Origin of the sequence: Variovorax sp. CAN15 (genome assembly GCF_030462475.1) — a bacterium.
Taxonomy (GTDB): domain Bacteria; phylum Pseudomonadota; class Gammaproteobacteria; order Burkholderiales; family Burkholderiaceae_C; genus Variovorax.
In genome coordinates, this window is record NZ_JASMRZ010000013.1 from 1 (window position 1) to 113442 (window position 113442).

The window sequence follows — 113442 nt, forward strand, 5'->3', positions numbered from 1 at the left end:
GACGACTGGCCCGCGCCTCTGCGGCGCGCCTGGGCCGCGATGGGCGAAGTGCCCGTCGCGCAGGCCATGCCGCTGCTGCAGCAGCATCTGGCCGACCCGGCGCCATGGAACGGATTGAAGTACGCCGTCTGGGTCGAGCAGCTCTTCGACCTGTCTCTGCTCGAAGGCCGCTGCGCCGACGGGCTGGCGCATGCCGCGCTGCTCCAGATCGCGCCGACGCTGCAGCTCGCGGCCGGCAGCTTCCGCGCTTGGCGGCGCCTGTACAAGGGCGCGGAGTTCGCGGGTGACTACGCCCTGCTCGGCGTGCTGCACCAACGCCTGGAGACGCAGCGCGCAGCCTTCCGCACCGGCGGGCGCTGGGCGCAGGTCAACGGCCGCTACGTCGAAATCGCCAAGGAAATCGTGCGGCCCGACAGCCGCCTCGCCTACAGTCAGCGCACACGCGACTACCTGCGCCGCCGCACCTGGCGCAACCTGCGCAGGCTCGCCCTTGCAGGCGCGGCCGATGAGGCCGACTGGCTGCGGCTCGCCATGGGCGTGCTGCTCGCGGCCGACGACGCCGAAGCCGGCACCGCAGGCCAGCAGCGCGAATCGCGCTGGACGCCCGAGCCCCGCAGCTGGCACACCGGCCCCTACAGCCGCTGGCTGGTGCTGATGCAGCTGCTGCACCGCCACGACCCCGAATGGGAAGCGCAGCGCGGCGGCCTGCAGTGGCGCCGCGGCACGCCGCTGCCCACGCGGCGCCTGAACCGAACCGAAGCCTGGCCCGAGCGCTGGGACCGCCATCCGCAGGCGCTGCTGCAGCTGATGCAGCAGGGCCGATGCGCGGCGGTGCACGCCTTCGCCGCCCGCGCGCTGCAGGACAACAAGCCCTTCTGCGAAGCGCTCGAAGCGCCGACGGTCTGGCGACTGCTGGCCTGCACCTGGGACGACACGGCGCGCTTCGCGCTCGGTATCGCGCGCCAGCGCATCGCCGCGGGCGAAGCCGCCCTGCCCTGGCTGCCCGCGCTGCTGGACTCGCCGCTGGCCGAGGCGCGCACGCTCGCGCTCGAATACATCGGGCAGGACCCGGGCCTCTACAGCCAGCAGGTCGACCTGCTGCTGATGCTGCTGACCTCAACGCATGCCGAAGTGCGCCGCGCCTCGCGCCTGCTGCTGCAGGCCGCCGCGCCGAATCCTTCGACGCTCGATGCGCTGGCCTTGGAACTGCTCTCGTGGCTGTCGGCCTGCGATGCCGCGCAGCCGCAACTCGACGCCATCTGCGAGAACCTGCAGTGGGCGCTGCAGGGCCTGCTGCGCACGGCTGCGGCCAAGGCGCCGCTCGACAGGCTGCTGGCGCTTTTCGATCATGCGAGCCCCGACGTCGTGCGCACCGCCGCCGAATGGCTGCTGCTGCATCCGGCCTCGGTGCAGGGCCTGCCGGTGAGCGTGCTCACGCGGCTGTTGCAGTCCGACGACGAGCGGCTGCGCGGCGCCGGCGTGAGGCTCTTCACTTCGCTGCCCGACGAGTCGCTGGTCACCCAGCCCGAACTCTTCGCCGCCTTCTGCAGCAGCCCGATGCCGGTCGTGCGCGCCGCGGTCGCGCCGCGCCTGGCGCAACTGCTGCCCGCGCACCCGGCCTTCGCCGCCGCGCTGATGCCGCTGCTGCGCGACGAACTGTTCCGCGCCGAAACCGCCGAGGGCGTGTTCGATTCGCTGCTGCAGTGGCTGTGCGGTCCGCTGGCCGAGCACACGCGCCGTGGCGAGCCCGCCGTGACGCTGCGCCTGCTCGAAGCGCGCAGCAAGGGCGCACAGCGCCTCGGCGCATGGCTGCTGCCGCAACAGGATGCGCTCGGCTTCAGCGTGCTGCAGACCGCGAGCCTCGGCTTGGTCGACACCGCCGCCGCGCGCCAGTGGGCCACCGGGCAGCTGGCCACCAGGCCGGAACGCACGCTCGCCGAGCTCGGCGACGCGCTGCGCATCTTCGACAGCCGCTGGGACGACGCGCGTGACTGGGCGCGCCAGTGGTTCGGCGCCCAGGGCGAATCCAGCCTGTGGACGCCCGCGCTGCTCGTGCGCCTGTGCGACCACAAGGACGCGGGCGCCCAGCGCCTGGGCCGCGAACTGCTCACCACGCATTTCGACGTGACCGACGTCACCACCTACATGCTGCAGCTCAGCCAGCATCCCTCGCCGGGCATGCAGCTCTTCGTGACCAACTGGCTGGCCTCGGCCGCGAGCCGCAATGCCGAGGTGCTCGCGCGGCTGGAGCCCTATTTCCTCAGCGTGCTCTCGCAGGCCAATCGGGGCCGGCTGGCCAAGGCACGCGTCATGGAGTTCCTGGCCGCGCAGGCGATGCACTCGGAGGACATCGCGCGCATCGTCGCGCGCGTGTTCGCGCGACAGGCCGTGACCGGCGCGATCACCGAGCGCGCGCAGTACGTGGCGGGGCTGCGCAGCATCCAGGCCGCCTTCCCCGGGCTGGACAACCCCTTGCAGACCGCGCCGGTGCGTGCCGTTGCGCCGCGCCGCGCGCCGCCGCCCTCTTCCTCCGCCCTGACCGGAGGGCCCGCCGCATGAGATTCCAGTACCGCTACTTCGGCCATTCGGGCGCACAGCACACGGCCAACAGCACCGCGCTGCAGTTCGCGCCCGACACGCTGCGCGCGCCGGTGCACTTCGTCGCCGACATCAACCGCCACCTGCCGTTCCGCGAAGGCATGTCGGCGCTGCACGACGTGGTGGTGGGCGACCTGCGCTTCAAGCCGCGCGACAAGAGCGCGTACCTCGAATGGCTGGCCGGGCAGGAAGGCGAGCTGCTCGCGCAGTTCATGGCGCGCAGCGACGCGCTGAAGGCGCAGATGGAGCCCATCAGCAAGGAGCTGGCCGAGCTGCGCAAGCGCAAACAGACGCTGCTGCAGCCCTTCATGAGCGCGCAGAAGCGCTACTTCGACCACCTCTACAAGGTCAACCGCGAGGCGTGGTTTGTGCTCGACCCGGTCATCACGGTGCACCCCGACCGCGTGTTCTTCGAGTGCTTCAGCCAGGACGAGTCGAGCTACGGCATGTTCTCGTGCAGCCACGACATCTTCGACCGGGTGAGCGACCATGCCTATGGCACCACCAACGTCGACTATTCGGAGTCGCTGTACGACGAGTTCCAGAAGATCCGCGACTACAAGACGACCCGGCTGGCCATCGACCCCGGCGGCTTCCAGGTTCAGAGCGACAACGACCCGGCCTTCCACGAGCCGAAGATCGACGTGCCCGACAGCTGGGTGCGCGGCTTCCTGCAGGTGAGCAGCGCGATGCTGCTGCCCGCTCAGCGGCTGCAGCTTCACCCGATGGACATCCACAACATCTGCCTGGTGCTGCGCCGGCGCAAGGAACGCGTGGGGCCGCGCTCGCTGCGCTTCGTGCTGCGGCCGGGGCAGCCGGTGCGCATCGTGTTCGAGCCCTGGGGCCACGAGCTGGTGTGTCCGCGCTCCACGCACAGCGCCACCTCCGACATCGACATCCGCGTGTGGGGCCGGCGCCGCCTGCTGCAGCTCGAGCGGCTGGTGCCGGTGGCGCAGGGCTTCACCGTGCACCTGCTGGGCACGGGCATGCCCAGCTTCTGGGTCGCGCAGATGCCCGACATGGAATTCACGCTCGGCCTCTCGGGCTGGACCGCCAACGACTGGTCGCGCAACGGCCACTTCGAGCTGCTGCAGCCGCGCCACACCGTCGACCAGGACAGCCTGCTGCGCGTGTTCGTGGCACTGGGCGAGCGCTGGCGCGCCACCACGGCAGAGCTGGCTGCCGCCACCGGGCTTTCGACGCTCACGGTCGATGCCGCGCTCGGCGGCTACGTGCAGGCGGGCCGCGTGGTGTACGACATCGCGCACGGCGTGTGGCGGCTGCGCGAGCTCAGCCGCGAGCCGCTGCCCATGGACAAGCTGCGCTACGCCAGCCCAGAGGAGGAAGCCGCGACCGAGCTGGTGCGCGCGCGCCGCATCGCAAGCGTGAAGACGCAGGCACGCTCCGATGGCGGCATCTCGCTCAGCGGCAAGTGCAAAGGCGCCGCCGGGCAGCGCGAGTACTTCATGAGCCTGCAGCTCGACGCCGACCAGCGCGTGGCCTCGGGCGAATGCCAGTGCAGCCATTTCATTCGCCACCGCATGACCAGGGGACCGTGCGAGCACATGCTCGCGCTGCGCCTGTCGGCCAACCCGGCAGCGACATCGACCGATCAGGAAAGGACCACCGCCCACATCGGCTGATACACTGCTTTTTGCGAACGGAGCGGGAAGGCTCTTGCAATCCGGTCGGCGTATCGCCGCCCTCGCATACAGCACTTCCCAAGCGTCACTGGACGTCTCTTCACTGTGCCGGATGGCCATGGTGACGCGACAACAGTGCGGCTTCCTCGAAGCTCATCGGCGTCACCATGGCCATCCGGCGTCGAGTGGAGCCCTCCAGTCCCGAGGCTCTTCGACGAGATTCCCGCTTCGTTCGCATCTTTCTCCCGCAGCAGTGCATCGGCCGGTGGCGCAGCGCCATGACCATGCAGTCTCCCGCCTCTTCTTCATCCTCCATTCCCGACTCGGCGCTCACCCGCGAGGAGCTGTACGAGCGCATCCGCAAGAGTTCCAAGCAGGAAGTCGTCCTCGAGGAAATGCAGCGCCTGGGCTTCTGGCCGCACGAGACGGCGCAGCCCACGGTCGAGGAACAGCTGATCCGCCGCGAAGGCGAGCTGCAGACGGCGCTGTCAAAGCTCGGCGATGAGCTGCGCGGCATCGAGGACCGCGACCGGGCCCTGAAGACCATGCGCAAGGAGCGCATGGCCCGTGCCCGCGAACGCCGCGAGGAAACCCGCCAGCGCGCCGCACAGGGCCGCMACGCGCGCGCCCTGACATGGCACGAGCGGCGCCAGCGCGAGCTGCTGTACGTGGGCGACGGCGTCTCGGGCGGCCTCAACGACGCGCACAGCGACAGCCAGGCGCTGGCACGCAACGCCCTGCCCGCGCTGGACCACGCCAGCGATCTCGCGCAGGCCATGGGCATCGGACTGGGCGAGCTGCGCTTCCTGGCGTGGCACCGCGAGGTGTCGAGCGTGAGCCACTACCAGCGCTTCACCATGCCCAAGAAGAGCGGCGGCGAGCGCCACATCTCCGCACCCATGCCGCGGCTGAAGCGCGCGCAGTACTGGGTGCTCGACAACATCCTCGCGAAGATGCCGGTGCACGAGGCCGCGCACGGCTTCATGCCGGGCCGCTCGATCCTCACCAACGCCGCGCCGCACGTGGGCCGCGACGTGGTCATCAACCTCGACCTGAAGGACTTCTTCCCCTCCATCGGCATGCGCCGCGTGCGCGGCGTGTTCCGCCAGCTCGGCTACTCGTCGCAGGTGGCGAGCCTGCTGGCGCTGGTGTGCACCGAGGCGCCGACCGACGAGGTGCAGCTCGACGGCAGCCGCTACTTCGTCGCGCGCGGTGAGCGCGTGCTGCCGCAGGGCGCGCCCACCAGCCCGATGATCACCAACCTGCTGTGCCGCCGGCTCGACGCACGGCTGGCCGCGAGCGCGGCGAAGCTGGGTTTCCACTACACGCGCTATGCGGACGACCTGACCTTTTCCGTCGGCCCCGAGCACAGCCGCGATACCGCCAAGCTGCTGTGGCGCGTGAAGCAGATCGTGGCCAGCGAGGGCCTCACGCTGCACCCCGACAAGCAGCAGGTGATGCGCAGGCACCGCCAGCAGCACGTGACGGGCATCGTCGTCAACGACAAGCTCTCGGTCGACCGCGACACCCTGCGGCGCTTCCGCGCGGTGCTGCACCAGGCCGAGCGCCACGGGCCGCAGGGCCTGCAATGGAACGGCAACAGCGACGTGATCGGCGCGCTGCGCGGCTATGCCAACTTCATCGCGATGACCGACGCGGCGCGTGGCGAGCCCTACCTGCAGCGCGTGCGCGCGCTGGCCGCGAAGCATGAAGGCAGCGCCGCGCCGAAGACGCATGCATCGCAGCGCAGGCTCGGTGCGGGCGAATTCCGCAAGCAGTCCGCCGCAGGCAAGGCGCCCTGGCCGGCGTGGTGGCAGCCGGCGGAAGCGGCTGCGCCGGTGCTGGAGAAAACCGCCGAGCAGATCGCGGAAGAAAAGAAGGCGCAACGCGAAGCGGCACGCCCGCAACCGGTCGCGGCCAGCCCGGCGCCGGCGCGCGCGCCCGCCGCGGCGCAACCCGCTGCCGCGCCGGCTGCAAAGCAAGCACCGGGCGCCCTCTCTCGGATCGGCTGGGTCGCCAGCATGATGCTGCAGGCCCTCTACGTCGTCAGCGTCTTCCTCTCGGGAACCAGCCCGCTGATCTGGCTGATGACGGGCGCCGTCACCATCAGCAACATCGTGCAGCGCAAGTCGGGCTGGCTGCGCTTCATCGTGGCGGTCTTCATCTCGTCGGCGCTGGCCTCCCTGGTCCACAGTATGAAGAACTGAAGGCATGTCCAGGGCCGACGCACCGATCACGCTGCGCCGGCTCCTGCATGCCGACTTCGCGATGCTGTCGCGCTGGCTCAGTGAGCCGCACGTGGCACGCTGGTGGAACCACGAGACATCGCAGGAAGCCATCGAGCGCGACTTCGGCCCGTCGGTGGACGGGACCGATCCGGCCGAGATCTACATCGCCTCCGCCGAAGGCCGCGACTTCGGCCTCGTGCAGCGCTACACCTTCGAGGACAACCCCGGCTACATCGACGAGCTCTCGCCGCTCGTGGATGTGCCGGGCCCGGCGCTGAGCATCGACTACTTCATCGGCGAGCCCGATGCGCTGCGGCGTGGCCTGGGCGCGGCGATGATCCGCACGCTGGTCGATGCCACATGGCGCGACTACCCTGCCGCACCCTGCATCGTGGTGCCTGTGTCGGCCGCCAATGCAGCCTCTTCTCGCGTGCTGGAGCGCGCCGGTTTCCATCGCGTGGCCGAAGGTCCGCTCACGCCCGACAACCCGATCGACGGCACCGCGCATTTCGTCTATCGCATCGATCGCCCTCAAACTCCTCGCGCCGAGCGATGAGGCGGCCGCGCGCGCGGGCAATGCGGCACTTCGCGGCGTGCTGCGCGAGGTGCAGGACGCCAGCGCCGGAGAAGAAGCGGCGCGGCGCTTTCACCCGCGCCCACCGCGACGACAATAGCCGGCGCGCCGACGATGCCCGCTCCGTTCCGATGAACCCCTCCAGCCTGCAGCCCTTCCCGTTCTCCCCTTTCATGGCCGCCCGCCAGGTCGCGAAGGCCGCCGCCTTCGTGGCCCTGGGCCTCGGCGCCGCGGCATCCCACGGCGCCGGCATCCGGCTGGAGGACGACCGCGGCACCACGGTCGAGCTGCAGGCGCCGGCAAAGCGCATCGTGTCGCTGATGCCCTCGCTGACCGAGACCGTCTGCGCCCTCGACGCCTGCGACCGGCTGGTGGGCATCGACCGCCATGCCAACTGGCCGGCCTCGGTGAAGGGGCTGCCGCAGGTGGGAGGCATCGACGACGCGAACGTCGAACGCATCCTCGCGCTCAAGCCCGACCTGGTGCTGCTGCGCCCTCGCAGCCGCGCCGCAGAGCCGCTGGAGCGCCTGGGCCTGAAGGTGCTGGCGCTCGACGCCAAGACCCACGCCGACATGCGCCGCGTGATGGAAACTGTGGCCCGCGCCACCGGCCGCCCCGGCGCGGGCGAAGCCTACTGGCGCAAGCTCGACGCCGGGCTGGATGCAGCCAGGGCCCGCGTGCCGGCCGCCTGGCAGGGCCGGCGCGTGTACTTCGAAGTGCACGGCGGCATGGCCGCGGCCAGCGAAAGCTCCTTCATCGGCGAGACACTGGCCCGCCTGGGGCTGGGCAATGCCGTGCCGGGCACGCTGGGCCCCTTCCCGAAGATGAGCCCCGAGTTCGTGGTGCGTGCCAACCCCGACGTGCTGATGGTCTCGGCCCTCGGCGAGATCTCGGCCATGGCCTCGCGGCCCGGCTGGTCGGCCATGTCCGCCATCCAGCGTGGCCGGGTGTGCAGCTTCGCCTCGGCGCGCTTCGACCTGATGATGCGTCCCGGCCCCCGGCTGGACGAGGCAGCCGATGCGATCGTGAGCTGCCTGGCGTCCCTTGGCGAGCCCAAGCCCTGAGCGGATACCTGTCATCCACCGAATTGAAACAGCGTTGACACTCCAGCGGCAAGACAACGCCAACAACAACGCGCCAGACGGCCCCTCCTCTCCTCCATGAAGCACCACAAGCGAACCTCGTCCACTCCCTTCGTCCGTGTCGGCCCCAGCGGCGTGCACGGCCTCGGCGCCTTCGCCACGCGCGACCTGCCGCCCGAAGCCTTCCTCGGCCTCTACGAAGGCCGCCGCTACACCAAGGCCGAGATCGCCACCAAGGTCTGGGACGACCAGCTCACCTACCTGTTCACGCTGTCGAATCACGAAACCATCGACGGCGCCAAGGGCGGCAACGCCACCCGCCACCTGAATCACTCGTGCGAGCCGAACTGCGAGGCGGTGGAGGAATACGACGAGGGCGGCGAACTGGTGCTCAAGTTCCAGACGCTGGTGGCGGTGGACGCGGGCGACGAGCTGTTCATCGACTATTCGCTCACCGCGGACGATGGCTCGCCGCCGTCGAAGTACCCCTGCCATTGCGGCTCGCCGAACTGCAGGGGGACGATGCTGGCGCCGCCTGAGGAAGCACCGGCCGAAGCAGCAGCGGCTGACGTGCAGCCCGCCTGGACGCCATCCGCCGCGAGATAGCGCGCATCCCAGCTTTCGGCTAGCCGCCTCGCGCGGTGCAACGGCAGGCGCGCCGCCTCGAAATCGACCACGCACACCACATCGGCCGACTCGGGCCGCCCGGGGTTTTCGCTGCTGCGGCCATCGGTCAGCAGCCACAGCCAGTTCTGCCGGGTACCGCTCTTCGCAAGCAGTTGGTCGGCGCGCCGCACGCCCAGCGCCAACGGCGTGCCTCCGCCGGCCGCGATCGGCGCGATCCAGTCGTCGTTCCAGGCGCTGGCGCGGCGTGGCGGCAGGCGCATTTCGACGACTTCACCGGCGAAGCACAGCAGCGCGACATGGTCGCGGCGCTGATAGGCCTCCTGCATCAGCGCCAGCAGCAGGCCCTTGGCGCGGGCGAGATTGCCGTCGTTGCGCATCGAGGCCGAGCAGTCGAGCAGGAAGCAATGGAGCACGCCGCTGCGCGCTTCTTGTGGACGATGGCGCAGATGCTCGGCGCGCAGCCGGTCAGCGCCGCGTGCCGCGAAAGTGCGCGGCCAGTCGAAGGCCGAGCCCTGCGTCGCGGTCCCATGCCATGCGTCCCTTTGCGGGCCCTGCCTCCGGTCGCCCTGGCGTGCGCCAGCGGGCGGTGCAGCGTGCCGGAGGCTCAGGCTTTTTTTGGGGCGGCCTGTTGCTGCTGGCGCGAGTCGATCAGCGGACGCAGCGGCTTCACACGCTCGATGCCGACGGGCTCGGGGGGCATGGCGCCCCAGTCGCCGTCGTCCGCGCTGCCTGTGCTGCTTTTTCCGTCCGCATCGCTGCCGGTCTTGCTACCCGCGTCGGGCGGCGCAGTCCGAGGAGCGGGAGCTTCGGCCTCAGGCTTGCGCCGGTGCAACAGCACGGCCTCCGCCACCCGCTGTACGTGGTCCGGCGTCATGGCCGCAACACCTTCCCAGGCCGCGAGGGCGCGGGCCGAGCGCAGCATCACGAGGTCGGCACGCAGCCCGTCGACGGCTGCGGCGATGCACATTTCGCTCACCGCTTCATGCACCGCATCGGTATACGGCAGTGCCGACGCATCGGCCACGAGCGCGCGTGCGCTGACCAGCGCCGACGAAAGCTCCCCCTGCGCCCGCGCATGCCTGTCGCGAAAACCCTGCGGATCGGCATCGAAAGCCAGCCGCGCGCGGACGATGGCCTGCCGCTCGGCCGGGTCGTCGATGTTGCGCAGCTGCACGCACAGGCCGAAGCGGTCGAGCAGCTGCGGGCGCAGCGTGCCCTCTTCCGGATTCATGGTGCCCACGAGCACGAAGCGCGCGGCATGGCGGTGCGAGATGCCGTCGCGCTCCACCACGTTGACGCCGCTGGCAGCGGCGTCGAGCAGCGAATCGATCAGCGCGTCGGGCAGCAGATTGATCTCGTCCACGTAGAGCACGCCGCCGTGCGCGCGCGCCAGCAGGCCGGGTGCGAACTGGAGTTCGTGACCCGCCATCGCGCGGCCGAGGTCCAGCGTGCCGACCAGGCTTTCGAGGCTCGCGCCCAGCGGCAGCGTGACGAAGGGCGCGTCGGGCAGCAGCTCGGCGAGCGCGCGCGCCGCGGTGGTCTTGGCTGTGCCGCGCGGTCCTTCGATCAGCACGCCGCCCAGGCCGGGATCGACGGCGGCCAGCAGCAGCGCCTGCCGCAGATGCGGCTGCCCCGCTATCGCGGAAAAAGGAAAAGGCGCCGGCATGGCGGCGGCGGTGGTCGTCATCGGAGGCTTCCTTCCATCCGCTGCTCGTGGTCGAGCAGCAGGTTTTCGAGCCGGGCGCGGTAGTCGCCGGGCGATTGCCAGAGGCCGCGCTGCATGGCTTCGAGCAGGCGGCTGAGCATGTCGTGCAGCGCGCGCGGGTTGTGTTCATTCACGAAGTCGCGGGTGGCGTCGTCGAGCACGTAGGCATCGGCCACCATCGCGTACTGGTGGTCGCCGACCACGCGCGCGGTGGCGTCGAAGCCGAACAGGTAGTCCACCGTCGCGGCCATCTCGAAGGCGCCCTTGTAGCCGTGGCGCTTCACGCCGTCGATCCACTTGGGGTTGACCACGCGCGAGCGCACCACGCGGCCGATTTCTTCCTTCAGCGTGCGCACGCGCGGCGCCTGCGGGTTGCCATGGTCGCCGTGGTACATGGCGGGCTGGCGGCCGCTCAGGTGGCGCACGGCGGCGGCCATGCCTCCCTGGAACTGGTAGTAGTCGTTGGAGTCGAGCAGGTCGTGCTCGCGGCTGTCCTGGTTCTGCATCACGACGGTCATCGCGCGCAGCCGGCGCTTCAGCGCGTCGGCCGCCGGCACGCCGTCGCTGCCCTGCCCGTAGGCATGGGCGCTGCCGCCGACGTAGGCCTTCGACAGGTCGTCGTCGGTCTGCCAGCTGCCATGGTCGAAGAGCGGCTGCAGCCCGCTGCCGTAGCTGCCGGGCGCCGAGCCGAACACGCGCCAGCCGGCCTGCGTGCGGGCAAGCTCGGGCGCCATGCCCTGCGCCTGCAGCGCTGCGGCCTCGCGCAGGATGCGCGCGCGGATCGGGTTGCGCTCGGCGTCTTCGTCTTCCTGCGCGGCCACGGCCTGCACGGCAGCATCGAACATCTGCACGGCGTTCGGAAAGGCATCGCGGAAGAAGCCCGAGATGCGCAGCGTGACGTCGATGCGCGGACGCCCGAGCCCGACCGTGGGCAGCACCTCGAAATCGACCACGCGCTGGCTGCCCGGCGCCCATTTCGGCCGCACGCCGATCAGCGCGAAAGCCTGTGCCAGGTCGTCGCCGCCGGTGCGCATGGTGGCGGTGCCCCAGACCGACAGGCCCATCGCCGCCGGATAGTCGCCGTGCTCCTGCAGATGCCGCTCGACCAGTTGCGCGGCCGACTTCAGGCCCAGCATCCAGGCCGTGGGCGTTGGAATGGCGCGGGTGTCGACGGCGTAGAAGTTGCGGCCGGTGGGCAGCACGTCGGGCCGGCCGCGCGAGGGAGAACCGCTCGGCCGGCGGCACGAAGCGGCCCTGCAGGGCGCGGGAGAGCGGGCGCAGCTCCTGCGCGCCGCAGGCGTCGAGCGCGGGGGCCAGGCTTCGCGCGATGCGGCTCATCACGGCTGCTGTCTTCGGCAGCCCGGGCGGGCACTCGCCCGCGTCGAGCATGCGCTGCGCGAGCAGCTCCAGCCGCTCGCGTGTGTCGCCATGGTGCCGCCATGCCTCGGTGCTCACCGACTGCAGCAATGCGGGGCGCGCGCCCTGCCAAGGGCGGGCCGCGTCGATGTCGAGCGGATCGAAGGCGTCGTCGGGCAGCAGGTCTTGCGAAAGCGCCCCGGGCAGCCCGGCATTCGCGCCCCCGCCGTCGGCGGCCGGATAGCGCGCCAGCGCCAGCAGCGTGTCGCGGCGCAACCGCCCGTCCGGCGAAGCGCCGAACACGTGCAGCCCGTCGCGGATCTGCGTTTCCTTCAGCTCGCAGAGGTAGGCGTCCACGCGCGCGAGCACGGCGTCGTCCTCCTCCGGGCCGGGCATGCCCAGCTCCTCGACCAGATGCTGGGCGCGAACGGCAGCAAGGATCTGCGCGCGCAGCACCTTCGCGCGGCGCGCGTCGACCAGCAGCGCGTCGTAGTACTCGTCGACCTGCCGCTCCAGGTCCTGCATCGGGCCGTGGTTCTCTGCGCGCGTGAGCGGCGGCATCAGGTGGTCGACGATGACCGCCTGCGTGCGCCGCTTGGCCTGCGCGCCCTCGCCCGGGTCGTTGACGATGAACGGGTACACGTTCGGCAGCGGCCCGAGGATCGCGTCGGGCCAGCAGGCCTGCGAAAGCGCGATGCTCTTTCCCGGCAGCCATTCGAGGTTGCCGTGCTTGCCCACGTGCACCACCGCATCGATCGCGAAAGCCTCGCGCAGCCAGAAATAGAAGGCCAGGTAGCTGTGCGGCGGCACCAGCTCGGCGTCGTGATAGCTCGCGTAGTCGGCGACGCCCGGGCTGCCGAGCGCACGCGCGGGCTGGATGCCGACGAACACGCGGCCCAGGCGCAGGCCGGCGATCATGAAGCGGCCGTTGCGCAGCATCGGGTCCTGCTCGGGCGTGCCCCAGCGGGCATCGATGGCGGCTGCCATGCCCTCGGGCAGGCGCGCCAGACACGCCCGGTAGTCGGCCAGCGCGAAGCTCTGCCACGCAGGACGCGCGGCCCACTGCGACGGGTCGTTGGCGATGCCTTCCTGCAGCCTGCGCATCAGCGCATCGCCATCGGTGGGCATCGCGCCGGGATCGCCGAGCGCGTAGCCCTCGGCCGCCATCGCCTGCAGGATCGCCATCACCGAGGCCGGCGTGTCCAGCCCCACGCCGCTGCCGATGCGGCCTTCACTGCCGGGGTAGTTGGCGAGGATCAGCGCGATGCGTTTCTCGTCCGCGCGCAGGCTGCGCAGCCTGCACCAGCGCCGCGCCAGCTCGGCCACGAAGGCGATACGGTCGGGCTCGGGCTGGTAGTTGACGACCTCGGTCTGCGTGAGCTCGCAGCGATGCGACAGGCCCTTGAAGCTCACGGCCCGCGTGACGATGCGGCCGTCCATCTCGGGCAGCGCGATCTGCATCGCGATGTCGCGCGGGCGCAGGCCCTGGCTGTCGGCCAGCCAGTCCTCGCGATTGCCACCGCTCACGATCACCTGGAGCACGGGGGCGTCGCCGGCCAACTCCACATCCTCGCCCTGGCCGCCCTGCCCCAGCGCCGCGAAGGCCGTGGTGTTGAGCACGAGCTGCACGTCGTGCTCCGCGCACAGTTCGCGCAGCGTGGACAGGCACAGCGGGTCCTTGAGCGAATCGAGCGCGACGGGCAGCGGGTTCAGACCGTGCGCGGTCAGCGCCGCCGCCAGCGCATCGAAGGCCGCCGTATTGCCCGACAGCAGGTGCGACCGGTAGAACACCAGCGCCAACACCGGCGCCCCCGCATGCCACCCGGCGCGCAGATCGTCGATGCCGGCCACGGTATGCGATGCGCCCGCGCCGCCCGGCACATGCAGCGCCACCTGCGGCAGGCTGCGCGGCGGCAGCGGGGCCTCGCCGTGGCCCAGTCCGTGGAAGGCGACCGCGCGCAGGAACTGCATCGCGTTGCCCGCCCCGCCGCCTCGCATGTACTGCCAGAGCTGGCGGCTCACGGCGCGCGGCACGGTGCCGCGCGCGAGCAGGTCTTCGTCTTCCTGCAGGTCGCCGGAGAACATCGCGAGCTGCTGGCCCTTTCTCCTGGCCAGTTTTTCGAGCTGCTGCAGCCCGTAGGCCCAGGCCGATTCGGCGCCCAGGTGGTCGACCACCACCACGCGCGCATGCTGCAGCACTTCGTCGACGTAGAGGTCGAGCGATGCCGGCTGGCGCAGGTACATGAGGTTGGCCAGCCGCAGCGACGGATAGCCGGGGTCGGTGGCCGCCAGTGCGGTGCGCGCGGCGGCGAGCAGCGCGAGCGTGGTGTCGGCCGAACTGAGCACCACGATGTCGCCCGGCGTCTGGTCGAGACGGGTGACGACGCTGTCGTCCTCGACGAAGCGTCCGGGCTGGGTGCTCAGCAGGTGCATGCGCTCAGGGCGTCAGGCCGTGGCGACGGCGCCCGCCTCTTCGAGCGCCTTGCGCAGCGCGCTTTCGTCCAGGTCTTCGCCGATGAACACCAGCCGTGTGCGCTGCGCCTCGCCATCGCGCCAGCGGCGGTCGAAGTGGTGGTCGAAGCGGCGGCCCACGCCCTGCACCAGCAGGCGCATCGGCTTGCCGGGCACGGCGACGAAGCCCTTCACGCGGTAGATGGTGTGCTGCTCGACCAGCTTGCCGAGCACGGCCAGGAGGCTGTCGCGGTCCACGGGCGGCAGCTCGATCACGAGCGAGTCGAACTCGTCGTGGTCGTGGTCTTCCTCGTGGTCGTGATGGCTCTCGCGCAGGTGGATGGTGGCCTCGGCCGCGCGGCCCTGGCCCAGCAGCAGCGCGAGCGGCAGCCTGCCTTCGCTGGCGGCGACGATCTTCACCTCTGGCGGAAGCTCCTCGCGCACCAGTGCCTCGACCTTGGCGCGCGCCGCGTCGTCCATCAGGTCGGTCTTGTTGAGCACCACGAGGTCGGCGGCCGAGAGCTGGTCTTCGAAGAGCTCGTGCAGCGGCGACTCGTGGTCGAGGTTGGGGTCGGCACGGCGGGCTTCGTCGACGGCCTGCGGGTTCTCGGCGAACTGGCCCGAGGCGGCGGCGGGGCCGTCGACCACGGTGACGACCGAATCGACGGTGAAGATGTTGGCGATGTCCGGCCACTGGAAGGCCTGCACCAGCGGCTTGGGCAGCGCGAGGCCGGAGGTTTCGATGAGCACCGCATCGAGCTCGCCGCGCCGTTCGGCCAGCTGCAGCATCACCGGCAGGAACTCTTCCTGCACGGTGCAGCAGACGCAGCCGTTGGCCAGCTCGTACAACGCGCCCTCGCGCTCGTTGCCCTCGTCGTCGCAGCCGATGCCGCAGCCGCGCAGGATCTCCCCGTCGATGCCGAGCTCGCCGAACTCGTTGACGATCACCGCGATGCGGCGGCCCTCGGCATGGCCGAGGATGTGGCGCAGCAGCGTGGTCTTGCCGCTGCCGAGGAAGCCCGTGACGATGGTGACGGGGATCTTGGCGTTGCTTGGGGTCATGGGGTGGATTCTTTCAGGCGCCCGCGGCTGGCGCGCAGCCGGCAAGGCGGAAACGATGCCGAACGACTCCGGCACCGTGGATGGAAATGCACGCCCTCCCCGAGCTGATGCCCGGGAAGGTACGAGAGGAAGCGGTCAGATGCCGCCGTACAGGCGACGCTCGACGAAGGCGGTGCCCTGCAGACGGCGCCATGCCTTCGCGGCAGCCAGCACGCCGAGGTCGACCAGTGGCTCGACCAGCACGACCGTCATGTAGGCGGCGCCGAAGCTGGCGATCTGGCTCAGGTTCTCGACGCCGGCGCCGCGGCCGTACAGCGCCCAGAAGCCCACCCACACCACGATGCCGCCCTGGTAGGCCAGCGAGAGCTTGAAGGCCTGCTGGTAGTCGATGTCCACATAGGCCAGCTTCTCGGGAATGATGCGGCGCGCCAGCGCGGAAGTGGCGAACAGCGGCACCAGCAGCGTGGTGACGTTCATGCCGTACTGCGGAATGTCCTGCGGCTCGAAGAACAGGCCCTGTACGAGCAGCCCGCCCGCCAGCCCGATGGCCGCCGGCGCGAGCCCGAACACCAGCAGCAGCGTGGTGCCCAGGATCAGGTGCACCTCTGACACGCCCACCGGATGGTGCGGGAACACTTCGAAGAAGCAGAACACCAGCGCCACGGCGATGACGGAGCGCAGCACCAGCGCGGCGGGCCCGTCCTTCATGAGCATCTGGAACGCGACCTTGCCGGTGTAGGCAAGCGCGGCTGCCGCCGTCGCGTAGCTGAGGAATATCTTGGATCCGTCGACCAGACCTGGTTCGATGTGCATCGAGCACCTCCTGAAATGCACCGCGGTGCGAAAGTTGATTGTTGGTGGATGGGCAGGCTCACGCAAGCCCCGTTCATGAACGCCGCAGCGCATGCCGCGCGCCCGGCAAGGCCGCCGGCTTCGGCTTTCGCCGCAGCCGGCGCCAGCCGATCACGACGCCGCTGGCCGAGGCCACGGCGCCGACGATGGAAAGCAGCCACACCACGAGATCCCAGGCCGGCCGGTACTGGATGAGCCAGGGAAAGTCGAGGCTGTGCGCCGCGTTGAAGAGCCAGCGGCGCAGGCGCGAATTGCCGTCGTTGCCGCCGGCCACCTGGCCGCTGGCCGGGTCGATGTAGATCCAGCTGCGCGCCGGGTCGTCGAACTGCAGGCGCCAGACGGGCACGATGCGCTCGCGGTGGTGGCCGTACCAGTGGAAGTCTTCACGGGTCTGGAGCATGGCTTCGATGATGTTCGAGCCGGGCCGCAGGCGGGCGGCGGCGCGCAGGATGTCGTCCTTTGCGATGGCGGCTGGCGCGCCGGTGGCGGCATCGACCACCCGCACGCGCGCCCTCGCATCGCGCAGCTGCAACAGCGGCTTGCCGTCGAACCACAGCAGCACGGCCTCGCGCGGGGCCGCATCACCCTCGCCCCCCGGCAGTGTTGCAGGCGGCCACGGGAACGGCGAAGTACCGGCGCCCGTGTAGCTCGCCATCGCAGCCGCATCGCCCGCGCCGCGCTGGAACCAGCCATTGGGGTTCATCGACAGCCAGCCGCTGACGATCCAGGTCAGCACGAAGAAGCCGCCGATCAGCCCCGCGATGTGGTGCCATGCCATCCAGCCGCTGTAGGGCGTGACCGCGCCGTTGCGGAAGCGCCGCCTCAGGCGCACCCGCAGGATGCCGATGACGATGCCCGTCACCGCCGAGACGATGCAGGCGGCCGACAGCCACACCACCACGTCGTGCCACAGCGGCGGGTCGGCGCGCAGCGGCGTGAAGTAGATCCAGTGCGGCACCGAGCCGAGCCAGTTCCAGAAGCGCTCGGAGCGCGTGGTGTCGCGCACCACCTCGCCGTTGCGCTGCGACACGTAGAGCTCGGTGCCCGCCGCGTCGCCGACTTCGATGCGGTGCAGTGGACGCAGCGGGTTCAGGCCCTGCGGCACGGTCCACTGGTCGCGCTCCAGCGTCTCGGCCCAGCGGGCGCCGGCATGGCCGGAGAAGTCGCGCGCGATGGCCTCGGCCTGCGCGGCATCGACCGGGCCGGGTACACGGCCGTCGCGCGCCGAAACCGTGTGCCGACCGCCGCGCGCATCGACGATGCGCCAGACAGGGCCGGCGTCGTTTCCGCCCTGCAACTCCAGCACCATGCGCCGCGGAGGCTGGGCGCGCGCCTCCTTCGGCAGCGCTTCGAGCGCGGCCGACGGCGACACCACCGCCTGCCCGAAGCGCAGCGGCGAGAGGCCCGCGAGGCGCTCCTCGTCCGTGAGGTTCGGATACCCCACGTACATCATCACCACGCCCGAGACGAACCACATGACGAACAGCAGGCAGCCGCCGATGCCCAGCCACCGGTGCGTCCAGTAGAGCCAGTGGCGGATGCGCGGCCAGGCGCGGCGCCATGCGGAGGTCATGCGTTCGTCCTGCCCGCACTCATCAGAAGTTGACCAGCGCCGACAGCTCGAAGGAGCGCGGACGCCCCAGCAGCCACTGGTTGCCGCCGCTCGAGAACGACACCGGGTAGCGCCGGTCGGCCAGGTTGTAGGCGCGCAGCGCGAGCTTGAGCGACGGGTTCGCCTGCCAGCTCACGCCCGCATCGGCCACGGTGTAGGAGCCGATCTTGCGCGAGTTGGCCGAGTCGGCCTGGCGCGGGCCCACGTAGCGCAGGCCGACATCGGCCTCCCACTGCGGCAGGAAGCGCCAGGTGAGCCAGAGGTTGGCGGCCTCCTCGGGCACGCCGGTGGGCGTGTTGCCCGCGCGCGAGACCAGTTTGCCGCTGACCACTTCGTTGAAGTCGTCATAGCGCGCGCGCAGCTTGGCGGCATTCGCTTCCAGCCGCAACGTGGAGGTCAGCGCCAGGTCGAGCGTGGCCTCGATGCCTTCGGAAGACTGCTTGCCGACCTGCTGCGTGACGGTGGGATCGATGGCGTCGCGCGAGAGCAGCTTGTTCTTCTCGATGCGGTAGGCCGCCACCGTCCATGCGCCGCGGCTGTCCGCGAGCTGGCGCTTGTAGCCGACCTCGACCTGCCTGCCGGTGCTCAGGTCGAAGGCTGCCTGCGAGGCCGAGGTGGTCACCAGCGAGCCCAGCGGATCGGCCGCGCGCGCCACCTGCGCATAGAACGACTGCGAGGCATCGGGCGCGTAGACCACGCCGAGGCGGCCGGTGGCGTATTCGAAGGTCTTGCCGAAGCTGCTGGCAGCGTTCTGAAGATCGGTGCGCGCGATCTTCGCGTGGTCCCAGCGCAGGCTGCCCACCAGCGACCACTGCTGGTTGAAGGCCAGCTTGTCCTCGGCGAAGAAGGCGTAGGTGCTGGTCTTGGTCTTGTAGCGCGGCGTATAGGCCACCGGAGAGGCGTAGTAGCCGGGGCTGAAGACGAAGGGATCGACCACCGAACGGCCGCCGTAGGGCGAGTCGTTGGTGTGCGTGAAGTCGATGCGATTCACGTCGAAGCCCACCAGCACCTGGTTGGCGAGGCCGAACATTCCGTGCCTGAAGGTGGCGTCGGTGCGGTTGCCGATCTGCTCCTGGTCGTGGCCGATCTCCAGGTAGTCGCCGCGCGTCACGCGCCGGGTGGTGGCGCTGTAGCTGTAGGTTTCGCTGTTGCGCCAGTGGCGCTTGCTCTCCAGCCGGTAGAGCTGGCTGCGCACCGTCACCGCGTCGCTGGGCGTCCACTGGGCGTCGAGGCGGGTCCACTTGTCGCGGTACTTGATCTCGGCGTCGTCCACGTTGTAGTTCTGGCGCAGGGTCTGGCTGCCGAGGCGGCCGTCGATCAGCGGCACGCCGTAGTAGCGCTGTGGCGACTGGCGGCCCTCGTCGTGCGAGAGCGTGAACTGCAGCTGCGGCGACACGTCCAGGCGCACTGCAGCGCTCACGGCCAGGCTCTCGGCCTCGCCGCGCTGCATGAAGCCGTCGGTGTTGCGCTGGCTGATGTCGAAGCGGTAGGAGAGCCTGTCGTTGATCGCCCCGCCGCTGCCGAAGGCGACTTGCCGGGTGGCGTCGGAGCCGACGGAAACCAGCGCCTCGTTGCGGATCGGGCCGCGCGTGGGCTTCTTGGGCACCACGTTGATCGCGCCGCCGATGGCGCCCTCGCCGTACATCACCGAGGCCGCGCCGCGCAGCACCTCGATGCGGTCGGCCGACCAGGTGTCGAAGGGAAAGGTGACGGTGCCAGCGCCGGCATACAGGCGCGTGCCGTCGAAGAGCTGCATCACCGAGCCGTGGCCCAGGAAGCCCCGCGCCGCCAGCGCGGTGCCGCCGTTGCCCGGGCCGGGCGAGCCGGTGATGCCGGTGGCGCGGGTGACGGCGTCGATCACCGAGACATCGCCGCGCGCGCGGATAGTGTCGCCCGTCAGCACCTCGACGCTGGCCGGCGTCTCAAGCGGCGTGAGGTCGAGGCGGCTGCCGGTCTGCGTGGGCTCGTCGATGGCCAGCGGCGCGTGCCGTTCGGCATCGACCTGGATCGGCTTGAGCGTCTGGCCGTCGGGCGTCTGCGCGAGGACCGTCGCACAGGGGCCAAGGGCGAGCCCCAACCCAGTGAAAGACTCGAAAGCTCCGAAAACCGCGCCCAGCGCCTCAGCCGCCGCGGCGACGCTCCCCTGCGATCGCTCCCTCGCGATGCATGCCCCATGAAACTTCTCCTCCGGCCTGCGTCCCCGCAGGCTCCTGCTCGATGAAGGACGCGGCGGGAGGGGGCGAAAGGGCTGCGGCGACCCGCGGCGGGCGCGGTAGGCGGCTGGCCCGGACACGCACTCCCGCAGCGTCCGAAGGCGGTTGCGAAGGCCGGTATCCGGGCTTGCGGAGTGCCGCGGCGTGTTCTGTCTTGAATCACGCCGTGGCGGAAGCCCTCGCCTTCCCACGCCGAAGCGCAGTGGCTGCCCGTGCCAAGCTAGGAGGCACGAGCCCGAGGGTTTCCATATCCGCTGACCGTTGCGGGGGCAGCGCAGGAATCGACGCGTAGATCGATCTCCAGAGAGGAGAACGACGGCGCGGCTCACCTGCTTCCCGTTTAACCCCGTCGCCATCGATGAGATGGCGTGCGAGGCACCTTCGAACCGTGTTGTCCGGCGCAGCGGTCAATGAAAACTGCCGCACCGGAACGGCGGGATTATAGGTAGCGCCCCTCGAGAGCCCTGCCCGGCAGGCCTTGCCCCGGGCTTCAGGAGGCCGGCTTGCCGTCGGGCCCGAACAGCCGCCGCATCATCGCCACGCCCGCCACCAGCGCGTTCGAGTAGGTGGCATAGGGCTCGTGGGCCGCCTCCAGCGGCACGTAGACATGGGTGGTGTCGCCGGGGGCGCCGTCCACGGCCTCCATCAGTACCCAGTAGAACTCGCCCGCCTCCAGCTCGTGGACGGTGAGTGCGATGTTCCTGGGAGAAGGCATGAGGCGAGGATGACGGTGCTTGCTGACTGCTGAATGAATTGAACAGGCGACGGAGGCGAGCGGTTGACAGGGCTTTAGGGGTTCTCCTACAGAGCAGTCCCCGGACGCGACCTAATGTTGTGTTCAGGAATTCCCACAAGAACAGGAGGCAGCATGAAGCACTTCACTCTTGAACCCCGCATGCGCTCGAGCATCGGCGGCGCCTTCTACCCGACCGGCTACTCGCTGGTGATGTTCCCGAGCGCGGAGGACGCGGACCGCATCGGCCACCGGCTGATCGAAAAGGGCGTGAGCGGCGACGAGGTCTACCTGCTCCCCGCCGAAACCGTGCTCAGCGAGATCGTGCCCACGGTGAAGATCGCCGACGATCCGCTGCCGTCCGCCGGCACCGACGCGGCCACCGTGCGCGCCTACGCCAAGCTGGCGCGCGAGGGCCACACCGGCCTGCTGGTAAGGACCAGGGACGGCGCGGCGGCCGAGCAGATGATGGAACTGGTGCGTACCGTGCCCTACTCCATTGCGCAGCGCTACCGCACGCTGGTGATCGAAGACCTCTGAGCGGAGCCTGGACATCGATCAGGCCGGCACGGCCATGGACACCGTGCGCTGAACCACGTCACGTGCCATGGCCTGGGCCAGTTCGTGCTCGCCGAGAAAAACGGTGGCGGAAGTTTCCTGCGTGAGAAGGCGGGCTTCCTGCTCGTTGTGGCTGCGGATCACCGTCTGGATGCCCGGGTTGAGCGTGCGCGCGGTTTCCATCATCTGGCGCACGTTCATGGCGTCGGGCGTGGCGACCACCAGCACGCGGGCGCGCGCGATGTGTGCCTGGATCAGCACCGCCGGATCGGCCGCGTCGCCCCAGACGGCGGGCGTTCCGGCTTCGCGCAGCTTCTCGACCAGCTCGCGATTCTGCTCGGCCACCACATAGGGAATGTCGTTGGCGTCGAGCTCGGCCGCGATGCGGCGGCCGACCCGGCCGTAGCCGACCAGCACCACCTGCCGCGAGAGGTATTTCGCCTCGGTGGTCATCGGCAGTTCGGCCAGCGGGTCTTCGCGCATCTCCAGCCCGCGCGCGAAGGAGGAATGCGCATGAAGCCACTTCTGCATTGGCGCGATCAGGCTGAACCACAGTGGATTGGTCGCGATGGAAATCAGCGCTCCGGCCAGCACCAGGCTCTGACCTTCCGTCGGCAGAAGGCCCAGCGACACCCCCAGCCCGGCCAGGATGAACGAGAACTCGCCGATCTGCGCCAGGCTCGCGCTCACTGTGAGCGCAGTGCCCAGCGGGTAGCGGAGCACCAGCACCAGAGTGCAGGCCGCCAGCGACTTGCCCAGCACGATCACGAGCACCACGGCGAGCACTTGCAGCGGCCGGTCGAGCAGCACCGAGGGATCGAACAGCATGCCGACCGACACGAAGAACAGCACGGCGAAGGCGTCGCGCAGCGGCAGCGATTCCTGCGCCGCCCGATGGGCGAACTGCGACTCGCGCATCACCATGCCGGCGAAGAATGCACCCAGCGCGAAAGACACACCGAACAGCGCCGCCGACGCATAGGCGATGCTCACGGCCGCCGCGACCACGCACAGCGTGAACAGCTCGCGCGAACCGGTGCGCGTGACCTGCCAGAGGATCCAAGGGAACACCCGCCGCCCCACCACCAGCATCAGCGCGACGAAGCCGCCGACCTGCAGCAGCGTGAGGCCCAGCGTCTGCCAAAGCGGATCGGCATTGCCGCCCGCCTGCGGGCCCTGCCCGCCGAGCGTGCCCGCCAGCGGCGGCATGAGCACCAGCACCAGCACCATTGCCAGGTCTTCGACCACGAGCCAGCCGACCGCGATGCGGCCCGTGAAGGAGTCGAGGATGCCCAGGCTCTCGAGCGCGCGCAGCAGCACCACCGTGCTCGCCACCGACAGCGCCAGCCCGAACACCAGCGCGGCACCAGGGCTCCAGCCCCACCACATCGCCAGCCCGCCGCCCAGCAGCGTGGCCACGGCGATCTGCGCGAGCGCGCCGGGCAGCGCGATCTTGCGCACCGCCAGCAGGTCGTCGAGGGAGAAATGAAGGCCCACGCCGAACATCAGCAGCATCACGCCGATCTCGGCGAGCTGGGCCGCGATGCCCGCGTCGGCCACGAAGCCAGGGGTGAAGGGGCCGATGATCACGCCCGCCAGCAGGTACCCCACCAGCGCCGGCAATCGCAGCCTGGMCGCCAGGAAGCCGAGGATGAGCGCCAGCCCCAGTCCGGCGGCGACCGTGTTGATGAGGGAGACGCTGTGGGGCATCGTTGCATTTTGCAGGAACGATGTTCAACCTTTAAGGCTGGCAGGATTCTTCAAGGAACACTGCGGAACCGGCTTTGCCGGGCCGCCGGTGTTGCCCCTGCAAGGGGGCAGGCGAAGCCTGGGGGGCGTTTCCCGGCTATCCGGCCATCTTGCTGCTGCGAGCAGCATCCAGCGCCTCGGGCTCCTGGGCCTCCACCCACGTCTCGTTGTCGAGGCCGGCCTGCAGCCGGTTCTCGTCGAGTTCGTTGGTCCACTTGGCGACCACGATGGTGGCGACACCGTTGCCGATCAGGTTGGTGAGCGCGCGGGCTTCCGACATGAAGCGGTCGATGCCGAGAATGAGCGCCAGCCCCGCCACCGGCACATGCCCCACCGCCGACAGCGTCGCCGCCAGCACGATGAAGCCGCTGCCCGTGACGCCGGCCGCGCCCTTCGAGGTGAGCAACAGCACCGCCAGCAGCGTGATCTCCTGCGTGAGCGTCATCGGCGTGTTGGTGGCCTGCGCGATGAACACCGCCGCCATCGTGAGATAGATGGAAGTGCCGTCGAGGTTGAACGAATAGCCGGTCGGGATGACGAGGCCCACGCAGGTCTTGTTGGCACCCAGGTTCTCCATCTTCTCCATCATGCGCGGCAGCACCGATTCGCTAGACGACGTGCCCAGCACGATCAGCAGCTCTTCCTTGATGTACTTGATGAACTTCCAGATGCTGAAGCCGTGGAATCGCGCAATGAGCCCCAGCACCACGAAGATGAAGAGCAGGCAGGTCAGGTAGAAGGTGCCCATCAGCTTGCCCAGCGAGAACAGGCTGCCCAGCCCGTACTTGCCGATGGTGAAGGCCATGGCGCCGAAGGCACCGATGGGCGCCAGCTTCATGATGTAGTTGACGATGCCGAAGAGCACATGCGAGCCCTTCTCGATCACGTCGAACACCAGCGTGCCGCGGCCGCCGAAGCGGTGCAGCGCGAAGCCGAACAGCACCGCGATCAGCAACACCTGCAGGATCTCGCCCTTGGCGAAGGCATCCACGACGGTGCTCGGGATGATGTTGAGCAGGAAGTCGACCGTCCCGGTCATCTTGCCGGGACCGGTGTAGGCCGCGATGCTCTTGGTGTCGAGCGTTGCCGGGTCGATGTTCATGCCGCCGCCAGGCCTGAGCACGTTGACCAGCACAAGGCCGACGAGCAGCGCGATGGTGCTGACGACCTCGAAGTACAGCAGGGCCAGCCCGCCGGTCTTGCCGACCTTCTTCATGTCCTCCATGCCGGCGATGCCCACCACCACCGTGCAGAAGATGATCGGCGCGATGATCATCTTGATCAGCTTGATGAAGCCGTCGCCCAGCGGCTTCATCGCCTCGCCCGCAGCCGGATAGAAGTGGCCCAGCAGCACGCCGATGACCACGGCCGTGATCACCTGCAGGTAGAGGGAACGGTACAGCGGGAGCTTTCTGGCGGATGTGCTTGTTGTGCTTTCCATGTTTGCCTCCGGAGGGTTGGGAACTGTAGGACGCGTGTTCGCGGTTTTCTATCCGTGGAACGCGTATCGATGAAATGAAAAAACCCGCCGAAGCGGGTCTTCCGGATCAGCCTTCAGTCAGCATCCACATGCTGCATCGGCCATCGAGGCTCATTCCATGAATACCGCGGAACCGGCTTTGCCGAGCCGCTGGTATTGCCCCCGGCGAGGGGGTGGGCGTGGCGACACGAAGTGCGCAAAGCCTGGGGGAGAGCCTCATTTCAATGCATGTGCAGGCCACCGTTGACGGAGAAGTCGGCACCGGTGCTGTAGCCGCCTTCATCGGTGGCGAGCCACGCGATGATCGATGCGATTTCGCTCGGCTCGCCCAGGCGCTTGACCGGGATGGTGGCCACGATCTTGTCGAGCACTTCCTGGCGGATGGCCTTGACCATGTCGGTGCCGATGTAGCCCGGGCTCACGGTGTTGACCGTGACACCCTTGCTGGCCAGCTCCTGCGCCAGCGCCATGGTGAAGCCGTGCATGCCGGCCTTGGCCGCCGAGTAGTTGGTCTGGCCCGCCTGGCCCTTGGCGCCGTTGACCGAGCTGATGTTGATGATGCGGCCCCAGCCCTTTTCCACCATGTCGCCCACCACCTGCTTGGTGACGTTGAACATGCTGTTGAGGTTGGTCTCGATCACCGCGCTCCAGTCCTCGGGCGTCATCTTGAGGAACATGCGGTCCCGCGTGATGCCGGCGTTGTTGACCAGCACGTCGATGGGGCCGTGCGCGGCCTTGGCGGCGGAGAAGGCTTCGACGGTGGATTGCCAGTCGCCGACATTGCCGACCGACGCATGGAACTCGAAGCCTTCGGCTTTCTGTTCGGCCAGCCACTTGGCGTAGTCGCGCGTGGGGCCGCAACCTGCGACCACGGTGAACCCGTCCTTGTAGAGACGCTGGCAGATGGCTGTTCCGATGCCACCCATGCCCCCGGTGACATATGCAACTTTCTTGCTCATGAGATTTCCTTTGTGTAATGGCAAAAGCCTGAACGGCCGCCTTCACTCTAGCGAGTTTCAAGCCATGGACCCTCTCAGGAAAACACTGAGCCAGGCTTGCAACCAGCTGTCACGAAGATTGTCTTGAGGCGGCCTTCGTGCTCACCCTCTATCCTCGCATCCGTGCGCGTCCGCACAGGCAAAAAACCCAAGGAGTTCCAAAGTATGAATTTCGGGATCATCGTCTTCCCCGACGTCGAGGAACTCGACTTCGTCGGCCCCTGGGAAATGCTCACCATGTGGAGCAAGCTGGCCGGCGGTCCCGAGCACTGCCTGATCGTGGCCGAGAAGCGCGAGCCGGTGGCTTGCGCCAAGGGCCTCTCGATCAACCCCCACGTTTCCTTCGCCGACTGCCCCCAGCTCGACTGCCTGCTCGTTCCCGGCGGCATGGGCACGCGCCGCGAGGTCGACAACCCCGCCATGACCCGCTTCCTCGCCGACCAGGCGCCCGGATGCACCACGCTGATGTCGGTGTGCACCGGCGCCTTCGTGCTGCACGCGGCCGGGCTGCTCTCCGGCAAGACCGCCACCACCCACTGGGGATCGCTCGACCGCCTGCGCGCGCTGGGCGACGTGAAGGTGGTAGAGCAGCGCTTCGTGCAGGACGGCAACGTCTGGACCTCGGCCGGGGTATCGGCCGGTACCGACCTGATGCTGGCCTACATCGCCCACAGCGCGGGCGAGGAAGCCGCCGCCAAGGTGCAGCTGCAGGCCGAGTACTACCCGGCGGACACCATCTACGGAGACACCGCGAGCCACGAGCGCGCGCCGGCCTACGTGAAGCGGCCCGGTCCGCGCTTCCAGGTCCGATGACCGCGCCCTCCCTGCCCGAATCCTTGCCCGTGCTCGCGGCGCGCGTCGGCGAAGCGCTGCGCGCGCGGGGCCAGACGGTGGCGGTGGTCGAGTCCTCGGCCGGCGGGCTGGTGTCGGCAGCCCTGCTCGCCATCGCGGGTGCCTCGGCCTACTTCAAGGGCGGCGCGGTCGTCTATTCGAGGCGCGCCGGCCGCGCGCTGCTGAACCTGACCGCCGAGGACATGGCCGGCATGCGCGGCGAGACCGAGCCCTACGCCCGGCTCATCGCCGGTCGGGTGCGCGACACCCACCACTCGACCTGGGGCATCGCCGAAAGCGGAGCGGCCGGGCCGTCGCCCAGCCCCTACGGCGACGTGCCGGGGCGCGTGTGCCTGGCACTCGCCGGCCCGGTCAGCGTGAGCCGCACCATCGAGACCGGCAATGCCGACCGCCCGGCGAACATGGACCTGTTCGCGCGGCATTTGCTCGCGCTGTTCGACGAGGCGCTGCGCGCGCAGTCCATCGGCTGAAAAAGATCAGTCCGCCTGCACGCCGGCGGCGCGGATCACCTTGCCCCACTTGCCCACCTCCGCCGCCAGGTGCGTGCGCAGGCTCTCGGGCGTCTGCTTCTCCACCGGCACGATCTCGGAGCTGAGCTCGGCCAGGCGGTGCTTCACCATGTCGTCCTGCAGCGCCGCGCGCAGGGCGACGTTGAGCTTCTCGATCACCGGCTGCGGCGTGCCCTTGGGCGCATAGATGCCGTGCCACACCCGCACGTCGAAGCCCTTGAGCCCCTGCTCGTCCAGCGTCGGGATGTTCGGCATGCTCGACAGCCGCTGCGGCGTGGTCACGCCGAACACCTTCACGCGGTTGCCGTCCTTGATGACCGGCGCGGTCTGCGTGGTCTGGTCGCACAGCAGGTCGACCTGCCCGCCCATCAGGTCGTTGAGCGCCGGGCCCGCACCCTTGTAGGGCACGGTCGTGAGCTGCACGCCGATCTGGTTCATGAAAAGCAGGCCGCACAGCTGCGACACCGCGCCCACGCCCGCGTTGGCCAGCGTGACCTTGTCCTTGTTGGCCTTCACGTAGGCCAGCAATTCCTGGTAGTTGTTGGCCGGGAAATCCTTGCGCGAGAGCAGCGTCATCGGCACGTCCAGCACCTGGCCGACGTACTCGAAATCCTTCAGCGGGTCGTAGTTGAGCTTCTTGTAGAGCGCGGGCGCGGTGGCCATGCCCATGTGGTGGATCAGGATGGTGTAGCCGTTGGGCGCCGCCTTTGCCACACGCGTTGGCGCGATGGTGCCGCCCGCGCCGACGGTGTTCTCGACGATCACCGGCTGGCCCAGCGACTTGCCCATCGGGATGGCGAGCATGCGCGCTACCACGTCGGTCGGGCCGCCGGCCGAGTACGGCACGACCATCGTCACCGGCTTGTCGGGCCATGCGGCCTGCGCTGATGCCGGCACCTGGAAGGCCAGCAGGCATGCGCCCGCCGAGGCGGCGATCAGGGTCCTGAATTTCCAGCTTTTCTTGATTGCTCTCGTCACTTGCTCGTCTCCTTCATGGTTGTTTGCTCAGGGGTGTTCTTCGTCGAGCGCGAGCAGGCGTTCGGCCAGCCGCACGACAGGCGCATCGACCATGCGCCCGTCGAGGCTGACGACGCCGCCGCCGGCCGTGCGCATGGCCTCGACCACGCGGCGGGCCCACGCCAGCTCCTGCGCCGTGGGGCCGAGCGCGGCGTGCACCGGCGCGACCTGGTCGGGATGGATGCACAGCCTGGCGCCGAAGCCGCCGCGCCGCGCGCGCGCGGTGTCGGCCGCCAGCCGGTCCGCGTCGCGCCAGTCGGGCGTCACGCCGTCGATGGGTGCCGGCAATCCGGCGCGGCGCGAGGCCAGCAGCAGCGCGAGGCGCACCGGCACCAGCTCCGCCTCGTCGACGTCGCAGGCCAGGCCCAGGTCGGCCTGGAAATCCAGGTTGCCGAAGGCCAGGCGCAGCACCTGCGGGCCGGCGGCGAGTTCGTCGACCGCGGCGAGGCCGGCGGCCGACTCGATCAGCGGMACCAGCGCGGCCGACGGGCCTGCCGCCTCGGCCACCCGCGAGAGATCGGCCGCGCACTCCGCCTTGGGCAGCACGATGCCGGCGATCAGCCCCTGCGCGGCGAGCGCTCCGATCTGCGCGCGGTCGTCGTCATGCCAAGGCGTGCCGGCCGCATTGATGCGCACCAGCAGCCGTCGCCGGTCTCCGGCGGGCAGCGCGGCGAACGAGGCCGCGAGCTGATCGCGCGCCTGCACCTTGCGCTCGGGAGCCACTGCGTCTTCGAGGTCGACGATCACGCCGCCCGCCCCCGTCGCCAGCGCACGCACATGGCGCTCGGGCCGGTCGGCGGGCACGAAGAGAAAGGCGCGCGCCAGGGAAAGCGGCGACGCGCTCACACCGCCCTCGCCTCGCGCAGCGCCGCGATCTCCGCCTCGCTGCGCCCGAGGCTGCGCAGGATGGCGTCGGTGTGCTCGCCGACCGCCGGGATCGGGTCCATGCGGTAGTCGAAGGCGCTCTGGCGCCCGGCCGGCAGCAGGGCCGGGATGTCGCCGGCCGGCGAGCCCACCTGCCGCCAGCGCCCGCGCGCCTGCAGCTGCGGATGGGCCCAGAGCCCGGCCATGTCGTTCATGCGGGCGTTGGCGATCTGCGCGGTGTCCAGCCGCTCCAGCACCTGCGCCGTGCTCAGCGCGCCGAAGGTCTCCACGATGATCGCGCGCAGCGCCTCGCGGTTCTCGTTGCGGCGCGCGTTGCTGTCGAAGCGCGGGTCGGCGGCCAGCCCGGTCCGCAGCAGCACCTTCTCGCAGAAGGTGCGCCACTCGCGCTCGTTCTGCAGGCCCAGCATCACGGTGCCGCCGTCGCCCGCCGGGAAGGGGCCGTAGGGATAGATGGTCGCGTGCGAGGCGGCGCTGCGCGGCGGCGGCGGCGCGCCGTCGTAGGCGTAGTACATCGGGTAGCCCATCCACTCGGCCAGCGATTCGAGCATCGACACGTCGATGTGCGAGCCCTTGCCGGTCTTTCCACGCTGGAGCAGCGCCGCGAGGATGCCGGTGTAGGCATACATGCCGGCCGCGATGTCGGCGATGGAATTGCCCGACTTGCAGGGCTCGTCGGGCGTGCCCGTCACCGAGAGAAAACCGGCCTCGCTCTGGATCAGCAGGTCGTAGGCCTTCTTGTCGCGGTACGGGCCGTCCTCGCCATAGCCGGAGATGTCGCAGACGATGAGCTTCGGATGCCTTTCCTGCAGCGCCTGCGCGCCCAGCCCCATGCGCGCGGCGGCGCCGGGCGCGAGGTTCTGCACCAGCACGTCGGCGTCGGCCAGCAGTTCCTGCAGCACCGCGAGCGCGGCGGGCTGCTTGATGTCGAGCGTGAGGCTTTCCTTCGAGCGGTTCACCCACACGAAATGCGAGGCCTCGCCGCCCACGCGGGCGTCGTAGGCGCGCGCGAAGTCGCCCACCTCGGGACGCTCCACCTTGATGACGCGCGCGCCGAGGTCGGCGAGCTGGCGGGTGCAGAACGGCGCGGCGATGGCGTGCTCGAGCGAGATGACGGTGATGCCGTCCAGGGGTCTTGTCATGTGTTCCCTCCTCCCGCTCAGGCCAGCACGGCCTTGGCCTGCATCGTGAGCCAGCCGTCGGCGTCCTCGCCCCACAGGTTGAATGTCTTTGCGTCGCCGCCGGGCTTGCCGTGCACCCGGAGCGGCGCGATGTCGAAGGTCGGGCGCACCGCGCGGAACTCGAAGCGCGCAAGCTGCGCGCCCGGCACGTTGCGGCGCAGCAGGTCGACCAGCAGCGTCGCGATCAGCGGGCCGTGCACGATCAGGCCCGGGTAGCCCTCGACCTGGGTGACGTAGCGGCGGTCGTAGTGGATGCGGTGGCCGTTGAAGGTGAGCGCCGAGTAGCGGAAGAGCAGCACGTCGTCGGGCACGAGGTCGCGGCTGAAGGCGGCGTCCTTCGGTGCGGGCGTGGGCGACGGGCCGGCCTCGCCCCCCTCACCCGGTTTTGCCGCGGCGCGGTAGACGATGTCGTGCTCCTCGGTGAGCGCCAGGCCGCGTTCGTTGCGCACCTCGTGGCGCACCAGCACGAACACCAGTTCGCCGGTGCGGCCCGCCTTGTGCGCGACCGAGACGATGCGCGAGGTGCGCTCCACCTTGTCGCCGACCTGCAGCGGATTGCCCGGCTCCCACGCGAGCCGTCCGCCCGCCCACATGCGGCGCGGCAGCGGCACGGGCGGCAGGAAGCCGCCGCGCCTGGCGTGGCCGTCCTCGCCGATCTCGGACTGTCGGTGGTGCGGCAGGAAGTAGAGCCAGTGCCACAGCTCGGGCAGGCGCGTGCCGGCCCGCGGCAGCGGATCGTCGCGGTCGAGCGTGGCCGAAAGAGCGCGCACGGGCGCGGCGGTGATGTCGTCGGCCAGCGTTTCGCTGCGGCCCTGCCAGGCCTGCAGCTTCGCCAGCGCTTCGCTGTCGATCGCGGGAGATGAAGTCTGTGTGTCGTTGCTCATGGATTCCTTCGTCGATTCCTGCGTCATTCAGTCGACCGCGGCACCGGAGGCCTTGACGATCCGCGCCCACTTGGCGAGGTCGTCGTGCAGCAGCGCCGAGAACTGTTCGGGGGTGGTGGGCGCGGCGATCTCCACGCCCTGCTGGCCGAGCTTGTCGCGCAGGTCCTTCGAAGCCAGCGCCTTGCGCGTGGCGTCCTGCAGCGTGGCGAGCACGTCGGGCGGCACGCCCGCCGGGGCGAACAGCCCGATCCACAGCGTGCCGTTGTAGCCCGGCACGGCCTCGGCGATGGTGGGCACGTCGGGCAGCACCGGTGAGCGCTTCTCGCCGCTCACGGCCAGCGCGCGCAGCTTGCCGGCCTTGATGTGCGGCAGCGCCGAAGGCAGGCTCGCGAACACGATGGGCAGTTGCCCGCCCAGCACGTCGTTGAGCGCAGGGGCCACGCCCTTGTAGGGCACATGCTGCATCGAGATGCCGGCCATGCTGTTGAGCATTTCGCCCAGCAGGTGGTTGAGCGTGCCGTTGCCGGCCGAGGCGTACTGGTAGTTCGCGCCCTTCGCCCGCGCAAGCTTCAGGAACTCGGCAAGGTTCTTCGCCGGAAACGTCGGGTTGACCAGCAGCACGTTGGGCACCGCGCCAATGAGGCCCACGGGCTTGAAGTCGCGCTCGGGGTCGAAGCCCGGGTTCTTGTAGAGCGCGGGGTTGATGGCCTGGCTGCTGCTGATGGTCATGAGCAGCGTGTAGCCGTCCCTCGGCCCCTTGGCCACCAGCTGCGTGCCGATGTTGCCGCCCGCGCCGGGGCGGTTGTCGACCACCACGCCGGCGTTGTTCATCACCTCGCCGAGCTTCTGGCCCACGAGGCGGCCGACGATGTCGTTGGTGCCGCCGGCGGCCTGGGGCACGACGAGCGTGACGGGGCGCGAGGGATAGTTCTGGGCGAGCGCGGGGCCCGCCGGAAGCACGAGCGCGGCTGCCAGCGACAGCAGCGCCCATGCGCGGAATTTCGTGTGTCTTGTCGTCTCCATGGCCCGCATCGTCGGCCGCCCCACCCTCGCGCGCAATCTGCGATTTCGGAACCCAGCCTTCTGCATTCCCGAAGGCTGGTGTCATGGCGGCGCCTACCATCGCTGCATGCTTTTCGACCTCACCGACCTCCGGCTCTTCGTGGCCACGGCCGAGCTCGGCAACCTCACGCGGGCGGCCGAGCGCCAGCACCTGTCGCTGGCGGCGGCCAGCGCGCGCATCAAGGCGCTGGAAACGCAGGCCGGCCTGCAACTGCTGCAGCGCGAGGCCCGGGGCGTACGGCTGCTGCCGCCAGGGGAAGCTTTCCTGCACCACGCCCGCCTCGTGCTGCACCAGACGGAGCAGCTGCGCGCCGACCTGCTCGAATACGGCGGCGGCCTGCGCGGCCACCTGCGCGTGTTCGCCAACACCACGGCGGTGACCGACTTCCTGCCCGAGATCCTGCCGGGCTTTCTGGCGCACAACCCGCGCATCAACGTCGACCTTCAGGAAAAACCGAATGCTCAGATCCCGCGCGGCGTGCTCGACGGCCGCGCCGACATCGGCATCGTCGCCGGCCGCGTCGACACGCTGGGGCTGGAAGCCATCCACTTCAGCACCGACCGGCTGGTGCTCGCCACCTCGCGCAAGCACCGCTTCGCCAAGCGCAGGAAGATCTCCTTCGCCGAGACGCTGGACGAAGACGCCATCGGCATGCAGCAAGGCAGCACGCTGCAGACCTTTCTCTCGCAGATCACCGACAACCTGGGCAAGCGGCAGAAGCTGCGCATCCAGCTCGGCAGCTTCGACGCCATGTGCCGGATGATCGGCAACGGCGTGGGCATCGGCGTGGTGCCGGAGTCGGCGGCGCGGCGCAACCAGGAAAGCATGCAGCTCGCGCTGATCGACCTCGCCGACGCGTGGTGCGTGCGGGAGCGCTACCTGCTCGTGCGCAACCGCGCGGCGCTGCCGATCTACGCGCAGGCGCTGGTCGACACGCTATGCCGGCACTACGCCGGGCAGCAGGCCCCGCCGGAGAGTTGACCGCCCCGGCGCCGTAAAAACAGCAACTTGCGCGCGATTGCTGAACAACTCGCTCCCGTCCCCATTTTCTGTGGGCAACTTTGGGGGTAACTCATGAGGAGCCTTGTAAAACGAATGCAAGTCGTTGTTTTACAAGGGTATTCCTTAGTTTGCTCAAATTTTGGGCGGTGTACAACTCTGACCGCCAAAACCGCCTCGTCCAGCCCCGAAACAGCCTTTCGACTCCATTTTTCACGGTTTCCGGTGAGCGAAAAACGCTATCGGATCAGCCACTTGCAGCCGGAATGTGGGAAAGCCGGCTTCTTCCCCATTTTCAGTGCACAACTTTGGGGATAACTGATGAGGAGCGTTGTAAAAGCAACGTAAGCTGTTGTTTTACAAAGGGATTAGTTAATCTGCCCAAAATTTGGGCGGTGAACAAGATGCCTTCGGGGCCAGCCGCGAGCCCCCGGCCGGCGGCCGGCTATCAGCTATCAGTAAGGCGGCGCCTTGCGCGCCCTCTGCGCGCGTGCCGCGTCGGTCCACCAGGCCAGGTCGTCGGCGAAGCGGCCGAACGAGCGCTGCAGCGACTCGCCCGCGGGCCCCGTCGGCTTGCCAGCGGCATCCAGCGTCTGCGAGATCGGCCCGACGGCCAACGTGCTCGACACCACGACCATGCCCATCTCCGACAGGATCGAATGCCACACCGTGCCCGAGCGCACGCCGGAGAAGCGCCCGGCCGAATAGCTCGCAATGGCCGCGGGGCGCCAGAACCACTCTTCCAGGAAATGGTCGGTGAGATTCTTCAGGCCCGGCTGCGGGCCCCAGTTGTATTCGCCGGTGACGAAGATGAAGGCGTCGGCCGTTCGGATCTTCCCGGCCAGCGCTTCCATCGCGGCTGGAGCGCTGCCCTTCGGGTATTCCTTGTACATGCGGTCGAGCATGGGCAGGTCGACCTGCTTCGCATCCACCAGCTCCGCGTCGTCGCCGCGTTCGCGCAGGCCGGCGACGATGTAGTCCGCCAGGCGCACGCCCATGCGGTCGGAGCGGTAGGAGCCGTAGAACACCAGGATCTTGTCGCTCATCGTCGTTGCTCCTGTCGGGTCGGGGGTGGCGCGCTTGTCGCTCAGGTCGGCGCCTGCAGCTTGTCCTGCGTGCGGGTGTCGAAGTCGGCGGCGTCGTGGCGCTCGTGGAGCTGGCTGGCGGGCTGGCCCCAGGTACGGTTGACCATGCGGCCGCGCTGCACCGCCGGGCGTTGGGCAATCTCGTCGGTCCAGCGCAGCACGTTCCTGTATTCGCTCACCTGCAGGAACTCGCCCGACTCGTAGAGCTGTCCCTTGGCCAGCGTGCCGTACCAGGGCCAGACCGCCATGTCGGCGATGGTGTATTCGTCGCCCGCGAGGTACCGGCTCTCGGCCAGGCGGCGGTCGAGCACGTCGAGCTGGCGCTTGGTTTCCATCGCGAAGCGGTCGATGGCGTATTCGATCTTCGTGGGCGCATAGGCATAGAAATGCCCGAAGCCGCCGCCCAGGTAGGGCGCGCTGCCCATCTGCCAGAAGAGCCACGACAGGCATTCGGCGCGCGCCGCCGGCTCGGTCGGCAAAAAGGCGCTGCCGAACTTCTCGGCCAGGTACTGCAGGATCGCGCCCGACTCGAACACGCGGATGGGCTTGGTGCCGCTGCGGTCCATCAGCGCGGGAATCTTCGAATTCGGGTTCACCGCCACGAAGCCGCTGCCGAACTGGTCGCCGTCGTTGATGCGGATCAGCCAGGCGTCGTATTCGGCACCCGCATGGCCCAGGGCCAGCAGTTCCTCGAGCATTACCGTCACTTTCACGCCGTTGGGCGTGGCGAGCGAATACAGTTGCAGCGGATGCTTGCCTACGGGCAGGTCTTTCTCGTGCGTCGCGCCCGCAATGGGGCGATTGATGTTCGCGAAGCGGCCGCCGCTTTCCTTGTTCCATGACCAGACGGTGGGCGGCGTGTAGGCTGTCGTGCCATTCATGCGATGAGTTCCTGGAGTTGAACCGACGATGATCATTCTCTACGACTGCGCCACCGCCCCCAGCCCGCGACGCGCGCGCATCCTGCTTGCCGAGAAGGGCATTGCGCACGAGACCGTGCAGGTCGATCTTGTCCGTGGTGAGCAGATGGGCGAGGCCTACCGCGCGATCAATCCGCAGTGCACCGTGCCGGCGCTGCGCACCGATGACGAAGACGGCCTCCTGCTGACCGACAACGCGGCCATCGCCGCATGGCTGGAGGCGCGCTATCCGCAGCCCGCGCTGATGGGCACCACGCCCCGCGAAAAAGCCGAGATCGCGAGCTGGAACTGGCGCATCGAGTTCGAAGGCCTGCTCGCCATCGCCGAGACGCTGCGCAACAGCTCACCCGCCATGGCCGACCGCGCGCTGCCCGGCCCGGTGAACTACGCGCAGATTCCCGAACTGGCCCAGCGCGGGCTGGCACGTATCCAGAATTTCTTCGACACGCTGAACGCACGGCTCGCCGGCCGCGATTTCATCGCCACCGACCGCTTCAGCATTGCCGACATCACCGCCGTGGTGGCGGTGGATTTCGCCCGCGTAGTACGGGTCAAGCCGGGGGAGCAGCACCCCGAGTTGCTGCGCTGGCGCGCGGCCATGGCGCAGCGGCCGTCGATGGCGATGGCGCGCTGAGCAACGGGCCTTGAGGCTCGCTGGCCGAGAAGGTGTGAAGACACCGTTGCGAGCGCCCCGAGGTCGCACCGAGGACCGGAGCCGTACCCAGGTACGGTGAGAACCGCAGGTGCGAGACCGGGGTGCGCGGCAGGTTTATTCGCGCCTTCTCAGCGTTCGATGGTCAGCGCCACGCCCATACCCCCGCCGATGCACAGCGAGGCGATGCCCTTCTTGGCGTTGCGGCGCTGCATTTCGTGCAGCAGCGTCACCAGGATGCGGCAGCCCGAGGCTCCGATGGGGTGGCCAATGGCGATGGCGCCGCCGTTGACGTTCACCTTGTTGATGTCCCAGCCCATTTCCTTGTTCACGGCGCAGGCCTGCGCGGCGAAGGCTTCGTTGATCTCGAGCAGGTCGAGATCGGCCGCCTTCCAGCCGGCGCGCTGCAGCGCCTTGGTCGAGGCGGGCACGGGGCCCATGCCCATGATGGCGGGGTCGAGGCCGGCGGTGGCGTAGCTGGCGATGCGGCCCAGCGGCTTCAGGCCGAGGGCCGCGGCCTTCTTGGCCGTCATCACCATCACGGCGGCGGCGCCGTCGTTCAGGCCCGAGGCGTTGCCCGCGGTCACGCCGCCGGCCTTGTCGAAGGCGGGGCGCAGGCCGGCCAGGCCTTCGGCGCTGGTCTTGCGGTTGATGAACTCGTCGGTGTCGAAGACAACGGGGTCGCCCTTCTTCTGCGGAATGCTCACGCCGACGATCTCGTCCTTGAACTTGCCGGCGTCCTGCGCGGCGGCGGCCTTGGTCTGGCTGCCCAGCGCGAGCTCATCCTGCGCGGAGCGGTCGATGCCGTACTTCTTGGCCACGTTCTCGGCGGTAATGCCCATGTGGTACTGGTTGTAGACGTCCCACAGGCCGTCGACGATCATGGTGTCGACCAGCTTCCAGTCGCCCATGCGCTGACCGTTGCGCGAGTTGGGCAGCACGTGCGGCGCGGCGCTCATGTTTTCCTGGCCGCCGGCGATGACGATCTCGCTGTCGCCCGTGGCAACTGCCTGCGCCGCCAGCATCACTGCCTTCAGGCCCGAGCCGCACACGGCGTTGATGGTGAGCGCCGGCGTTTCCTTGGCGCCGCCGCTCTTCAGCCACGCCTGGCGCGCGGGATTCTGGCCCGCGCCTGCCGCCAGCACCTGGCCCATGATGGCCTCGCCGACCTGCTCCGCCGTGAGGTTGGCCCGCGCAATCACTTCCTTGATCACGATCGCACCCAGCTCCGTGGCCGGGATACCGGCGAGCGAGCCGCCGAACTTGCCGACCGCCGTGCGTGCTGCCGAAACGATGACGATGTCTTCCATGAGGTTCTCCGTTGAAGTGATTAAAGAATCTGCGTAACAAAACTGCAGGCGCAACTTGCACCAAACCACGGCTTCACGCCAGGAACACCGCGGAACCGGCTTTGCCGGGCCGCTGGTGTTGCCCCCTGCAGGGGGTTGGCGGCCACACGCAGCGGGCAAGCCTGGGGGTGTGCCATGTTTTTCAGGCTTTGGCCTTGACGTAGCGTCCGGGCGCCGGCTCGATGGCCTTGTAGGCCTTGCCGTTGCCGTACGCCTTGGGAGCGGGGACCTGTTTGCCCGCGTGCCCCTTGAGCCATTGTGCCCAGTCGGTCCACCAGCTGCCCGGGTGCTCCTGCGCGCCGGCCAGCCATTCGGCCTGGGTCTTCGGGAACTTGCCGTCCTCGCGGATCCAGTGGCTGCGCTTTTTCTTGGCGGGCGGGTTGATCACGCCGGCGATGTGGCCCGAGGCGCCCATCACGAAGCGCTTCTTGCCGGGCAGCAGCTGCGTGGAGGCATAAGCGCCGCCGATGGGCACGATGTGGTCCTCGCGCGAGCCGTAGATGTAGGCCGGGATGTCGATGCTGCCCAGGTCGATCTTCTCGCCGCACACGGTGAGCGCGTTGGGCTTGGCCAGCTTGTTCTCGTGGTACGTGTTGCGCAGGTACCAGGCGTAGAACGGCCCCGGCAGGTTGGTGGCGTCGCTGTTCCAGTACAGCAGGTCGAAGGGCGGCGGGGTTTCGCCCTTGAGGTAGTTGCCGACGACGTAGTTCCACACCAGGTCGTTGGGCCGCAGGAAGCTGAAGGTCGAGGCCAGGTCGCCGCCGGGCAGCAGGCCGCCGTTGCCCAGCTGCATCTCGCGGTACTGCACCATCTGCTCGTCCACGAAGATGTCGAGGATGCCGGTGTCGCTGAAGTCGAGGAAGGTGGTGAGCAGCGTGACCGAGGCGGCCGGCTTCTCGCCGCGCGCCGCGAGCACGGCCAGCGCGGTGCTCAGGATGGTGCCGCCCACGCAGAAGCCCAGCGCGTTGATCTGCTTGCTCCCGCTGATCTCCTGCACCGCGTGGATCGCCTTGATGGCGGCGTTCTCGATGTAGTCGTCCCAGGTGGCCTTGTCCATCGACTCGTCGGGGTTGCGCCAGCTCACCACGAACACGCGGTGGCCCTGCTCGTTCGCGTAGCGAATGAGCGAGTTCTCGGGCTGCAGGTCGAGGATGTAGAACTTGTTGATGCAAGGCGGCACCAGCAGGAAGGGACGCTCGTACACCTTGGGCGTGAGGGGCTTGTATTCGAGCAGCTGGAAGAACTCGTTCTCGAACACCACGGCGCCCTCGGTGGTGGCCACGTTGCGCCCCACTTCGAAGGCGCTCTCGTCGGTCATGCTGAGGTGGCCCTGCTTGACGTCGTTCAGCAGGTTGCGGATGCCCTTGGCGATGCTCTCGCCCTGGGTGTCGATGGCCTTCTTCTGCGCCTCGGCATTGAAGGCCAGCGAGTTGCTGGGCGCCGAGGCGGCCATCCACTGCTCGACCGCGAAGCGCAGGCGCGCCTTGGTCTTTTCGTCGGCTTCGATGGCCTCGGCCATGCTCAGCATGGTGCGGCCGTTGAGCAGGTAGACAGCCGCCGAGAAGGCCGACAGCGGGCTGTGGGTCCAGGCTTCGCCCGCGAATCGCTTGTCGCCCTCGGGCTTGGCACCGAAGCCCTGGCGCCAGAGCTCGGTGGCCTCGGCAAGGTACTGCTGCTGGATGGACTGGAGCTTCTCGGGGTCGATGGAAAACCGGGGCAGTTCGGGCATCTGGGGCATTTGCGGCATCTTCGGCAACTGCCACAGCGGCGTGCCGCCGATGTCGAAGGCGGAGCCGGCCTGCGCGGTGGACTGCCGGAAAGATTCCAGCGCCTGGGTCCATCCTTGTGAAAGAGCCTGCTGGAAAGGCGCGAACGCATCGGCCCCCGTGGCTTGTTGCTTCATCATGTCTCCTGGTCCTCGCCTGAAACGGTACGGATGGCTTGCGTGATTTGAGTATGCTGCATTCAAAGGGCCCTCACAACGCCGCCCCCTTCACTTACCAACTGAAACCTCTCGTGTTTGTCCATCTGATCGTCATCGGTTGGTTGTATGTCGCCTTGATGATGGCCGTGGCCGAAGCCACCAACACCACCGGCACCGTGCTGGGCGCCATCTTCACATTTCTTTTGTACGGTTTGGCGCCGGTCGCACTGGTGGTTTACCTGATGGGCACTCCCGCGCGGCGACGTGCCATCAGGCAGCGCGAACTCGAGGCGCAGGAAGCGGCGCGGCGTGCGGCAGCCGAACAAGCAAGGCAGCCGGCCGCGACGACAAGCTCAGGCCTTCCAGACCAGGGCGGCGAAGCGGCCGCTGATGCCGTCGCGCCGGTGCGAAAAGAACCGTGACGGGTTGCCGACGGTGCACCAGGGGTCGCTGCCGTCGTTGCCGTGGATCGATTCCACGCCCGCCGCGCGCAGCCGCTGGCGCGCCAGTCCGGGCAGGTCCGCCAGCCATTTGCCGGGCGCGGGCGCAGGCCGGAAGCAGGACGCCGCCTCGGGCGCGTGCGCCTCGAAGGCGGCCTTGACCTCCGGCCCCACTTCGAAGGCTTTGGGACCGATACAAGGGCCCAGCCAGGCGATGACTCCCGAAGCGCCATCGAATGCCCTCGCAGTCTGCTCAAGCACTCCGCCTGCAAGCCCCCGCCAGCCAGCATGTGCGGCGGCCACGCGATGGCCAACCTCGTCGGTGAAGAGTACCGGCAGGCAATCGGCCACCATGATCGTGCAGGCCAACCCGGTCACGGTGGCGGTACAGGCGTCGGCGGCAGTACCGTCGCGCACGATGCTCTGCGCGGCATCGAGTTCGACCACGCCTGTGCCATGCACCTGCTGGAGAAAGACCGGGCGCGCTCCGATCGAAGCGCGCAAACGGTTGCGGTTGTCCGCCACATGCGCGGGCTCGTCGCCCACGTGGTCGCCGAGGTTCAGGCTCTCGTAGCGCCCCAGCGAGACGCCGCCCTCGCGCGTGGTGCACACGGCCCGCACGCTGGGCGGCGCGGGCCACTCGGGCACGAGCCAGCGAGCATCCATCGGCTTCAGGCTTCCGCGTCGGGTGCCTGCGAGGGCTCCGCGCGCTGGAAGGCGTCGAGCTCCATGCAGGCCTCGAAGGCGGCCATGGTGCGCGGCAGGCCGCTGAAGTCGCAGTCGAAGCGGCGGCCGTTGAAGATCTGCGGCACCAGGCAGCAGTCGGCCATGGTGGGCGTGTTGCCCCAGCAGTAGATGCCGGCGGGGTACTGCGCGAGTTGGCGCTCGAAGGCCTGCAGGCCGTCGCGCACCCAGTGGCGGTACCAGGCGTTCTTGGCATCCTCGTCGAGCTTCAGGTCCTTCACCAGGTACTTGAGCACGCGCAGGTTGTTGAGCGGGTGGATCTCGCAGGCGATCGACTGCGCCAGTGCGCGCACATGGGCACGGCCCACGGGGTCGCGCGGCAGCAGCGCGGGCTCGGGATGCACTTCGTCGAGGTACTCGATGATGGCCATCGATTGCGAGAAGCGCTCGCCGCCGTCTTCGAGCAGCGGCACCAGCCGGTCGGCGGAGATGGCGGCGAAGGGGCCGGTGCGGTGGTCGCCGCGTGCGATGTGCACTGGAACGTAGTCGAAGTCGAGGCCCTTGAGGTTGAGGGCGATGCGGACGCGGAACGAGGCGGAGGAGCGGAAATAGTTGTGCAGCTTCATGGTGTCGCAAGGATAGCGCTCCCTCTGGAGCGGAGTGTCGGGGCGGGTATCAGGAGCGGGGCATGCCGGCCAGCACGCAGCGGAAGTCCTGCAACGCCGCCTTCGGCGAGCTGGCGGCGACGGCGTCGCGCCACTCGCCGAGGATGCGGCGCGCACCCTCTTCTTCCCGGGCCGCGATGCCGATGCGCCACGGCCCCAGCGTGCCGGGCGGCTCGCCGTCGCCATGGTTGTGCTGGCCCTCGCCATAGGGCCGGCCCTCGGAGCAGGCGCGGCAGAGCATCTGCATGCTGGTGGTCCAGTTCTCGGCGCTGGCGTCGGCGGCCTCGAAGCGCTTGACCAGCGCGTCGATGTCCTCCTTCGTCGCGTCCTCGACGGTGACTTCGTAGGTCGAATACTCCGAAGGCGCGATCAACTCGAGGGCGTCGAACACCGGCACTTCGCGCTCGCCCCGCAGGCGGTAGCCGTTGGCCGCGCCGTCGTGCAGCACGAGGTCGCCATAGCGGTGGCCACAGTCCGGCGTGGGCACGTTGCGCAGGATGGCGCGCGCCGGGTCGATGCGGTCGGCCCACACCACCTCGGTGCCCTCGTTCCCATGCACGCGGATGGGCGTGAGCCCGATGAAGAAGTCGACCGGCCCGTCGCCGTCCGGCACCTCGATGCCGTACCGCCGCCAGGCGCTGCGTGCCGCGGCCCAGTCGCCCATCGCGGTGGCGGCGATACCGAGGTTCCATATCGCGCCCTCGTTGCGCGGGTCGCACTGCACGGCGCGGGCGTTGGCCTGCAGCGAGGCGGCCCAGTCGCCGCGGTACTTGTGGATGAGGCCGATGTTGTACCAGGGGGCCGACCAGTTCGGCAGGATGGCGCCGGCTTGCGCGTAGGCTTCGAGCGCGCCGTCCTGGTCGCCCTCATCGTCGCGCTGGCGGCCGAGTTCGTTGAGAGCATTGGCCTTGCCGGCCTTGCCGATTCGGATGGGCATGGTGGAAAACGAGGGAAATGGGAAGGGAATACGCCGCGCGGGCCGTCTATTGTGAGCCTCCCGCCTCTGGCACACTGCCGGTTTCCCGCTTGGCTTCCCTGAAAAAAGGACACGTCGCAATGGCTTCCGAGTTCGTCTTCGCCCCGCCCGCCGCCGTTTCGGTGCCGGTGGCCGGTCAGTCAGCCCGCTTTCCGGTGCACCGCATCTACTGCGTGGGCCGCAACTACGAAGATCACGCCAAGGAAATGGGCTTCACCGGCCGCGAGCCGCCCTTCTTCTTCATGAAGCCCGCCGATGCGCTGGTGGTGGTCGACGCAGGCGAGACCGGCACCATGGCCTACCCCTCGCTCACCAGGAACCTGCACCACGAGATCGAACTCGTGGTCGCCATCGGCACCGGCGGCAAGAACATTGCGGCAGCCGACGCGCACAAGCACATCTACGGCTACGCGGTCGGCCTCGACATGACCCGCCGCGACCTGCAGAACGACATGAAGAAGCAGGGCCGTCCCTGGGACATCGGCAAGGGCTTCGAGCAGAGCGCGCCCATCGGCCCGATCGTTCCCGTGGCGCAGGCCGGCGACGCCGAGAAGGCCGAGATCTCGCTGCAGGTGAACGGCGCCGACCGCCAGCGCAGCAACGTGAGCAAGCTGATCTGGAACGTGGCCGAGACCATCGAGCACCTGTCGGCGGCCTGGGAGCTGCAGCCCGGCGACCTGATCTACACCGGCACGCCCGAGGGCGTGGCGGCCGTGGTGGCCGGCGACACGCTGGTGGGCGAAGTCGCGGGCCTGCCGGCGCTGACCGTCAGGATCGTCTGAAGACGGCGGCCGGATTCATTCATGCTTCTGCGCGTACCCATCAAGCATTGCAAGAACTGTGGCACCGCGGTGGTCTACCGCGTGCCGGACGACGGCGACACCAAGCAGCGCGCCGTCTGCCCGGCCTGCCACACCATCCACTACGAGAACCCGCTGAACGTGGTCGGCACCATCCCGGTCCTGGGCGACAAGGTGCTGCTGTGCAAGCGCAACATCGAGCCGCGCTGGGGCAAGTGGACGCTGCCGGCCGGCTTCATGGAACTCGAGGAAACCACGGCCCAGGGCGCGGCCCGCGAAACCGACGAGGAGGCCGGTGCGAACTTCGAGCTCGAAGGCCTGTTCTCGGTGATCAGCGTGGTGCGCGTGGGCCAGGTGCACCTGTTCTACCGCGCACGGCTGCTCGACGACAAGTTCGACCCGGGCCACGAGACCATCGAGGCGCGGCTCTTCACCGAGGCAGAGATTCCCTGGGACGAGATCGCCTTCCGCACGGTGCGCGAGACGCTCGAGCACTACTTCGCGGACCGCAGGCGCGGCAGCTTCGACCGCGTGCACGAACTCAGCATCGTTTGACGAAATCCATGAACAAGACCCTGCGCGCCACACTCCTGTGCAGTGCCGGCCTCGGCTTCGTACTGACGGCAACAGCCGCCAGGGCGGAAGCCGTGGGCGACGTCGACACCGCCTTCAAGCTCATCGGCCCCGACCACAAGATCGTGATCGAGGCCTACGACGATCCCAAGGTCAACGGCGTGACCTGCTATGTCTCGCGCGCCAAGACCGGCGGCTTGGCGGGCGCCTTCGGCGTGGCCGAGGACAAGGCCGAGGCCTCCATCGCCTGCCGCCAGGTCGGCCCCGTGAGCATCACGCAGCCGCTGCCCAGGCGCGAGGAGGTCTACAGCGAGCGGCTGTCGGTGCTGTTCAAGCGGCTGCGCGTGGTGCGCATGGTCGACCCCAAGCGCAACACGCTGGTCTACCTCACCTACTCCGACCTGCTGATCGACGGCTCGCCCAAGAACAGCGTGACGGCGGTGCCCGTCGATCGCGGCACGCCGATCCCGCTCAAGTAGCCCGCGGCCCCGCAATTCCCTCCTCACAGCCGGTTGCTCTTTCGTGGTGCGGCGGCGCGGCGGTTTGCTAGCATCCCCCGCGTGGCGCGCCCGGCGTGCCGGTTTGCAGGAACCCTCCGCAACGAACCCGTTCGAACAGAGCCCATGCATTTTCAGACTTTTGTTTTACGTTTCGGCGCCGCAGCGCTGCTCGCCACGGGCCTTGCCGCCTGTACCACGGTCGATCTCAACACCCCCTGGCCGACGACGCCACCGGCGGTCAAGCCACCGGTGCCGCAGCGCCCGGCCGCGCTGTTCATCCGCCCCGCGAACGGCCCGACCATCGCCCGCTTCGACGGCGACCGCGTCAAGGGCATCGACATCGGCGGCAATCTCGGCGACCCGATCGTCGCCGCCGCCGATGGCCGCGTGGTGTACGTGGGCAGCGAACTGCCGGCCTACGGCAACATGGTCATCATCAAGCACAACGAGACCTTCCTGACCGCCTACGCGCACCTGCAGACCATCTTCGTGAAAGAGAACGCCGTGGTCCGCCAGGGCGACAAGATTGCCGAGATGGGCCGCAGCAACGCCGACCGCGTGAAGCTGCGCTTCGAGATCCGCAAGAACGGAAACCCGGTCGATCCCGAGCCGTATCTCAGCGGCCGGCTGATGCAGTAGACGCCGCAGCGCCATGAAGAAAGCCCCCTTCCGGGGGCTTTCTCGTTCTTGCGGGCACCCACGCAAGCCGGTGCCCTCTCCTCGCCTCACTCAACCACGGTGGCCTTGGTGTCGCGCAGCACGATCTCGCGCCAGTTGCTGTCGTAGGTGCTGACGAACATGTTGCGGAAGGACACCGAGCCCTGCGCCGGCAGGTTGAAGCTCTTCGATGCCGTGCCCGCGGCCGACGGCGCGACGTCGGCACGGTCTTCCGCGCCGGCCGAGGGGCCCGCGATCAGGCTCAGGAAGAACTGCGCCGCGAAGGCGGGGTTCAGGCCGGTGGCGCTGACCGAGAAGTCGCCGCCGCCCACGTAGGAGGCCAGGGCCGGCGTGGTCGTGTAGTCCGGGTAGCCGACTGCAGCGGCTTCGGCCAGCGTCAGCGGGCGCCCGTGGAAGCGGTGCCTGTAGACGATGTCGAAGCCGTTGAACTTGGCCACCGTCGTGCCGTCGCTCTCGTACGCGGTGAAGGTGTACTCGGGCGTGGCGGGGAGTGCCGCGATCGTGCTGTCGCTCAGGCCCGCGTTCTGCCGGCCGCCGCAGTTCGTCGTCAGGTAGTAGTAGTTGAAGTCAGAGCTGCCATCGATCGGCCATGCGCCGCCGCCCGACGGACGCAAGTGACGCAGACCACCTGGGGGCAGCCCCGGGCCGGTGACGACCACGGAGGCGACGTTGCCGCTGTTGCCGGTGTTCGTATCCATGATCTCGAACTGCAGCGAGCTGCTCACGCATCCCAACGCCTTCTCCTTGGTGGCGTGCATGTGCGGATTGATCTCCAGCACGCGCCCGTCGCCGCGCAGGCGCCACACGCCGTCGGTGCCCTTGACGACCTGCATGCCCTGCGTATTGCTGAACGCGACGCCGTTCTTGTCCTTGTGCGTGAATTCGACGAAGGCGCGCGGGCTCGTGTTGTTCGCGTCGATGGTGTAGTTGATGCGCTGGATCGCAACGTCGGTGAAGCTCGCGCCGATCAGGCTGGTATCGGTCGCCGTCTCGTTCGCGAACTGCGAGGCGCTGAGGTCGGAGAACCTGAAGCCGTAGGTGCCGGTCGCGGGGTTGCTGCCGTCGGTCATCAGCGGCAGCAGTTGCGAGGGCGCGGGCAGGCCGGTGGCGAACTTGCCGACGAAGTCGGAGAACACCTTGCGGATCGCCACGATGTCGTCGGCCGCGGTGTCCATGCCGGAGCCGCTCATCGGCGTGGCGGCTGGCTCGGCCGCCGCCTTCACCGCCAGGTCGTCGGCGATCTGCTGCTGGGTGACGATGTTGGTGATGGTCGCCATGTTGGTGGCCGGGTCCACGCTCACGCGCAGCACGTCGAGCGCCTTGTCGAGCGCGCTCGAAAGCGGCGTGAAGGCCGTGCGCAGCAGGTCGATGCTGGCGTCCACGCCCATCGCCTGCAGCATCGGCAGCAGCTTGGCCTTCAGCGCGTCCGACTCGGCCKTGAGCTCATCGGCCGAGAGCGAGGCGAACTCGCCGCCGTCGAAGTACTGCGAGGCCAGCCGTCCAGCGATGTTGGAAACCACGAGGTCGGTCAGCGGCGTGATGTTGATGTTGCCGTTGACGTCGGCCGCGGTGGCGGCCGAGTGGATCACCGTGCGCTCGCCGGCCACCGTGCCTTCGGCCCGGAAGACGAAGGGCGCGGTCATGCCGCTCACGTCGATGGTGTACTTGCCGTCGACCAGCGGCACGGTCTTGCTCGCGCCCTTGGCATCCTTGACGGTGACGGTACCCACCAGCGGCAAACCGGAGGCCGCCGTGCCCGAAAACGTAACCGGCGCCGAGTTTGCCGGCGGGTCGCTGGCCGGCGGGTTGCTGCTACCGCCTCCGCTCACTGCAGCCGGAAAGCCGGCGAAGCCGCCGCCTCCGCCTCCCCCGCCGCCACCACAGGCACCGAGCGAGATCAGCAGCGCCACTGCGCATGCGCAGCGCGTCGTCTTGAAGAAGGACTGGCCGGAGGCCGCGGGGGTCGCGAAGTTTGTTTTCATGGATGGTCTTGTCAGGTGAAGGGCAAACAAAAGAATCAACTCGTAACACGAGCGGTGCGATTCTTCTGGAGGCCCCTTCTGTCGACCATCCTCTGTTTTGAGGATGCGGCCTGCACTCGCCTAAAGCAGGCTCTCGGGTACCAGCGGCGCCAGCAGTTCCAGCTTCCAGCGCGACCAGAAGTCCGTTTCGGGCTCCTGGTGCAGGATGGTGTCGGCCGCGTCGCCCGAGGCCGGGCTGACCCACTCGATGGCGCCCTTCGGCCCCAGCTGGAGCTGGTAGGCGCCGTCCAGCCGCATGAAGCCGATCAGGCTGGTGAGCTGCTGGGCGATCTGGGGGCTGAAGATGAAGATGCCGACCTCGGTGTTGTGCAGCATCGAGCGCGGATCGAAGTTCATCGAGCCGATGAAGACGATCCTGCGGTCGATCACGGCCGACTTGCCGTGCAGCCGGCCGCTGGCCGAGCCGTACATGCCGAATCGCTTCGTCTGTTCCACCCGCTTGGGGCTCAGCTCGTACAGCTCCACGCCCAGGCGCAGCATCTGGGCGCGATAGCGGCGGTAGCCAATGTGCACCAGCGATTCGTCGGTGGCCGCCAGCGAGTTGGTGACGATGGTGTAGCTCACCCCGTTGCCACGCACGAGGCGGATGGTCTCCATGCCGCCGCGCCCCGGGATCAGGTAGGGCGTGGTCTGCATGATCTCGTTCTCGGCGCCGCGCAGGTAGCGCCGCACGTTGTAGAGCACGCTGTCCTTCGACTCGTCGGCCGGCAGTCCGCGCGCCTCGTCGGTCCGGCCCAGCGCCTTGGCGGGCGGGTCGGCATAGGCCTCGGCGCGCGCCCAGACCAGCTTCAGCTCACCGGCGGCAAGGTCCTTGGCCAGCGGGTTGTTGCCCAGCAGGTCGGTGGAACCGGGCTCCTCGGGGTGCAACTGCTCGGGACCGGAAGTGAGGCGGTCGAAGCGCTCGCGCAGCTGCTGCGGCGTCTGGCCGTCGGGCGGCACCAGCGACTCGACGGGGTAGACGTACGGGCTGTTCCAGTACATGTCGAACAGCGAAGAAAGCCTGGGCACCACCTCGCCGGCCACCAGCGTGTCGATGTCGATGAAGTTCGAGCCTCCATCGCGCAGGAAGTACTCGTTGGCCATGTTGCGCCCGCCCATCACGCCGATGGTGTTGTCCACCACATAGAGCTTGTTGTGCATGCGGCGGTGCACGCGATCGAAGTCCAGGATCGACCAGGCCCAGCGCGTGCCGAAATGCTCCCGCCCGGCCGGGAACGGGTTGAAGAGGCGCACCTCCACGTTCGGGTGCGAGGCGAAGCTTGAAAAGAGCGGATCGGCGCCCGCCGTGTAGAGGTCGTCCACCAGCAGCCGCACACGCACCCCGCGGTCGGCCGCGTCGCGCAGGGCGCGCAGCAGGTAGCGGCCGGTCTCGTCGTTCTGAACGAGGTAGTACTGCACGTCGATGGAGCGTTGCGCGCGGCGCGCGAGTTCGATGCGCGCATGCAGCGAGAACTGCGGCATCGGCAGCAGGCGGAATCCGCTGAGCGGCTCGCCCGGCGGCGCCGAGGCCTCCACAAGGCGGCCAAGGCTGGTGTCCGCGCCGTCGGCAATGGCGGTCGAAGGCTTGCGCCGCACCTCCGACGGCAGGCCGGCGCAGCCCGCCATGAACAGCGCCGCGATGCCGAGCAGCAGCCAGGCCAGCCATCGGACATGCGGTTGGCCGGCGGTCCGGCGGTGGGAGTTGGGCATGGATGGCGGCGCGTGAGTGGGAGCGTGGATCGGGACGTGGCGGCCCGAAAAAGGCTCGCGGTTTCTACCACGGGCCCGCCCCATGTGCTGCACCGCCGCAGCGGATTCGAGGAAGCCCGCTCAGGCGCTTCGCGCCGGGCCCCATTGCCTGACGAAGTGGTCGGCCCGCAGCGTGGCCCGTTCGACCGCCGAGTCCCACGACAACTGCTGGGTGATGACGAGCGCGCAGCGAGGAACGCCGCTGAAGCTCAGCTCGGCGATGCCCGCATAAGTACCGCTGGGCGTACGCATGAGTTCGAGCCAACCCGTCCAGCCTTCTGGAACGCTGAGAGCGAGTCGAGCGCCGTCCATGATGGATTGACCTTAACCCAGTTGATACGTGTTTTCTGGAATTTAAACCCTAAGCACTACTCAAGGCTAGAGGGGGAGCCGAGGGTAATGGCTGAGCCGCCATCCGGCATCGCGTGAACATGGGAGGCGCGGGCACATTCGCCGGCCGGACCAGACCGCTGCCGGCGAAGACCATGGCGCACTCCCCGCCTTTTCGGCAAAGATCGACAAGCATGAACACGACGACGAAGAAACCCGGGAATACCGCGCAGACTCGCGGACCGGCGACAGCCACCTTCGCCCTGTTCGACGACCCGCCCCGTGAAGCGCGCGAAGCACTGGGGCCCGGAGCCTTCGTGCTGCCCGGTTTCGCTCTGCCCTTCGTCGAGGAGTTGCTGTCCGCGATCCGTGCGGTGGAAGCGGCCTCGCCTTTCCGCCACCTCGTCACGCCGGGCGGTTTCACCATGTCGGTGGCCCTGACCAATTGCGGGGCGCTGGGCTGGACCAGCGACCGGCGCGGATACCGCTACAGCGCAACCGATCCCGACAGCGGCAAGCCCTGGCCCGCCATGCCCGAGCCCCTCGCCCGGCTGGCGCGCGAGGCGGCATCCGCGGCCGGCTTCGACGGCTTCGCGCCCGACGCCTGCCTGGTCAACCGCTACGCACCCGGCGCGCGCCTTTCGCTGCACCAGGACAAGGACGAGCGCGACTACGGCGCGCCCATCGTGTCGGTATCACTGGGCATGCCTGCCGTGTTCCTGTTCGGCGGCCATGCGCGCGGCGACAAGGCGGCGCGCATCCCGCTGGCGCACGGCGACGTTGTGGTCTGGGGCGGGGAAGACCGGCTGCGCTACCACGGCGTGCTGCCGCTGAAGGACGAGCCGCACCCGCTGCTGGGTGCAGTCCGCATCAACCTCACCTTCCGCAAGGCAGGGTGAGCGCATGCGCAAGGCGGCCGGGCGGCCAAGGGCGCTCGCGCTGTCGGCTCACGCCTGCCCCTGGGCGCCTTCCGTCCTGTCGTGCACCCACCGCATTGCCTGCTGCTCCGCATGGCGCAGCGCCTCGGCCTCGGTGCCGTAGGAGACGTTGTCGGTGTCGGCGGGCAGCTGGACATCGTCCTCCCCCACCGAAGGCGCACGGCAGATCACGACGGGTCTGTAGGTCTGGTCGTCGAGTCGCTCGGCGCGGCAGAGGAACAGCCGGCCGCGGTAGCTGAAGGTGATGAGGCGTTCCTCGAAGGCTGGCGGTGTGGTTTCCATGGCATGAGCCCTTTCCTTGAGTCCTTGTTTTCCGGAAGTGGGCTGCAATGCGCAGCTCCACCGTCGTTCCAGGCCTACAGACAGAACGCCCGCGCAGCGCCATGGTGGCGCCATGACACATCCCATCGAACTCACCATCGAGGAGCCGCTGCCGGGTGCCTATGTCTGGCAGCTGCTCGAAACCGACGATCAGGGCACGCATCCGCGGGTGCTGCGCCAGGCCTTCGAGCCTGCGGAGAGCTACGAGCTGGCGCTTTCGTCGGGTCAGCGCGCCCTCCAAAGCGAGATCCGGCACCGCGCACCGCAAGCTTCGGGCGCCTCCTGAATTGCGGGGGCGGATGCAGTGCCTCTTGCGTTCTGTTTCCGTCCGGCCTGATGCCAATCTGCGCGGGCGCCTGATGCGCCGGATACGGCCCTGGCCTCCTCGCCTTGTCGGAGATTTGCCCGTGCGCCGACACGACCGCTCACGCGCCCGCGGCGCCGGGCGGCCTCAGGCGTGCAGCCCGAAATCCCTGATGGTGAGAGTGATCGCGCCGGTCGGGGCAGCCCTGTAGCGTGCGACGGCCGCAAGTTCTATGACGTGAAAGTGCTCCCGGCACGCGTGGAGCAAGTGCTCTCCCATCTCGCGCACGCCGAACTCGTCGCGCAGGGTTTCCTCGGAAATCTGCGCGAGCACGCGGGGGCCGCTGGGGCCTTCGGGATAGAAGGCGAAGCGCACGCTCGCGGTATCGAAGCAGTAGATGCCTTCGAAATTCATCACCATCTTTTGTCTCCTTGCCGCGAATGACCGTGCGGACCAGCAATGATTGAGCGCGCGTTGCGCGGCCATGAAGCGGAGAAAGCCGCGCACGCGCGCGCAGGAAATGTCCTACATGAATCGAGGCGCACGCTTTCACCCTGAAAAGGCCATGGCTTCGCTTTTCGCGCCTTGCGATGCAGCGAAGATCGGGGCCTTCCGATTCGCGCTCTGCTGCATGCTCTCTTTTCTCTCCGCCGCAAGGCCAGATCCGACGACCGCAACCCTCACGCGCCCTGCGCGGCTTCGCCTGCGCAGCGCCGCGTCCTGCCTCGCYGCTGCCGCGCTCTCACTCCAGCTGGGGGCGTGCGGCGGACCCAGCCAGGCCCGGCGGCAGGCCGAGGTGACGTCGGCGCCGCCCACCGACTGCACCGCCTGGGTCGGCACCGACCGCAACGCGATGATGGGCGGCTACCTGCTGCCGAAGAACCCGAAAGACGCGAAGGGCCCCAAGGTCTGCGTGCCGGTGCTCATGACGGCCAACCATCCGCCGGCCGACTACGCGGGCGGCAACTACTACATCAGCGAATTCACCGACGACAAGCTCAAGGCCCGCTGGCGCGCCTGCAAGGAAGACCCGGCCTGCTTCAAGCGCATCGACGCGCAGATGCAGCGCTGGCTGCCGCCCAACAAGGAGCGCGCCACGCGCTCGACCGGCGTGGTCGACCCGTCCGGACGCATCGACCCGGACGGCACCGTCGACCTGAAGCAGATCCGCCGGCCCGCCTTCTTCGCCAGGGCGCCGTACCGCGAAGGCATCGCCGAGGCCGACGCGCGCACCTACGTGGTGGAGTTCACCGCGCCGCGCGACACCTTCGAGCGCATCGACCTGAAGATGACCGGCGACATCAAGCTGCGCGGCTGGTACATCGAGGGCGCGGGCGTGGCCGACGCCAAGGGCAGGAAGACGCGCGCGCTGGTCGTCATGGCGCCGGGCGGCGGCGGGCAGCTCACGGCCATCCAGCATCCCGACGAGGTTTCGTACCGCATCGACCCGAAGACCGGCAAGACCGTGCCGGTGAGCTTTCCCAACGCGACCACCGAGACCATGGGCCAGCGCTGGTGGCGCGAGAACCTGTACGCGCTCAATCAGGCCGGCTTCGACGTGCTGGCCTACGACCGGCGCGGCGAGGGGCTGTCGGGCGGCTTCAGCGACACCAACACGCTGGAGCAAGGCGAGGACGTGTTCCGCGCGCTCACGGCGCTGGAGACCGGACGCGGCCTGCGCATCCTCACGCCCAAGGGCGAGCTGCTGGAAGGCGAAGCCACGCGGGGCCGGCTGCTGGCGGGCATGCCGGCCAGCGAGATCCCGCTGGTGCTCGGCGGCTATTCGCGCGGCTCGATGTCCACCGCCTGGGCCATGACGAAGAACTACGTCGCGCAGTGCAGCTTCGACATGCCCCAGCCCAATTGCACGCCGCCCAAGGGGCTGCGCAACATACGCGGGGCGATATTGCTGTCGTCGTTCGCCAGCGGCGCGGGCTACGTGGGCGATTCGCCCGACCTGGCGGACCGTAACCTGTTCCTGGGCGGCATGGCGGCGGAGCACCACATCGTGTTCTATCCCAACTCGTCCACGCTCGCGGGCATGGACCGCTGGCCCGCCGCCTTCTTCGGCAAGGGCCTGTGGGACCGCGCCGAGACGCTGGAAGGCACGGTGGCGGCCTACAACCGCATCCGCGGCCTGAAGGAGATCGTGCTCGCGCGCGGGCCGCACTCCATCGAGACCTGGCCCGCATCGGACCGCGCCTACCTGCGCGAGCGCATGGTGGTGTTCGCCAAGGGGCTGATCGTCGGCGGGCGCACCATCCCGGGCGCACGGCCCTGGAAGGACTTCAAGTCGCTGGTGGCGACCACGCCGGACTCTTGGGAGCCATCGTCGCGGCCGAAGGCGCCCTGAGCGATCTTCGCGAACCCCGGTGCGCCGGGTTGAAAACCGGGGCGCACGGCGCCAATTCCTTCAGGTTCCGCCGACTGAAAGAAGAGGTACTCCATGGGCGCGCGCGACGAATTCATTCTTGACTCCTATTCGGCCACCGTCACGCAGGTGGCCCATACCGCCAGCGCGGCGGTCGCCCACATCAAGGTCCGAAAGCCGGCCCAGCGCGGCAATGCCGTCGCCCACGGCAGCGGCTCGGGCTTTCTCTTCACGCCAGACGGCTTCACGATCACCAACGCCCACGTGGTCGAGGGCGCGAACGAACTGCGCGCAGCCTTCGCCGACGGCACCGAGAGCGTGGCGCGGCTGGTCGGGATCGACGCCTCCACAGACATCGCCGTGCTGCGCATCGAGTCGCACCCCAGCGCCTTCCTGCCGCTGGGCAGCTCGGCCGCGCTGCAGCCTGGCCAGCTTGCGGTGGCGGTCGGCAACCCGCTGGGCTTCGACTTCACCGTGACCGCCGGCATCGTGAGCGCGCTGGGCCGCAGCCTGCCCTCGCGCGGCGGCCGGATGATCGAGGACGTGATCCAGACCGACGTGGCGCTCAACCCCGGCAATTCGGGCGGCCCGCTGCTGGACAGCGCGGCGCGGGTCATCGGCGTGAACACGGCCGTGATTCCTTCGGCGCAGGGCCTGAGCTTCGCGGTGGCCATCGACACCGCCCGCTGGGTGGCCGGCGAGCTGATGCGCCATGGCACCGTGCGGCGCGGCAAGCTCGGCGTGCAGTGCGCGGCGGTGGCGCTGCCCCGGCGCTGGGTGCGCGAGAACGAATGGCCGGCAGCCACCGGCGTGCGGGTGGTCGAGGTAGCGACCGGCTCGGCCGCCGCGCGCGACGGGCTGCGCAGCGGCGACATTCTCATCGGCTGCGACGGCGTGCCGCTGGCCCAGCTGTCCGACCTGCTCAAGCGGCTGGCGGGCGAAGGCTACGGAAAGCCGCTGCTGCTCAAGCTGCTTCGGCCGGTGGCCGGCACGCTGACACCCTTCTACCTGACGGTGACGCCGGGGGGCTGAACACCGGCCCGGCCGGCGCAACGACAATAGGCCCCTGCATCGAACGAAGCACCGTCAGGAGAAAACCTTGTCCACCGTCACCATCACCCCCAAAGTCGCCACCAGCAACGACACGCCCTTCGTCCTCTTCGGCGGCGTCAACGTCCTCGAGTCGAAGGACCTCGCCATGCGCAGCGCCGAGGAATACGTGCGCGTCACGCAGAAGCTGGGCATTCCCTATGTGTTCAAGGGCAGCTTCGACAAGGCCAACCGTTCCTCCATCCACTCCTACCGCGGCCCCGGCCTCGACGAGGGCCTGAAGATCCTGCAGGCCGTGAAGGACGGCTTCGGCGTTCCGGTGCTCACCGACGTGCACGAGATCGCCCAGGCCGCCCCGGTGGCCGAAGTGGTCGACGTGCTGCAGCTGCCGGCCTTCCTGGCGCGCCAGACCGACCTGGTGGTGGCGCTGGCCAGGACGGGCCGGGTCATCAACATCAAGAAGCCCCAGTTCCTGAGCCCCTCGCAGATGCTCAACATCGTCGAGAAGTTCAAGGAAGCCGGCAACGACAAGCTGATCCTCTGCGACCGCGGCACCTGCTTCGGCTACGACAACCTGGTGGTCGACATGCTGGGCTTCGGCGTGATGAAGAAGGTGTCGCAGAACCTGCCCATCATCTTCGACGTGACCCACGCGCTGCAGCAGCGCGAGGCCGGCGCCGCCGCATCGGGCGGCCGCCGCGAGCAGGTGGCCGACCTGGCGCGCGCCGGCATGGCGGTCGGCCTGGCGGGCCTGTTCCTCGAAGCCCACCCCGACCCGGCCCAGGCCAAGTGCGACGGCCCGAGCGCCCTGCCGCTGGACAAGCTGGAGCCCTTCCTCACGCAGATCAAGGCGCTGGACGACCTGGTGAAGTCGTTCCCGCCGCTGAACATCTGAGCCGCGGGGGCTGGCTCCCCTGAAAACTCCGCACGGAGTTTTCTAAAGTTTTCATTTGATCGACCGATAACCAAAGGTGGAAGGTGGCCGAAGGCCGCCCTCCTTCCCCTCATTTGTGGTTTCCGGAGTTCGATCATGTTCCTGAGCAACGTCTCAATCGGCAAGCGCCTGGCCATCGTGCTGGGCATCATCCTGGCGCTCTTCGTCGCCACCAGCGCCGCCGCGGTGTGGAAGCTGCAGCAGCTCAGCCGCGAGATCGACGCCATGATCGAGGACAACCTGAAGATCGAGCGCGCCGGTTCCGACTGGCTGCGCTACACCACCGCCGGCGTGCAGCGCGCCGCGGCCATCGCCAAGAGCAACGACACCAGCCTGGTGGACTATTTCGCCCCGGCCTCGGCGGCGTCGATCAAGAGCACCAATGAACTGCAGAAGTTCGTCGAGGAGAAGCTGACCAAGCCCGACGAGCGCGCCCTGCTCGAGAAAATCGCCGGCCTGCGCAAGGCCTACCTGGCCGCGCGCGAGGAAGTGAGCAAGCTCAAGCTCGCCGGCGACCTCCAGGGCGCCACCCGCGTGTTCGACGCGCAGTTCCAGCCCACCTCCGTCAGCTACATCGCCGGCGTGCAGCAGGTGGTGGACATGCAGCGCGAGGAGCTCGACGCCGCCGCCGTGCGCGCCAACGGTCTGCGCGCGCAGACCGGCACCCTGCTCATCGTGTGTTCAGCCGTGAGCCTGGTGCTGGGCACGCTGCTGGCCTGGATGCTGGCGCGCAGCATCACGCGGCCGCTGCGCGGCGCCGAGGCCATCGCTCAGGCCATCGCCGCGATGGACCTGACGGGCAAGCCCCAGGCCGCCTACGCCGGCGACGAGACCGGCCACCTGCTGCGCGCCCTCGACCAGATGCGCACCGCGCTGCAGGGCTCGCTCGCGCAGGTGCATGGCGTGGTGGCCAGCGTGTCGACCGCCAGCACGCAGATCGCCGTGGGCAACCAGGACCTGTCCTCGCGCACCGAGGAGCAGGCCAGTTCGCTGGAGCAGACTGCCGCCTCGCTGGAGGAGCTGACCTCCACCGTGAAGCAGAACGCCGACAACGCGCGCCAGGCCAACCAGCTCGCCACCTCCGCCTCGGAAGTGGCAGCGCGCGGCGGGAGCGTGGTGTTCCAGGTGGTGGAGACGATGGGCTCGATCAATGCCTCCTCGCGCAAGGTGGTGGACATCATCAGCGTGATCGACAGCATCGCCTTCCAGACCAACATCCTCGCGCTGAACGCCGCCGTCGAGGCCGCGCGCGCGGGCGACCAGGGGCGCGGCTTCGCGGTGGTGGCCTCGGAAGTGCGCAACCTCGCGCAGCGCTCGGCCGCCGCGGCCAAGGAAATCAAGGCGCTGATCGGCGATTCGGTCGAGAAGGTCGAGGAAGGCAGCCGCCAGGTGGCCGACGCGGGCCGCACCATGGAGGAGATCGTCGGCAGCGTGAAGCGGGTGACGGACATCATGGGCGAGATCAGCGCCGCGAGCCAGGAGCAGACCTCGGGCATCGAGCAGATCAACCAGGCCGTCACGCAGATGGACCAGACGACGCAGCAGAACGCGGCACTGGTCGAGCAGGCCTCCGCCGCGGCCCAGTCGCTGCAGGAGCAGGCCGGCAGCCTGTCGCGCATCGTCGGCAAGTTCAGGCTGGATCATCGGCACCATGCCGACGCGCCCACGGGCATCGGCCTCGACTCCTTGCAACTGATTGCATCCCGCTAGGGGAAAGAAGCCGGCGTCGGCTTCCTGCCGGAGAAAGAGGCGAAACTAGGCGCCGCCCTTTCTCCCCCGGAGCCCAATTTGTCGTCATCCAAAGCCGCCCGCATCGCCCTGTCCGCATCGGCCGCCGCCATTGGCAGCATCGCCGCGTACTGGACTCTGCTCGCCACGCGCCAGGGACACATCCTCTTCAACGCCCGCAAGCTGCCGGTCGTTCCGCTGTCCGACGATTTCTCGACCTACTCCCACACCGTGCCGGGCGGCATGGTTCGCGGCTACGTCTACCACCCGCAGGGCGAAGAGGCGCTGCAGGATCTCTTCATCTACTTCGCCGGCCGGGGCGAGGACGTGCGCGCCACCGCGCGGACGCTGCACTGGCTGCCCAAGGGCTTCGGCTTCGCGGCCGTCAACTATCGCGGCGTGGCCGACTCGCAGGGCCACCCTTCCGAGATCGCGTCCGTCCAGGACGCCTGCCAGTTCGCCAGGCATCTGCGCAAGGCCTTTCCCCACGCGCGGCTGCATGTGGTGGGCCGCAGCCTCGGCACGGGCGTGGCCATCCAGCTCGTGGCGCGGCAGGAGTTCGCGAGCCTGCAGCTGGTGACGCCCTACGACTCGATGCTGGAAGTGGCGAAGAAGCGCTTTCCGCTGGTGCCGCTGTCGCTGCTGCTGCGCCACCAGTTCAACTCGCTGGAGCACTGCAAGGAAGTCGCGGCCAAGACGCAGGTGCTGCTGGCCGAGACCGACGACGTGGTGCTGCCCGAGCGATCGCAGAAGCTGATTGCGGCATGGCCCACGCCCGTGAGCGTGACGACCGTTCCGGCTTCGGACCATCACAACATCATGGGCCTGGAAGCGACCTGGCTGCACCTCGTCGACTTCGCGCTGACCTCGGTGCTTCCGGAGCTGAAGGAAGCGTAGTCCCCCGCCTGCGAAACCGCGTGCGGCGCTCGCTGCGCGGTCGGCTGGCATCCCCTCGAAGGGGCCATCGAGATAATCCGCCCCCATGGACTCCCTCATCGCCGCCTCCGCCCGCGCCCTTGCCGCAGGCGATGCGCTCGGCGCCCTGAAGCGGGTCGCCCTGCGCGACGACCCGCCGGCGCTGGCGCTGCGCGGCATCGCGATGGCGCAGCTCGGCGAGCACCCGCGTGCGCGCGAGCTGCTGCGGCGTGCGGCCCGCGGCTTCGGCGCGCATGAGGAGCTTTCGCGCGCCCGCTGCATCGTCGCCGAGGCCGAGGTGGCGCTGGCCATGCGCGACCTCGGCGGCTCGACGCGCTCGCTGACGCATGCCGCCGCCGCGCTGGAAGCGCACGAGGATCACACCAACGCGGTGCAGGCCCGGCTGATCGCGGCGCGCCGCCTTCTGCTGCTCGGCCGGCTCGAAGAGGCCGGGGCCGTGCTCGCGCACCTCGACACGCGAGGCCTGCCGCCGTCGCTGACGGCGGTGGCCGAGCTTGCGGCGGCGGAGCTGTCGCTCCGCTCCCTGCGCATCGCACCGGCACAGGCCGCGCTGGCCCGTGCGCACGGGGCAGCGGTTCGCGCAGGCGTGCCCGCCCTGCTCGCCGAAGTGGCCGAGGCGCAGGCCGCATTCGAGCGCCCGGCCGCACGGCGGATCGACGCGGCCCGCGAGCAGCCCTTGCGCCTGGCCGAAGTCGCCGCCCTCCTCGCCTCGGACACGCTGGTGGTCGATGCCTGCCGCCGCGGCCTTGGCGCCGGCGATGCGTGGCGGCCGCTGGCCCGGCGGCCGGTGCTGTTCTCGCTCGCACGGTCGCTGGCCGAGGCGTGGCCGGGCGACGTCGATCGCGAAGCGCTGATCGAGAGCGCATTCCGCACCCGCCACCCCGACGAGACGCATCGCGCCCGCCTGCGCGTGGAGATCGGCCGCCTGCGCGCACTGGTCGCCGCAATGGCGGGCATCGAGGCCACGCCGCGCGGCTTCGTGCTCAGGCCGCATGGCGAGCGCGGCGTCGCAGTGCTGGCGCCGCCCATCGACGGTGAACAGGCCTCGCTGGTGGCGCTGCTTTCCGATGGCGCCGCATGGTCGACCTCGGCCCTCGCTCTGGCGCTGGGGGCCAGCCAGCGCACGGTGCAGCGCGCACTGGTCGAGCTGGAGGCGCAGGGCCGGGTGCGTTCCATCGGCAAGGCGCGGTCGCAGAAGTGGCTCGCGCCGCCGCTGGCCGGATTCACGACGATCTTGTTACTCCCCGCTGCGCTGCCCATTGAATAGAGTTGGCTCCAGGCGCCGGTTTTGAGGCGCTTCACACAAGGAGCCAACGATGAGCAGCAAGACAGGCAAGAGCAATCCCACGGTACGCGCCGCCGAGATCGTGCGCGAATACGGCCCGTTCGGCGGAGCCGGCCAGGTCCACGGCGTGACCCACGACGGCAGCCGCGTCTGGGCCGCCACCGGCGCGAAGCTGGTGGCTTTCGATCCCGCCAGCGGGGAACCCAGCCAGACGCTGGACGTCCCCTGCGACGCCGGCACCGCTTTCGACGGCAAGCACCTCTACCAGATCGCCGAGTCGCGCATCGACAAGATCGACCCGGCCACCGGCAAGGTGCTGGCGTCGATACCCTCACCCGGCAACGGCTACGACTCGGGCCTGACCTGGGCCGAGGGCAGCCTGTGGGTGGGCCAGTACCGCGACCGCAAGATCCACCAGGTCAACCCCGAGACCGGAGCAGTTGTGCGCACCATCGAATCGAACCGCTTCGTCACCGGCGTGACCTGGGTCGACGGCGAGCTCTGGCACGGCACCTGGGAGGCGGAGGAAAGCGACATCCGCCGCATCGACCCGCAGACCGGCGCCGTGCTGGAGCGGCTCGAAATGCCGCGCGGCGCGGGCGTGAGCGGGCTCGAATCCGACGGCGCCGGTCTCTTCTATGCCGGCGGCGGCGGGAGCGGCAAGGTCCGCGCGGTGCGCCGTCCCCAGTCCAGCCAATGATTCAGGAGCCATCATGAACACCACGACCATCGAAGCACCCGAAGTGACGAAGCATCGCGTCGTCTCCAGCGAGCAGTGGCTCGCGGAGCGCAAGGCATTCCTTGCGCGTGAAAAGGAGCTGACGCACCTGCGCGACCAGATCGCCCGCGAGCGCCGCGCGCTGCCATGGGAGCGCGTGCAGAAGAACTACGTCTTCGACACGCCCGAGGGCAAGCGCACGCTGGCCGATCTCTTCAAGGGCCGCAGCCAGCTGCTGGTGCAGCACTTCATGCTCGGGCCGGACTGGGAGCAAGGCTGCCAGAGCTGCTCCTTCATGGCCGACCACACCGACGGCATGAACGTGCACCTCGCGCACCGCGACATCACGCTGGTGGCCATCTCGCGCGCGCCGCTCGCGAAGATCATGCAGTTCCGCGAACGCATGGGCTGGCGCTTCGACTGGGTGTCGTCGCACGGCAGCGGCTTCAACCTGGACTTCCACGTCAGCTTCACGCCCGAGGAGCTGGCCACGGGCGAGGTCTACTACAACTACGGCAAGCTGCCCTTCCCGCACGACGAAGCGCCCGGCATCAGCGCGTTCTACAGGAACGAAGCCGGCGAGGTGTTCCACACCTACTCGACCTACGGCCGGGGCGTGGAAGTGATGATGGGCGCCTACAACATGATGGACCTCATGCCCAAGGGCCGCGACGAGCGCGAGGTGCCCTACAAGATGGAATGGGTGCGCCACCACGACCGCTACGAGCAACAGGCCGACGCGCCCGCCATCGGCGCGTGCTGCTGCGACAAGCAGGCCTGAGACGCAACCGGCGGCAACTTCGGGGCGTGAAGGCGACCGCATCATGGCAAGCCTCTGGCCATGGCTGGCAGTCGCGGGGGTCGGCGCGCTTCACGGGCTGAACCCAGCCGCGGGGTGGGCCTTCGCGGCCGTCCTGGGTGTCGGGTCGAGCGAGCGTTCGCGGGTGCTTCAGGCGCTCCTGCCGATCGCCCTCGGGCACGCCGTGTCCGTCGCGCTGGTGGCTGCCGCAGTCCTGTTCGCTCCCTCGATGGATCGCATCGCCTTGCAGTGGGCAGCGGGCGCAATGCTCGTTGCCGTTGTCGCACACCACCTGCGGCACGGCAGGAAGGCCGGCCGCACGCGCATGCCGCCCGGCCGCGCCGGCCTCGCACTCTGGTCCTTCATGATGTCCACGGCCCACGGCGCCGGACTGATGCTGGTGCCGGCGCTGATTCCGCTGTGCATGAGCGAAGCGCCGGCTGCCCGGGAGATCACCGCATCGGGCTCCCTGGCGTTGGCTTTGGCGGCCGTCGGCGTGCACATGGCGGCGATGCTGGCCGTCACGGGGGCGGTCGCGGTCGGGGCGAGCCGCGGATTCGACATCGCAATCGCGCTGCTGCAGCGGCGTTCGCCCGGCGTGCGGAAGCCGAGAGACAGGGCGCGGATTCCCTCCATCGACGCCCGGCCCGAGCGACGACGCTAACGCTTGCGGGAGCCGCCGCCGTCGCCCCTTGCGGCAGTGACCAGCCCCGCGCTCTCGACGAAGCCATGGATCAGCTTCAGCCGCGGTGAAGCCCTGAGCCACAGGATGCCGAAGCGCCGTGTTTCCGAGGGCAGCGGCAGCGGGATCTTCACGATGCGCTGCCCGTCGAGCAGCGGAGACGCGATGTCGGGCACGACCGACACCCCAAGGCCCCTGTCGACCATCATCGCGATGGCCAGCAGCGAGCTGAGCTCGAAGCGCTCCTGCGGCACGATGCCGGCGGCGCGCAGGTAGCGGTCGGCCTGCTTGCCGCCGCCGAGGTTGCGGTCGTAGCGGATCAGCGGCGAGGTGCGCAGCAGCTCGTGGGGGTCGCGCCGCGCGAGGCGGCTGGGCGCGAGCAGTACCAGCGGCTCTTCGCGCAGCAGCGCCCAGTCGAAGGTCTTGGCGAGCGCGAACTGCGGGTACAGGCACACGGCCGCGTCGAGCTCGCCCTGTTGCATGGCCTTGTAAAGCGTGGCGGTGGTGCCCGACTGCAGGAACACCTTGACGCCCGGGTGCGTCTTCACGAAGCGCGCGAGGATGTCGGGCAGCAGGCTGTGGATGGCCGTGTTGATGGTGCCGATGACCAGCTCGCCGCCCGCCGCCTCGCTGCCCAGCAGCGCCTTGATGTCGCTCACCTCCCGCAGCAGCGTGCGCGCCCGCTGCACCAGCCGGTGGCCGGCCTCGGTGGGCTGCACGGTGCGGCCGGCGCGCGCGAGCAGCGGCGCGTTGAGCTCGCGCTCCAGCGCGCGGATCTGCTGCGCCACCGCGCCGGGCGTGAGGTCGAGCCGGCGCGCGGCCTCGGACATCGAGCCCGACTCCACCACCAGAAGAAAGCTTTGCAGGTAGGCCGTTTCCATGAAGATAGATTTTCTGCGATGTGATCGCAGTGAACAGCTGTTTTTCTCTTCTCATGAACTACCGACACTGCCCTCATGAGAAGCAAACTCTTCGTTCCCGGCACCCGCTCCGAACTGTTCGCCAAGGCGCTCGCTGGCGCGGCGGACGCCATCAGCCTCGACCTGGAAGACGCGGTGTCCGAGCCGCGCAAGGACGAGGCGCGCGAGACGGTGCGCCAGTTCCTCGAAGGCGGCGACGCGGCTTCGTCGCGCAAGACGCTGATCGTTCGCGTCAACGCCATGGACACGCCGCACTTCGAACGCGACGTTGCGGCGGTGGCGCGCACCGGCGTGCAGCTCGTCAACCTGCCCAAGCCGCAGAGCCCCGCGCATGTGCGTGCAGCCGCGGAAGCCATCGAGCGCGCGGAGCGGGCCAACGGCGTGCAGGCCCCCATCGGCCTGCTGCTGAACATCGAGACGCCCGCCGCCCTGCGCATGGCCGCCGAGCTCGCGCTGGCGCATCCGCGCGTGGCGGGGCTGCAGCTCGGGCTGGGCGACTTGTTCGAGCCGCTGGGCATCGCCCGGCGGGAGCCTTCCGCGATCCGCCAGGCGATGTTCGCGGTGCGCATCGCGGCTGGCGAAGCGGGCCTGTATGCCTACGACAGCGCCTTCGCCGACATCCGCGACGACGAAGGCTTCCGCGCCGAGGCGATGCTGGCGCGCGACCTGGGCTTCCTGGGCAAGACCTGCATCCACCCCAGCCAGATCGCCATCGCCAACGAGGTGTTCCGCCCGACCGACGAGGAGATCGCGCATGCCCGCAAGGTGGTCGAGGCGGCGCGCGAAGCCGACGCCAAGGGCGTCGGAGCCTACGTCGTGGACGGAAAGATGATCGACATCCCCTTCGTGATCCGCGCGCGCGCCATCGTCGAGAGCGCGCGCAGCCTCGGCCTGATCCCGAACTGATTTCGGGCTGGACCTGCTTCCCCATCCATAAGAAAACCGGAGACAAGACAGATGCGTATTCCCTCGTTCCTTCGCCCCCGCGCGCTCGCCGCAGCGTCGACAGTCGTGCTCGCAGCCGTGGGCGGTACCGCGTTCGCGCAAGCGGCCTACCCTTCCAAGCCGATCACCATCGTCGTGCCCTACCCGGCCGGCGGCTCGAACGACACCTTCGCTCGGCAGGTGGCCAAGGAGCTGGGCGACCAGCTCAAGCAGCCGGTCATCATCGACAACCGCCCGGGTGCCAGCGGCAACACCGGCACGGGCCAGGTGGCCAAGGCGGCGCCCGACGGCTACACGCTGGTTGCGGTGTCGTCGAGCATGACGACCAACGCGGCAGTGCAGTCGAAGCTGCCCTTCGACCCGGTCAAGGGCCTCGCGCCGGTGGCGATGTTCGCCAAGGGGCCGTTCATCGTCGCGGTCAACAACGAGTTCCCGGCCAAGACGCCGGCCGAGCTGATCGCCGCCATCAAGGCGAAGCCCGGCCAGTACAACTACGCGTCGTCAGGCTCGGGCAGCGTCAACCAATTCGGCACCGAGCTGCTGAAGGCCAAGGTGGGCGACCTGCAGATCGCGCACATTCCGTACAAGGGCATGGGCCCGGCCGTGACCGACCTGATCGGCAACCAGACGCAGCTGCTGATCTCCAGCGGCCCTTCGCTGCTGCCGATGGTGCGTGCCGGCAAGCTGCGCGCGGTGGGCATCACCAGCCTGAAGCCGAGCCCCATCGCGCCGGACCTCACGCCGATATCCACGGCCGTGCCCGGCTACGAGTTCGAGCTCTGGTGGGGCCTGCTGGCCCCGGCCGGCACGCCGCTCGACGTGGTCTCGAAGCTGAACGCGGCCGTCAACCAGATCCTGGGCCGGCCCGAGATCGCGGCCAACTTCCTGCGCGAAGGCGCCATCGCCACGCCGCTCACGCCAGCGCAGTTCGGCAGCGTCATCGCAGAGGACGTGGAGCGCTGGAAGAAGCTGGCGAAGCAACAGAACATCACCGCAGACTGAGCAAGGAAAGAAAAAGCCCATGAGCCATACCGCCCCCGAGCACACCCGCCTGCCCGAGCGCCAGGGCCCCGCCGGGCCGCTGAGCGGCCTGCGCGTGCTCGACCTGAGCGCCTACATCGCGGGACCGTACGGCTGCTCGCTGCTGGCCGACCAGGGCGCGGAAGTCATCAAGATCGAGCCGCCCACGGGCGACAACCTGCGCAAGTACCCTTCGACGCTGGAGGCCGAGAGCCGAGCCTTCATCGGCGTCAACCGCAGCAAGCTGGGCGCGGTGCTCGACCTGAAGAAGCCCGAAGACCTGGCTTCGCTGATGGAACTGGTGCGCGGCGCCGACGTGCTGGTGCACAACTTCAGGCCCAGCGTGCCGCCGCGGCTGGGCATCGCCTACGAGCAGCTGAAGGCAGTGAATCCGCGGCTCATCTACTGCGCCGTCACCGGCTACGGCGAGACCGGCCCGCTGCGCGAGAAGGCCGGCTACGACCAGGTGCTGCAGACCATGACCGGCATGTGCGCGCTGCAGGGCAAGCGCGGCGAACCGCCCGAAATCATCTACGGCTCGGTGGTCGACTACTACGCGGCCGCGCTGGTGGCCGCGGGCGTCGCCTCGGCGCTGTACGAGCGCGAGAAGAGCGGCGAAGGCCAGTTCGTGGGCGTCTCGCTGCTGCGCTCGGCGCTCACGATGCAGTCCGCGCGCATGGTGTGGGCCGAGGGCGAACCGAAGGACGTGGGGCGCGACATGCGCTCCGGCGGCATCACCGGCATCCATCCGACGCGCGAGGGGCACATCTACATCTCTGCCAACACGCCGCACTTCTGGCAGGCACTGTGCGCCAAGGCCGGCCTGCCGGAACTCGCGGCCGACGAGCGCTACGACTCGGTGCGCAAGCGCGCCCAGCACGCGGCCGAGATCGTGCCGAAGCTGCGCGCCGCGCTGGCCGCGCGCAGCGCGCTCGAATGGGAAGAGATCTTCGGCGAGGAAGTGCCCTGCTCCGCCGCGCGCACCGTGGAAGACATGTTCGACAGCGAGCAGGTGCTGGCCGAGGACATGGTGGCGAACATTTCGCATCCCACGCTGGGCTCCTACCGGGGCTTCACCCGCCCGGTGCGCTTCGGCCGCACGCCCGGCCCAGAACCCTTCGCTGCGCCGACGCTGGGGCAGCACACGGCCGCCGTCCTGGCCAGGCGACACGCGGACGACTGAGCCATGGCCGACGAGATCGCCGTGCCCCACAGCGCCGGCACGCGCAAGCCGGCCAGCGCGGCGCCCGAGGGCGCATGCGACGCGCACATCCACGTGTACGACCGCCGCTTTCCGATGCACGGCTCGCCCGATGCGATGCTGGACAACGCCACCGCCGGTGACTACCGCCTGCTGCAGCTGCGCACCGGCACGCAGCGCACGGTGATCGTGCAGCCGCGCGCCCACGGCACCGACAACAGCGTGACGCTCGCGGCCATCCAGGCGCTGGGCGCGCACCGCACGCGCGGCGTGGCGGTGGTGCGGCCCGAGGTGCGCGATGCCGAGCTGAAGCAGCTGCACGAGGGCGGCATCCGGGGCATCCGCTTCACGCTCTACACGGCGGCGAACGCGGCGACGGATTTCTCCATGGTCGAGCCGCTCGCACGGCGTGTGCACACGCTGGGCTGGCACGTGCAGCTGCACTGGAGCGCCGACCAGATCGCCACGCACGCGACGCTGCTCGATCGCCTGCCCTGCACGATGGTCTTCGACCATCTCGCGCGGCTGGCGCAGCCGTGCGCGCTGGCGCATCCCGCATACGGCGTGGTGAGCCGGCTGCTCGACGAGGGCCGCACCTGGATCAAGCTGTCCGGCGCGTACCTCGATTCCAGGCTCGGCGCCGAAGGCGGCTATGCCGACACCGTCGACGTCGCCCGTACCTGGGCGAGGCAGGCGCCCGAGCGCGTCGTGTGGGGCAGCGACTGGCCCCATCCGACCGAACGCACGGCCAAGCCCGACGACGCGCAGCTCTTCGACCTGCTGGGCCAGTGGGTGCCCGACGAGGCCGCGCGCCGCCGCGTGCTGGTCGACAACCCCGCGCGGCTCTACGACTTTTCCTGAACCACAAGACTCCCGAGACATCGACATGCAAAAGCGTCTACTGAAATCCATCGCCGCGCTGGCCGCCTGCGCCGTTCCCCTGCTGGGCTGGGCCGCCTGGCCCGACAAGCCGATCCGCATGGTGGTGCCCTACGCGGCGGGCGGCGGCGCCGACAACACGGCACGCATCGTCGCCCAGCAGATGAGCGCCGCGCTGGGCCAGCAGATCGTGATCGACAACAAGCCGGGCGCGGGCGGCGTGATCGGCGCCGACAACGTGGCCAAGGCCGCGGCCGACGGCTACACCGTGCTGTACGACGCCTCGGCGTTCTCGGTGAACCCGTCGCTGCGCAAACTGCCCTACGACGCGGCGAAGGACTTCATTCCCGTTTCGCTGGTGGCCACGGCGCCGCAGATCCTCGTCGTGCCCGCTACTGCGCCTTACAAGACAGTCCAGGAGTTCATCGACTACGCGCGCAAGAACCCGGGCAAGCTGAGCTTCGCCTCCGCCGGCGGCGGCACCGGCTCGCACCTGGCGGGCGAGGCGCTCAACGAGCAGGCCAGGATCAACCTGATGCACGTGCCCTACAAGGGCGGCGCGCCGGCGCTGACCGACGTGATGGGCGAGCAGGTGTCGGCCTACTTCGGCAACGTGGCCTCGACGCTGGGCTACGTGAAGAGCGGCAAGCTGCGCGCGCTGGGCGTGAGCTCCGGCAAGCGCGTGCCGGGGCTGCCCGATGTGCCGACGCTGGCCGAGTCGGGCCTGCCGGGCTACAACGTGGTCGAGTGGAACGGCGTGTTCCTGCCCAAGGGCACCCCGGCCGAGATCGTGCAGAAGCTCGGCAAGGCAGTGCAGGCCGCCGTCAACGACCCGGCCGTTCGCCAGAAGCTGCTGCAGCTGGGCCTGGAGCCGGCCGGCACCACGCCGGAGGCCTTCGCGAAGTTCGTGAAGGACGAGACCGCCAGGGTGAACGCGCTGGTCCGCTCGCGCAACATCAGGGTCGATTGATGCGCGCGCCCGGCGGGGCGTGAAACGTAGTGTGGGGCCAGCGTCCCGCAGATACAGAGGCATACGCAATCGGCTCCGCTGGCGGGCACCCGGAAGAAGAATCGGCTCCGTTCACAGACGAACGTCCGTCACTCTTCCTAAGGAACCGCCATGCGCTTTCGCTCTTCCGCCCTCTATTTCGCAGTCGCCATCGCCGCCTCGGCGGCTGGGCTCACGCTGACCTTCGCGGCACCATCGCCGTTGGGTGGTGACATAGCCGCCAGCGAGGTGCAGCCTGCACCCGAATTCCAGAACATCGACACCTGGCTCAACTCGCAGCCGCTCAAGCTGGGCGAGCTGCGCGGCAAGGTGGTGCTGGTCGACTTCTGGACCTACACCTGCATCAACTGCCTGAACCACCTTCCCTACGTGAAGGACTGGAACCAGAAGTACAAGGACCAGGGCCTGGTGGTAGTCGGCGTGCACACGCCGGAGTTCGCGTTCGAGAAGTCGACGAAGAACGTGAAGGACGCCATCGAGCGCCTGCAGATCAAGCATGCCGTGGCGCAGGACAACGGCTACGGCACCTGGAAGGCATTCCGGAACCAGTACTGGCCCGCCGTGTACCTGATCGACAAGCAGGGCAAGATCGTCTACTCGCACTTCGGCGAGGGCAGCTATGGCACGACCGAGAAGAAGATCCAGGCGCTGCTTGCCGAGCCTGCGCCTGCAGGGACCTGAAACACCGCTGCTGTTTCGGGGCGCGATCACGCCGACGGGGGACATTCGCGGAGGGGAGTACCCTGCGGCCTGGGCACTCGCCCCGGACACAGGCACACGAAACACACGGAGCAAGAAATGAAGAACCTCTGGCTCGCCCTGCTCTTCCTTGCGGGCGGCGTCGCGCACGAAATACGCAATCCGGTGAGCTGCCAGTGCATCTCGTCCAGACAGGAAGACGGCTCCCGCAAGCGCACGCGGAAGCCCTCGAACTGAAGCCGCCCTACCTCGCCGGATGATCCTGGCGGTAGAGCTCCCATTCCTCGATCTGCCGGCCATCCGGAAGCTGGCAGATGCCGTACTGCCCCCTGTCGTTCGACCGCATGAGCGTCCTGCCTCCGAGGCTGTTGCAGTAGACCGAAGCCGGATTCGCCATGCCGACCGTCGGCGGCATGGGCCGCGGAGCTTCAGGCTGTGCGCATGCGGTGACCAGAAGAAGCGACAGCGCGCCCGATGGGAGGAACAGTGCCTTGATCATTTCGCGAGTGCAGGTCCGCGACAGCGGCCTCAGTCCAGGGCGTCCACCGTCGAAGAAAAGACATAGCCCTCGCTGCGCACCGTCTTGATGTAGCGCGGCTCGCGCGCATCGTCGCGCAGGCGCTGGCGCAGGCGGCTCACCAGCAGGTCGATGGAGCGCTCGAAGAGCTCGGCCTCGCGGCCCTGGGTGAGGCTCAGCAGCTGGTCGCGGCTCAGCACCTTCTGGGGATGCTCGAGAAACACCATCAGCAACCGGTACTCCGCGCCGCTGAGCGCCACCATCACGCCGCTGTCGTCGATCAGGTTGCGCGCGGTGGTGTCGACCTGCCAGTCGCCGAAGGCCAGCTTCGAGGCCGACTCGGTGGAGCGCATGTTCGGCGGCAGCATGCGCGTGCGGCGCAGCACCGAGCGGATGCGCGCCAGCAGCTCGCGCGCGGAGAAGGGCTTGGCAAGATAGTCGTCGGCGCCCATCTCCAGGCCGAGGATGCGGTCGGCCTCCTCGCTGCGGGCGGTGAGCATGAGGATGGGAGTGGCCTTGTACTTGCCCGTGCGCAGGTCGCGGCACAGCGTGAGGCCGTCTTCGCCCGGCAGCATCAGGTCGAGGATGACGAGATCGAAAGGCCCCGACTCCTCCAGCGCCGCGCGCATATGCCGCCCCGTGGGCACCGCCACCACGCGCAGGCCGTTCTTGACCAGGTAGGTGGAGAGCAGCTCGCGGATTTCCCGGTCGTCGTCGACGATGAGGATGTGGTCGGAGGTCTTGGCAATGTTCATGGCAGTGCGGTGATGCGCCCGCAGGGCGGCGGGCAGGTGCAATGTAGCCCGGCCGGGCGCCGGATCGGGCGGTTTTGTATTCCCGTGTATCCCGCTGGCCGGAGGGCCACACTATGTTGCTCGGCGGGCCCGGTGGCTGCGGGCCCGGGACGGCGGGTAATGTTGTATGTCGGGCCGCGCTGCCCAACACACTGGAATACAAAGCGCCGCGCCAGGAGGCGGGACCGGGTCTATAAACCTGCCCATGCCTGAATCCGCCGCCAGCCTTCCCGCCGACATCGCCCCGGCCTCCCCCGCCACAGGCCTGCGCCGACTGCTGCCGCGCTCGCTGTTCTCGCGCGTGACGCTGATCATCGTCGTCGGGCTGGCCATCGCGCAGTTGCTGACCTTCATGGCCATCGGCTACGAGCGCGGCATCGCGATGCGCGAGCTGATGATGATCGGCATCGAGCGCGACATCGCCAGCTCGGTCGCCATCCTCGACCGGCTGCCGGCCGCCGAGCGCGAGGGCTGGCTGGCGCGGCTGGAGCGGCGCAACTACCGCTTCGTGCTCGGCGGGAACGCGCAGGGCAAGGCCCCCGACACGGCCTCGTCGCAGCAGTTTGCGACCGCCATCGCCGATGCGATGCGCCCCTTCGAGATCGTGAAGATCGGGCAGGTGAGCAACCCGCCGCAGGGCCTGCAGATCCAGGTACGGCTGTCCGACGGCTCCTCTGTGGTGGTGCATGCGCGGCGCGTGGACATGCCGGTGTCGAGCTGGGTGATGTGGCTGCTGTGGGCGCAGCTGCTGGTGCTGGCGGTGTGCGCCTGGTATGCGGTGCGGCTGGTCACGCGGCCGCTGGCGCAGCTGGCCGACGCGGCCGACGAACTGGGCCCCGACCTGAAGGGCCGGCAGCTGGCCGAGGAAGGCCCGACCGAGGTGCAGCACGCGGCGCGCGCCTTCAACGCGATGCAGAAGCGCATCGCCGGCTACATGGCCGAGCGGGTGGAGATACTCGCGGCCATCTCGCACGACCTGCAGACGCCCATCACCCGCATGCGGCTGCGCACCGACCTGATGGACGACGGCCATGACCGCGACAAGTTCCGCCAGGACCTGGAAGCCATGCACGCCCTGGTGCGCGAAGGCGTGACCTACGCGCGCACCCTGCACGGCGCCACCGAGCCGCCGCGCCGCATCGACGCCGACGCGCTGTTCGAGAGCATGGTGGCCGACTACGAGGACTCGGGCGAGCAGGTGCTGCTCGAAGGCCGCGTGGGCGAGCCCATGGTGACCCGGCCGAACGCGCTGCGGCGCATCCTGACGAACCTGATCGACAACGCGCTGAAGTTCGGCACCGACGTGCGACTGCAGGTGCATGCCGGTGCCGATGCTGGCGGCCACCGGCTGACGCTGGCCGTGATCGACAACGGCCCCGGCATTCCGCCCGACCAGCTGGAGCACGTGCTCAAGCCCTTCTACCGCGTGGAGGGTTCGCGCAACCGCAACACCGGCGGCACCGGGCTGGGCCTGGCCATCGCCCAGCAGCTGGCGACGGCGATGGGCGCGGAGCTCACGCTGCGCAACCGGGACGAAGGCGGGCTGGAAGCCCGGCTGACCATGAACACCAACGCGGCCGCGCCACCGGACTGAGCCGCGCGGCGACAGCCATGGCCCTCACCAACCGACGAAGAAGCGGCTCGCACGGCGAGACCGTGAAGGCCCCCGCTCGCCCTCGACTTTCCTTTTCAGCCATTCATAGCCAACATTCACCGAGAGGAATCCGACCATGTTCCTCCTCATCGTTGCCTACCTCGGTGGCGTGCTCACCATCCTGAGCCCGTGCATCCTGCCCGTGCTTCCCTTCGTGTTCGCGCGCGCCGACCGGCCTTTCCGCTCGCACGGCCTGCCAATGCTGCTGGGCATGGCGCTGGCGTTCTCGGCCGTCGCCACGCTGGCGGCCGTGGGCGGCGGCTGGGTCGTGGCGCTCAACGAGTACGGGCGGTACGCGGCGATCGCCCTGCTGGCGCTGTTCGGCGTGACGCTGCTGTTTCCTTCGGTGGCCGACCGCCTGGCCCGGCCACTGGTCGCGCTGGGACTGCGGCTGTCCGGGCCCGCGGCGGATGCGAAGGCGTCGGTGTTCTCGCCGCTGCTGCTGGGCATCGGCACCGGCTTTCTGTGGGCGCCCTGCGCGGGGCCGATCCTCGGGCTGATCCTGACGGGTGCCGCGCTCAACGGCGCGAGTGTCGGCACTTCGCTGCTCTTGCTGGCCTATGCGGCGGGCGCGTGCACCTCGCTGGCGGCTGCGTTGCTCTTCGGCGGACGGCTGTTCTCGGCGATGAAGGGGTCGCTGCACGCGGGCGAATGGGCGCGCCGCGTGGCCGGCGTGGCGGTGCTCGCTGGTGTTGCGGCCATCGCGTCGGGGCTGGACACGGGGCTGCTCGCCCAGCTCTCGATCGGCACGACCTCGGCCCTGGAGAAGGCGCTGGTGGAGAAGATCCACATGCCCGCGCCGTCGCAGCAGCCTCCGGCAGTACCGCAGGCATCCGTCGACCGCGGCGGCCTGATGCCGACATCGACGCAGCCCGAGCCGAGGAAACCTGCGCTGTCGTTGCCCGATGAAGGCCGGCTGCCCTCGCTCGATGGCGCCACCGAGTGGATCAACTCGGCGCCGCTCACGCCCGAGAGCCTTCGCGGCAAGGTGGTGCTGGTCGACTTCTGGACCTACTCCTGCATCAACTGCCTGCGCACCCGGCCCTACGTTCGCGCATGGGCCGAGAAGTACAAGGACGCCGGGCTGGTGGTGATCGGCGTGCACACGCCGGAATTCGCGTTCGAGAAGCAGCCGGTCAACGTGCGCCGCGCGACGAAGGATCTTGGCATCGGATTCCCTGTGGCCGTCGACAGCAGCTATGCGATCTGGCGCGCCTTCGGCAACCAGTACTGGCCGGCCTTCTATCTGGTGGACGCGCAGGGGCGCATCCGGCATCACCAGTTCGGCGAGGGCCAGTATGCGAAGTCGGAGCAGGCCATTCAGCAGCTGCTGGCGGAAGCCGGTCGGCCCGTTGCGTCGGCCGGGCTTGTCTCGCCAGAGGGCAAGGGCACGCAGGCCGCGGCGGCCGCGGAGCCGGCCCTGTCCGGCGAGACCTACCTGGGCTACGAGCAGGCGCGCAACTTCGTATCGCCCGGCGGCATTTCGAACGACCGCGCGCGGGTCTATTCCGGTGTGTCCTCGCTGCGCACCAACCAGTGGACGCTTTCCGGCGAATGGAAGATGGAAGGCGAGCGTGCGGTGCTGGCGCAGCCCAACGGCCGCATCGCCTATCGCTTCCATGCGCGCGACCTGCACCTGGTACTCGGCCCTTCGGCCGACGGAAAGCCGGTGCGCTTCAGGGTGCTGATCGACGGTGCACCGCCGCTCGCGGACCATGGCACCGATATCGATGCGCAGGGCAACGGCGTCATCGATGGGCAGCGGCTCTATCAGCTGGTGCGCCAGACGGCGAACGAGAAGGAGCGCCTCTTCGAGATCGAGTTCCTGGACGCGGGCGCGCAAGCCTATGCGTTCACCTTCGGCTGATCGGCGGTGGCCTACAGATGCTTGGCGACAAGCACCACGGCTCCAGCGACGGAGATCGCGCCGCCGACGAGTTTTCTGAAAGCTTTCATGGCGTGCTCCTTGTGGGGGAATGACGCCTCATGGTGCCGCAGAAGGAGCGCTTCGTGGGTTGGCAATCCTCATCTGCGAGATAGCCAACCCCAACCTGCGCCCGGCGGCGAGGTGGATCAGCCCGACCTTGCCAGGCTCGCCGACACATCCAGGGATGCGAGCCTCTCCCGAGCGAACTGGCTGGCCCGCAGCCGCACGCGCTGCAGCGCGGCTTCCAGCGTGGGCTGCTGCATGAAGACCAGCACGCCGTACCTGAGACCGCGCAGGTTCAATTCGGCAACGCCAGCGTAGCGGCCGCTGGTGGTGCGCTTGATGTCGATGCGGCTGGACCAGCCATCGGGCAGGTCGACGAGGAGTTGCAGTTGCTGTGCGGGATTCATCTTGGGCGCCGAGGATAGGCGCGAAGGCAATGCAACCAAAGGAACTAATTCCGCAGCGTTCGTATTTCTTCGGGACTATCGCAAGAGAACCTCGAAACCGGACCGAATCCTCAATATCTCCGATGGGTCGCGATCATCGGTTCGCGCGCCTTCACCGCCCCGTGCGAGAACAGGGTCCTCCAGCTAACCCTTGGTCGAGCTTTTTGGCGCCGCAACTGCGACTCACAAAGAAAAACGGCTTACGCCTTTTGAGCGTAAGCCGTTTTTCCATCTACTGACTTTGGTCGGTGTGAAAGGATTCGAACCTTCGACCCCTTGCACCCCATGCAAGTGCGCTACCAGGCTGCGCCACACACCGAAGCTCTCGATTATAGCGTCGGAAATTCAACGTCCGATGGTCAGCAGCTCACGAATTTCAAAGAGTTCGCGCCGAAGGTGCAGCAGCTGCGACGCATCGGCAGTTCGCACGACCGTCGAGACGGGTGAATCTTCAACGACGGCGGCGTCGAATTCTTCCTGATCGATCTCGATGGCTTCCACGCCCTCGAGCGGCACTTCGCCCGCCTTGCGCCGGTCTCGCTCGCCCTGCACGAGCTCCTGCAGCTTGTTGCGCGCACCGCTGATCGTGAAGCCCTGGTCGTAGAGCAGATCGCGGATGCGGCGGATCATGAGCACCTCGTGGTGCTGGTAGTAGCGACGGTTGCCGCGCCGCTTCATGGGCCGCAGCTGCGTGAACTCCTGCTCCCAATAACGCAGCACGTGCGGCTTGACGCCGCACAGCTCGCCGACCTCACCGATGGTGAAGTAGCGTTTGACGGGAATCGGAGGGAGCGTTTTCTCCATTGAAATCAAGACTGTGCGCGGGAAACCTGAGAGATTACTCTACGCGGCCGCGCAGCACCAAGCACTTATTCGGCGCCGAGGCTCCACTCGACTTCGGAGGTATTGCCTTGGTCAATGCTTCCGTGAATCTGTTCCTTGAGCTTGGCGCTCGCATGGAACGTCGCGACGCGGCGCTCGCCGATCGGAATGGCTTCGCCGGTGCGCGGATTGCGCCCGGGCCGAGGCGCCTTCACGCGGATCTGGAAGTTGCCGAAGCCCGAGATCTTCACGTCCGTGCCTTCGATGAGGCTGTTGGCCACGAGCTCGAAGAACGCCTCGACCATGTCCTTGGACTCACGCTTGTTCAGGCCGATCTGCTCGAACAGCAGGTCGGCGAGATGCGCCTTGGTGAGCGCAGGCGTTTCGAGAGCCTCGAGCGTGAATTCGGCAGCGTTCATTCTCATCACCCCCTCAAGCGGCCGCCGAGTTTGGCGCCGAGTTGTTCGACGATCGCGCGGACGGCGGGCTCGACCTGCTCGTCCGTCAGCGTGGCACTGTCGCTCTGGAAGCTCAGGCGCACCGCCATGCTCTTCTCGCCCTGGGCCAGCGCGCCGGGCGCGGCCACCGCGCCGTCGCGCAGCGGCTGCGGACGGTAGATGTCGAACAGCGTCGCATCGCGCAGCAGACCCTGGGCCGCTGCGGCAGAACGGATGGTCTGCATCAGCGCGTCGTGCGTGACGGCCTCGGCCACCACCACGGCGATGTCACGCTCGACGGCCTGGTGCTTGGGCACCGGCTGCGCCACCGGCACGAGGCGCGCGGTGACGGCATCGAGGTCGAGTTCGAACAGCACGGGCGCCTGCGCGAAGTCCCACTTCTGGCGCCAGCGCGGATGCAGTTCGCCGACGAAACCGATGGCCTTGCCATCGACCAGCACGCGCGCCGAGCGGCCCGGATGCAGGGCCGGATGTTCGGCCGCCTCGAAGACCGGCTGCAACGGCGCGAGCAGCGCCTCGACGTCGCCCTTCACGTCGTAGAAGTCGATGCGCTGCGGCTTGCCATCCCAGCGCGACTCGTCGGCGTCGCCCCATGCAAGGCCGGCCACGCGCATCGGCTGGTTCACGCCGCGCACGGTGCTGTCGGTGGTGACGACGCTGTCGTCGCGCATGAACACGCGGCCCAGCTCGAACACACGCACACGCGGTGCCTTGCGGTCGAGGTTGAACTTGAGCACCTGCAGCAGCGAGCCCATCAGCGAAGAGCGCATCACGCTCATCTGGCTGGCGATGGGGTTCAGCAGCTTCACGGGATTGGCGTTGCCCGCCAGGTCCTGCTCCCAGTGCGCCTCGACGAAGCTGAAGTTGATGGTTTCCTGATAGCCCAGCGCGGCGATGCTGCGGCGAACCGCGAAACGGCTGCGCTGTGCCTCGGGCCGCACGCGGGCGGTGATGGGCGCGAGCGGCGCGGTGGTCGGCAGGTTGTTGAAGCCGATCAGTCGCGCGACCTCCTCAATCAGGTCTTCCTCGATCAGCAGGTCGAAGCGATGCGGCGGCGGCGTCACGGTCAGCGTGCCCTCGCCCTCGGTGATCGTGAAGCCGAGGCGGTTCAGCGCCTCGGCGCACTGCGCCTGCGTCAGCGGCATGCCGATCACGCGGGCTGCGCGCGCAACACGCAACGTGACGGGCACGGCCTCGGGCACGCTCAGCGTCTGGTCGTCCATGCGGCCGGCCTGGCCGCCGCAGATTTCGGCGACCAGCTGCGTGATGCGCTCGATGATCTGGACGGTGCGGCTCGGGTCGACGCCGCGCTCATAGCGGTGGCCGGCGTCGGTCGAGAAGTTGAAGCGGCGCGAACGGCCCTGCACGGCTTCGGGCCACCAGAAAGCGGCTTCGACGTAGATGTTGCGCGTGTCGTCGGACACCGAGGTGGCGTCGCCGCCCATGATGCCGGCGAGCGACTCGACCTCGCGGTCGTCGGCGATCACGCCGACCTTGTCGTCCACGGTGATCGTGTTGCCATTGAGCAGCTTGAGCTGCTCGCCCGGCTTGCCCCAGCGCACCGTGAGGCCGCCGTGGATCTTGTCGAGGTCGAAGATGTGGCTGGGCTGGCCGTACTCGAACATCACGTAGTTCGAGATGTCGACCAGAGGAGTGACGCTGCGCTGGCCGCAGCGCGCGAGGCGCTCGACCATCCAGGCGGGCGTCGCGACCTTGGTGTCCACGCCGCGCATGATGCGGCCCGAGAAGCGGCCACAGAGCTCGGGCGCTTCGACCTTCACCGGCAGCACATCGGCGAACGAGGTGGCGACCGGCGCAATGGAGGGCGTCTTGAGCGGTGCGCCCGTGAGCGCGGCCAGCTCGCGCGCCACGCCGTAGACGCTGAGGCCGTGCGCCAGGTTGGGCGTGAGCTTCAGCGTGAGCAGCATGTCGTCGAGCTTGAGCACGTCGCGCACGTCGGCGCCGATGGGCGCGTCGGCATCGAGCTCGAGCAGGCCGCCGTGGTCTTCGCTCAGCTGCAGTTCGCGCGCCGAGCACAGCATGCCCTGGCTTTCAACGCCGCGCAGCTTGCCCAGCTTGATGAGGAAGGGCTTGCCGTCCTCACCCGGCGGCAGTTCGGCGCCGACGAGCGCGCACGGCACCTTGATGCCGACGCGCGCATTGGGCGCGCCGCACACGATGTTCAGCAGAGCGCCCTGCCCCGCGTCGACCTGGCACACGCGCAGGCGATCGGCGTTCGGGTGCTGCACCGCTTCCTTGATTTCGCCGACCACGATGCGCGTGAAAGGCGGCGCCACCGGTCGGCGCTCCTCGACCTCGAAGCCGCCCATGGTGAGCGTTTCGGCCAGTGCGGCGCTGTCGATGGGCGGGTTGCAGAACTCGCGCAGCCAGGATTCCGGGAATTGCATCTCTTCGATCTCGATCTGGTTTTTTCTGTGATGGGGTGCTGCTTACTGGAACTGCGAGAGAAAACGCAGGTCGCCGTCGAAGAAGAGGCGCAGGTCGTTCACGCCGTAGCGCAGCATCGTGAGCCGGTCGGGGCCCATGCCGAAGGCGAAGCCGATGTAGCGCTCGGGGTCGAGGCCCATGTTGCGCACCACGTTCGGATGCACCTGGCCTGAGCCCGACACTTCGAGCCAGCGGCCGGCCAGCGGGCCGCTCGCGAACTGGATGTCGATCTCGGCGCTCGGCTCGGTGAACGGGAAGAAGCTCGGGCGGAAGCGCAGCACGAGGTCGTCGCGCTCGAAGAAGGTGCGGCAGAAGTCGGTGAAGACGACCTTCAGGTCCTTGAAGCTCACGTTCTCGCCGAGCCACAGGCCTTCGCACTGGTGGAACATCGGCGAATGGGTGGCGTCGCTGTCGACGCGGTAGGTACGGCCCGGCGCGATCACGCGGATCTCGGGCGCCTTCACGGTGCCGGTGGTGTCGGCCGCGGCAGCCGCGAACTCGGCGGCGTACTTCTTGATGTGCTGATGCGCGTAGCGCACCTGCATCGGGCTGGTGTGCGGGCGCAGGTTGTAGGGGATGCCGTCGTCGCCATTCAGGTCGACGTAGAAGGTGTCCTGCATCGATCGCGCAGGATGGTTCGGCGGATTGTTGAGCGAGGTGAAGCTGTGCCAGTCGCTCTCGATCTCTGGACCATCGGCCACGTCGAAGCCCATGCTCGAGAAGATTTCTTCGATGCGCTCCAGGGTGCGGCTCACGGGATGCAGCCCGCCGGAAATGCGGCGGCGGCCGGGCAGGCTCACGTCGAGCGCCTCGGCACGCAGTTGCAGCGAGAGTTCCTCGTCGGCCAATTGCTGGCGGCGGTCGGTCAGCGCGGCTTCGATGGCTTGCTTGGCGACGTTGATGGCAGCGCCACGGGACTTCTTCTCTTCGACACTCAGCGCGGCCATGCCCTTCATCAGCTCGGTGATGCGGCCCGACTTGCCGAGGAACTGGGCCTTGGCGTTTTCAAGCTCGGCGGGCGTCTTCGCTTCGGCGAAGGCGGCACGTGCGGTGTCGACCAGGGAGTCCAACTCGTTCATAGCAACAAAAATCTTCGAGGGGAAATAAAAAAGAGCTGGAGCCTTTTCAAGCGCCAGCCCTTGAGCCGTGGGCGCAGGAAGCCGCCCGGAGGCAGCGCCCTGCTGTGCAGAATCAAGCAGCCAGCTTGGCCTTGACCTGCTCCACGATGCCGGCGAAAGCGGCCTTGTCGTGCACGGCGATGTCCGCAAGCATCTTGCGGTCGATCTCGATACCGGCCTTGCGGATGCCGTTGGCGAACTGGCTGTAGGTCAGGCCCAGTTCACGCGAGGCGGCGTTGATACGCGCGATCCACAGCTGACGGAACACGCGCTTCTTGGTACGGCGGTCACGGTAGGCGTATTGGCCTGCCTTCATCACCGCCTGTTTGGCGACGCGGAAGACATTGCCGCGGCGACCGCGGAAACCCTTGGCGAGTGCGAGAACTTTCTTGTGGCGGGCGCGAGCCGTTACACCACGTTTGACGCGAGGCATGTGTGTACTCCTTGTTCGTCTGAGTTAAATGCCACGGCCGGGCAGCATGGCGGCGACAGAAACCATGTTGGTCTCATGCACTGCGACTGCACCACGCAGGTGACGCTTGTTCTTGGTGGTCTTCTTCGTCAGGATGTGACGCTTGAAGGCTTGACCGCGCTTGACGGTGCCACCGGGACGAACGCGGAAACGTTTTTTCGCGCTGCTCTTGGTCTTCATTTTGGGCATGTGAATGCTCCTTTAGTTTGTGCTCGTGAGGCGCCATGGATGCTCCACGGACTTGTTGGCCCCGAGACACTTCTTCATCCCGCCCCTGCCTGCATTTCTTTCGAAATGCGGGCAGAAGCGAAATCCCTTCAAAACCTCTCTACCGCGACTCCAGCCGTCGGCCCATCAGGCCGTGGCGGGAGCCGCTGCCGGAGCGGCACCGGCATCAGTTGCCGGCTTTTGTTGCCCACCGCCACCGGGCTTCTTGCGACCCGGCGCGATCATCATGATCATCTGCCGGCCTTCAAGCTTCGGAAACTGCTCGACGAGAATCGTGTCGCCCAGCTCGTCGCGAATGCGCTGCAGCAGGGCCAGGCCGAGTTCCTGGTGCGTGATCTCGCGGCCGCGAAAGCGCAGCGTGATCTTGCACTTGTCACCCTCTTCAAGAAAGCGCCGGATGTTGCGCATCTTGATGTTGTAGTCGCCGTCGTCGGTACCGGGGCGGAACTTGATTTCCTTGACCTCGATGACCTTCTGCTTCGACTTCGCCTCGGCCGCCTTCTTCTGCTCGTGGTACTTGAATTTGCCGTACTCGATCAGGCGGCAAACGGGCGGATTGGCCGCGGCGACGACCTCCACCAGGTCCACGTCCTGCTCACCGGCAAGGCGTAGGGCCTCTGCAAGACTCACGACACCCAATTGCTCGTTATCCGGGCCGATCAGGCGGACTTCCGGGGCCATGATTTCCCGGTTCAGGCGGTGTTGGCGTTCCTCGCGGTGGCGGCGGTCGCGGAATGCAGTAGCGATGGTCAGGGTCCTTCAAAATTTGCTACAAAATCTGTAGCGAACGCCGCTCAGCCCTCGCGGACAAGCGGCACGATTTGGCCGGGAAACATATGGGGTTTTCCGAGGACAAATCAACGCTTGTCGGCAACATCCTGGACGAGCCGTTGCACGAACGATTCGAGGGACATTGCACCGAGGTCTTGATTGCCCCGGGCGCGCACTGCGACGGCACCTGCTTCCTTTTCCTTGTCGCCTACGACAACGATGTAAGGGAGCTTTTGCAACGAATGCTTCCGTATTTTATACGTAATCTTTTCGTTGTGCAGGTCGAGCTGGACCCTAAGCCCTTGATTTTGCAGCGTTTTCGCAACTTGCGAGGCGTAATCGGCCTGCCCTTCGCTGATATTCAGCACCGCGACCTGCACTGGAGCGAGCCATGCAGGCAGTGCGCCGGAGTGGTGTTCGATCAGCATGCCGATGAAGCGCTCCAGGCTGCCGACGATGGCGCGATGCAACATCACCGGGTGCGCGCGGCCGCTCGACTCCGTCACGTACTCGCCGCCAAGGCGCTCGGCCGTGTTGAAGTCGACCTGCATCGTGCCGCACTGCCACTGACGGCCGATGGCATCGCGCAGCGTGTACTCGATCTTCGGACCGTAGAAGGCTCCATCGCCCGGCGCGATGACGAAGTCGACGCCCGAGCGGCGCAGCGACTCCATCACCGCGTGCTCGGCCTTGTCCCACAGTTCGTCGGAGCCGACGCGGTTCTCGGGCCGCGTCGCGACCTTGTAGAGAATGTCCGTGAAGCCGAAGTCGGCATAGACCTTCTGCAGCTGCGCCGTGTAGGCAATGCACTCGTCAAGGATCTGGTCTTCCGTGCAGAAGATGTGGCCATCGTCCTGCGTGAAGCCGCGCACGCGCATGATGCCGTGCAGTGCGCCGCTGGGTTCGTTGCGGTGGCACTGGCCGAACTCGCCATAGCGCAGCGGCAGGTCACGGTAGCTGCGCAGGTCGCTCTTGAAGATGAGCACGTGGCCCGGACAGTTCATCGGCTTGAGCGCGTACTCACGCTTTTCCGACTCCGTCGTGAACATGTTGTCGCGATAGTTCTGCCAGTGGCCCGTTTTCTCCCACAAGCTCTTGTCAAGGATCTGCGGCCCCTTCACTTCCCAGTAGCCCGTGTCGCGGTAGATGGCACGCATGTACTGCTCCACCGCCTGCCAGATCGCCCATCCCTTCGGATGCCAGAAAACCACGCCCGGCGCCACTTCGTCGATGTGGAACAGGTCGAGCTCCTTGCCGAGCCGGCGATGGTCGCGCTTCTCGGCTTCCTCGATGCGCTGGATGTACTGGTCGAGCTGCTTCTTGTCGGCCCAGGCCGTGCCGTAGATGCGCTGCAGTTGCTCGTTCTTGGCATCGCCGCGCCAGTAGGCACCGGCCAGCTTCGTGAGCTTGAAGACCTTCAGGAAGCGCGTGTTCGGCACGTGCGGGCCGCGGCACATGTCGACGTATTCCTGGTGGTAGTACAGGCCCATGGCCTGCTCGTCGGGCATGTCCTCGACCAGGCGCAGCTTGTAGTCCTCGCCGCGCGACTTGAAGACCTCGATGACCTCGGCGCGCGGCGTCATCTTCTTGATCACGTCGTAGTCCTGCGCGATCAGCTCGCGCATGCGCGCCTCGATGGCGGCCATGTCCTCGGGCGTGAACGGGCGCTCGTAGGCGATGTCGTAATAGAAGCCCTCGTCGATCACGGGCCCGATCACCATCCTGGCCGTCGGGTAGAGCTGCTTCACCGCGTGGCCGACCAGGTGGGCCGTCGAGTGGCGGATGATCTCCAGGCCCTCTTCGTCCTTCGGCGTGATGATCTGCAGCCTGGCGTCATGGTCGATGACGTCGCTGGCATCGACGAGCCTGCCGTCGACCTTGCCGGCCACCGTCATCTTGGCCAGGCCGGGACCGATGGACTGGGCAACTTCGGCCACCGAGACCGGGCCGGGGAACTCGCGGCGCGAGYTGTCGGGGAGCGTGATCTGGATCATTTTGGGAGAACCTCGGGGAGAAAAACAAAAAAGCGCGGTGGATGGCCGCGCTTTGCTTGGTTGTGTAGCTGGCGAAAACCAGCGAGCGCGGGCTACCGGCCTTTTCCTTCGGTGAAGAAAAAGCCGCTGAAACCTTGCCGGGTAGTTCGCGGTGTCATAACCAAGGTGCCTTTCTCGCTCTTGTTGGAGTGCAGAGCCGGCGATTCTAGCCGCTGACCGCTCAGGACGCGGGCGCGGCGTTCTTGAGCCCCAGCACCTCGATGGGCTCGATCGAGGGCGGCGCGGCAAAGAGTTCGGGAGCCTTCGCCATCAGCGCCTGGGCGATCGGGCCGCTCAGGTGGGCCTGGCGCCCGGCTTCGTTCTCGAACGCATCGAACACGCCGAAGGTGGTCGGCGACAGGCGCAGCGCAAACCAGATCGGCGTGGTCTTTTCGTCGCGCGCCATGGCCAGGCCCGCTTCGAGAAACTTCTCGACATCGCTTTCCTTGCCCGGCCTGGCTTCGAGGCGGGCGAACAGTGCGTACTTGATCATGGGTCAATCTCCTGAGTTGAACGGCGCGCGACATTGCGCGGCGTTGGCATGAACTCTAGGCAGCCTCCACCTCTGTAGCCATTGGCATTTTTGACATCTTTGATATCGTTATGGCCATGAAGATCGACATACTCGCCATGGACGGCGTGTTCGACACCGGCCTGTCCACCGTGCTCGACGTGTTCACCACTGCCAATGAACTCACGGCCATGCTGCAGCTCGACGTGGCGCCGTTCGAAGTCGTGGTGACGGGCGTCCGCAAGCGCGTGCGTACCTCTCAGGGCTTCGCCGTGCCGATTGCTCGCGCCCTCGACGCCGGCACGGCCGACTGGCTGATCGTTCCCGCACTGGGCTGCAAGGTGCCAGAGACGCTGGAACCTGCTCTCGGCCGCCCCGACGTGCGCGACGCCTGTGCCGCACTGCGGGAGCGCTCGGACAGGAACGCAAACGTGGCCGCAGCCTGCATCGGCACCTTCGTGCTCGCCGAATCGGGCGTGCTCGACCGGCACAAGGCCACCACGACATGGTGGCTCGCCGCGCTGTTCCGCCAGCGCTACCCCGGCGTGGAGCTGGAAGACTCGCGCATGCTGGTCAGCTCAGGCCATCTGGTCACCGCTGGCGCGGCGCTGAGCCATGTCGACATGGCGCTGTGGATCGTTCGCCAGGCGAGCCCCGACCTCGCCACGCTGGTCGCGCGCTACCTGATCGTCGATTCGCGCCCGTCGCAGTCGGCCTACGTGATCTCCGACCATCTCTCGCACTCCGACCCGCTGGTCGAGCGCTTCGAACGCTGGGCGCGCGGCCGGCTGGCCGATGGCTTCTCTCTCGACGAAGCAGCTCAGGCCGCGGGAACCAGCAAGCGCACACTGGCCCGCCGCATGCAGCAGGTGCTGGGCAAGAGCCCGCTCTCATACGTGCAGGACCTGCGCGTCGAGCGCGCCGTGCACCTGCTCAAGACCAGCGACAAGAGCCTGGAACAGATCGCCGGCATGGTCGGCTATGCCGACGGCGTCACGCTGCGCACCCTGCTGCGCCAGCGCCTGGGCCGCGGCGTGCGCGAGGTGCGCCTCGAAGCCTGAGCACGCACGCAACGGACGCAAAAAAGCCCGGCACGCGGCCGGGCTGGAAGTGACAGCGAAATATCTGTCTATCGAAAGACCGACCCGAGAGGGTCGATCACCCGATCAGTGGAACTGCTCTTCCTCGGTCGAACCCGACAGCGCCTTCACGCTGGACGAACCGCCCTGGATCACGGTGGTCACGTCGTCGAAATAACCCGCGCCCACTTCCTGCTGGTGCGACACGAAGGTGTAGCCCTTGTCGCGCGCCGCGAACTCGGGTTCCTGCACCATGTTGACGTAGTGCTTCATGCCTTCGCCGCGAGCGTATGCGTGGGCGAACTGGAAGGTGTTGAACCAGTTGACGTGGATGCCGGCCAGCGTGATGAACTGGTACTTGTAGCCCAGCGCCGACAGGTCTTCCTGGAACGAGGCGATCTGCTTGTCGTCGAGGTTCTTCTTCCAGTTGAAGGAAGGCGAGCAGTTGTACGACAGCAGCTTGCCCGGGCAGGCGGCGTGCACGGCTTGGGCGAATTCGCGGGCGAAGCCGATGTCGGGCACGCCGGTTTCGCACCACACCAGGTCGGCGTAGGGCGCATAGGCCACGCCGCGGCTGATGGCTTGCTCCAGGCCGTTCTTGACGCGGAAGAAGCCTTCCTGCGTGCGCTCGCCGGTCAGGAACGGCTTGTCGTTGGCGTCGTGATCGGAGGTGATCAGGTTCGCGGCTTCGGCGTCGGTGCGGGCCAGGACGATGGTCGGCACGCCCAGCACGTCGGCGGCAAAGCGCGCGGCGATCAGCTTCTCGCAGGCTTCATGCGTAGGCACGAGCACCTTGCCACCCATGTGGCCGCACTTCTTCACGGCGGCCAGTTGGTCTTCGAAGTGCACGCCGGCAGCACCCGCGGTGATCATGTTCTTCATCAGTTCGAAGGCGTTGAGCACGCCGCCGAAACCGGCTTCCGCGTCGGCCACGATGGGCAGGAAGTAGTCGATGAATTCCTTGTCGCCCGGGTTGATGCCGCGGCCCCACTGGATTTCATCGGCACGGCGGAAGGTGTTGTTGATGCGACGGACCATCGTCGGCACCGAGTCGTAGGCGTACAGCGACTGGTCGGGGTACATCGTCTCGGAGGTGTTGCCGTCGGCGGCGACCTGCCAGCCCGACAGGTACACGGCTTCCAGGCCTGCCTTGGCCTGCTGCATCGCCTGGCCGGCGGAGATCGCGCCGAAGGCGTTCACGTAGCCCTTCTTGGCGCCACCGTTGATCTTGTCCCAGAGCTTCTCGGCGCCGCGCTTGGCCAGCGTGTGCTCGATGGGGAACGAACCGCGCAGGCGCACGACGTCGGCTGCGCTGTAGCCGCGCTTGACGCCCTTCCAGCGGGGGTCGGTGGCCCATTCTTTCTCGAGTGCGGCGATCTGCTGTTCGCGGCTCAGTTGTTCTGTGAGGGTCTGGGGCATGGTCACTCCGTGAGGTTGATTGAAGGTTGGGCGCTGTGGCCGTGGAGTTACTGTAACCCCGTCGCAGACTCTTATGTCTTATAGAAGACATATTTTTCAATCAACAAAATCAATAAGTTACGACGATATTTCTCAATGCAGAATTATTTTTCTCATATCGAGAAAAAATATTGCGGCGCAGCAGTCGCGCTTTTCGCAATGCGCAATCAATCTTTCGGTTGTGAAAACGAGGTATCACCGCGCGCCGCATGCGCGATCCAGTCGCCGCTTTCGATCACTGCTCGGCCTGCAATGCGCATCGGGTGGATCTCGTAGACCAGGCAATCGAACCACCGCCCGCCCACGTCCACGCGCACCCGCCGCTTGATGTACTCGCCCGAGTCGTCGTCCGCCACTTCCTCCAGCACATCGAGCGCCGCTTCCACCGCAGGCTCGATGGCGTAGACCTCGCCCCTCACCCGCCGCTCACCTTCGAGCACGATGCCCGGATAGGCGCCGAGATCGAACAGCGTGCCGGCGATGCTCGCCTCGCCGATCCATTGCGGCGCGGGCCGGTAGCGCGCGATGTCGTTGCGTCCGCCGCGGCGCAGCGTGCCGTAGACAAAAACGTGGGGCATCATCGAAAGCGCGCTCCTTCATCCACAACAAAAACACTTCGTCCAGTCTATTGAACTCCGCCGCCCCCGTATCAGGCCGTCTCGCGGCCTATGGCTGCCTGGCCTTGAGCATGTCGCTCGTCGGCGGCTACGTCGCCCTCTCCAAGCCCCTCGTCGCCGCCTTTCCGGTGTTGCTGCTCGCATGGCTGCGCTTCGGCATCGCCGCGCTGGCCATGCCGCACTGGCTCAAGCGCGCCCCCGACGAGCCACCGATGACCGCGCGCACGCGCTGGCTGGTGTTCCTCGAATCGTTCCTCGGCAACTTCCTGTTCTCGATCTGCATGCTCTTCGGCGTGAGCCTCACGAGCGCGGTTTCGGCGGGCGTGATCATGGCTTCGATCCCCGCATGCGTCGCCGTCGCGAGCTGGCTCTTCCTGCGCGAACGCATCACCGTGCGCATCGGCCTGGCCATCGCGTGCGCGGCATTCGGCATCGGACTGCTGGCGCTGTCGCCGTCGGCATCGCATGCGCCTGCATCGACAACCGCTTCGTCTTCAGCGTCGATGCCCTGGCTGGGCAACCTGCTCGTCTTCTGCGCGGTGCTCTGCGAGACGGCCTACGCGGTTATCGGCAAGTCGCTCACGGGCCGCCTCGGGCCCAAGCGCATCGCCTCGCTCATCAACCTCTGGGGATTCATGCTGTCGATGCCCTTCGGCATCTGGTTCGCGCTGCAGTTCGACTTCACCGCCGTGCGCTTCGGCACCTGGGCGCTGCTCGTGGCCTACGCCCTCGCCGCGAGCATCTGGACGGTGTGGCTCTGGATGACCGGACTTCGCCACGTACCAGCCGCACAAGCGGGTGTCTTCGCCGTTCTGCTGCCCGTGAGCGCAGCCCTCGTGGGAGTGCTCGTGCTGGGCGAAAACCTCTCTTCCCCACAGCTGGTTGCATTCGTCGTTGCGCTCATTGGCGTGGTGCTCGCGACGTGGCCCGGGCGCCGAAGGTGAAAAAGAGGGCTTCTCCCCTCGGAAAAAACAACAACTCCCAATGAAAAAAGCGCTTTTTCCCTTGGAAACGCGTTTTTTCTCATTTAGCATCCGCAATGCCACTGGAGACGCAAGTTTTTCATTGGTGACTGTTCAACCAAAAAAGGAAATCAACCATGGCAACTGCAAAGAAGGCTCCGGCCAAGAAAGCTCCGGCAAAGAAGGCCGCTCCCGCAAAGAAGGCGGCTCCGGCGAAGAAGGCTGCACCGGCCAAGAAGGCGGCTCCTGCAAAGAAGGCCGCACCGGCGAAGAAGGCGGCTCCTGCAAAGAAGGCACCCGCAAAGAAGGCTGCTCCCGCCAAGAAGCGCACGCCCAACGCCGCGTTCATGAAGGCACTGACCCCCAGCCCGGCACTGGCCGCCGTGGTCGGCTCCACGCCGCTGCCGCGTACCGCTGTCGTGAGCAAGCTGTGGGACTACATCAAGAAGAACAACCTTCAAGACAAGGCCAACAAGCGCAACATCAACGCCGACGCCAAGCTGAAGGAGATCTTCGGCAAGGCTCAAGTCTCGATGTTCGAACTGGCCGCGCTGATCGGCAAGCACGTCAAGTAAGCGCTCAGGGGCCTCGCGCTCCTGAATCAGAAAGCCCGCTTCATGCGGGCTTTTTTTTCGCCTGCGGCATCGTCCCGCCCTCCTCGAAAAAACGCGCAGGCGTGCAGCCGAAGTGCTTGCGGAAGGCCTCTATGAAGGCGCTGACGGAGCTGTAGCCCACAGTCAACGCCACAGCGGTGACGCTCTCTCGCAGGCTCAGCAACTCCACCGCCTTGAGCAGCCGCGCCTGCTGGCGCCATTGCGCGAAGCTCAGGCCMGTCTCGGCCGCGAAGCGCCGCGTAAGCGTCCTTCGGGCCATGCCGATGCGATCGGCCCATTCGTCGATGCCGTCCGGCAATGCCGGGTCGTCGGCCAGCGCTGCCGCCACGGCCGCAAGCCGCCTGTCCTGCGGCATCGGCAGATGCAGCGACGGCTTGTCTCCCGCCGCAAGCTCGTCGAGCAGCACACCGACCAGACGCCCACGGCGCGGCTCCAGCAGCGGCTCGGATGCATCCATGCCAGTCAGCCGATCCACCAGCGCACGCATCAGCGGCGTGACGGCAAACACGTGCGGCCCATCGGGCAATGCCTGCGCCATCGCCGCATCGATGTGCAGGCTCCAGCCCGCCGTGGCGCCGAAGCTCTGCGCCGCATGGGCGCAGCGCGGCGCTATCCAGCCGATCCATCCTGGCGGCTGCACCCAGCGGCCCGAAGGCGTCTCGATGACCTGCAGCCCCTCGCGCAAGGCGAACAGCTGCCCGGTCTCGTGCGAGTGATAGCCGGTGACGCGCGCCCCCTCGTGGGCGGTGATCCAGAGCGTCGCAGGCGCCTGTTCAGCCATGGGTGGCCCGCCGGAGGTATCGATTGGCCTCGCGCCGCAAGCCCGAAAGCATCGCGCTGCCTAGCATCGAACCCATCTCAACTCCCATCAAGGAACAGCCTCCATGAAAGCCCAGGACGTACTCCCCGACGGCGAAGACTTCACCACCATCAACGGCCGCACCCTGCGCAAGGGATCGGTCGCCGCCTTCCTCGCCAACGCGCGCATCCTCGAGGACGCCGGCACGTCCGCGGCCGACAGGCAAGCCGCCGAGCAGGACTTCGCCTCGCTGATCCCCACCCTCGACGCCCTCGGCCTGTTCGACGTGTTCGAGCTGCGCTCGCCGTTCCTGCGCGAGGAGGTGGCCCGCCATCGCGCCGCGCTCAGCTCTTCGCCTGACTCGCCTGCTTCGCCGAGCGCGTGATCGACGACAGCGTGCCGCGCGTGGTGATGACCTCGGGGTCGAGCGGAATCTCGATCAGCGTGCCGGTGTCGGCCGCCAGCGCACGCAGCAGCGCCGCCTCGAACTGCGCCGTCTGCGTCACCCGCTCGGCCGCGTAGCCGTAGGCGCGAGCGAGGCCGCAGAAGTCGGGGTTGCGCAGCGCGGTGCCGCTGGTGCGTTCGGGATATTCACGCTCCTGGTGCATGCGGATCGTGCCGAACATGCCGTTGTTGAGCAGCACGATGATGCTCTTGCCGCCGTGCTGCGAAGCCGTTGCGAGCTCCTGCCCCGTCATCAGGAAATCGCCGTCGCCCGCGATGGTGAAGGCCACGCGCCCCGTCGCCAGGTTGGCCGCGATACCGGCCGGCACGCCGTAGCCCATCGCTCCGCTGGTGGGCGCGAGTTGCGTCTTCGCACCCTTGGCCAGGCCGTGATAGCGGAAGTAGCGATGCACCCAGCTCGCGAAGTTGCCCGCGCCGTTGGTGATGGCCGCATCCGCCGGCAGGTGCTTCTGCAGCAGCGCGACGACTTCCGCCATGTCGACCGCGCCGCGCGGCGTTTCGGCGGGCATGCCGGACAGCGCCTGGGGCACGAGGTTGGCTTCGTAGTCGGCATGGGCCTGCAGCGTCCACTCTTCCCACGGAAGCGTCGGCGGCGCACTCAGCACCTCCAGGCTGCGCGCGGCCGCGCTCATGCCGGCGTTGATCGCCAGGTCGGCCTGGTAGACGCGGTTGAGTTCCTCGGCGCTCGCGTGGATGTGCACCAGCGTCTGCCTTGCCTTGGGCGCCTCCAGCAGGGTGTAGCCGCTGGTCGTCATCTCGCCGAGGCGCGGGCCGATGGCCAGGATCAGGTCGGCGTCCTTCACGCGCTGCGCGAGCTTCGGATTGATGGCAATGCCGACGTCGCCCGCGTACTGCGGGTGGTGGTTGTCGAAGGTGTCCTGGAAGCGGAAGGCGTTCGCCACCGGCAGGCGCCAGTTCTCGGCGAAGCGCTGCAATGCCTGCGCGGCCTGGGCGGTCCAGCCGCCGCCGCCGGCGATCACCAGCGGGCGCTGCGACTTCAGCAGCAGCTCGCGCAGGGTGCGCAGCGCGCCAGGGTCGCTCCAGGGCTCCACCGCCTCCACCCGCGCCAGCGGACGCGCGGTGGCCTCGCTGCGCAGCATGTCTTCCGGCAGCACCAGCACCACCGGCCCCGGCCGCCCGTTCATCGCGGTGGCGAAGGCGCGCGCGATGTATTCGGGAATGCGGTTCGCGTCGTCGATGCGCTCCACGCGCTTGGCGAAGCCCTTGGTGCTCGGCCCGAAGAAGCTGGCGTAGTCCACCTCCTGAAAGGCCTCGCGGTCGCGGAAGTCGCTGCCGACATCGCCCACGAACAGCACCATCGGCGTCGAGTCCTGGAAGGCGTTGTGCACGCCGATCGATGCGTTGGTCGCACCCGGCCCGCGGGTGACGAAGCACACGCCCGGCCGCCCGGTGAGCTTGCCGTGCGCCTCGGCCATGAAGGCCGCGCCACCCTCCTGCCTGTTGACGACGAAGCGGGTGCGATCGCGGTACGCATGGAAGCCGTCGAGCACCGCCAGAAAGCTCTCGCCGGGCACGCCGAACGCGATCTCCATGCCTTGCTCTACGAGGCATTCCACGATCAGGTGGCCTGCGGGTTGTGATGTACTCATGGGAAGTAGGAACCTCAGCTGCAAATGTCTCCGGCAATTATGTGCGTCCGCTCGGTACGCCTTGCGTTAATTCTCCAAATGGTTAAATTCGCGCCATGAAGGCCCCCAAGGACCCCACGCCCGACATCGCGATCGAAGCGATCGAACCACGCTCGCGCGACGCGGACAGGTCGCAGCTGGCCATCCTCGCCTCGGCCCGCGACGAGTTCTCCGCACGCGGCCTCGCTGGTGCGCGCATGGACAGCATCGCCGAGCGCGCGGGCCTCAACAAGCGCCTCATCTACTACTACTTCGGCAGCAAGGACGACCTGTTCCTTGCCGTGCTGGAGCGCGTCTACGCGGACATCCGCGAAGCGGAGCAGCGACTGCACCTCGAAGAGATCGACCCCGTGGAGGCCATCCGCCAGCTGGTGTCGTTCACCTGGAACTACTACCTCGAGCACCCGGAGTTCATCACGCTGCTCAACAGCGAGAACCTGCACTGCGCGGCGCACCTGAAGCGCTCCGACCGCATCCAGGAGATGAACTCGCCGCTGGTGCAACTGCTCGACACCGTGCTGGAGCGCGGCCGCCGCGACGACCTGTTCCGCGCGGGCGTCGACCCGGTGCAGCTCTACATCTCCATCGCCTCGCTCTGCTACTTCTACCTCTCGAACAACCACACGCTCTCGGCCATCTTCGGCCGCGACCTGCGTGCGCCCAAGGCGATGGCGCAACGCCTCTCGCACATGACCGACCTGGTCCTGGGCTATGTACTGAAATAGGCCCGCCCCCAGGCCGCGCGCACTTCGTGTCGCTTCGCCTTCCCCCTACCAGGGGCAACACCTGAGACCCGGCAAAGCCGGTTCCTCGGTGTTCCTGGCCCTGGCTGCGCCAGTTTCTTGCGCCGCGAATCGTGCAAATCACTCCAATCCACGCCTGAGCCGAGCCTCGGGTATTCACTAGGGAGCACCGGTTGACGCTTCCGCGCGGGCATTCCTACAATCAACAATTCACTCACTGGTGAATTGACCGATTCCAAGAAGGCGGCCCGACCGCGCGGAGACATCCATGAACTTCATTGCCAGCGGTGCCGTACGCACCACCGTCCTTGCCTCGCTGACCTGCATAGCGGCGCTGCTGCCGGGGCTGTCGGCGGCGCAGAACGGGTATCCGAGCAAGCCGATCCGCGTGATCGTGCCGTTCGCTGCGGGCAGCACCACCGACATCATTGCCCGCGCGATCACCGACAAGATGAGCGCCAGCATGGGCCAGACGCTGGTGGTCGACAACCGCGGCGGCGCGAGCGGCACCATCGGCCAGCAGGCGGTGGCCACGGCCGCGCCGGACGGCTACACGGTGATGATCCATTCGTCGTCGCACACGGTGAGCCCCTCCACCTTCGCCAAGCTGCCCTTCGACACGGTGTACGACTTCGCGGGAATCACGCCGATCTCGTCGCTGCCCAACGCGCTGGTGATCTCACCCAGCAAGAACATCAAGACGCTGCCGCAACTGCTGACCGCAGCGCGCGCCAAGCCCGGCAGCATGAACTTCGCCTCCGCCGGCCAGGGCAGCGCCACGCACCTGAACGCCGAGAAGTTCAAGATGGCCGCGAAGATCGATGCCACCAACATCCCCTTCAAGGGATCGGGCGAGGCCGTCACCGAGGTCCTCTCCGGCCGCGTCGACTACTACTTCTCGCCCATCGCGCCCGTCATCGGCCAGATCAAGGAGGGCCAGTTGCTGGCGCTGGCCGTGGGCTCGCCCAAGCGCGCGGCCGCCCTGCCCGACGTGCCCACCACCACCGAAGCCGGCGTGCCGGGCTCCGAATTCAACTTCTGGATCGGAATGATGGCGCCGGCCAAGACGCCGCGCGACATCGTCGAGCGACTGCACGCCGAGGTGGCGAAGGCACTGGCCACGCCCGAGGTGAAGGAGCGCTTCGCCAAGCTGGGCGCCGACGCCTGGACGCTCAAGCCCGAGCAGTTCGACGCCCACATCAGGGAAGAAATCGCGAGCAATGCTCAGCTCGTGAAGGCGGCCGGCCTCGCCGTCCAACAGTAAGCAACGCAAGCAATCAAGCACGCTCCTCCTGAAAGCCCCGGCCCCCGCCATGCTCCGTAAGCTCCTGCTCTCCCCGGCCCTGCGCCCCTTCCTCCTGATCCTGTTGCTGCTGGTGCTGTGGGATCTGGCGATCCGCCTGTTCAGGATTCCGGCCTACCTGATTCCTCCGCCGTGGGAAGTCGTGAAGCAGCTCGTGGCCGAATGGCCACGCCTGCTCGCCGAAAGCTGGAAGACCACGCTAGCCACGCTCGGCGGCTTCGGGCTGACGATCCTGATCGGCATTCCGATCGCGATGGTCATCGCCTACTCGCGCGTCGTCGAGTCGTACGTGTACCCGCTGCTGGTGTTCTCGCAGAGCATTCCCAAGGTGGCGATCGCGCCGCTGTTCGTGGTGTGGTTCGGCTTCGGCATCTTCCCGAAGGTGATCAGCGCCTTCCTGCTGGGCTTCTTCCCGGTGGTGGTGTCCACGGTGATGGGCTTCAAGTCGGTCGAGCCCGACATGCTCGACCTCTCGCGCTCCATGGGCGCGAGCCGCCTGCAGACCTTCTTCAAGATCAGCCTGCCGCAGGCCCTGCCCCAGATCTTCAGCGGGCTGAAGGTGTCGGTCACGCTGGCGGTGGTGGGTGCGGTGGTGGGTGAATTCGTCGGCTCCAACTCGGGCATCGGCTACGTGCTCCAGGTGGCCAACGGCAACTTCGACCTGCCCCTGATGTTCGCCGCACTGGTGGTGCTGTCGAGCATCGGCGTGATTCTTTTCGTCGCGGTCGACATCGTCGAGCGCGTGATGATTCCCTGGCATGCCTCGCAGCGCCACACGCATTGAGATGACCCCCAGTCTTCGCGCACTTCGTGTCGCTTCGCCAACCCCCTTGCAGGGGGCGATACCAGCGCCCCGGCAAAGCCGGTTCCGCGGCATCCCTGGCAAGACATGCCCGCCTCTCGCAGCCGGGATCGCGATAGCGCCGCGAACGTCCGAGTTCCCTCGCCATACCTGACAACCTGACAACTCCTGGAGACAACACCATGAAGAAACTGCTTCCCACGCTGCTCGCCGCGGCCGCGCTCGCCACCTTCGCCATCGCACCTGCCCACGCGCAGGGCGACAAGCCCAAGGACAAGGTCACGCTGATGCTCAACTGGTACCTCTACAGCGAGCATGCCCCCTTCTTCCTGGGCAAGGAAAAGGGCTTCTACGCCGACGAGGGCATCGACCTCGACATCCAGGAAGGCCGCGGCTCCGCCGTCACCGCGCAGGCGGTGGCCGCCAAGTCGGCGACCTTCGGCTACATCGACGTCACGACCATGATCAAGGCCGCAGCCAAGGGCGCGCCGCTGAAGTCGACCGGCGTGCTGTTCCAGGTGAGCCCGATGTCGGTGATGGGCTTCACCGAGAAGAACATCAAGACGCCGAAGGACATCATCGGCAAGACGGTGGCCGTCACGCCGGGCGACTCGATGTCGCAGATGTGGCCGCTGTTCCTCAAGGTCAACAACATCACGGCCGACCAGGTGAAGATCGTCTCGGGCGACGGCCAGACCAAGCTCAATGCCGTGATCAACGGCCAGGCCGACCTGCTGCTGGGCTACGTGATGGACCAGGCGATCAAGCTGCAGGACGCCACCGGCAAGCCGGTGACGCCGATCCGTTTTGCCGACTCGGGCGTGAACCAGATCAGCTCCGGGATCATCGCCAACAAGAATCTGCTGACCGAAAACCCCGACCTGGTGAAGCGCTTCATGCGCGCCTCCACCAAGGCCGCGGAAGCCGCCGAGAAGAGCCCCGAAGCCGCGGTCGACGCCATGCTCAAGGCCAACCCCAAGGCCGGCGTGCGCGACACGCTGATCGTGGGCATGAAGCAGAGCATCGCCCTCTATCACACGAAGGAAACCGCCAACCAGCGCCCGTTCCGCGTGACCATGAAGAACGTCAGCGACTCGCTCGACCTGCTGGTGCAGTACGGCGGCATGGACGCTTCCACGCGCGGCAAGCCGGAAGACTACGTGACCCTCGACTTCCTGCCCTGACTTTCTCTCGCTCCCGAACCCGCGCGCCTTCTGCAGCAGCCACCTCTCACGCATTCCATGTCCCAAGTCAACCTGATCGAAGCGCGCGGCGTCTCGAAGATCTACCAAAGCAAGGACGGCCCCGTCGAGTCGCTCAAGCCGCTCGACTTCGCCATCAAGGAAGGCGAGTTCGTCTCTGTCGTCGGCCCGTCGGGCTGCGGCAAGAGCACGCTGCTGAAGATGGTGGCGGGCCTGCTGCCCATCAGCGGCGGCAGCCTCACGCTGGCGGGCAAGCCGATCAAGGGCGCGCAGAAGGACGTGGGCATCGTGTTCCAGAGCGCGGTGCTGCTGCCCTGGCGCAGCGTGGAAGACAACATCCTGCTGCAGGCCGAGATGCGGCACCTGCCCATGGATGCTGCCAGGGCCCGCGCCCGCGAGCTGATGGAGATGGCGGGCCTCAAGGGTTTCGAAAAGAAGTACCCATGGCAGCTCTCGGGCGGCATGCAGCAGCGCGCGTCGATCTGCCGCGCCCTGCTGCACGACCCGTCGGTGCTGCTGATGGACGAGCCCTTCGGCGCGCTCGACGCGATGACGCGCGAGAAGATGAACCTGGAGCTGCAGCGCATCTGGATGGCATCGAAGAAGACGGTGATGCTCATCACCCACAGCATTCCCGAGGCCATCTTCCTGTCGGACCGCGTGATGGTGATGAGCGAGCGCCCCGGCTCCATCGCCGCCGTGTACGACATCGACCTGCCGCGCCCGCGCACGCTCGACGTGATGGCCTCGCCCGAATTCGGCGCCTACACCAAGCTGGTGCGCGCGCATTTCTATTCGCAGGGCATCCTGGACCACTGAAGAGCGAGTGCCTGCCATGGATGCGATCCGCTTTCACGTCGAGGAGATCCGCTTCGCCGAGCGCAACGTGGCTCTGCGGCTGCCCTTCCGCTTCGGCGCCGCCACCGTCACGGCCTGCCCGCAGGTCTACGTGAAGGCACGCGTGCGCTTCGCCGACGGCCGCACGGCCGAGGGCTGCGCGGCGGAAATGATGATTCCGAAGTGGTTCGACAAGAACCCCGCGCTCAACAACGAGCAGAACTTCGAGCAACTGCGCTTCGCCCTGCGCGACGCCCGCGAGGCCTACACCGCCGAGCCCGACGCGCAGACCGCCTGGACGCATTTCGCCTCCAACTACGCCGCGCTGCAGTCGCGCGCCAGGGCCAAGGGCCTGCAGCCGCTGGTGGCCAGCTACGGCCCGGCGCTGATCGACCGCGCCCTGCTCGACGCGCTGTGCCTGCATAGCGGCGCCAGCTTCGCGGCGGCGATGAGCGCCAACCTCTGCGGCATCGACATCGCCGGCAGCGGCCTGGCCGACGACCTGGCGAGCTTCGACATGCCGGCCTTCCTGGCAAAGCAGTCGCCGCGTAACAGCATCGCCGCACGCCACACGGTAGGCCTGGTGGACGCCATCGACGGGTACAACGCCTCTCCCGATGCGCCCGCCGACGGCCTGCCCACGACACTGCAGGCCGCGGTGCAACGCTATGGCCACACCCATTTCAAGCTGAAGCTCTGCGGCAACACCGCGCAGGACATCGACCGGCTCCAGCGCATCGCCCGCGTGATCGACGGCCAGGCGCAACTGGTCACGCTCGACGGCAACGAGCAGTACGCGGACGCCGACGCCTTCACCACCTTCCTCGACCGCATGCTCTCCACGCCCACGCTGTGGAAACTCGCGCAGAAGACGGTCTTCGTCGAGCAGCCGATCCGGCGCGACGCGGCGCTGCAGCGCGATGTGTCCGCGCTGGGCAAGCGCATTGCGCTGCTCATCGACGAATCGGACGCCACGCTCGACGCCTTCGTGCAGGCCCGCGCGCTGGGCTACACCGGCGTTTCGAGCAAGAGCTGCAAGGGCTTCTACAAGTCGGTGATCAATGCCGCGCGCTGCGCGCTGTGGAACGCCGGAGCGGAGAAGCCGCGCTACTTTCTCTCCGGCGAAGACCTGACCATGCAAGCCGGCATCGGCGTGCAGCAAGACCTGGCTCTGGTCGCCTGGCTCGGCCTCTCGCACGTCGAGCGCAACGGCCACCACTACGTCAACGGCCTCGCGGCGGCGCCCGAGGCCGAGCAGCAGGCCCTGCTGCGCGCCCACCCGGGGCTTTACGAAACCAGCGATGGCGCAGTGCGCCTCGCCATCCGCGAAGGGCAGCTCGACCTGTCCTCGCTCAACGCTGCACCCGGCTTCGCCACCGGCAAGCCAGGCGCCGGCATCTCGTGGGACGCGATGCGTTCCGTCTACTGAAACGCGCATTCAGCCCGCACCAATCTCTCGCACCCAAGGAAGAAAACGATGGCCACCCAACGTCTAGGAATCATCATGCACGGCGTCACCGGCCGCATGGGCATGAACCAGCATCTGATCCGCTCGATCTGCGCGATCCGCGCGCAAGGCGGCGTCACGTTGTCGAACGGCGACAAGGTCATGCCCGACCCGATCCTCATCGGCCGCAACGCCGAGAAGATGGAAGCGCTGGCCAAGGCCCACAACATTCCGCGCTGGGGCACCGACCTCGACCGCGCACTGGAGAACAAGGACGACACCATCTTCTTCGACGCCGGCACCACGCAGATGCGCCCCACGCTGCTGGCCAAGGCCATCCGCGCCGGCAAGCATGTGTATTGCGAGAAACCGATTGCCACCAACCTGAACGAGGCGGTCGAGATCGCGCGCCTCGCCGAAGGCTCGGGCCTCAAGCACGGCGCCGTGCAGGACAAGCTCTTCCTGCCCGGCCTGCGCAAGCTCGACATGCTGCGCCGCGCCGGCTTCTTCGGCCGCATGCTCAGCGTGCGCCTGGAGTTCGGCTACTGGGTGTTCGAAGGCGACCTGCAGCCCATCCAGCGCCCGAGCTGGAACTACCGCAAGGAAGACGGCGGCGGCATGATCCTGGACATGATGTGCCACTGGCGCTACGTGCTGGACAACCTGTTCGGCGAAGTGAAGTCGGTGTCGTGCATCGGCGCCACCCACATCCCAAAGCGCTGGGATGAGGCCGGCAAGCCGTATGAAGCCACCGCCGACGACGCTGCCTACGCCACCTGCGAGCTCACCGGCCACAACGGCGAGCCGGTGATCGCACAGATCAACATGAGCTGGGTCACGCGCGTGCGCCGCGACGACCTCGTGACCTTCCACGTCGACGGCACCGACGGCTCGGCCGTGGCCGGCCTGTCGAGCTGCCGCGCCCAGTCGCGCGTGGCCACGCCGCGCCCGGTGTGGAACCCCGACGAGAAGCAGACCATGAACTTCTTCGACCAGTGGCAGGAGATTCCGGACTCGCAGGTCTATGACAACGGCTTCAAGATCCAGTGGGAGCACTTCATCCGCCACGTGGTGGAAGACGCCCCCTACAAGTGGACGCTGCCCGAAGGCGCCAAGGGCGTGCAGCTGGTCGAGGCCGCGCTCGAGTCATGGCAGGACCGCCGCTGGGTCGACGTGCCCGCCCTGAAGGTCTGACATGGCACTTTCGCTGAACCTCCCCACCGCCGGCGGCACGCTCGCGCCCTACGCGCTGCGCGGCACCGCACCGGTGAAGCCCGATGCGGGCGTCAAGTTCAACCGCATCGCCTATTCGGCCGCCCACGTGGTGGCCGACCCGATGGCCGCCATCGACCCGTGGCTGCAGTGCGCGGTCGACTGGGACACCACCATCGCCTACCGCCGCCACCTGTTCTCGCTGGGCCTGGGCGTGGCCGAGGCCATGGACACCGCCCAGCGCGGCATGGGCCTCGACTGGCCCACCTCGCTGGAGCTGATCCGCCGCTCGCTCGACGCCGCGAAGGACGTGCCCGGCGCGCTGGTCGCCTCGGGCTGCGGCACCGACCACTTGGACATCGACAGCGTGAAGAGCGTCGACGACGTGATCCGCGGCTACGAGGAGCAGATGGCCGCCATCGAGGCGCTGGGCGGCAAGCTGATCGTCATGGCCAGCCGCGCGCTGGCCCGCGTGGCGAAGAGCCCGGCCGACTACGAGCGCGTGTACGACCGCATCCTGAGCCAGGCGAAGCAGCCGGTGGTGCTGCACTGGCTGGGCGACATGTTCGACCCGGCGCTCGCGGGCTACTGGGGCACCAAGGACGTCGATGCCGCAATGGACACGGCGCTGGGCATCATCGCCGCGCATCCGGACAAGGTCGACGGCATCAAGATCTCGCTGCTCGACAAGGACAAGGAGATCGCGATGCGCCGCCGCCTGCCGCCGGGCGTGCGCATGTACACGGGTGACGACTTCAACTACGCCGAGCTGATCGCCGGCGATGGCTTCGGCACCGAACCCACGCACGGCAAGAGCGATGCGCTGCTGGGCATCTTCGACGCGATCGCGCCCGCCGCGAGCGCCGCCCTCGGTGCGCTGGCGCAGGGCGACGAGAAGAAGTTCCACGACATCCTCGGCCCCACGGTGCCGCTGTCGCGCCACATCTTTGCCGCCCCCACGCGCTTCTACAAGACCGGCGTGGTGTTCATGGCCTGGCTCAACGGCCACCAGAAGCACTTCACCATGGTCGGCGGCCAGCAGAGCACGCGCTCGCTGCAGCACTTCGCGGAACTCTTCAGGCTGGCCGATGCGGCCAACCTGCTGGAGCAGCCCGAGCTGGCGGTGCGGCGCATGAAGACCCTGCTGGCCCTGCACGGCGTGGAAGGCTGAAGACGAGCATGCGCGATTTCTCGCAGAACCACGACCGGCTCTCGATCAACACCGCGACGGTGCGCAAGCAGTCGGGCGCCGAGGTGCCGCTGGACCGCATCATCGACCAGTGCGCCGAGCGCGGCATCCGCGCCATCAGCCCATGGCGCGACCAGGTGGCGGCCGTCGGGCTCGACAAGGTTGCGAAGCAGCTGAAGGCGCACGGCATCGGCCTCTCGGGCTACTGCCGAGGCGGCTTCTTTCCGGCGGCCGACGCGGCCGGCCTGAAGGCCGCGCTGGACGATAACCGCCGCGCCATCGACGAGGCCAAGACGCTCGACGCACCCTGCCTCGTGCTGGTCGTCGGCGCCCTGCCCGGCGCGCTCGAAGGCAAGGCCGCCTACAAGGACATCGGCCGTGCGCGTCGAGAGGTGCGCGACGGCATCGCCGCCTCGCTCGAATACGCCCGCGAGGTCGGCATGCCGCTGGCCATCGAGCCCTTGCACCCGATGCAGGCGGCCGACCGCGCTTGCATCAACACGCTCGAACACGCGCTCGACCTGTGCGACGAGCTCGATGCGGGCAGGAGCGGCATGCTCGGCGTGGCCCTGGACATCTACCACGTGTGGTGGGACCCGAAACTGCAGCAGCAGATCGCACGCGCCGGCCGCGAGCGACTGCTGGCGTATCACGTCTGCGACTGGCTTACGCCTACGCGCGATCTGCTGAGTGACCGCGGGATGATGGGTGATGGCGTGGTCGAGTTGAAGAAGATCCGCGGGTGGGTGGAGGACGCGGGCTTTGCGGGGTTCAGCGAGGTGGAGATTTTTTCGAATCTCGACTGGTGGCAGCGGCCTGGCGGTGAGACGCTGGACGTCTGTATCGAGCGGCACAAGCAGGCTGTCTAACACTGCTCTGTGCTCGCGTCGTTCGGGGCGAGTGCACAGGCCACCGGGCTTCGCCGTCGTTTGCTGATACCCAGGCTTTGCGCCAGTCACTGCGAATGGCCGAACCGAGCGACTATGCCCGGCGCATCGAGGCCTCGGCGCATGTTTGACCCTGCCACCAGGTGCAGCAGTTTTCTTGCTTCACCAAGGCTGCCGCTTCATTTATGTTCTGGCAGATGGCAACTTCGATAGCTCACCGATCCAGCGGATCGAGCGGGTCGTGCCGTCAGTCGCACCGTATCCAGGCTATCGACCGAAAACTTCCAATCACCGCATGGTCAGGTCCAGACCTATCCAATTGCAAAACTCAAAGGTGAGGAAGAGCACGAGGAACGCAGAAGCGACGAACGCCGAGCCCACCTTGATGGATGTCAGGACCACTGCAGCTGTCTTTTGATTCTTGTACTTCTGTCCCCGTTCGTAGTGCCACTTGACGGCCAAATACATGCCCACGCTGAGCACGAGAATCTTGAAAATAACAAAAGAGATAGGGATTGAATTCATCATTGAAAAGACATCAGGGGACAGACTGCGAAGTGCCCGAGTGCGGCGAGTAGCTCAATAGACCGATGAAGAAGCGGAAAGATTAATTAATCAATCCAACGCAACGGTAGCGGTCAGCTGAATGGGCGTCTGCAAGACGCGCCGAAAGGCGGAGCAGTCCGCCTGCACACAGAAGCACTCTCATCGTGCTGTCGAGTGTTCATCTTCCAGTCTGATACGTACAGAACCAGATCAGCTGAAAATCTCCGTATCAGATGCAAGGAGACCGGTAGTCGCGTCGGGCAGGCCGACGTCTGATATGACAATCTCGGGAGCGGTCCAGAACGCCCGTATCAGAAAGAGATGCCCATGAACCGCTACGAGAAGCTTGCCGACAACATCGCTCAGCGTATTCGCGCGGGTAGCCTGAAGGCGAACGATCGCCTTCCCTCCGTGCGCGAACTGAAGTCGCAAATGGGCATCAGCGCGTCCACCGTGTTCTCTGCCTACTACCTGCTGGAGGCGCAAGGGCTTGTCGAAGCCCGGCAGCGGTCGGGATACTTCGTTCGAGCGGGGGCGGAAATGCCGACCAATGAACTCGCGGCCAGCGAGCCTGTCCTCCGGTCCATGCCGGTCGACGTCTCGTCGCTTGTCTTTCAGGTCCTTGCGCAGGCTCGCGAGCGCGATATGGTCCCGCTCGGCTCGGCCTTTCCGTCGACAGAGCTGTTTCCCTTCGAACAACTTGCCGCCGGCCTGACGCGAGCGCTCAAGCGGATGGATCCTTGGCAGACCGTCGAAGATTTGTCACCAGGAAACGCCCAATTGCGCCATCAGATCTCCCTCCGATACGGCAGCGTCGGAATGGATGTTCCTGCGTCTGAACTGGTCATCACCAGCGGGGCGATGGAGGCCCTCAATCTTGCGCTCGAATCGGTGACGCAGCCGGGCGACGTCGTGGCGATCGAAACGCCAACCTTTTATGGTGCGTTGCAGGCACTGGAGCGGCGCGGTCTTCGCGCGGTCGAGGTCGAGACCCACCCGCGTACAGGCGTAGATCTCAGCTCTCTTGCTCGCGTGATCGACCAGCATCCGGTGAAGGCCTGCTGGTTCATGCCGACCTTCCAGAATCCAATGGGCTGCACCATGAGCGACGCAGCCAAAGAGCAACTGGTCAACATGCTCGCCACCCGCGCCATACCGCTGATCGAAGACGACGTGTACGGCGAGCTCGCGCATGGGGCTCGGAGACCGCCACCAGCCAAGGCCTGGGACCGGGCTGGCTGGGTGCTGCACTGCAGTTCCTTCTCGAAATCCCTGGCACCGGGATATCGCATCGGTTGGGTAGCGGGCGGTCGCTTTGCAGCCACTTTGGGTCGGAACAAGTTGATGAGCTCGCTGGCGACGGCACTCCCCTCGCAACTGGCGTTGCAGGAGTACCTCCAGCACAGGAGTTTTGATCGTCACCTGCGCGCCCTGCGGCATTCGCTCAGCCGCCAGCAGGCTGCATGCTTGCGACTTATCGATCGATACTTTCCGACTGGAACGCGGGTCACGCGCCCCGAAGGCGGCTATTTCCTGTGGCTCGCGCTGCCAGAAGGCGTCGACTCGCTCGCACTGCACCAGGACGCTCTTCAGCTCGGCATAGGCGTAGCGCCAGGACATTTGTTTTCAGCCGACCGCCGATACACCCGGCACCTGCGCATCAACTACGGGCATCTCGGCGACCCGCGCCTGGAAGGGGCCATAAGAAATCTAGGAGAACTCGCCAACGCGCAGCTTAAATCTACAACCGGAAAATCGGGGCCGATCTTCGAGGAACGGTCGTCGAGACCCTAGTTGGCGTCAATGCAGGTCGAGGTCCGCTGCCTTCGACTGGCTCTCAACGTCAAGCGCGCCGCTTCCGATCGGGTGAGGATGCGATATCAGTTCCTGCCCGACTGCAACTTGTCGCTCAATCATCGCGAAAGCTCAAGGGAACCTTGACAGCAGCGCTACAAAGCGGTGGCTCGCATCTTCCGCAAACGATCGGCCTGGAACACATAGCAGCCATAGAGCTTTACCCCGCATATTCAAGCGACCCGAATTCCCTCATCAGGAAGCCTTCACGCAGGCCGCGAAATCCGCGGCCCGCAGACCAGCCGCTAACCGCCGGTCTCAGGCACCTCACGCCGCGCCTTCTCGCTCATCTGAAACAACTCCCCCGCCTTCCGAGCCATCTCGGCCGCAAGCCAAAGCAGATTGTTCAGCTGCCGAGGCCCATCCCCGCTGCACCAGTCGATCTCTTCGCCGTGGCAGACCCACAGGAGGGCTTCGAGCTGAGTGAGGGTGGTTTCGAGAAGATCCGCCGGGTCTTGGGCGGTTTCTGCGGAAGCTACCGGCGTGCGAGGCCGGGCTATAGTCTTGGTAGCCATTTTTGTGCGTTCCTTCCAAGGTGTGTGCACGAACTTGGTTAGACGGCTGGGGTGCTGATAACACCCTGGCCGTCGCCTTTTGATACCTCGCATCTGCATCGCTGCTTTCGCACCGACGACCTGCCGCGAGGCAAGCAGCCTTCGAACATCTGGGTGGCTTGAGTGGGTGGCGCCTTTCTGGTCCCCTTGGTGGGGTATCGAGTGACAGGGGCATTCACTCTAGAGAAGAACCCGGCGAAGTAGCCGCTGCCACAGCACGAAGTCGCGCAGACTGCCAACAAATGCAGCTTCAGCAACGCGCCGTGCGCGAACCTCTTGAGCTCATGCCGCAGTAGCGCTGAACGCTCACGCCGATGGGGTGCCTTGCGCAGCGAAATCAAGGAGGAGGCCGAAGGCCGGGGGACATTCGCGGAGCAAGGTACCCCGTCGGCGTGAGCGCGCCCTGAACGACGAGGAACGCACAACCCAGCAGTGCGAAGCGAAAGTCCGCCGCCTGTGCTGCAATCCCCCGATGCCTGCCCCGACCCTCGACGATCTGCGCCGCTACGCAGTGGCGCGCACCCTCTTCAAGCCAACGACACTGCCCGCTGCAATCCGCCGCCTCGGCTTCGTGCAGGCCGACCCGATCCGAGCCCCGGCACGCGCGCAAGACCTGACGCTGCGCCACCGCGTGAAGGACTATCGCGCGGGCGATCTGGAAAGCCGCTACACGCGCCTCGCCATCGAGGAAGACTGCCTCGTCAACTACGGCTTCCTGCCGCGCGAGCATCTGGCGCTGATGCATCCGCGCGAGGCCAAGCGCGCATGGGACGCCGACACGCGGCGCAAGGCGGCCGACGTGCTCGCCTACGTGAGGGAGCATGGTCCGGTGCATCCGCGCCAGGTCGAACTGCACTTCGCACACGGCCGCGTCAAGAACTACTGGGGCGGCTCCAGCAACGCGACTACGCATCTGCTCGACGGCATGCACTACCGCGGCATGTTGCGCGTGGTGCGGCGCGACAGCGGCACGCGCGTCTACGAGGCGGTGACGCATGCGCCGGCGGACGACAGCCCCGCCGGGCGCGCGCGCCGCGCGGCGGCGCTCATCGAACTGGTGGTGCGCAAGTACGCGCCGCTGCCGGCCTCCAGCCTGACGTATCTCGTGCGGCTGCTCGGCTACGGCGCGCCGCATCTCTCGGCGCAGACGCAGGCCGCACTGCGCATCGCGCGCGAGGAGCTCGCCAGCTGCAGCATCGAGGGCACCACCTGGTTCTGGCCCGCCGACGAGAACCCGGCCTCGCGCCGCCACGCGCCCGACGATGCGGTGCGCCTGCTCGCGCCCTTCGACCCTGTCGTGTGGGACCGCCGCCGCTTCGAGCTGCTCTGGGACTGGACCTACAAATTCGAGGCCTACACGCCCGCGCCCAAGCGCCAGTTCGGCTACTACGCGTTGCCGATGCTGTGGCACGACCGCGTGATCGGCTGGGCCAACGTGAGCGCCCCTGAAGGAAAGCTGCAGCCGGCCTTCGGCTTCGCCGACAGGAAGCCGCGCGATGCGGCCTTCCGCGCAGCGCTCGACGAAGAACTGCAGCGCATGACGCGGTTTCTGGCTGGGCGTTGATGCCTTTCTTCCTATAATCCGCCCGCTCAGCCAGCCGCCCGCAACGGGCGTGCAAGCCGTCTTCGAAGGAACGAAGACCGCAGCCGCAAAGGCTGCCCGCGACGACGCAACAAGAACCCATAAAACCCACCGGCCGCCAGCCCGAAGCGAGCCGCCGGTTTGCGCTCGTGCGGATCGAACCGAATCCATCGGATCAGAGACGAGAAGCCATGGCGCGCCCGCATCCGGCGCACGCCGCAGCCACTCCCCCCAAACGCAGGACACAGGAGAAGCTGCACATGACATCGAAGAAGCATCGCCGCCCGGCTTGGCGCCCCACCTGGCGCATTTCACACACCCGCCGAGCCACGCTCGCCGCAACCGCCGTGGCGCTGGGCGCCGCCGTGCCGGCCTACGCCCAGGAAAAGGACGAATCCGCAGAGACCCGCAAAGCCCTGCCGACCATCACCGTCACCGGTGACGCGGTCGAGAGCGCGACCGGCCCCGTGACCGGTTTCGTCGCCAGGCGCGGCGGCACCGCCACCAAGACCGACACGCCGCTGATCGAGACGCCGCAGGCCATCTCGGTGGTGACGCGCGACCAGATGGAAGCGCAGAGCGCGCTCACGCTGCGCGAGACCACCAACTACACCGCCGGCGTGGTGTCGAGCTACTTCGACAGCCGCGTCGACTCGTTCAAGGTGCGCGGCGGCGACGCCATCCAGTACCTCGACGGGCTGCAGCGCAGCTACGGCACCTACAACACCACGCGCGTGGATCCGTACATGCTGGAGCGCGTCGAGCTGCTGCGCGGGCCCTCTTCGGTGCTCTACGGCCAGGGCGGCATCGGCGGCGTGCTGAACCTGGTGTCGAAGCGGCCGCAGGCCGAGCGGCAGCGCGAGGTGCAGGTGCAGCTGGGCAGCCACAACCGCAAGCAGGTCGCGGCCGACTTCACCGGGCCGCTGGACACCGAGGGCAAGTGGCTCTACCGCCTTGTGGCGGTGAACCGCGACAGCGGCACGCAGGTCGACCATGTGCCAGACGACCGCATCCTGCTGGCGCCCTCGCTCACCTGGCGCCCGAATGCCGACACCTCGCTCACGCTGCAGGCGCTCTACCAGAAGGACAAGAGCGGCTCGCTGATCGGCTTCTTCCCGTGGCAGGGCACGCTGCTGCMGTCGCTGTACGGCCAGATTCCCACCTCGACCTTCACCGGCGAGCCGGGCTTCGACCGCTACGACACGCGCAACACCTCGCTGGGCTACCTGTTCAGCCACCGCTTCAACGACACCTGGACCTTCAGGCAGAACCTGCGCTCGACCGAGAGCAAGGTGGTCTACAACTCCTCGTACACCAGCTTCACGGCCAACCGGCTCACCGGCCGCCCGGCACGGCCGGTGTTCAACGCCGACCAGCGCACCATCGAGCGTGACCTGATCGTGCAGCTCAACGGCGGCAAGATGCTGCTGCTCGACAACCAGGCCGAGGCGCACTTCAAGACCGGCGCGGTGGAACACACGCTGCTCGTCGGCGCGGACTTCCAGCGCAACGAGACCTCGCAACTCACGGGACGCGGCCGCGCGGGTGCGCTGGACGTGTATGCGCCGGTGTACGGCAACTACGCGCCGCCCGCATTCCTCACGCGGCAGCCCGCGGTGCTGCAGAAGCAGGCCGGCATCTACGTGCAGGACCAGGTCAAGTACGGCCGCTGGATCGGCCTGCTCGGCCTGCGCCACGACAAGGCCACTACCGACACCGAAGGCCGCCCCGCGGTGGCGGTCGACGACAAGGCCACCACCAAGCGCGCCGGCCTCGTCTACCTGGCCGACGGCGGCTGGGCGCCGTACCTGAGCTATGCCGAGTCGTTCCTGCCGCTGGGCGGCGCGGACGTGAACAACACGCCCTTCAAGCCGCAGCGCGGCAAGCAGTGGGAGGCCGGCGTGAAGTGGGAGCCCGAAGGCCAGCGCACCTCCTTCATGGCGGCGGTGTACGACCTGCGCGACACCAACCGCAAGACCACCGACCCGACCAATCCGCTCAACAGCGTGCAGCTCGGCGAGGTGCACGTGAAGGGGCTGGAGCTCGAATACAAGGGCAGCATCGGCCGCGACTGGGACTGGGTCGCCTCCTACGCCTACACCGACGCGCGCGTCTCGCGCAGCACCGGCACCGATCTGGGCAAGCGCATCTCGGGCGTGCCGAAGCACACGGCATCTGCCTGGCTGATGCGGCGCTTCTCCATCGGCGGCGTGCCCGGCTTCTCGCTGGGCGGCGGGGTGCGCTACATCGGCAAGTCGTGGGACGGCATGGACGCCAACCCGGTGCCGGCGGTGACCCTGCTGGATGCGATGTTCGCCTGGGACAACGGCCCGCTGCGCCTGTCGCTCAACGTGGGCAACCTGACCGACAAGGTGCAGCTCACCACCTGCCTGGCGCGCGGCGACTGCTTCTACGGCCAGCGCCGTACCGTGACTGCGGCGGCCACATATCGCTTCTGAAGAAAATCCTTGCCCGGACGAAGGTCTGGCGCGGGGGCGACAGGCCGGCACCGCGGGTGCCACCTAGAATCGCCCCCCGCTGCGCGGTTCGCCGGGCGGCAAGCGTTCTCAGGGCGGGGCGAAATTCCCCACCGGCGGTGATGGCGGCTTAAAAACCGCACAAGCCCGCGAGCGCCTGGGGCTCGCAACGAGTTCCAGGGTCAGCAGATTCGGTGCGATTCCGAAGCCGACGGTCACAGTCCGGATGAAAGAGAGCGCGAAATGCGGGTCGGCCCGCGCGCTTCGCCATGCCGGCGAACGAGCGCGCGAGCGGGCTCGCTGTTTCGTGCGCCCTGATTCAGGAAACCTGCTTTCTCAGAGGCACACCATGAGTCAGATCAACGACCTTCCCCTTTCCGCCGTCACCGCGTCGGGTTCGCCGCGCGGCACGCGCATCGCATTCGTCGAGGCGCAATGGCATTCCGACATCGTCCACCAGGCGCGCGACGCCTTCCTCGAGGAGATGGACCGCCAGGGCGTGGCGCGCGATCTCATCGACATCTTCGACGTGCCCGGTGCCTTCGAGATCCCGCTGCACGCCAAGCGGCTCGCCAACTCCGGCAAGTACGCGGCCATCATCGGCTGCGCGCTGGTGGTGGACGGCGGCATCTACCGCCACGAGTTCGTGGCCAACACGGTGGTCAGCACGCTGATGTCGCTGCAGCTGGAGACCGACGTGCCGATCTTCTCGGCCGTGCTCACGCCGCACCACTTCCACGAGCATGTGGAGCACCGCAAGTACTTCCACCGCCACTTCGCGGTCAAGGGCACGGAAGTGGCCGAAGCCTGCGTGAAGACGCTGGAAGGGCTGAAGAAGGTGGACGCGCTTCTGGCCGCCTGACCTGCGTGACATCGGGGGCGGGCCTGCGTAACCTGCGCGGATGAGCACCTCATCCACCCCCGCCCGCGAAGACCGCTACACGCTCTACGGCGCCCCCGGCTCGGGCGCCACGCCCGTCCACGCCGCGCTCACGCTGATCGGCGCGCGGGTCGAGACCGTCGACATCGCCCCATGGGAGGGCGAGGCAGAGCGCGAGCGCGTCTCCACCGTCAACCCCATGCGGCAGGTGCCTGCGCTCGTGCTGCCTTCGGGCGAAGTGATGACCGAGAGCGCGGCCATCCTCATCTGGCTCGGCGACCGCTATCCGGAAGCCGGGCTCTGCCCTGCGCCCGACGACCCGCTGCGCGCACGCTACCTGCGCTGGATGGTCTACCTGCCAGCCGCCATCTACTCGATGTTCTGGGTGCGCGACGAGCCCTCGCGCCTGGTGCCGGACCCGGCCGCGCAGGCGGCGATGCTCGAGCGCACCGCCGAGCGCATCGCGCACTGCTGGCAGCTGATGGATTCACAGATCGACGAGCCCGCGCCCTACCTGCTCGGCGAGAAGATCAGCATGCTCGACCTGTACGTGACCGTGATGTCGCGCTGGACGCCGCGCCGCGGGCACTTCTACCGCGTGGCGCCGCGCATGGCGCGGGTGGTGCGCCGCGTGGATGCCGATCCGCGCCTGGCGGAGTTCTGGGCGGCGCGCTTTCCGTTCTCGACGGACGAAGCGCAGCAAAGCTGAGCTGCCTCCGGTTTTCCTATCATCGACGCCATGACCGCACGCACCCCGACCACCGCCTACCCGATGACGATCTACCACAAGCCCAACTGCAGCACGTCGCGCAACGTGCTGTCGTTGATCCGCGAAAGCGGCGTGGAGCCCGAGATCGTTCTCTATCTTGAAACACCGCCCTCGAAGAAGAAGCTGCGCGAGCTCTCGAAGGCCATGGGCATGGGCGCGCGCGAGCTGCTGCGCGCCAAGGAGGCTCCCTACGAGGAGCTGAACCTGGCCGACGCGAAGTGGAGCGACGACCAGATCTTCGACTTCATCGTCGAGCACCCGATCCTGCTGCAGCGGCCCATCGTGGTGTCGCCGCGCGGCACGCTGATGTGCCGGCCGTGGGAGCGCGTGCGCGAGATCCTGCCGGCCTGAAGCCGGGCCTCAGTCCACGGTCTCTTGCGCGAGGCCCCAGGCGACGTGCTCACGCACCAGTTCGCTCGGGTGCTCGGCCCGCGTCGCCAGCGCTTCCTTCGCGCCGCTCTCGCCCGAGCGCGCCGCATTGCCCAGCGCCACCGCGATGTTGCGCAGCCAGCGTTCGTGCCCGATGCGGCGGATCGGGCTGCCTTCGGTGCGGCGCAGGAAGTCCTGTTCGGTCCACGCGAACAGATCGGCCAGCGTGCGGCCGGTGAGTTCCTCGCGCGCGTCGAAGTCGGGCAGCGTGCTCTTCTTCGCGAACTTGTTCCAGGGGCAGATCAACTGGCAGTCGTCGCAGCCGTAGATGCGGTTGGCCATCAGCGGGCGCAGTTCGAGCGGGATCGGCCCGCTGTGCTCGATGGTGAGGTATGAGATGCAGCGCCGGGCATCGAGCCTCTTCGGTGCCACGATGGCCTGCGTCGGGCACACGTCGATGCAGGCGCTGCAGCTGCCGCAATGCGCGGTGACGGGCTCGCTCGGCGGCAGTTCCATGTCGACGTAGATCTCGCCCAGGAAGAACATCGAGCCCGCGTCGCGGTCGAGCACCAGCGTGTGCTTGCCGCGCCAGCCCTGGCCGCTGCGCGAGGCCAGCTCGGCCTCGAGCACCGGGGCCGAATCGGTGAAGGCGCGGTGGCCGAAGGGGCCGACCTCTTCGGCGATGCGCTCGGCCAGCCTGGCGAGCCGGTTGCGCAGCACCTTGTGATAGTCGCGACCCCGGGCGTAGACCGAGACGATGGCCTCGCCGGGCTGCTTCAGCCGGTCGAACTCGATGGCCTGCCACTCGGGCTCAGTGCTGCGCGGCAGGTAGTCCATGCGCGCGGTGATCACGCTGACCGTGCCCGGCACCAGCTCGGCCGGACGCGCGCGGCGCGTGCCGTGCGTTTCCATGTATTGCATCTCGCCATGGAACCCATGGGCCAGCCATTGCATCAGACCGGCCTCGGCGCTCGATAAATCGACGCCCGCGATTCCGATTTGGGAGAATCCGAGTTCCCTGGCCAAGGCCTGAATACGAACAACGAGTGGATGGCTGACGATCACTTGCCGATTGTAGAAACGCACAAGAGCACCCGCAGCCTGCGCTGGTGCAGCGAAGCCGACACCGAAGCCTTTGCGCAGGCGCTGGCCGCATCGCCCGCATTGCGCGACGCATTCATCGAGCTGCATGGCGACCTCGGCGCAGGCAAGACCACTTTCGTACGCCACCTTCTGCGCGCCCTGGGCATCGCCGGGCGCATCAAGAGCCCCACCTATGCCGTGGTCGAGCCCCACGAAGCGCCCGACGGGCTGCAGATCTTCCATTTCGACTTCTATCGCTTCGCCGATCCGCGCGAATGGGACGACGCCGGCTTTCGCGACATCTTCGCCGGGCCGGGCCTCAAGCTGGCCGAGTGGCCGGAGAACGCCGCGGGCCGTACGCCAATTGCCGACCTCGCTATTAAAATAGAAGCAATGACTGACGACACACGCAGCGTGAACCTCCTCGCGAACACCCCTCGCGGCAGCGATCTGCTGGCGCGCATCGCCGCATGAAGGCGGCCGGCCTGAAACGGCGCGTGCTGCTGCAGGGCGGCAGCATCGCGCTGATGCTCGGCGTGCACCAGATCGCGCGCGGAGCCACCATCCTCGCCGTGCGCGTATGGCCCGCAGCCGACTACACCCGCGTGACCATCGAGTCCGACGCACGCCTGAACTCGCAGCAGCTCGTAGTGGGCAGCCCGCCGCGGCTCGCGGTCGACATCGAAGGCATCGACCTCAACCCCGAGTTGCGCGAACTGGTCGGCAAGATCAAGCCGGGCGACCCGTACATCAACGGCCTGCGCGTGGGGCAGAACGCGCCGAAGGTGGTGCGCATCGTGTTCGACCTGAAGCAGGCCGTGGTGCCGCAGGTGTTCTCGCTCGCGCCCGTGGCCGCGTACAAGCACCGGCTGGTGCTCGACCTGTATCCCGAGCAGGCGATCGACCCGATGGAAGCGCTGATCGCCGAGCGCCTGCGCGATGCGCCGCGTGCTTCGAGTGGCGGCTCCGCTGTCGCCGGCGTCGTGCCGCCCCCCTCTGCCCCGGCTGCCGATCCGCTGGGAGACCTGATGGCGCAGCAGTCGATGCGCCCCGGCCCGCAGACGCCTCCGCCCGCCGTCGCGATCGCGCCCGGCCGCCCTTCGGCCCCGCCTCCTCCCGTGGTCGGCACCGCGCCCGTCAGGCCCGTCGCGCCGCCACCGCCGGTTGCGCCTGCGTCGCGAGGCCCCAGCAGCACCGCCACCGCCAGCCGCACCGACCGCATCATCATCGTGGCGCTCGACCCCGGCCATGGCGGCGAAGACCCGGGCGCCATCGGCCCCGCCGGCACGCGCGAGAAGGACATCGTGCTGCAGGTGGCCCACCGCCTGCGCGAGCGCATCAACGCGAGCAGCGTGAACGGCAGCCCGATGCGCGCCTTCCTCACGCGCGACGCCGACTTCTTCGTGCCGCTGGGCGTGCGCGTGCAGAAGGCGCGCCGCGTGCAGGCCGACCTGTTCGTGAGCATCCACGCCGACGCCTTCACCACGCCCGCCGCGCGCGGCGCCAGCGTGTTCGCGCTGAGCCAGAGCGGCGCATCGAGCAGCGCCGCGCGCTGGCTCGCCAACAAGGAGAACGACGCCGACCGCGTGGGCGGCGTGAACGTGGGCAACCACGAGGCGCAGGTGCAGCGCGCGCTGCTCGACATGAGCACCACCGCGCAGATCAACGACAGCCTGAAGCTCGGCGGCGCGATGCTCGGCGAGATCAAGGGGATCGGCGCGCGGCTGCACAAGGGCTCGGTCGAGCAGGCCGGCTTCGCGGTGCTGAAGGCGCCCGACATTCCGAGCGTGCTGGTGGAAACCGCCTTCATCAGCAACCCGGAAGAAGAAGCGAACCTGCGCCGCGTCGACTACCAGGAGAACCTGGCCGATGCGCTGATGCGCGGCATCCAGCGCTACTTCGCGCAGAACCCGCCGCTGGCGCGCAGCCGGCAGCTCTAGCCTTGCCGGCTCTGCCTGTAGAGCCAAAGCATGCACTCCCGTCCCACGCGGTACGCCCCGCGCGGCCGCACAGGCACGTGCGGCTGGTTCCTACACGGCGCACCGGGGTGCTTTGGACATGATGAGCCATCACTCATCGAAAGGTGGACATCATGAATACACGTCTCTGGATCGCTGCAGCCGCAGCCACTTCGGTCATGACCATTGCGGGCTGCGCGAGCGGTCCCAATCAGAACCTCGGGACCGGCGTGGGCGCCGTAGGCGGCGCACTGGTGGGCAATGCCATAGGCGGCAACACCGCGAGCACAGTGGGCGGCGCGGCCATCGGCGGCATCATCGGCAACCAGATCGGCCGCAATGCCGATGAACGCAACTATTACAACCAGCAACGCTATCCGCGCGGCAGCGGCTACTACCCGGGCAACGGGCCGAACTACTGATACACAGCCTGAACAACAGGCCTGAACGAAAAAGCGCGCTCCCGGCGCGCTTTTTCATTGGTTGGCGGATCGAAGATCAGGCCTGCGAAGCCTGCTGCGCCTCGCGCGCCTTCTCCGCCTTCGAGGCGCGCCACGCGCCATAGATAGCCAGCAGCCCCGGCACGAAGATCAGCGCCCAGATGATCTTGTCGAGATGCTGGCGCACGAACGGCAGGTTGCCGAAGAAGTAGCCGGCAGTGGCGATGCCCAGCACCCATATGAGGGCGCCCACCACGTTGAACATCGTGAACTTCGCGCGGCTCATCTCGGCCACGCCGGCCACGAAGGGCGCGAAGGTGCGGATGAAGGGCATGAAGCGCGCAAGGATGATGGTGATGCCGCCATAGCGCTCGTAGAAGGCATGCGCCTGGTCGAAGGCCTTGCGGTTGAAGAAGCGCGAGTTTTCCCACTGGAACACCTTCGGCCCGAAGTAGCGGCCGATGGAGTAGTTGCACTGGTCACCCAGAATGGCGGCGGCAATCAGTATTCCGCAGGCCAGCGGATAGTTCATGAGCCCCGCGCCGCATAGCGCACCGACGATGAAGAGCAGCGAGTCGCCCGGCAGGAACGGCATCACCACCGCACCGGTTTCCACGAAGACGATGAGGAACAACAAGGCATAGACCCAGGGGCCGTAGGCGATGACGAAAGCCTCGAGGTGCTTGTCGACGTGAAGGATGAAGTCGACGAGAAAGCTGATGATTTCCATGGGCGCGGATTATCCTTGCTCGACCCGACGCCCTTCGTGAATCACCCCATGCTGCACATACGCGCCGCCACAGATGCGGACTGGCCCGCCATCTGGTCCGTCCTCGAACCCACCTTCCGACGCGCAGACACCTACACCTTCGCGACCGATGTCTCAGAAGTCGAGGCACGCCATGCGTGGATGGACGTGCCCGCCGCGACCTTCGTGGCCTGCAACGACCAGGGCGCGGTGCTCGGCACCTACGTCATCAAGGCCAACCAGCCCGGCCAGGGCTCGCACGTAAGCAATTGCGGTTACGTCGTGTCCGATACGGCGCGCGGCATGGGCGTCGCATCGGCCTTGTGCGAACACTCGCAGCAGGAAGCCGTGCGCATGGGCTTTCGCGCGATGCAGTTCAACTTCGTGGTGTCGACCAACGAAGGCGCGGTGCACCTGTGGCGCAAGATGGGCTTCGAGATCGTCGGCACGCTTCCCGGCGCGTTCAGGCATCCGCGGCATGGCTTCGTGGATGCGTATGTCATGTTCAAGCAGCTGCAGCAGCCCTGAACAGGCGCCCTGGATTCACCGCTTCTAGAATGCCCCGGTGAGCGCCCTCCCCACTTCCATCTCCCCCGCACAACGCCGCCCGATCCGCGAACTGCCCGACGAGCTGATCAGCCAGATCGCAGCCGGTGAAGTCGTCGAGCGGCCGGCCTCGGTGGTGCGCGAGCTGCTGGACAACGCGCTGGACGCGGGCGCCGGCCAGATCACGGTGCGGCTGGCCTCGGGCGGTGTGCGGCTGATCTCCGTGGAAGACGACGGCCTGGGCATTCCGCGCGAGGAACTCACGGTGGCGCTGCGCCGCCATGCGACCAGCAAGATCGCCAGTCTCGACGATCTTGAAACGGTCGGCACGATGGGTTTTCGCGGCGAGGCGCTGGCGGCGATCAATGCGATTGCCGAGCTCAGCATTCTTTCGCGCTTCGCCGGCTCCGACTCGGCCTTCGCGCTCGACGGGCGCACCGGCGAGCTGCGGCCGGTGGCCCGCTCCACCGGTACGACGGTCGAGGTGCGCGAGCTGTTCTTCGCCACCCCCGCGCGACGCAAGTTCTTGAAGACCGACGCCACCGAGCTGGCCCATTGCATCGAGGCGGTGCGCCGCCATGCGCTGGCGCGTCCCGAGGTGGGTTTCTCGATCTGGCATGACGGCAAGCTGGTCGAGCAGTGGCGTGCCGCCGCCACGCGCGAGCAGCGGCTGGCCGATGCGCTGAGCGACGAGTTCGTGTCGCAGAGCGTGGCGGTCGAGCGCGAAGGCGGCGCGGTGCGCGTGGTCGGCCGCGCCGGCATTCCGGATGCGGCGCGCTCGCGTGGCGACCATCAGTTCTTCTACGTCAACGGCCGCTTCGTGCGCGACAAGGTGCTGTCGCACGCGGTGCGCAGCGCGTACGAAGACGTGCTGCATGGCCAGCGCCAGCCGGTGTATGCGCTGTACCTGGAGATCGATCCGTCGCGCGTCGACGTGAACGTGCATCCGACCAAGATCGAAGTGCGCTTTCGCGACGGGCGCGAGGTGCACCAGGCAGTGCGCCATGCCGTCGAAGACGCGCTGGCGGCCCCGCGTGCCGGCGACGCGACAGCGCCGGCGGGCGCGCCGCAGCCGTTCTTCAAGCAGGCAGCTCTGCCGTCGAATGCCAGCTGGGCACAGCCGGCCATGGATTTCACACCCCGCGAGCGCGGTACCGGCGATTTCGAGGCCATGTG

The 113442-nt window shown here is 67.9% G+C and carries 107 protein-coding genes, 1 tRNA gene, 2 pseudogenes and 2 riboswitches (1 of these 112 only partly in view); of the genes and pseudogenes, 60 read left to right on the top strand and 50 right to left on the bottom strand.

The window, feature by feature from the left end; all coding sequences use genetic code 11:
* The 6 genes from QMO14_RS11760 to QMO14_RS11785 form a co-directional block, all read left to right on the top strand.
* The coding region (locus QMO14_RS11760) for a hypothetical protein (protein ID WP_301507394.1) at positions 1–2559 on the top strand (2559 nt) is incomplete at its 5' end.
* Positions 2556–4241, top strand: coding sequence for an SWIM zinc finger family protein (locus tag QMO14_RS11765; protein WP_301507395.1), 1686 nt, complete (start codon positions 2556–2558; stop codon positions 4239–4241). The genes QMO14_RS11760 and QMO14_RS11765, both read left to right, overlap by 4 nt.
* A gap of 278 nt (positions 4242–4519) precedes the next feature.
* Positions 4520–6448 (top strand): reverse transcriptase family protein, encoded by a 1929-nt coding sequence (locus QMO14_RS11770; RefSeq protein WP_301507396.1) that lies wholly within the window; start codon positions 4520–4522, stop codon positions 6446–6448.
* 4 nt (positions 6449–6452) lie between these two features.
* Positions 6453–7025, top strand: coding sequence for a GNAT family N-acetyltransferase (locus QMO14_RS11775; RefSeq protein WP_301507397.1), 573 nt, complete (start codon positions 6453–6455; stop codon positions 7023–7025).
* 149 nt (positions 7026–7174) lie between these two features.
* Entirely contained in the window at positions 7175–8107 is a 933-nt protein-coding gene (locus tag QMO14_RS11780) for an ABC transporter substrate-binding protein (RefSeq protein WP_301507398.1), read from the top strand.
* A gap of 96 nt (positions 8108–8203) precedes the next feature.
* A complete protein-coding gene (locus QMO14_RS11785; protein WP_301507399.1) occupies positions 8204–8731 on the top strand; it encodes an SET domain-containing protein in 528 nt (175 codons plus the stop codon).
* 116 nt (positions 8732–8847) lie between these two features.
* Here QMO14_RS11785 and QMO14_RS11790 read toward each other — a convergent pair.
* From QMO14_RS11790 to QMO14_RS11825, 8 genes and pseudogenes are all read right to left on the bottom strand, one after another.
* Positions 8848–9165 (bottom strand): annotated as a pseudogene (locus QMO14_RS11790) (VWA domain-containing protein); the annotation flags it as partial.
* Between the two features lie 191 nt (positions 9166–9356).
* Entirely contained in the window at positions 9357–10439 is a 1083-nt protein-coding gene (locus tag QMO14_RS11795) for an ATP-binding protein (RefSeq protein WP_301507400.1), read from the bottom strand.
* A pseudogene (gene cobN / locus QMO14_RS11800) lies at positions 10436–14246 on the bottom strand (cobaltochelatase subunit CobN). The gene QMO14_RS11795 and the pseudogene cobN overlap by 4 nt, the downstream one beginning before the upstream one ends.
* Before the next feature lie 12 nt (positions 14247–14258).
* A complete protein-coding gene (gene cobW / locus QMO14_RS11805) occupies positions 14259–15326 on the bottom strand; it encodes a cobalamin biosynthesis protein CobW (RefSeq protein WP_301507401.1) in 1068 nt (355 codons plus the stop codon).
* Between the two features lie 135 nt (positions 15327–15461).
* Positions 15462–16139, bottom strand: coding sequence for an energy-coupling factor ABC transporter permease (locus QMO14_RS11810; protein WP_301507402.1), 678 nt, complete (start codon positions 16137–16139; stop codon positions 15462–15464).
* Between the two features lie 73 nt (positions 16140–16212).
* The gene (locus tag QMO14_RS11815; RefSeq protein ID WP_301507403.1) at positions 16213–17751 is read right to left on the bottom strand and encodes a PepSY domain-containing protein; all 1539 of its coding nucleotides are present in this window, start codon (positions 17749–17751) and stop codon (positions 16213–16215) included.
* A gap of 22 nt (positions 17752–17773) precedes the next feature.
* Entirely contained in the window at positions 17774–19867 is a 2094-nt protein-coding gene (locus QMO14_RS11820; RefSeq protein ID WP_301507404.1) for a TonB-dependent siderophore receptor, read from the bottom strand.
* A gap of 230 nt (positions 19868–20097) precedes the next feature.
* Positions 20098–20401, bottom strand: a riboswitch (cobalamin riboswitch).
* Between the two features lie 92 nt (positions 20402–20493).
* Complete coding sequence (locus tag QMO14_RS11825) at positions 20494–20718, bottom strand: hypothetical protein (protein WP_301507405.1); 225 nt, start codon at positions 20716–20718, stop codon at positions 20494–20496.
* A gap of 153 nt (positions 20719–20871) precedes the next feature.
* Between QMO14_RS11825 and QMO14_RS11830 the strand changes: the two genes are divergently transcribed.
* Positions 20872–21276: a hypothetical protein gene (locus QMO14_RS11830; RefSeq protein WP_301507406.1), complete on the top strand. Its 405-nt coding sequence runs from the start codon at positions 20872–20874 to the stop codon at positions 21274–21276.
* A gap of 18 nt (positions 21277–21294) precedes the next feature.
* Here QMO14_RS11830 and ybaL read toward each other — a convergent pair whose 3' ends face one another.
* The 3 genes from ybaL to phbB all read right to left on the bottom strand — a co-directional run bounded on the left by ybaL (position 21295) and on the right by phbB (position 25482).
* Positions 21295–23004, bottom strand: coding sequence for a YbaL family putative K(+) efflux transporter (gene ybaL / locus QMO14_RS11835; protein ID WP_301507407.1), 1710 nt, complete (start codon positions 23002–23004; stop codon positions 21295–21297).
* A 136-nt stretch (positions 23005–23140) separates the two neighbouring features.
* On the bottom strand, positions 23141–24484 hold the full coding sequence (locus tag QMO14_RS11840) for a dicarboxylate/amino acid:cation symporter (protein ID WP_301507408.1): 1344 nt from the start codon (positions 24482–24484) through the stop codon (positions 23141–23143).
* Positions 24485–24744: 260 nt separating this feature from the next.
* Entirely contained in the window at positions 24745–25482 is a 738-nt protein-coding gene (gene phbB, locus QMO14_RS11845) for an acetoacetyl-CoA reductase (RefSeq protein ID WP_301507409.1), read from the bottom strand.
* Positions 25483–25686: 204 nt separating this feature from the next.
* Between phbB and QMO14_RS11850 the strand changes: the two genes are divergently transcribed.
* Both QMO14_RS11850 and QMO14_RS11855 read left to right on the top strand, forming a co-directional pair.
* Positions 25687–26334: a DJ-1/PfpI family protein gene (locus QMO14_RS11850; RefSeq protein ID WP_301507410.1), complete on the top strand. Its 648-nt coding sequence runs from the start codon at positions 25687–25689 to the stop codon at positions 26332–26334.
* A complete protein-coding gene (locus QMO14_RS11855; RefSeq protein ID WP_301507411.1) occupies positions 26331–26843 on the top strand; it encodes a CinA family protein in 513 nt (170 codons plus the stop codon). The genes QMO14_RS11850 and QMO14_RS11855 overlap by 4 nt, the downstream gene beginning before the upstream one ends.
* 6 nt (positions 26844–26849) lie before the next feature.
* Here QMO14_RS11855 and QMO14_RS11860 read toward each other — a convergent pair whose 3' ends face one another.
* Genes QMO14_RS11860 through QMO14_RS11880 form a run of 5 tightly spaced genes read right to left on the bottom strand, consistent with a single transcriptional unit; the run spans position 26850 to position 31869 of the window.
* Positions 26850–27848 carry a tripartite tricarboxylate transporter substrate binding protein BugD gene (locus QMO14_RS11860; protein WP_301507496.1) on the bottom strand — a complete coding sequence of 333 codons (999 nt, stop codon included), beginning with the start codon at positions 27846–27848 and terminating at the stop codon, positions 26850–26852.
* 39 nt (positions 27849–27887) lie between these two features.
* Complete coding sequence (locus QMO14_RS11865) at positions 27888–28745, bottom strand: CoA ester lyase (protein ID WP_301507412.1); 858 nt, start codon at positions 28743–28745, stop codon at positions 27888–27890.
* Complete coding sequence (locus tag QMO14_RS11870; protein WP_301507413.1) at positions 28742–29923, bottom strand: CaiB/BaiF CoA-transferase family protein; 1182 nt, start codon at positions 29921–29923, stop codon at positions 28742–28744. Before QMO14_RS11870 ends, QMO14_RS11865 begins: the two co-directional genes overlap by 4 nt.
* 17 nt (positions 29924–29940) lie before the next feature.
* Entirely contained in the window at positions 29941–30846 is a 906-nt protein-coding gene (locus tag QMO14_RS11875) for a MaoC family dehydratase N-terminal domain-containing protein (RefSeq protein WP_301507414.1), read from the bottom strand.
* Between the two features lie 27 nt (positions 30847–30873).
* Entirely contained in the window at positions 30874–31869 is a 996-nt protein-coding gene (locus QMO14_RS11880) for a tripartite tricarboxylate transporter substrate binding protein (protein ID WP_301507415.1), read from the bottom strand.
* A 106-nt stretch (positions 31870–31975) separates the two neighbouring features.
* On the opposite strand from QMO14_RS11880, the gene QMO14_RS11885 reads away from it, so the two are divergent.
* Positions 31976–32890 carry a LysR family transcriptional regulator gene (locus tag QMO14_RS11885; RefSeq protein WP_301507416.1) on the top strand — a complete coding sequence of 305 codons (915 nt, stop codon included), beginning with the start codon at positions 31976–31978 and terminating at the stop codon, positions 32888–32890.
* 473 nt (positions 32891–33363) lie between these two features.
* On the opposite strand, the gene QMO14_RS11890 is transcribed toward QMO14_RS11885, so the two are convergent.
* Together QMO14_RS11890 and yghU are read right to left on the bottom strand one after the other, a co-directional pair.
* Complete coding sequence (locus QMO14_RS11890; RefSeq protein WP_301507417.1) at positions 33364–33954, bottom strand: NADPH-dependent FMN reductase; 591 nt, start codon at positions 33952–33954, stop codon at positions 33364–33366.
* Between the two features lie 41 nt (positions 33955–33995).
* Positions 33996–34874 carry a glutathione-dependent disulfide-bond oxidoreductase gene (gene yghU, locus QMO14_RS11895; RefSeq protein ID WP_301507418.1) on the bottom strand — a complete coding sequence of 293 codons (879 nt, stop codon included), beginning with the start codon at positions 34872–34874 and terminating at the stop codon, positions 33996–33998.
* A gap of 28 nt (positions 34875–34902) precedes the next feature.
* Here yghU and QMO14_RS11900 point away from each other — a divergent pair, with 28 nt between their 5' ends.
* On the top strand, positions 34903–35547 hold the full coding sequence (locus QMO14_RS11900) for a glutathione S-transferase family protein (protein ID WP_301507419.1): 645 nt from the start codon (positions 34903–34905) through the stop codon (positions 35545–35547).
* Positions 35548–35696: 149 nt separating this feature from the next.
* Here QMO14_RS11900 and QMO14_RS11905 read toward each other — a convergent pair whose 3' ends face one another.
* Both QMO14_RS11905 and phaC read right to left on the bottom strand, forming a co-directional pair.
* On the bottom strand, positions 35697–36875 hold the full coding sequence (locus tag QMO14_RS11905; RefSeq protein ID WP_301507420.1) for an acetyl-CoA C-acetyltransferase: 1179 nt from the start codon (positions 36873–36875) through the stop codon (positions 35697–35699).
* A 181-nt stretch (positions 36876–37056) separates the two neighbouring features.
* Complete coding sequence (gene phaC, locus QMO14_RS11910; RefSeq protein ID WP_301507421.1) at positions 37057–38817, bottom strand: class I poly(R)-hydroxyalkanoic acid synthase; 1761 nt, start codon at positions 38815–38817, stop codon at positions 37057–37059.
* Between the two features lie 53 nt (positions 38818–38870).
* Between phaC and QMO14_RS11915 the strand changes: the two genes are divergently transcribed.
* Positions 38871–39260, top strand: a complete 390-nt coding sequence (locus QMO14_RS11915; protein ID WP_301507422.1) for a hypothetical protein — start codon at positions 38871–38873, stop codon at positions 39258–39260.
* On the opposite strand, the gene pgeF is transcribed toward QMO14_RS11915, so the two are convergent.
* Genes pgeF through QMO14_RS11930 form a run of 3 tightly spaced genes read right to left on the bottom strand, consistent with a single transcriptional unit; the run spans position 39192 to position 41564 of the window.
* Positions 39192–39944 carry a peptidoglycan editing factor PgeF gene (gene pgeF, locus QMO14_RS11920; protein WP_301507423.1) on the bottom strand — a complete coding sequence of 251 codons (753 nt, stop codon included), beginning with the start codon at positions 39942–39944 and terminating at the stop codon, positions 39192–39194. The two genes, QMO14_RS11915 and pgeF, sit on opposite strands and share 69 nt — an antisense overlap.
* Before the next feature lie 5 nt (positions 39945–39949).
* A complete protein-coding gene (gene maiA, locus QMO14_RS11925; protein WP_301507424.1) occupies positions 39950–40588 on the bottom strand; it encodes a maleylacetoacetate isomerase in 639 nt (212 codons plus the stop codon).
* A 49-nt stretch (positions 40589–40637) separates the two neighbouring features.
* Positions 40638–41564 (bottom strand): tetratricopeptide repeat protein, encoded by a 927-nt coding sequence (locus QMO14_RS11930; RefSeq protein WP_301507425.1) that lies wholly within the window; start codon positions 41562–41564, stop codon positions 40638–40640.
* 119 nt (positions 41565–41683) lie between these two features.
* On the opposite strand from QMO14_RS11930, the gene QMO14_RS11935 reads away from it, so the two are divergent.
* The 4 genes from QMO14_RS11935 to QMO14_RS11950 all read left to right on the top strand — a co-directional run bounded on the left by QMO14_RS11935 (position 41684) and on the right by QMO14_RS11950 (position 44115).
* Entirely contained in the window at positions 41684–42385 is a 702-nt protein-coding gene (locus QMO14_RS11935; RefSeq protein WP_301507426.1) for a fumarylacetoacetate hydrolase family protein, read from the top strand.
* Between the two features lie 21 nt (positions 42386–42406).
* Positions 42407–42958 (top strand): NUDIX hydrolase, encoded by a 552-nt coding sequence (locus QMO14_RS11940; protein WP_301507427.1) that lies wholly within the window; start codon positions 42407–42409, stop codon positions 42956–42958.
* Between the two features lie 8 nt (positions 42959–42966).
* A complete protein-coding gene (locus QMO14_RS11945; protein WP_301507428.1) occupies positions 42967–43455 on the top strand; it encodes a CreA family protein in 489 nt (162 codons plus the stop codon).
* Positions 43456–43599: 144 nt separating this feature from the next.
* Complete coding sequence (locus tag QMO14_RS11950; RefSeq protein ID WP_301507429.1) at positions 43600–44115, top strand: murein hydrolase activator EnvC; 516 nt, start codon at positions 43600–43602, stop codon at positions 44113–44115.
* Positions 44116–44201: 86 nt separating this feature from the next.
* Here the strand turns inward: QMO14_RS11950 and QMO14_RS11955 are convergent, their stop codons facing one another.
* The 3 genes from QMO14_RS11955 to QMO14_RS11965 all read right to left on the bottom strand — a co-directional run bounded on the left by QMO14_RS11955 (position 44202) and on the right by QMO14_RS11965 (position 48236).
* Positions 44202–46136 carry a hypothetical protein gene (locus QMO14_RS11955; protein ID WP_301507430.1) on the bottom strand — a complete coding sequence of 645 codons (1935 nt, stop codon included), beginning with the start codon at positions 46134–46136 and terminating at the stop codon, positions 44202–44204.
* A gap of 120 nt (positions 46137–46256) precedes the next feature.
* Positions 46257–47885 (bottom strand): phospholipase D family protein, encoded by a 1629-nt coding sequence (locus QMO14_RS11960; RefSeq protein ID WP_301507431.1) that lies wholly within the window; start codon positions 47883–47885, stop codon positions 46257–46259.
* Positions 47886–48005: 120 nt separating this feature from the next.
* Complete coding sequence (locus tag QMO14_RS11965; protein WP_301507432.1) at positions 48006–48236, bottom strand: hypothetical protein; 231 nt, start codon at positions 48234–48236, stop codon at positions 48006–48008.
* A gap of 212 nt (positions 48237–48448) precedes the next feature.
* On the opposite strand from QMO14_RS11965, the gene alkB reads away from it, so the two are divergent.
* Positions 48449–49153: a DNA oxidative demethylase AlkB gene (gene alkB, locus QMO14_RS11970; protein ID WP_301507433.1), complete on the top strand. Its 705-nt coding sequence runs from the start codon at positions 48449–48451 to the stop codon at positions 49151–49153.
* A 48-nt stretch (positions 49154–49201) separates the two neighbouring features.
* Here alkB and QMO14_RS11975 read toward each other — a convergent pair whose 3' ends face one another.
* A complete protein-coding gene (locus tag QMO14_RS11975; RefSeq protein WP_301507434.1) occupies positions 49202–49474 on the bottom strand; it encodes a hypothetical protein in 273 nt (90 codons plus the stop codon).
* Positions 49475–49586: 112 nt separating this feature from the next.
* Here QMO14_RS11975 and QMO14_RS11980 point away from each other — a divergent pair, with 112 nt between their 5' ends.
* Entirely contained in the window at positions 49587–49799 is a 213-nt protein-coding gene (locus tag QMO14_RS11980) for a hypothetical protein (protein ID WP_301507435.1), read from the top strand.
* 165 nt (positions 49800–49964) lie between these two features.
* On the opposite strand, the gene QMO14_RS11985 is transcribed toward QMO14_RS11980, so the two are convergent.
* Positions 49965–50237 (bottom strand): hypothetical protein, encoded by a 273-nt coding sequence (locus QMO14_RS11985; RefSeq protein ID WP_301507436.1) that lies wholly within the window; start codon positions 50235–50237, stop codon positions 49965–49967.
* A 376-nt stretch (positions 50238–50613) separates the two neighbouring features.
* On the opposite strand from QMO14_RS11985, the gene QMO14_RS11990 reads away from it, so the two are divergent.
* The 9 genes from QMO14_RS11990 to QMO14_RS12030 all read left to right on the top strand — a co-directional run bounded on the left by QMO14_RS11990 (position 50614) and on the right by QMO14_RS12030 (position 60302).
* Positions 50614–52170 carry a hypothetical protein gene (locus QMO14_RS11990; RefSeq protein WP_301507437.1) on the top strand — a complete coding sequence of 519 codons (1557 nt, stop codon included), beginning with the start codon at positions 50614–50616 and terminating at the stop codon, positions 52168–52170.
* 93 nt (positions 52171–52263) lie between these two features.
* On the top strand, positions 52264–53220 hold the full coding sequence (locus QMO14_RS11995) for a S1C family serine protease (RefSeq protein WP_301507438.1): 957 nt from the start codon (positions 52264–52266) through the stop codon (positions 53218–53220).
* A gap of 67 nt (positions 53221–53287) precedes the next feature.
* Positions 53288–54133 (top strand): 3-deoxy-8-phosphooctulonate synthase, encoded by an 846-nt coding sequence (gene kdsA / locus QMO14_RS12000; RefSeq protein WP_301507439.1) that lies wholly within the window; start codon positions 53288–53290, stop codon positions 54131–54133.
* A gap of 135 nt (positions 54134–54268) precedes the next feature.
* Entirely contained in the window at positions 54269–55882 is a 1614-nt protein-coding gene (locus QMO14_RS12005; protein WP_301507440.1) for a methyl-accepting chemotaxis protein, read from the top strand.
* A gap of 78 nt (positions 55883–55960) precedes the next feature.
* Positions 55961–56797 (top strand): alpha/beta hydrolase, encoded by an 837-nt coding sequence (locus QMO14_RS12010; protein WP_301507441.1) that lies wholly within the window; start codon positions 55961–55963, stop codon positions 56795–56797.
* 85 nt (positions 56798–56882) lie between these two features.
* Positions 56883–58103, top strand: coding sequence for a helix-turn-helix domain-containing protein (locus QMO14_RS12015; protein ID WP_301507442.1), 1221 nt, complete (start codon positions 56883–56885; stop codon positions 58101–58103).
* A 49-nt stretch (positions 58104–58152) separates the two neighbouring features.
* Complete coding sequence (locus QMO14_RS12020; protein WP_301507443.1) at positions 58153–58821, top strand: hypothetical protein; 669 nt, start codon at positions 58153–58155, stop codon at positions 58819–58821.
* A 13-nt stretch (positions 58822–58834) separates the two neighbouring features.
* Positions 58835–59620 (top strand): thioredoxin family protein, encoded by a 786-nt coding sequence (locus QMO14_RS12025; protein WP_301507444.1) that lies wholly within the window; start codon positions 58835–58837, stop codon positions 59618–59620.
* 43 nt (positions 59621–59663) lie between these two features.
* On the top strand, positions 59664–60302 hold the full coding sequence (locus QMO14_RS12030; protein WP_301507445.1) for a hypothetical protein: 639 nt from the start codon (positions 59664–59666) through the stop codon (positions 60300–60302).
* Here QMO14_RS12030 and QMO14_RS12035 read toward each other — a convergent pair.
* Positions 60299–61201 (bottom strand): LysR family transcriptional regulator, encoded by a 903-nt coding sequence (locus QMO14_RS12035; protein WP_301507446.1) that lies wholly within the window; start codon positions 61199–61201, stop codon positions 60299–60301. The genes QMO14_RS12030 and QMO14_RS12035 overlap by 4 nt on opposite strands.
* A gap of 75 nt (positions 61202–61276) precedes the next feature.
* On the opposite strand from QMO14_RS12035, the gene QMO14_RS12040 reads away from it, so the two are divergent.
* The 7 genes from QMO14_RS12040 to QMO14_RS12070 all read left to right on the top strand — a co-directional run bounded on the left by QMO14_RS12040 (position 61277) and on the right by QMO14_RS12070 (position 67230).
* Positions 61277–62146: a CoA ester lyase gene (locus QMO14_RS12040; protein ID WP_301507447.1), complete on the top strand. Its 870-nt coding sequence runs from the start codon at positions 61277–61279 to the stop codon at positions 62144–62146.
* Between the two features lie 51 nt (positions 62147–62197).
* On the top strand, positions 62198–63187 hold the full coding sequence (locus tag QMO14_RS12045) for a tripartite tricarboxylate transporter substrate binding protein (RefSeq protein ID WP_301507448.1): 990 nt from the start codon (positions 62198–62200) through the stop codon (positions 63185–63187).
* Positions 63188–63206: 19 nt separating this feature from the next.
* On the top strand, positions 63207–64388 hold the full coding sequence (locus tag QMO14_RS12050) for a CoA transferase (RefSeq protein ID WP_301507449.1): 1182 nt from the start codon (positions 63207–63209) through the stop codon (positions 64386–64388).
* A 3-nt stretch (positions 64389–64391) separates the two neighbouring features.
* Complete coding sequence (locus QMO14_RS12055; protein WP_301507450.1) at positions 64392–65267, top strand: amidohydrolase; 876 nt, start codon at positions 64392–64394, stop codon at positions 65265–65267.
* A 25-nt stretch (positions 65268–65292) separates the two neighbouring features.
* A complete protein-coding gene (locus tag QMO14_RS12060) occupies positions 65293–66255 on the top strand; it encodes a tripartite tricarboxylate transporter substrate binding protein (protein ID WP_301507451.1) in 963 nt (320 codons plus the stop codon).
* Positions 66256–66405: 150 nt separating this feature from the next.
* On the top strand, positions 66406–66975 hold the full coding sequence (locus QMO14_RS12065) for a thioredoxin family protein (RefSeq protein ID WP_301507452.1): 570 nt from the start codon (positions 66406–66408) through the stop codon (positions 66973–66975).
* Between the two features lie 117 nt (positions 66976–67092).
* On the top strand, positions 67093–67230 hold the full coding sequence (locus tag QMO14_RS12070; protein WP_301507453.1) for a hypothetical protein: 138 nt from the start codon (positions 67093–67095) through the stop codon (positions 67228–67230).
* A 7-nt stretch (positions 67231–67237) separates the two neighbouring features.
* Here QMO14_RS12070 and QMO14_RS12075 read toward each other — a convergent pair whose 3' ends face one another.
* Entirely contained in the window at positions 67238–67492 is a 255-nt protein-coding gene (locus QMO14_RS12075; protein WP_301507454.1) for a DUF333 domain-containing protein, read from the bottom strand.
* Between the two features lie 29 nt (positions 67493–67521).
* Entirely contained in the window at positions 67522–68265 is a 744-nt protein-coding gene (locus QMO14_RS12080; RefSeq protein WP_301507455.1) for a response regulator, read from the bottom strand.
* A gap of 244 nt (positions 68266–68509) precedes the next feature.
* Here QMO14_RS12080 and QMO14_RS12085 point away from each other — a divergent pair, with 244 nt between their 5' ends.
* Together QMO14_RS12085 and QMO14_RS12090 are read left to right on the top strand one after the other, a co-directional pair.
* Positions 68510–69898 (top strand): ATP-binding protein, encoded by a 1389-nt coding sequence (locus tag QMO14_RS12085; RefSeq protein WP_301507456.1) that lies wholly within the window; start codon positions 68510–68512, stop codon positions 69896–69898.
* Positions 69899–70034: 136 nt separating this feature from the next.
* Positions 70035–71825 carry a cytochrome c biogenesis protein DipZ gene (locus QMO14_RS12090; protein WP_301507457.1) on the top strand — a complete coding sequence of 597 codons (1791 nt, stop codon included), beginning with the start codon at positions 70035–70037 and terminating at the stop codon, positions 71823–71825.
* Between the two features lie 206 nt (positions 71826–72031).
* Here QMO14_RS12090 and QMO14_RS12095 read toward each other — a convergent pair whose 3' ends face one another.
* The 11 genes from QMO14_RS12095 to QMO14_RS12145 form a co-directional block, all read right to left on the bottom strand.
* Complete coding sequence (locus QMO14_RS12095) at positions 72032–72295, bottom strand: hypothetical protein (protein WP_301507458.1); 264 nt, start codon at positions 72293–72295, stop codon at positions 72032–72034.
* A gap of 281 nt (positions 72296–72576) precedes the next feature.
* Positions 72577–72653: transfer RNA gene (locus QMO14_RS12100), tRNA-Pro, on the bottom strand.
* Between the two features lie 26 nt (positions 72654–72679).
* Positions 72680–73138: a MerR family transcriptional regulator gene (locus QMO14_RS12105; protein WP_301507459.1), complete on the bottom strand. Its 459-nt coding sequence runs from the start codon at positions 73136–73138 to the stop codon at positions 72680–72682.
* Positions 73139–73203: 65 nt separating this feature from the next.
* A complete protein-coding gene (locus tag QMO14_RS12110) occupies positions 73204–73575 on the bottom strand; it encodes an integration host factor subunit alpha (protein WP_301507460.1) in 372 nt (123 codons plus the stop codon).
* A gap of 5 nt (positions 73576–73580) precedes the next feature.
* Positions 73581–76022: a phenylalanine--tRNA ligase subunit beta gene (pheT, locus tag QMO14_RS12115; protein WP_301507461.1), complete on the bottom strand. Its 2442-nt coding sequence runs from the start codon at positions 76020–76022 to the stop codon at positions 73581–73583.
* A 42-nt stretch (positions 76023–76064) separates the two neighbouring features.
* Positions 76065–77141 carry a phenylalanine--tRNA ligase subunit alpha gene (pheS, locus tag QMO14_RS12120; RefSeq protein WP_093202106.1) on the bottom strand — a complete coding sequence of 359 codons (1077 nt, stop codon included), beginning with the start codon at positions 77139–77141 and terminating at the stop codon, positions 76065–76067.
* Between the two features lie 112 nt (positions 77142–77253).
* A complete protein-coding gene (rplT, locus tag QMO14_RS12125) occupies positions 77254–77613 on the bottom strand; it encodes a 50S ribosomal protein L20 (protein ID WP_007832499.1) in 360 nt (119 codons plus the stop codon).
* A gap of 24 nt (positions 77614–77637) precedes the next feature.
* Positions 77638–77841: a 50S ribosomal protein L35 gene (rpmI, locus tag QMO14_RS12130; protein WP_007832497.1), complete on the bottom strand. Its 204-nt coding sequence runs from the start codon at positions 77839–77841 to the stop codon at positions 77638–77640.
* A 165-nt stretch (positions 77842–78006) separates the two neighbouring features.
* On the bottom strand, positions 78007–78633 hold the full coding sequence (gene infC / locus QMO14_RS12135; protein ID WP_301507497.1) for a translation initiation factor IF-3: 627 nt from the start codon (positions 78631–78633) through the stop codon (positions 78007–78009).
* A 104-nt stretch (positions 78634–78737) separates the two neighbouring features.
* On the bottom strand, positions 78738–80645 hold the full coding sequence (gene thrS, locus QMO14_RS12140; RefSeq protein ID WP_301507462.1) for a threonine--tRNA ligase: 1908 nt from the start codon (positions 80643–80645) through the stop codon (positions 78738–78740).
* Between the two features lie 220 nt (positions 80646–80865).
* Positions 80866–81177 (bottom strand): putative quinol monooxygenase, encoded by a 312-nt coding sequence (locus QMO14_RS12145; protein WP_301507463.1) that lies wholly within the window; start codon positions 81175–81177, stop codon positions 80866–80868.
* Positions 81178–81293: 116 nt separating this feature from the next.
* Here QMO14_RS12145 and QMO14_RS12150 point away from each other — a divergent pair, with 116 nt between their 5' ends.
* Positions 81294–82256 (top strand): GlxA family transcriptional regulator, encoded by a 963-nt coding sequence (locus QMO14_RS12150; protein WP_301507464.1) that lies wholly within the window; start codon positions 81294–81296, stop codon positions 82254–82256.
* Between the two features lie 105 nt (positions 82257–82361).
* Here QMO14_RS12150 and aceA read toward each other — a convergent pair whose 3' ends face one another.
* Both aceA and QMO14_RS12160 read right to left on the bottom strand, forming a co-directional pair.
* Positions 82362–83693, bottom strand: a complete 1332-nt coding sequence (gene aceA, locus QMO14_RS12155; protein WP_301507465.1) for an isocitrate lyase — start codon at positions 83691–83693, stop codon at positions 82362–82364.
* Positions 83694–83899: 206 nt separating this feature from the next.
* Positions 83900–84313, bottom strand: coding sequence for a gamma-glutamylcyclotransferase (locus tag QMO14_RS12160; protein WP_301507466.1), 414 nt, complete (start codon positions 84311–84313; stop codon positions 83900–83902).
* 47 nt (positions 84314–84360) lie between these two features.
* On the opposite strand from QMO14_RS12160, the gene QMO14_RS12165 reads away from it, so the two are divergent.
* Positions 84361–85293, top strand: a complete 933-nt coding sequence (locus tag QMO14_RS12165) for a DMT family transporter (protein WP_301507467.1) — start codon at positions 84361–84363, stop codon at positions 85291–85293.
* Between the two features lie 155 nt (positions 85294–85448).
* Positions 85449–85886: an SWIB/MDM2 domain-containing protein gene (locus tag QMO14_RS12170; RefSeq protein WP_301507468.1), complete on the top strand. Its 438-nt coding sequence runs from the start codon at positions 85449–85451 to the stop codon at positions 85884–85886.
* A gap of 40 nt (positions 85887–85926) precedes the next feature.
* On the opposite strand, the gene QMO14_RS12175 is transcribed toward QMO14_RS12170, so the two are convergent.
* Positions 85927–86706, bottom strand: coding sequence for a helix-turn-helix transcriptional regulator (locus tag QMO14_RS12175; protein ID WP_301507469.1), 780 nt, complete (start codon positions 86704–86706; stop codon positions 85927–85929).
* Positions 86707–86809: 103 nt separating this feature from the next.
* Between QMO14_RS12175 and QMO14_RS12180 the strand changes: the two genes are divergently transcribed.
* Positions 86810–87109: a hypothetical protein gene (locus QMO14_RS12180; protein WP_301507470.1), complete on the top strand. Its 300-nt coding sequence runs from the start codon at positions 86810–86812 to the stop codon at positions 87107–87109.
* On the opposite strand, the gene QMO14_RS12185 is transcribed toward QMO14_RS12180, so the two are convergent.
* Entirely contained in the window at positions 87069–88799 is a 1731-nt protein-coding gene (locus QMO14_RS12185) for a thiamine pyrophosphate-binding protein (protein ID WP_301507471.1), read from the bottom strand. The two genes, QMO14_RS12180 and QMO14_RS12185, sit on opposite strands and share 41 nt — an antisense overlap.
* Before the next feature lie 95 nt (positions 88800–88894).
* Between QMO14_RS12185 and QMO14_RS12190 the strand changes: the two genes are divergently transcribed.
* From QMO14_RS12190 to QMO14_RS12230, 9 genes are all read left to right on the top strand, one after another.
* A complete protein-coding gene (locus QMO14_RS12190; protein WP_019653323.1) occupies positions 88895–89563 on the top strand; it encodes a TetR/AcrR family transcriptional regulator in 669 nt (222 codons plus the stop codon).
* Between the two features lie 286 nt (positions 89564–89849).
* Positions 89850–90845, top strand: coding sequence for a tripartite tricarboxylate transporter substrate binding protein (locus QMO14_RS12195; RefSeq protein WP_301507472.1), 996 nt, complete (start codon positions 89850–89852; stop codon positions 90843–90845).
* Between the two features lie 49 nt (positions 90846–90894).
* On the top strand, positions 90895–91668 hold the full coding sequence (locus QMO14_RS12200; RefSeq protein WP_301507473.1) for an ABC transporter permease: 774 nt from the start codon (positions 90895–90897) through the stop codon (positions 91666–91668).
* Positions 91669–91868: 200 nt separating this feature from the next.
* Positions 91869–92870 (top strand): ABC transporter substrate-binding protein, encoded by a 1002-nt coding sequence (locus QMO14_RS12205; protein ID WP_301507474.1) that lies wholly within the window; start codon positions 91869–91871, stop codon positions 92868–92870.
* A gap of 57 nt (positions 92871–92927) precedes the next feature.
* Positions 92928–93707, top strand: a complete 780-nt coding sequence (locus QMO14_RS12210) for an ABC transporter ATP-binding protein (protein WP_301507475.1) — start codon at positions 92928–92930, stop codon at positions 93705–93707.
* Positions 93708–93723: 16 nt separating this feature from the next.
* Positions 93724–95154, top strand: coding sequence for an enolase C-terminal domain-like protein (locus tag QMO14_RS12215; RefSeq protein ID WP_301507476.1), 1431 nt, complete (start codon positions 93724–93726; stop codon positions 95152–95154).
* Positions 95155–95202: 48 nt separating this feature from the next.
* Positions 95203–96366 carry a Gfo/Idh/MocA family protein gene (locus tag QMO14_RS12220; protein ID WP_301507477.1) on the top strand — a complete coding sequence of 388 codons (1164 nt, stop codon included), beginning with the start codon at positions 95203–95205 and terminating at the stop codon, positions 96364–96366.
* Between the two features lies 1 nt (position 96367).
* The gene (locus QMO14_RS12225) at positions 96368–97555 is read left to right on the top strand and encodes a dihydrodipicolinate synthase family protein (protein WP_301507478.1); all 1188 of its coding nucleotides are present in this window, start codon (positions 96368–96370) and stop codon (positions 97553–97555) included.
* An 8-nt stretch (positions 97556–97563) separates the two neighbouring features.
* Entirely contained in the window at positions 97564–98442 is an 879-nt protein-coding gene (locus QMO14_RS12230) for a sugar phosphate isomerase/epimerase (RefSeq protein WP_301507479.1), read from the top strand.
* Between the two features lie 306 nt (positions 98443–98748).
* Here QMO14_RS12230 and QMO14_RS12235 read toward each other — a convergent pair whose 3' ends face one another.
* Positions 98749–98988 (bottom strand): hypothetical protein, encoded by a 240-nt coding sequence (locus QMO14_RS12235; protein WP_301507480.1) that lies wholly within the window; start codon positions 98986–98988, stop codon positions 98749–98751.
* Positions 98989–99333: 345 nt separating this feature from the next.
* On the opposite strand from QMO14_RS12235, the gene QMO14_RS12240 reads away from it, so the two are divergent.
* Positions 99334–100800, top strand: a complete 1467-nt coding sequence (locus tag QMO14_RS12240) for a PLP-dependent aminotransferase family protein (protein ID WP_301507481.1) — start codon at positions 99334–99336, stop codon at positions 100798–100800.
* A 305-nt stretch (positions 100801–101105) separates the two neighbouring features.
* On the opposite strand, the gene QMO14_RS12245 is transcribed toward QMO14_RS12240, so the two are convergent.
* The gene (locus tag QMO14_RS12245) at positions 101106–101375 is read right to left on the bottom strand and encodes a hypothetical protein (protein ID WP_301507482.1); all 270 of its coding nucleotides are present in this window, start codon (positions 101373–101375) and stop codon (positions 101106–101108) included.
* A 511-nt stretch (positions 101376–101886) separates the two neighbouring features.
* On the opposite strand from QMO14_RS12245, the gene QMO14_RS12250 reads away from it, so the two are divergent.
* The 5 genes from QMO14_RS12250 (at position 101887) to arsC (ending at position 107473) form a co-directional block, all read left to right on the top strand.
* Entirely contained in the window at positions 101887–102978 is a 1092-nt protein-coding gene (locus tag QMO14_RS12250) for a crosslink repair DNA glycosylase YcaQ family protein (protein WP_301507483.1), read from the top strand.
* Positions 102979–103256: 278 nt separating this feature from the next.
* Positions 103257–105455, top strand: coding sequence for a TonB-dependent siderophore receptor (locus QMO14_RS12255; protein ID WP_301507484.1), 2199 nt, complete (start codon positions 103257–103259; stop codon positions 105453–105455).
* A gap of 100 nt (positions 105456–105555) precedes the next feature.
* A riboswitch (FMN riboswitch) is annotated at positions 105556–105715 on the top strand.
* Between the two features lie 107 nt (positions 105716–105822).
* Complete coding sequence (locus tag QMO14_RS12260; protein WP_301507485.1) at positions 105823–106335, top strand: 6,7-dimethyl-8-ribityllumazine synthase; 513 nt, start codon at positions 105823–105825, stop codon at positions 106333–106335.
* Positions 106336–106375: 40 nt separating this feature from the next.
* Positions 106376–107062, top strand: a complete 687-nt coding sequence (locus tag QMO14_RS12265; protein WP_301507486.1) for a glutathione S-transferase family protein — start codon at positions 106376–106378, stop codon at positions 107060–107062.
* A gap of 30 nt (positions 107063–107092) precedes the next feature.
* Positions 107093–107473 carry an arsenate reductase (glutaredoxin) gene (gene arsC / locus QMO14_RS12270; RefSeq protein WP_301507487.1) on the top strand — a complete coding sequence of 127 codons (381 nt, stop codon included), beginning with the start codon at positions 107093–107095 and terminating at the stop codon, positions 107471–107473.
* Between the two features lie 9 nt (positions 107474–107482).
* On the opposite strand, the gene queG is transcribed toward arsC, so the two are convergent.
* Entirely contained in the window at positions 107483–108556 is a 1074-nt protein-coding gene (gene queG / locus QMO14_RS12275) for a tRNA epoxyqueuosine(34) reductase QueG (protein WP_301507488.1), read from the bottom strand.
* On the opposite strand from queG, the gene tsaE reads away from it, so the two are divergent.
* From tsaE to QMO14_RS12290, 3 genes are all read left to right on the top strand, one after another.
* Positions 108542–109048 carry a tRNA (adenosine(37)-N6)-threonylcarbamoyltransferase complex ATPase subunit type 1 TsaE gene (gene tsaE, locus QMO14_RS12280; protein ID WP_301507489.1) on the top strand — a complete coding sequence of 169 codons (507 nt, stop codon included), beginning with the start codon at positions 108542–108544 and terminating at the stop codon, positions 109046–109048. The two genes, queG and tsaE, sit on opposite strands and share 15 nt — an antisense overlap.
* The gene (locus QMO14_RS12285; RefSeq protein ID WP_301507490.1) at positions 109045–110514 is read left to right on the top strand and encodes an N-acetylmuramoyl-L-alanine amidase; all 1470 of its coding nucleotides are present in this window, start codon (positions 109045–109047) and stop codon (positions 110512–110514) included. The genes tsaE and QMO14_RS12285 overlap by 4 nt, the downstream gene beginning before the upstream one ends.
* A 152-nt stretch (positions 110515–110666) precedes the next feature.
* On the top strand, positions 110667–110954 hold the full coding sequence (locus QMO14_RS12290) for a glycine zipper domain-containing protein (RefSeq protein WP_093202247.1): 288 nt from the start codon (positions 110667–110669) through the stop codon (positions 110952–110954).
* Between the two features lie 76 nt (positions 110955–111030).
* Here the strand turns inward: QMO14_RS12290 and QMO14_RS12295 are convergent, their stop codons facing one another.
* Positions 111031–111702: a DedA family protein gene (locus tag QMO14_RS12295; RefSeq protein WP_301507491.1), complete on the bottom strand. Its 672-nt coding sequence runs from the start codon at positions 111700–111702 to the stop codon at positions 111031–111033.
* Between the two features lie 48 nt (positions 111703–111750).
* Here QMO14_RS12295 and QMO14_RS12300 point away from each other — a divergent pair, with 48 nt between their 5' ends.
* A complete protein-coding gene (locus tag QMO14_RS12300) occupies positions 111751–112248 on the top strand; it encodes a GNAT family N-acetyltransferase (protein WP_301507492.1) in 498 nt (165 codons plus the stop codon).
* 37 nt (positions 112249–112285) lie between these two features.
* A protein-coding gene (gene mutL, locus QMO14_RS12305; RefSeq protein ID WP_301507493.1) for a DNA mismatch repair endonuclease MutL crosses the window boundary here: on the top strand, positions 112286–113442 show its 5' portion. The gene runs 751 nt beyond the window's last position; 1157 of the gene's 1908 nt are visible here — the first part of the coding sequence; its start codon is at positions 112286–112288; its stop codon lies off the right edge, out of view.

Bases quoted from the DNA above. Each gene is read 5' to 3' on its own strand.
- QMO14_RS12170 (WP_301507468.1), top strand. From the start codon at position 85,449: ATGGCAACTGCAAAGAAGGCTCCGGCCAAGAAAGCTCCGGCAAAGAAG.
- QMO14_RS11995 (WP_301507438.1), top strand. From the start codon at position 52,264: ATGGGCGCGCGCGACGAATTCATTCTTGACTCCTATTCGGCCACCGTC.
- tsaE (WP_301507489.1), top strand. From the start codon at position 108,542: ATGGCTGACGATCACTTGCCGATTGTAGAAACGCACAAGAGCACCCGC.
- QMO14_RS11965 (WP_301507432.1), bottom strand. From the start codon at position 48,236: ATGGACGGCGCTCGACTCGCTCTCAGCGTTCCAGAAGGCTGGACGGGT.
- QMO14_RS12070 (WP_301507453.1), top strand. From the start codon at position 67,093: ATGAAGAACCTCTGGCTCGCCCTGCTCTTCCTTGCGGGCGGCGTCGCG.
- QMO14_RS12290 (WP_093202247.1), top strand. From the start codon at position 110,667: ATGAATACACGTCTCTGGATCGCTGCAGCCGCAGCCACTTCGGTCATG.
- aceA (WP_301507465.1), bottom strand. From the start codon at position 83,693: ATGCCCCAGACCCTCACAGAACAACTGAGCCGCGAACAGCAGATCGCC.
- QMO14_RS12235 (WP_301507480.1), bottom strand. From the start codon at position 98,988: ATGATGAATTCAATCCCTATCTCTTTTGTTATTTTCAAGATTCTCGTG.
- QMO14_RS12145 (WP_301507463.1), bottom strand. From the start codon at position 81,177: ATGATCAAGTACGCACTGTTCGCCCGCCTCGAAGCCAGGCCGGGCAAG.
- QMO14_RS11890 (WP_301507417.1), bottom strand. From the start codon at position 33,954: ATGAGCGACAAGATCCTGGTGTTCTACGGCTCCTACCGCTCCGACCGC.
- QMO14_RS12215 (WP_301507476.1), top strand. From the start codon at position 93,724: ATGGATGCGATCCGCTTTCACGTCGAGGAGATCCGCTTCGCCGAGCGC.
- QMO14_RS12230 (WP_301507479.1), top strand. From the start codon at position 97,564: ATGCGCGATTTCTCGCAGAACCACGACCGGCTCTCGATCAACACCGCG.
- alkB (WP_301507433.1), top strand. From the start codon at position 48,449: ATGAACACGACGACGAAGAAACCCGGGAATACCGCGCAGACTCGCGGA.
- pgeF (WP_301507423.1), bottom strand. From the start codon at position 39,944: ATGGATGCTCGCTGGCTCGTGCCCGAGTGGCCCGCGCCGCCCAGCGTG.
- maiA (WP_301507424.1), bottom strand. From the start codon at position 40,588: ATGAAGCTGCACAACTATTTCCGCTCCTCCGCCTCGTTCCGCGTCCGC.
- QMO14_RS11905 (WP_301507420.1), bottom strand. From the start codon at position 36,875: ATGGAAGACATCGTCATCGTTTCGGCAGCACGCACGGCGGTCGGCAAG.
- QMO14_RS11985 (WP_301507436.1), bottom strand. From the start codon at position 50,237: ATGGTGATGAATTTCGAAGGCATCTACTGCTTCGATACCGCGAGCGTG.
- QMO14_RS11780 (WP_301507398.1), top strand. From the start codon at position 7,175: ATGAACCCCTCCAGCCTGCAGCCCTTCCCGTTCTCCCCTTTCATGGCC.
- QMO14_RS12265 (WP_301507486.1), top strand. From the start codon at position 106,376: ATGAGCACCTCATCCACCCCCGCCCGCGAAGACCGCTACACGCTCTAC.
- QMO14_RS12250 (WP_301507483.1), top strand. From the start codon at position 101,887: ATGCCTGCCCCGACCCTCGACGATCTGCGCCGCTACGCAGTGGCGCGC.
- QMO14_RS12080 (WP_301507455.1), bottom strand. From the start codon at position 68,265: ATGAACATTGCCAAGACCTCCGACCACATCCTCATCGTCGACGACGAC.
- QMO14_RS11960 (WP_301507431.1), bottom strand. From the start codon at position 47,885: ATGCCCAACTCCCACCGCCGGACCGCCGGCCAACCGCATGTCCGATGG.
- QMO14_RS11785 (WP_301507399.1), top strand. From the start codon at position 8,204: ATGAAGCACCACAAGCGAACCTCGTCCACTCCCTTCGTCCGTGTCGGC.
- QMO14_RS11870 (WP_301507413.1), bottom strand. From the start codon at position 29,923: ATGACAAGACCCCTGGACGGCATCACCGTCATCTCGCTCGAGCACGCC.
- QMO14_RS12065 (WP_301507452.1), top strand. From the start codon at position 66,406: ATGCGCTTTCGCTCTTCCGCCCTCTATTTCGCAGTCGCCATCGCCGCC.
- QMO14_RS12150 (WP_301507464.1), top strand. From the start codon at position 81,294: ATGAAGATCGACATACTCGCCATGGACGGCGTGTTCGACACCGGCCTG.
- QMO14_RS11975 (WP_301507434.1), bottom strand. From the start codon at position 49,474: ATGGAAACCACACCGCCAGCCTTCGAGGAACGCCTCATCACCTTCAGC.
- QMO14_RS12295 (WP_301507491.1), bottom strand. From the start codon at position 111,702: ATGGAAATCATCAGCTTTCTCGTCGACTTCATCCTTCACGTCGACAAG.
- QMO14_RS12090 (WP_301507457.1), top strand. From the start codon at position 70,035: ATGTTCCTCCTCATCGTTGCCTACCTCGGTGGCGTGCTCACCATCCTG.
- QMO14_RS12205 (WP_301507474.1), top strand. From the start codon at position 91,869: ATGAAGAAACTGCTTCCCACGCTGCTCGCCGCGGCCGCGCTCGCCACC.
- QMO14_RS12085 (WP_301507456.1), top strand. From the start codon at position 68,510: ATGCCTGAATCCGCCGCCAGCCTTCCCGCCGACATCGCCCCGGCCTCC.
- QMO14_RS11875 (WP_301507414.1), bottom strand. From the start codon at position 30,846: ATGAGCAACGACACACAGACTTCATCTCCCGCGATCGACAGCGAAGCG.
- QMO14_RS11765 (WP_301507395.1), top strand. From the start codon at position 2,556: ATGAGATTCCAGTACCGCTACTTCGGCCATTCGGGCGCACAGCACACG.
- QMO14_RS12210 (WP_301507475.1), top strand. From the start codon at position 92,928: ATGTCCCAAGTCAACCTGATCGAAGCGCGCGGCGTCTCGAAGATCTAC.
- QMO14_RS12245 (WP_301507482.1), bottom strand. From the start codon at position 101,375: ATGGCTACCAAGACTATAGCCCGGCCTCGCACGCCGGTAGCTTCCGCA.
- QMO14_RS12285 (WP_301507490.1), top strand. From the start codon at position 109,045: ATGAAGGCGGCCGGCCTGAAACGGCGCGTGCTGCTGCAGGGCGGCAGC.
- QMO14_RS12015 (WP_301507442.1), top strand. From the start codon at position 56,883: ATGGACTCCCTCATCGCCGCCTCCGCCCGCGCCCTTGCCGCAGGCGAT.
- QMO14_RS12200 (WP_301507473.1), top strand. From the start codon at position 90,895: ATGCTCCGTAAGCTCCTGCTCTCCCCGGCCCTGCGCCCCTTCCTCCTG.
- QMO14_RS11815 (WP_301507403.1), bottom strand. From the start codon at position 17,751: ATGACCTCCGCATGGCGCCGCGCCTGGCCGCGCATCCGCCACTGGCTC.
- QMO14_RS12190 (WP_019653323.1), top strand. From the start codon at position 88,895: ATGAAGGCCCCCAAGGACCCCACGCCCGACATCGCGATCGAAGCGATC.
- QMO14_RS11795 (WP_301507400.1), bottom strand. From the start codon at position 10,439: ATGACGACCACCGCCGCCGCCATGCCGGCGCCTTTTCCTTTTTCCGCG.
- QMO14_RS11900 (WP_301507419.1), top strand. From the start codon at position 34,903: ATGATCATTCTCTACGACTGCGCCACCGCCCCCAGCCCGCGACGCGCG.
- QMO14_RS11915 (WP_301507422.1), top strand. From the start codon at position 38,871: ATGCTGCATTCAAAGGGCCCTCACAACGCCGCCCCCTTCACTTACCAA.
- yghU (WP_301507418.1), bottom strand. From the start codon at position 34,874: ATGAATGGCACGACAGCCTACACGCCGCCCACCGTCTGGTCATGGAAC.
- QMO14_RS11945 (WP_301507428.1), top strand. From the start codon at position 42,967: ATGAACAAGACCCTGCGCGCCACACTCCTGTGCAGTGCCGGCCTCGGC.
- QMO14_RS11930 (WP_301507425.1), bottom strand. From the start codon at position 41,564: ATGCCCATCCGAATCGGCAAGGCCGGCAAGGCCAATGCTCTCAACGAA.
- QMO14_RS11825 (WP_301507405.1), bottom strand. From the start codon at position 20,718: ATGCCTTCTCCCAGGAACATCGCACTCACCGTCCACGAGCTGGAGGCG.
- pheT (WP_301507461.1), bottom strand. From the start codon at position 76,022: ATGCAATTCCCGGAATCCTGGCTGCGCGAGTTCTGCAACCCGCCCATC.
- QMO14_RS12040 (WP_301507447.1), top strand. From the start codon at position 61,277: ATGAGAAGCAAACTCTTCGTTCCCGGCACCCGCTCCGAACTGTTCGCC.
- pheS (WP_093202106.1), bottom strand. From the start codon at position 77,141: ATGAACGAGTTGGACTCCCTGGTCGACACCGCACGTGCCGCCTTCGCC.
- arsC (WP_301507487.1), top strand. From the start codon at position 107,093: ATGACCGCACGCACCCCGACCACCGCCTACCCGATGACGATCTACCAC.
- QMO14_RS11935 (WP_301507426.1), top strand. From the start codon at position 41,684: ATGGCTTCCGAGTTCGTCTTCGCCCCGCCCGCCGCCGTTTCGGTGCCG.
- QMO14_RS12160 (WP_301507466.1), bottom strand. From the start codon at position 84,313: ATGATGCCCCACGTTTTTGTCTACGGCACGCTGCGCCGCGGCGGACGC.
- QMO14_RS12050 (WP_301507449.1), top strand. From the start codon at position 63,207: ATGAGCCATACCGCCCCCGAGCACACCCGCCTGCCCGAGCGCCAGGGC.
- QMO14_RS11940 (WP_301507427.1), top strand. From the start codon at position 42,407: ATGCTTCTGCGCGTACCCATCAAGCATTGCAAGAACTGTGGCACCGCG.
- QMO14_RS12075 (WP_301507454.1), bottom strand. From the start codon at position 67,492: ATGATCAAGGCACTGTTCCTCCCATCGGGCGCGCTGTCGCTTCTTCTG.
- QMO14_RS11810 (WP_301507402.1), bottom strand. From the start codon at position 16,139: ATGCACATCGAACCAGGTCTGGTCGACGGATCCAAGATATTCCTCAGC.
- QMO14_RS12180 (WP_301507470.1), top strand. From the start codon at position 86,810: ATGAAAGCCCAGGACGTACTCCCCGACGGCGAAGACTTCACCACCATC.
- QMO14_RS12005 (WP_301507440.1), top strand. From the start codon at position 54,269: ATGTTCCTGAGCAACGTCTCAATCGGCAAGCGCCTGGCCATCGTGCTG.
- QMO14_RS12020 (WP_301507443.1), top strand. From the start codon at position 58,153: ATGAGCAGCAAGACAGGCAAGAGCAATCCCACGGTACGCGCCGCCGAG.
- QMO14_RS11775 (WP_301507397.1), top strand. From the start codon at position 6,453: ATGTCCAGGGCCGACGCACCGATCACGCTGCGCCGGCTCCTGCATGCC.
- rplT (WP_007832499.1), bottom strand. From the start codon at position 77,613: ATGCCTCGCGTCAAACGTGGTGTAACGGCTCGCGCCCGCCACAAGAAA.
- rpmI (WP_007832497.1), bottom strand. From the start codon at position 77,841: ATGCCCAAAATGAAGACCAAGAGCAGCGCGAAAAAACGTTTCCGCGTT.
- QMO14_RS12195 (WP_301507472.1), top strand. From the start codon at position 89,850: ATGAACTTCATTGCCAGCGGTGCCGTACGCACCACCGTCCTTGCCTCG.
- QMO14_RS11950 (WP_301507429.1), top strand. From the start codon at position 43,600: ATGCATTTTCAGACTTTTGTTTTACGTTTCGGCGCCGCAGCGCTGCTC.
- QMO14_RS12095 (WP_301507458.1), bottom strand. From the start codon at position 72,295: ATGAATCCCGCACAGCAACTGCAACTCCTCGTCGACCTGCCCGATGGC.
- QMO14_RS12030 (WP_301507445.1), top strand. From the start codon at position 59,664: ATGGCAAGCCTCTGGCCATGGCTGGCAGTCGCGGGGGTCGGCGCGCTT.
- QMO14_RS11885 (WP_301507416.1), top strand. From the start codon at position 31,976: ATGCTTTTCGACCTCACCGACCTCCGGCTCTTCGTGGCCACGGCCGAG.
- QMO14_RS12260 (WP_301507485.1), top strand. From the start codon at position 105,823: ATGAGTCAGATCAACGACCTTCCCCTTTCCGCCGTCACCGCGTCGGGT.
- QMO14_RS12185 (WP_301507471.1), bottom strand. From the start codon at position 88,799: ATGAGTACATCACAACCCGCAGGCCACCTGATCGTGGAATGCCTCGTA.
- QMO14_RS11980 (WP_301507435.1), top strand. From the start codon at position 49,587: ATGACACATCCCATCGAACTCACCATCGAGGAGCCGCTGCCGGGTGCC.
- QMO14_RS12220 (WP_301507477.1), top strand. From the start codon at position 95,203: ATGGCCACCCAACGTCTAGGAATCATCATGCACGGCGTCACCGGCCGC.
- phbB (WP_301507409.1), bottom strand. From the start codon at position 25,482: ATGAGCAAGAAAGTTGCATATGTCACCGGGGGCATGGGTGGCATCGGA.
- cobW (WP_301507401.1), bottom strand. From the start codon at position 15,326: ATGACCCCAAGCAACGCCAAGATCCCCGTCACCATCGTCACGGGCTTC.
- QMO14_RS12105 (WP_301507459.1), bottom strand. From the start codon at position 73,138: ATGGAGAAAACGCTCCCTCCGATTCCCGTCAAACGCTACTTCACCATC.
- QMO14_RS11850 (WP_301507410.1), top strand. From the start codon at position 25,687: ATGAATTTCGGGATCATCGTCTTCCCCGACGTCGAGGAACTCGACTTC.
- QMO14_RS12300 (WP_301507492.1), top strand. From the start codon at position 111,751: ATGCTGCACATACGCGCCGCCACAGATGCGGACTGGCCCGCCATCTGG.
- QMO14_RS12060 (WP_301507451.1), top strand. From the start codon at position 65,293: ATGCAAAAGCGTCTACTGAAATCCATCGCCGCGCTGGCCGCCTGCGCC.
- QMO14_RS12045 (WP_301507448.1), top strand. From the start codon at position 62,198: ATGCGTATTCCCTCGTTCCTTCGCCCCCGCGCGCTCGCCGCAGCGTCG.
- QMO14_RS12225 (WP_301507478.1), top strand. From the start codon at position 96,368: ATGGCACTTTCGCTGAACCTCCCCACCGCCGGCGGCACGCTCGCGCCC.
- QMO14_RS11840 (WP_301507408.1), bottom strand. From the start codon at position 24,484: ATGGAAAGCACAACAAGCACATCCGCCAGAAAGCTCCCGCTGTACCGT.
- QMO14_RS12035 (WP_301507446.1), bottom strand. From the start codon at position 61,201: ATGGAAACGGCCTACCTGCAAAGCTTTCTTCTGGTGGTGGAGTCGGGC.
- QMO14_RS11830 (WP_301507406.1), top strand. From the start codon at position 20,872: ATGAAGCACTTCACTCTTGAACCCCGCATGCGCTCGAGCATCGGCGGC.
- QMO14_RS12240 (WP_301507481.1), top strand. From the start codon at position 99,334: ATGAACCGCTACGAGAAGCTTGCCGACAACATCGCTCAGCGTATTCGC.
- QMO14_RS11855 (WP_301507411.1), top strand. From the start codon at position 26,331: ATGACCGCGCCCTCCCTGCCCGAATCCTTGCCCGTGCTCGCGGCGCGC.
- QMO14_RS12025 (WP_301507444.1), top strand. From the start codon at position 58,835: ATGAACACCACGACCATCGAAGCACCCGAAGTGACGAAGCATCGCGTC.
- QMO14_RS12055 (WP_301507450.1), top strand. From the start codon at position 64,392: ATGGCCGACGAGATCGCCGTGCCCCACAGCGCCGGCACGCGCAAGCCG.
- QMO14_RS12110 (WP_301507460.1), bottom strand. From the start codon at position 73,575: ATGAACGCTGCCGAATTCACGCTCGAGGCTCTCGAAACGCCTGCGCTC.
- phaC (WP_301507421.1), bottom strand. From the start codon at position 38,817: ATGAAGCAACAAGCCACGGGGGCCGATGCGTTCGCGCCTTTCCAGCAG.
- QMO14_RS11880 (WP_301507415.1), bottom strand. From the start codon at position 31,869: ATGGAGACGACAAGACACACGAAATTCCGCGCATGGGCGCTGCTGTCG.